The 115,343-nt window shown below is 66.6% G+C and carries 105 protein-coding genes, 1 tRNA gene and 1 riboswitch (2 of these 107 only partly in view); of the genes, 69 read left to right on the top strand and 37 right to left on the bottom strand.

The genetic code is table 11. From position 1 onward, the window contains the following. From WFK36_RS08925 to WFK36_RS08915, 3 genes are all read left to right on the top strand, one after another. Positions 1-358, top strand: partial view of a protein kinase domain-containing protein gene (locus WFK36_RS08925; protein WP_336791383.1) — the 3' portion only. Its footprint begins 2,657 nt before the window's first position; the window shows 358 of its 3,015 coding nt (coding positions 2,658-3,015); the start codon falls outside the window, past its left edge; its stop codon occupies positions 356-358. Next, the gene (locus WFK36_RS08920) at positions 348-3,143 is read left to right on the top strand and encodes an ATP-binding protein (RefSeq protein ID WP_336791382.1); all 2,796 of its coding nucleotides are present in this window, start codon (positions 348-350) and stop codon (positions 3,141-3,143) included. Before WFK36_RS08925 ends, WFK36_RS08920 begins: the two co-directional genes overlap by 11 nt. A 96-nt stretch (positions 3,144-3,239) precedes the next feature. Then, positions 3,240-3,893 carry a hypothetical protein gene (locus WFK36_RS08915; RefSeq protein ID WP_336791381.1) on the top strand — a complete coding sequence of 218 codons (654 nt, stop codon included), beginning with the start codon at positions 3,240-3,242 and terminating at the stop codon, positions 3,891-3,893. 70 nt (positions 3,894-3,963) lie between these two features. Here the strand turns inward: WFK36_RS08915 and WFK36_RS08910 are convergent, their stop codons facing one another. Both WFK36_RS08910 and acnA read right to left on the bottom strand, forming a co-directional pair. Beyond that, the gene (locus WFK36_RS08910; RefSeq protein WP_008377831.1) at positions 3,964-4,533 is read right to left on the bottom strand and encodes a TetR/AcrR family transcriptional regulator; all 570 of its coding nucleotides are present in this window, start codon (positions 4,531-4,533) and stop codon (positions 3,964-3,966) included. 3 nt (positions 4,534-4,536) lie between these two features. After that, a complete protein-coding gene (gene acnA, locus WFK36_RS08905) occupies positions 4,537-7,335 on the bottom strand; it encodes an aconitate hydratase AcnA (RefSeq protein WP_336791380.1) in 2,799 nt (932 codons plus the stop codon). A 241-nt stretch (positions 7,336-7,576) separates the two neighbouring features. Between acnA and WFK36_RS08900 the strand changes: the two genes are divergently transcribed. The 8 genes from WFK36_RS08900 to WFK36_RS08865 all read left to right on the top strand — a co-directional run bounded on the left by WFK36_RS08900 (position 7,577) and on the right by WFK36_RS08865 (position 15,839). After that, positions 7,577-8,164 (top strand): Rv1476 family membrane protein, encoded by a 588-nt coding sequence (locus WFK36_RS08900; protein ID WP_336791379.1) that lies wholly within the window; start codon positions 7,577-7,579, stop codon positions 8,162-8,164. A gap of 227 nt (positions 8,165-8,391) precedes the next feature. Further along, entirely contained in the window at positions 8,392-9,882 is a 1,491-nt protein-coding gene (locus WFK36_RS08895) for an NlpC/P60 family protein (RefSeq protein WP_336791378.1), read from the top strand. 211 nt (positions 9,883-10,093) lie between these two features. Further along, positions 10,094-11,170 carry an AAA family ATPase gene (locus WFK36_RS08890; protein ID WP_223291433.1) on the top strand — a complete coding sequence of 359 codons (1,077 nt, stop codon included), beginning with the start codon at positions 10,094-10,096 and terminating at the stop codon, positions 11,168-11,170. Continuing rightward, a complete protein-coding gene (locus WFK36_RS08885; RefSeq protein ID WP_336791377.1) occupies positions 11,157-12,098 on the top strand; it encodes a DUF58 domain-containing protein in 942 nt (313 codons plus the stop codon). Before WFK36_RS08890 ends, WFK36_RS08885 begins: the two co-directional genes overlap by 14 nt. Further along, positions 12,095-13,087, top strand: coding sequence for a VWA domain-containing protein (locus WFK36_RS08880; protein WP_008377825.1), 993 nt, complete (start codon positions 12,095-12,097; stop codon positions 13,085-13,087). Before WFK36_RS08885 ends, WFK36_RS08880 begins: the two co-directional genes overlap by 4 nt. A 77-nt stretch (positions 13,088-13,164) precedes the next feature. Continuing rightward, on the top strand, positions 13,165-13,896 hold the full coding sequence (fabG1, locus tag WFK36_RS08875) for a 3-oxoacyl-ACP reductase FabG1 (RefSeq protein WP_008377824.1): 732 nt from the start codon (positions 13,165-13,167) through the stop codon (positions 13,894-13,896). 40 nt (positions 13,897-13,936) lie between these two features. Further along, complete coding sequence (gene inhA / locus WFK36_RS08870) at positions 13,937-14,770, top strand: NADH-dependent enoyl-ACP reductase InhA (protein WP_008377823.1); 834 nt, start codon at positions 13,937-13,939, stop codon at positions 14,768-14,770. Between the two features lies 1 nt (position 14,771). Further along, complete coding sequence (locus WFK36_RS08865; RefSeq protein WP_336791376.1) at positions 14,772-15,839, top strand: ferrochelatase; 1,068 nt, start codon at positions 14,772-14,774, stop codon at positions 15,837-15,839. On the opposite strand, the gene WFK36_RS08860 is transcribed toward WFK36_RS08865, so the two are convergent. After that, on the bottom strand, positions 15,820-16,617 hold the full coding sequence (locus WFK36_RS08860; protein WP_336791375.1) for a serine/threonine protein kinase: 798 nt from the start codon (positions 16,615-16,617) through the stop codon (positions 15,820-15,822). The two genes, WFK36_RS08865 and WFK36_RS08860, sit on opposite strands and share 20 nt — an antisense overlap. Positions 16,618-16,677: 60 nt before the next feature. Between WFK36_RS08860 and WFK36_RS08855 the strand changes: the two genes are divergently transcribed. Continuing rightward, on the top strand, positions 16,678-17,514 hold the full coding sequence (locus WFK36_RS08855; protein ID WP_336791919.1) for a DUF3097 domain-containing protein: 837 nt from the start codon (positions 16,678-16,680) through the stop codon (positions 17,512-17,514). An 84-nt stretch (positions 17,515-17,598) separates the two neighbouring features. On the opposite strand, the gene WFK36_RS08850 is transcribed toward WFK36_RS08855, so the two are convergent. The 4 genes from WFK36_RS08850 to WFK36_RS08835 all read right to left on the bottom strand — a co-directional run bounded on the left by WFK36_RS08850 (position 17,599) and on the right by WFK36_RS08835 (position 19,973). Further along, complete coding sequence (locus tag WFK36_RS08850; protein ID WP_336791374.1) at positions 17,599-18,099, bottom strand: hypothetical protein; 501 nt, start codon at positions 18,097-18,099, stop codon at positions 17,599-17,601. Positions 18,100-18,109: 10 nt separating this feature from the next. Then, on the bottom strand, positions 18,110-18,676 hold the full coding sequence (locus WFK36_RS08845; protein WP_336791373.1) for a hypothetical protein: 567 nt from the start codon (positions 18,674-18,676) through the stop codon (positions 18,110-18,112). Next, positions 18,673-19,257 carry a hypothetical protein gene (locus tag WFK36_RS08840; protein ID WP_336791372.1) on the bottom strand — a complete coding sequence of 195 codons (585 nt, stop codon included), beginning with the start codon at positions 19,255-19,257 and terminating at the stop codon, positions 18,673-18,675. The genes WFK36_RS08845 and WFK36_RS08840 overlap by 4 nt, the downstream gene beginning before the upstream one ends. Before the next feature lie 92 nt (positions 19,258-19,349). Next, positions 19,350-19,973 carry a TVP38/TMEM64 family protein gene (locus WFK36_RS08835; protein WP_336791371.1) on the bottom strand — a complete coding sequence of 208 codons (624 nt, stop codon included), beginning with the start codon at positions 19,971-19,973 and terminating at the stop codon, positions 19,350-19,352. 187 nt (positions 19,974-20,160) lie between these two features. Between WFK36_RS08835 and WFK36_RS08830 the strand changes: the two genes are divergently transcribed. From WFK36_RS08830 to WFK36_RS08810, 5 genes are all read left to right on the top strand, one after another. After that, on the top strand, positions 20,161-22,047 hold the full coding sequence (locus tag WFK36_RS08830; RefSeq protein WP_336791370.1) for a methylmalonyl-CoA mutase family protein: 1,887 nt from the start codon (positions 20,161-20,163) through the stop codon (positions 22,045-22,047). A gap of 5 nt (positions 22,048-22,052) precedes the next feature. Further along, positions 22,053-24,293 carry a methylmalonyl-CoA mutase gene (gene scpA, locus WFK36_RS08825; protein WP_336791369.1) on the top strand — a complete coding sequence of 747 codons (2,241 nt, stop codon included), beginning with the start codon at positions 22,053-22,055 and terminating at the stop codon, positions 24,291-24,293. Next, entirely contained in the window at positions 24,290-25,288 is a 999-nt protein-coding gene (gene meaB, locus WFK36_RS08820; RefSeq protein ID WP_336791368.1) for a methylmalonyl Co-A mutase-associated GTPase MeaB, read from the top strand. The genes scpA and meaB overlap by 4 nt, the downstream gene beginning before the upstream one ends. Before the next feature lie 114 nt (positions 25,289-25,402). Then, positions 25,403-26,461 (top strand): iron chelate uptake ABC transporter family permease subunit, encoded by a 1,059-nt coding sequence (locus WFK36_RS08815; RefSeq protein WP_336791367.1) that lies wholly within the window; start codon positions 25,403-25,405, stop codon positions 26,459-26,461. Continuing rightward, the gene (locus tag WFK36_RS08810; RefSeq protein WP_336791366.1) at positions 26,458-27,510 is read left to right on the top strand and encodes a FecCD family ABC transporter permease; all 1,053 of its coding nucleotides are present in this window, start codon (positions 26,458-26,460) and stop codon (positions 27,508-27,510) included. The genes WFK36_RS08815 and WFK36_RS08810 overlap by 4 nt, the downstream gene beginning before the upstream one ends. Positions 27,511-27,520: 10 nt before the next feature. On the opposite strand, the gene WFK36_RS08805 is transcribed toward WFK36_RS08810, so the two are convergent. The 6 genes from WFK36_RS08805 to WFK36_RS08780 form a co-directional block, all read right to left on the bottom strand. Further along, complete coding sequence (locus WFK36_RS08805) at positions 27,521-28,498, bottom strand: ABC transporter substrate-binding protein (RefSeq protein ID WP_336791365.1); 978 nt, start codon at positions 28,496-28,498, stop codon at positions 27,521-27,523. A gap of 61 nt (positions 28,499-28,559) precedes the next feature. Further along, complete coding sequence (locus WFK36_RS08800) at positions 28,560-29,357, bottom strand: ABC transporter permease (RefSeq protein ID WP_336791364.1); 798 nt, start codon at positions 29,355-29,357, stop codon at positions 28,560-28,562. Positions 29,358-29,360: 3 nt separating this feature from the next. Next, entirely contained in the window at positions 29,361-30,239 is an 879-nt protein-coding gene (locus WFK36_RS08795; protein WP_336791363.1) for a 2-aminoethylphosphonate ABC transporter permease subunit, read from the bottom strand. Next, positions 30,239-31,387 carry an ABC transporter ATP-binding protein gene (locus WFK36_RS08790; protein WP_336791362.1) on the bottom strand — a complete coding sequence of 383 codons (1,149 nt, stop codon included), beginning with the start codon at positions 31,385-31,387 and terminating at the stop codon, positions 30,239-30,241. The genes WFK36_RS08795 and WFK36_RS08790 overlap by 1 nt, the downstream gene beginning before the upstream one ends. A gap of 2 nt (positions 31,388-31,389) precedes the next feature. Further along, the gene (locus WFK36_RS08785) at positions 31,390-32,430 is read right to left on the bottom strand and encodes a 2-aminoethylphosphonate ABC transporter substrate-binding protein (protein ID WP_336791361.1); all 1,041 of its coding nucleotides are present in this window, start codon (positions 32,428-32,430) and stop codon (positions 31,390-31,392) included. A gap of 48 nt (positions 32,431-32,478) precedes the next feature. After that, positions 32,479-33,606, bottom strand: coding sequence for a TIGR03364 family FAD-dependent oxidoreductase (locus tag WFK36_RS08780; RefSeq protein WP_336791360.1), 1,128 nt, complete (start codon positions 33,604-33,606; stop codon positions 32,479-32,481). 163 nt (positions 33,607-33,769) lie between these two features. Between WFK36_RS08780 and WFK36_RS08775 the strand changes: the two genes are divergently transcribed. From WFK36_RS08775 to WFK36_RS08765, 3 genes are all read left to right on the top strand, one after another. Further along, the gene (locus WFK36_RS08775; protein ID WP_008376174.1) at positions 33,770-34,513 is read left to right on the top strand and encodes a GntR family transcriptional regulator; all 744 of its coding nucleotides are present in this window, start codon (positions 33,770-33,772) and stop codon (positions 34,511-34,513) included. 32 nt (positions 34,514-34,545) lie between these two features. Then, the gene (locus tag WFK36_RS08770; RefSeq protein ID WP_008376175.1) at positions 34,546-35,232 is read left to right on the top strand and encodes a phosphonatase-like hydrolase; all 687 of its coding nucleotides are present in this window, start codon (positions 34,546-34,548) and stop codon (positions 35,230-35,232) included. A gap of 130 nt (positions 35,233-35,362) precedes the next feature. Then, positions 35,363-36,277: an acetoacetate decarboxylase family protein gene (locus WFK36_RS08765; protein WP_336791359.1), complete on the top strand. Its 915-nt coding sequence runs from the start codon at positions 35,363-35,365 to the stop codon at positions 36,275-36,277. A 357-nt stretch (positions 36,278-36,634) separates the two neighbouring features. Here the strand turns inward: WFK36_RS08765 and WFK36_RS08760 are convergent. After that, positions 36,635-36,720, bottom strand: a tRNA-Leu gene (locus WFK36_RS08760). Between the two features lie 96 nt (positions 36,721-36,816). Here WFK36_RS08760 and WFK36_RS08755 point away from each other — a divergent pair. After that, positions 36,817-38,148 carry a M20/M25/M40 family metallo-hydrolase gene (locus WFK36_RS08755; RefSeq protein ID WP_336791358.1) on the top strand — a complete coding sequence of 444 codons (1,332 nt, stop codon included), beginning with the start codon at positions 36,817-36,819 and terminating at the stop codon, positions 38,146-38,148. Positions 38,149-38,170: 22 nt separating this feature from the next. Further along, positions 38,171-38,713, top strand: a complete 543-nt coding sequence (locus WFK36_RS08750) for a YbhB/YbcL family Raf kinase inhibitor-like protein (RefSeq protein ID WP_336791357.1) — start codon at positions 38,171-38,173, stop codon at positions 38,711-38,713. A gap of 427 nt (positions 38,714-39,140) precedes the next feature. Here WFK36_RS08750 and WFK36_RS08745 read toward each other — a convergent pair whose 3' ends face one another. Next, entirely contained in the window at positions 39,141-40,244 is a 1,104-nt protein-coding gene (locus tag WFK36_RS08745) for a quinone-dependent dihydroorotate dehydrogenase (protein ID WP_336791356.1), read from the bottom strand. A 59-nt stretch (positions 40,245-40,303) separates the two neighbouring features. Beyond that, complete coding sequence (locus tag WFK36_RS08740; RefSeq protein ID WP_336791355.1) at positions 40,304-41,344, bottom strand: YncE family protein; 1,041 nt, start codon at positions 41,342-41,344, stop codon at positions 40,304-40,306. Between the two features lie 57 nt (positions 41,345-41,401). On the opposite strand from WFK36_RS08740, the gene WFK36_RS08735 reads away from it, so the two are divergent. The 6 genes from WFK36_RS08735 to WFK36_RS08710 all read left to right on the top strand — a co-directional run bounded on the left by WFK36_RS08735 (position 41,402) and on the right by WFK36_RS08710 (position 46,114). Next, positions 41,402-42,247: an undecaprenyl-diphosphate phosphatase gene (locus WFK36_RS08735; protein ID WP_336791354.1), complete on the top strand. Its 846-nt coding sequence runs from the start codon at positions 41,402-41,404 to the stop codon at positions 42,245-42,247. Positions 42,248-42,256: 9 nt separating this feature from the next. After that, positions 42,257-42,931, top strand: coding sequence for an MSMEG_4193 family putative phosphomutase (locus tag WFK36_RS08730; protein ID WP_336791353.1), 675 nt, complete (start codon positions 42,257-42,259; stop codon positions 42,929-42,931). Between the two features lie 49 nt (positions 42,932-42,980). Beyond that, positions 42,981-43,679, top strand: coding sequence for a DUF3090 domain-containing protein (locus tag WFK36_RS08725; RefSeq protein ID WP_336791352.1), 699 nt, complete (start codon positions 42,981-42,983; stop codon positions 43,677-43,679). After that, complete coding sequence (locus WFK36_RS08720) at positions 43,676-44,485, top strand: SCO1664 family protein (protein ID WP_336791351.1); 810 nt, start codon at positions 43,676-43,678, stop codon at positions 44,483-44,485. Before WFK36_RS08725 ends, WFK36_RS08720 begins: the two co-directional genes overlap by 4 nt. Before the next feature lie 63 nt (positions 44,486-44,548). After that, positions 44,549-45,799: a cysteine--1-D-myo-inosityl 2-amino-2-deoxy-alpha-D-glucopyranoside ligase gene (gene mshC / locus WFK36_RS08715; protein ID WP_040519363.1), complete on the top strand. Its 1,251-nt coding sequence runs from the start codon at positions 44,549-44,551 to the stop codon at positions 45,797-45,799. A 6-nt stretch (positions 45,800-45,805) separates the two neighbouring features. Then, complete coding sequence (locus tag WFK36_RS08710; RefSeq protein ID WP_008376195.1) at positions 45,806-46,114, top strand: hypothetical protein; 309 nt, start codon at positions 45,806-45,808, stop codon at positions 46,112-46,114. Here WFK36_RS08710 and WFK36_RS08705 read toward each other — a convergent pair whose 3' ends face one another. Further along, positions 46,115-46,987 (bottom strand): PAC2 family protein, encoded by an 873-nt coding sequence (locus WFK36_RS08705; protein ID WP_008376196.1) that lies wholly within the window; start codon positions 46,985-46,987, stop codon positions 46,115-46,117. A gap of 50 nt (positions 46,988-47,037) precedes the next feature. Between WFK36_RS08705 and metH the strand changes: the two genes are divergently transcribed. Both metH and WFK36_RS08695 read left to right on the top strand, forming a co-directional pair. Beyond that, positions 47,038-50,649 (top strand): methionine synthase, encoded by a 3,612-nt coding sequence (gene metH, locus WFK36_RS08700; RefSeq protein WP_336791350.1) that lies wholly within the window; start codon positions 47,038-47,040, stop codon positions 50,647-50,649. Positions 50,650-50,695: 46 nt separating this feature from the next. Further along, entirely contained in the window at positions 50,696-51,367 is a 672-nt protein-coding gene (locus tag WFK36_RS08695; protein WP_336791349.1) for an HAD family hydrolase, read from the top strand. Between the two features lie 70 nt (positions 51,368-51,437). Here the strand turns inward: WFK36_RS08695 and WFK36_RS08690 are convergent, their stop codons facing one another. Next, positions 51,438-52,184, bottom strand: a complete 747-nt coding sequence (locus WFK36_RS08690) for a hypothetical protein (RefSeq protein ID WP_336791348.1) — start codon at positions 52,182-52,184, stop codon at positions 51,438-51,440. Positions 52,185-52,268: 84 nt separating this feature from the next. On the opposite strand from WFK36_RS08690, the gene WFK36_RS08685 reads away from it, so the two are divergent. Next, positions 52,269-52,532, top strand: coding sequence for a phosphoribosyl-ATP diphosphatase (locus WFK36_RS08685; protein ID WP_008376203.1), 264 nt, complete (start codon positions 52,269-52,271; stop codon positions 52,530-52,532). Positions 52,533-52,564: 32 nt separating this feature from the next. Continuing rightward, positions 52,565-53,413 (top strand): ATP phosphoribosyltransferase, encoded by an 849-nt coding sequence (gene hisG, locus WFK36_RS08680; protein WP_336791347.1) that lies wholly within the window; start codon positions 52,565-52,567, stop codon positions 53,411-53,413. A gap of 9 nt (positions 53,414-53,422) precedes the next feature. Here the strand turns inward: hisG and WFK36_RS08675 are convergent, their stop codons facing one another. Then, entirely contained in the window at positions 53,423-54,280 is an 858-nt protein-coding gene (locus tag WFK36_RS08675) for a thioesterase family protein (protein WP_336791346.1), read from the bottom strand. Positions 54,281-54,344: 64 nt separating this feature from the next. Between WFK36_RS08675 and WFK36_RS08670 the strand changes: the two genes are divergently transcribed. The 15 genes from WFK36_RS08670 to WFK36_RS08600 all read left to right on the top strand — a co-directional run bounded on the left by WFK36_RS08670 (position 54,345) and on the right by WFK36_RS08600 (position 71,677). Then, on the top strand, positions 54,345-55,175 hold the full coding sequence (locus WFK36_RS08670; protein ID WP_336791345.1) for a tRNA (adenine-N1)-methyltransferase: 831 nt from the start codon (positions 54,345-54,347) through the stop codon (positions 55,173-55,175). 31 nt (positions 55,176-55,206) lie between these two features. After that, positions 55,207-56,886: a proteasome ATPase gene (gene arc / locus WFK36_RS08665; protein WP_336791344.1), complete on the top strand. Its 1,680-nt coding sequence runs from the start codon at positions 55,207-55,209 to the stop codon at positions 56,884-56,886. A gap of 80 nt (positions 56,887-56,966) precedes the next feature. Further along, entirely contained in the window at positions 56,967-59,624 is a 2,658-nt protein-coding gene (locus tag WFK36_RS08660) for an FHA domain-containing protein (RefSeq protein WP_419717476.1), read from the top strand. A gap of 16 nt (positions 59,625-59,640) precedes the next feature. Next, complete coding sequence (gene dop, locus WFK36_RS08655) at positions 59,641-61,146, top strand: depupylase/deamidase Dop (RefSeq protein ID WP_336791343.1); 1,506 nt, start codon at positions 59,641-59,643, stop codon at positions 61,144-61,146. A gap of 78 nt (positions 61,147-61,224) precedes the next feature. Continuing rightward, positions 61,225-61,416: a ubiquitin-like protein Pup gene (locus WFK36_RS08650; protein WP_336791342.1), complete on the top strand. Its 192-nt coding sequence runs from the start codon at positions 61,225-61,227 to the stop codon at positions 61,414-61,416. After that, positions 61,413-62,237, top strand: a complete 825-nt coding sequence (gene prcB, locus WFK36_RS08645) for a proteasome subunit beta (protein WP_336791341.1) — start codon at positions 61,413-61,415, stop codon at positions 62,235-62,237. The genes WFK36_RS08650 and prcB overlap by 4 nt, the downstream gene beginning before the upstream one ends. Then, positions 62,234-62,947, top strand: a complete 714-nt coding sequence (gene prcA / locus WFK36_RS08640; RefSeq protein WP_008376219.1) for a proteasome subunit alpha — start codon at positions 62,234-62,236, stop codon at positions 62,945-62,947. The genes prcB and prcA overlap by 4 nt, the downstream gene beginning before the upstream one ends. A 1-nt stretch (position 62,948) precedes the next feature. Beyond that, the gene (gene pafA / locus WFK36_RS08635; RefSeq protein WP_336791340.1) at positions 62,949-64,307 is read left to right on the top strand and encodes a Pup--protein ligase; all 1,359 of its coding nucleotides are present in this window, start codon (positions 62,949-62,951) and stop codon (positions 64,305-64,307) included. A gap of 16 nt (positions 64,308-64,323) precedes the next feature. Beyond that, entirely contained in the window at positions 64,324-65,316 is a 993-nt protein-coding gene (locus WFK36_RS08630) for a helix-turn-helix transcriptional regulator (protein WP_008376223.1), read from the top strand. Beyond that, positions 65,313-66,272 (top strand): helix-turn-helix transcriptional regulator, encoded by a 960-nt coding sequence (locus WFK36_RS08625; protein ID WP_336791339.1) that lies wholly within the window; start codon positions 65,313-65,315, stop codon positions 66,270-66,272. Before WFK36_RS08630 ends, WFK36_RS08625 begins: the two co-directional genes overlap by 4 nt. A gap of 41 nt (positions 66,273-66,313) precedes the next feature. Further along, on the top strand, positions 66,314-66,475 hold the full coding sequence (locus tag WFK36_RS08620; RefSeq protein WP_336791338.1) for a hypothetical protein: 162 nt from the start codon (positions 66,314-66,316) through the stop codon (positions 66,473-66,475). A 74-nt stretch (positions 66,476-66,549) separates the two neighbouring features. Continuing rightward, a complete protein-coding gene (tatA, locus tag WFK36_RS08615) occupies positions 66,550-66,798 on the top strand; it encodes a Sec-independent protein translocase subunit TatA (RefSeq protein ID WP_336791337.1) in 249 nt (82 codons plus the stop codon). 84 nt (positions 66,799-66,882) lie between these two features. Continuing rightward, positions 66,883-67,818 (top strand): twin-arginine translocase subunit TatC, encoded by a 936-nt coding sequence (tatC, locus tag WFK36_RS08610; protein WP_052005290.1) that lies wholly within the window; start codon positions 66,883-66,885, stop codon positions 67,816-67,818. Positions 67,819-67,821: 3 nt separating this feature from the next. Further along, entirely contained in the window at positions 67,822-70,581 is a 2,760-nt protein-coding gene (locus WFK36_RS08605) for a DEAD/DEAH box helicase (RefSeq protein WP_336791336.1), read from the top strand. Between the two features lie 103 nt (positions 70,582-70,684). Continuing rightward, complete coding sequence (locus tag WFK36_RS08600) at positions 70,685-71,677, top strand: DUF4333 domain-containing protein (protein WP_336791335.1); 993 nt, start codon at positions 70,685-70,687, stop codon at positions 71,675-71,677. 74 nt (positions 71,678-71,751) lie between these two features. On the opposite strand, the gene WFK36_RS08595 is transcribed toward WFK36_RS08600, so the two are convergent. Beyond that, positions 71,752-72,876, bottom strand: coding sequence for a M24 family metallopeptidase (locus tag WFK36_RS08595; RefSeq protein ID WP_336791334.1), 1,125 nt, complete (start codon positions 72,874-72,876; stop codon positions 71,752-71,754). Positions 72,877-72,969: 93 nt separating this feature from the next. Between WFK36_RS08595 and WFK36_RS08590 the strand changes: the two genes are divergently transcribed. Then, complete coding sequence (locus WFK36_RS08590) at positions 72,970-73,908, top strand: 5'-3' exonuclease (RefSeq protein ID WP_336791916.1); 939 nt, start codon at positions 72,970-72,972, stop codon at positions 73,906-73,908. Position 73,909: 1 nt separating this feature from the next. On the opposite strand, the gene WFK36_RS08585 is transcribed toward WFK36_RS08590, so the two are convergent. Next, positions 73,910-74,317, bottom strand: coding sequence for a pyridoxamine 5'-phosphate oxidase family protein (locus WFK36_RS08585; protein WP_336791333.1), 408 nt, complete (start codon positions 74,315-74,317; stop codon positions 73,910-73,912). A gap of 93 nt (positions 74,318-74,410) precedes the next feature. On the opposite strand from WFK36_RS08585, the gene WFK36_RS08580 reads away from it, so the two are divergent. Genes WFK36_RS08580 through WFK36_RS08565 form a run of 4 tightly spaced genes read left to right on the top strand, consistent with a single transcriptional unit; the run spans position 74,411 to position 77,859 of the window. Further along, entirely contained in the window at positions 74,411-75,160 is a 750-nt protein-coding gene (locus WFK36_RS08580) for an SDR family NAD(P)-dependent oxidoreductase (protein ID WP_336791332.1), read from the top strand. Next, on the top strand, positions 75,157-76,371 hold the full coding sequence (gene cbiE / locus WFK36_RS08575) for a precorrin-6y C5,15-methyltransferase (decarboxylating) subunit CbiE (RefSeq protein ID WP_336791331.1): 1,215 nt from the start codon (positions 75,157-75,159) through the stop codon (positions 76,369-76,371). The genes WFK36_RS08580 and cbiE overlap by 4 nt, the downstream gene beginning before the upstream one ends. Further along, positions 76,368-77,135, top strand: a complete 768-nt coding sequence (locus WFK36_RS08570; RefSeq protein ID WP_336791330.1) for a cobalt-precorrin-4/precorrin-4 C(11)-methyltransferase — start codon at positions 76,368-76,370, stop codon at positions 77,133-77,135. The genes cbiE and WFK36_RS08570 overlap by 4 nt, the downstream gene beginning before the upstream one ends. Continuing rightward, positions 77,128-77,859, top strand: a complete 732-nt coding sequence (locus WFK36_RS08565) for a cobalt-precorrin-6A reductase (RefSeq protein ID WP_336791329.1) — start codon at positions 77,128-77,130, stop codon at positions 77,857-77,859. Before WFK36_RS08570 ends, WFK36_RS08565 begins: the two co-directional genes overlap by 8 nt. Here the strand turns inward: WFK36_RS08565 and WFK36_RS08560 are convergent. From WFK36_RS08560 to WFK36_RS08545, 4 genes are all read right to left on the bottom strand, one after another. After that, on the bottom strand, positions 77,850-79,337 hold the full coding sequence (locus WFK36_RS08560; RefSeq protein ID WP_336791328.1) for a precorrin-2 C(20)-methyltransferase: 1,488 nt from the start codon (positions 79,335-79,337) through the stop codon (positions 77,850-77,852). The genes WFK36_RS08565 and WFK36_RS08560 overlap by 10 nt on opposite strands. A gap of 11 nt (positions 79,338-79,348) precedes the next feature. Next, positions 79,349-79,972: a precorrin-8X methylmutase gene (locus WFK36_RS08555; RefSeq protein ID WP_008376245.1), complete on the bottom strand. Its 624-nt coding sequence runs from the start codon at positions 79,970-79,972 to the stop codon at positions 79,349-79,351. A 70-nt stretch (positions 79,973-80,042) separates the two neighbouring features. Beyond that, positions 80,043-80,543, bottom strand: a complete 501-nt coding sequence (locus WFK36_RS08550; RefSeq protein ID WP_336791327.1) for a hypothetical protein — start codon at positions 80,541-80,543, stop codon at positions 80,043-80,045. Between the two features lie 11 nt (positions 80,544-80,554). Then, positions 80,555-81,640, bottom strand: coding sequence for a DNA polymerase III subunit beta family protein (locus tag WFK36_RS08545; protein WP_336791326.1), 1,086 nt, complete (start codon positions 81,638-81,640; stop codon positions 80,555-80,557). Positions 81,641-81,823: 183 nt separating this feature from the next. On the opposite strand from WFK36_RS08545, the gene WFK36_RS08540 reads away from it, so the two are divergent. Then, positions 81,824-83,377: an HNH endonuclease signature motif containing protein gene (locus tag WFK36_RS08540; RefSeq protein WP_336791325.1), complete on the top strand. Its 1,554-nt coding sequence runs from the start codon at positions 81,824-81,826 to the stop codon at positions 83,375-83,377. Between the two features lie 93 nt (positions 83,378-83,470). On the opposite strand, the gene cobG is transcribed toward WFK36_RS08540, so the two are convergent. Then, positions 83,471-84,607, bottom strand: a complete 1,137-nt coding sequence (gene cobG / locus WFK36_RS08535; RefSeq protein ID WP_336791324.1) for a precorrin-3B synthase — start codon at positions 84,605-84,607, stop codon at positions 83,471-83,473. A gap of 11 nt (positions 84,608-84,618) precedes the next feature. Continuing rightward, positions 84,619-84,757, top strand: a riboswitch (cobalamin riboswitch). Positions 84,758-84,805: 48 nt separating this feature from the next. Between cobG and cobN the strand changes: the two genes are divergently transcribed. From cobN to WFK36_RS08510, 5 genes are all read left to right on the top strand, one after another. After that, positions 84,806-88,489 (top strand): cobaltochelatase subunit CobN, encoded by a 3,684-nt coding sequence (cobN, locus tag WFK36_RS08530; RefSeq protein ID WP_336791323.1) that lies wholly within the window; start codon positions 84,806-84,808, stop codon positions 88,487-88,489. Positions 88,490-88,627: 138 nt separating this feature from the next. Further along, entirely contained in the window at positions 88,628-89,155 is a 528-nt protein-coding gene (locus WFK36_RS08525; RefSeq protein ID WP_336791322.1) for an FxsA family protein, read from the top strand. Positions 89,156-89,191: 36 nt separating this feature from the next. Continuing rightward, positions 89,192-90,814, top strand: a complete 1,623-nt coding sequence (locus WFK36_RS08520; protein ID WP_336791321.1) for an amidohydrolase — start codon at positions 89,192-89,194, stop codon at positions 90,812-90,814. 53 nt (positions 90,815-90,867) lie between these two features. After that, on the top strand, positions 90,868-92,421 hold the full coding sequence (lnt, locus tag WFK36_RS08515; RefSeq protein WP_336791320.1) for an apolipoprotein N-acyltransferase: 1,554 nt from the start codon (positions 90,868-90,870) through the stop codon (positions 92,419-92,421). Further along, complete coding sequence (locus WFK36_RS08510) at positions 92,411-93,178, top strand: polyprenol monophosphomannose synthase (protein WP_336791319.1); 768 nt, start codon at positions 92,411-92,413, stop codon at positions 93,176-93,178. The genes lnt and WFK36_RS08510 overlap by 11 nt, the downstream gene beginning before the upstream one ends. Before the next feature lie 62 nt (positions 93,179-93,240). Here WFK36_RS08510 and WFK36_RS08505 read toward each other — a convergent pair whose 3' ends face one another. Then, positions 93,241-93,585 carry an RNA polymerase-binding protein RbpA gene (locus tag WFK36_RS08505; RefSeq protein ID WP_008376263.1) on the bottom strand — a complete coding sequence of 115 codons (345 nt, stop codon included), beginning with the start codon at positions 93,583-93,585 and terminating at the stop codon, positions 93,241-93,243. A 154-nt stretch (positions 93,586-93,739) separates the two neighbouring features. On the opposite strand from WFK36_RS08505, the gene WFK36_RS08500 reads away from it, so the two are divergent. From WFK36_RS08500 to WFK36_RS08485, 4 genes are read left to right on the top strand one after another with little or no spacing between them, the layout of a single operon-like run. Continuing rightward, positions 93,740-94,021, top strand: coding sequence for a hypothetical protein (locus WFK36_RS08500; protein ID WP_336791915.1), 282 nt, complete (start codon positions 93,740-93,742; stop codon positions 94,019-94,021). Further along, positions 94,018-95,130, top strand: coding sequence for a DUF475 domain-containing protein (locus WFK36_RS08495; RefSeq protein WP_336791318.1), 1,113 nt, complete (start codon positions 94,018-94,020; stop codon positions 95,128-95,130). The genes WFK36_RS08500 and WFK36_RS08495 overlap by 4 nt, the downstream gene beginning before the upstream one ends. After that, the gene (locus tag WFK36_RS08490) at positions 95,127-95,936 is read left to right on the top strand and encodes an adenylate/guanylate cyclase domain-containing protein (protein WP_336791317.1); all 810 of its coding nucleotides are present in this window, start codon (positions 95,127-95,129) and stop codon (positions 95,934-95,936) included. The genes WFK36_RS08495 and WFK36_RS08490 overlap by 4 nt, the downstream gene beginning before the upstream one ends. Positions 95,937-95,942: 6 nt before the next feature. Further along, on the top strand, positions 95,943-96,221 hold the full coding sequence (locus tag WFK36_RS08485) for a hypothetical protein (protein WP_040519329.1): 279 nt from the start codon (positions 95,943-95,945) through the stop codon (positions 96,219-96,221). Between the two features lie 69 nt (positions 96,222-96,290). On the opposite strand, the gene WFK36_RS08480 is transcribed toward WFK36_RS08485, so the two are convergent. From WFK36_RS08480 to WFK36_RS08460, 5 genes are all read right to left on the bottom strand, one after another. Beyond that, on the bottom strand, positions 96,291-96,449 hold the full coding sequence (locus tag WFK36_RS08480; protein ID WP_008376272.1) for a hypothetical protein: 159 nt from the start codon (positions 96,447-96,449) through the stop codon (positions 96,291-96,293). A 135-nt stretch (positions 96,450-96,584) separates the two neighbouring features. Continuing rightward, positions 96,585-97,622, bottom strand: coding sequence for an LLM class F420-dependent oxidoreductase (locus tag WFK36_RS08475; RefSeq protein WP_008376274.1), 1,038 nt, complete (start codon positions 97,620-97,622; stop codon positions 96,585-96,587). A 75-nt stretch (positions 97,623-97,697) separates the two neighbouring features. Next, positions 97,698-99,848, bottom strand: coding sequence for a catalase/peroxidase HPI (gene katG / locus WFK36_RS08470; RefSeq protein WP_336791914.1), 2,151 nt, complete (start codon positions 99,846-99,848; stop codon positions 97,698-97,700). Positions 99,849-99,958: 110 nt separating this feature from the next. After that, a complete protein-coding gene (locus WFK36_RS08465) occupies positions 99,959-100,393 on the bottom strand; it encodes a Fur family transcriptional regulator (protein WP_336791316.1) in 435 nt (144 codons plus the stop codon). Between the two features lie 7 nt (positions 100,394-100,400). Next, positions 100,401-101,426, bottom strand: a complete 1,026-nt coding sequence (locus WFK36_RS08460; RefSeq protein WP_336791315.1) for a phosphotriesterase family protein — start codon at positions 101,424-101,426, stop codon at positions 100,401-100,403. Positions 101,427-101,570: 144 nt separating this feature from the next. Here WFK36_RS08460 and WFK36_RS08455 point away from each other — a divergent pair, with 144 nt between their 5' ends. The 3 genes from WFK36_RS08455 to WFK36_RS08445 are packed head-to-tail and all read left to right on the top strand — an operon-like array spanning position 101,571 to position 106,590. Then, positions 101,571-102,260 carry a phosphatase PAP2 family protein gene (locus WFK36_RS08455; protein WP_336791314.1) on the top strand — a complete coding sequence of 230 codons (690 nt, stop codon included), beginning with the start codon at positions 101,571-101,573 and terminating at the stop codon, positions 102,258-102,260. A gap of 31 nt (positions 102,261-102,291) precedes the next feature. After that, positions 102,292-104,184 (top strand): serine/threonine-protein kinase, encoded by a 1,893-nt coding sequence (locus WFK36_RS08450; RefSeq protein WP_336791313.1) that lies wholly within the window; start codon positions 102,292-102,294, stop codon positions 104,182-104,184. Between the two features lie 48 nt (positions 104,185-104,232). Further along, positions 104,233-106,590: an excinuclease ABC subunit UvrA gene (locus WFK36_RS08445; protein WP_336791312.1), complete on the top strand. Its 2,358-nt coding sequence runs from the start codon at positions 104,233-104,235 to the stop codon at positions 106,588-106,590. A 16-nt stretch (positions 106,591-106,606) separates the two neighbouring features. On the opposite strand, the gene WFK36_RS08440 is transcribed toward WFK36_RS08445, so the two are convergent. The 3 genes from WFK36_RS08440 to WFK36_RS08430 form a co-directional block, all read right to left on the bottom strand. Beyond that, positions 106,607-108,394, bottom strand: a complete 1,788-nt coding sequence (locus tag WFK36_RS08440) for an MFS transporter (protein ID WP_336791311.1) — start codon at positions 108,392-108,394, stop codon at positions 106,607-106,609. Further along, positions 108,391-108,837, bottom strand: coding sequence for a MarR family winged helix-turn-helix transcriptional regulator (locus tag WFK36_RS08435; protein ID WP_336791310.1), 447 nt, complete (start codon positions 108,835-108,837; stop codon positions 108,391-108,393). Before WFK36_RS08435 ends, WFK36_RS08440 begins: the two co-directional genes overlap by 4 nt. 106 nt (positions 108,838-108,943) lie before the next feature. Beyond that, complete coding sequence (locus WFK36_RS08430) at positions 108,944-110,164, bottom strand: oxygenase MpaB family protein (RefSeq protein ID WP_336791309.1); 1,221 nt, start codon at positions 110,162-110,164, stop codon at positions 108,944-108,946. Positions 110,165-110,234: 70 nt separating this feature from the next. Between WFK36_RS08430 and WFK36_RS08425 the strand changes: the two genes are divergently transcribed. After that, a complete protein-coding gene (locus WFK36_RS08425; protein WP_336791308.1) occupies positions 110,235-110,870 on the top strand; it encodes a TetR/AcrR family transcriptional regulator in 636 nt (211 codons plus the stop codon). A 10-nt stretch (positions 110,871-110,880) separates the two neighbouring features. Here WFK36_RS08425 and WFK36_RS08420 read toward each other — a convergent pair whose 3' ends face one another. Continuing rightward, positions 110,881-111,663: an ABC transporter ATP-binding protein gene (locus tag WFK36_RS08420; RefSeq protein WP_336791307.1), complete on the bottom strand. Its 783-nt coding sequence runs from the start codon at positions 111,661-111,663 to the stop codon at positions 110,881-110,883. Positions 111,664-111,671: 8 nt separating this feature from the next. Next, positions 111,672-112,625, bottom strand: coding sequence for an ABC transporter substrate-binding protein (locus tag WFK36_RS08415; RefSeq protein WP_336791306.1), 954 nt, complete (start codon positions 112,623-112,625; stop codon positions 111,672-111,674). Between the two features lie 39 nt (positions 112,626-112,664). Here WFK36_RS08415 and WFK36_RS08410 point away from each other — a divergent pair, with 39 nt between their 5' ends. The 3 genes in view from WFK36_RS08410 to WFK36_RS08400 are tightly spaced (each overlapping or abutting the next) and all read left to right on the top strand, a layout consistent with a single transcriptional unit that may run on beyond the window. Then, the gene (locus WFK36_RS08410; protein ID WP_336791305.1) at positions 112,665-113,714 is read left to right on the top strand and encodes a FecCD family ABC transporter permease; all 1,050 of its coding nucleotides are present in this window, start codon (positions 112,665-112,667) and stop codon (positions 113,712-113,714) included. Continuing rightward, positions 113,711-114,778 carry a FecCD family ABC transporter permease gene (locus tag WFK36_RS08405; protein ID WP_336791304.1) on the top strand — a complete coding sequence of 356 codons (1,068 nt, stop codon included), beginning with the start codon at positions 113,711-113,713 and terminating at the stop codon, positions 114,776-114,778. The genes WFK36_RS08410 and WFK36_RS08405 overlap by 4 nt, the downstream gene beginning before the upstream one ends. Beyond that, a protein-coding gene (locus WFK36_RS08400; protein WP_336791303.1) for a siderophore-interacting protein crosses the window boundary here: on the top strand, positions 114,771-115,343 show its 5' portion. It continues 195 nt past the right edge of the window; 573 of the gene's 768 nt are visible here — the first part of the coding sequence; the start codon lies at positions 114,771-114,773; the stop codon falls past the right edge of the window. The genes WFK36_RS08405 and WFK36_RS08400 overlap by 8 nt, the downstream gene beginning before the upstream one ends.

Genomic DNA, 115,343 nt, shown 5'->3' with positions numbered 1-115,343 from the left:
CGCGATCTGCGAGCGAGGGGCGGACCTGACGTCGTGGATGGTCGGCGTCGTCACCCTCGCGTACGTCGAGTTCGTGGAGGGTGATCACGAGCGGGCCGCACTGCTCCTCGGGGTGACGGCCCGGCGCAGTGATGAGTCGGGGTTCTTTCCCGAGCGGCTCGACCCCATCGACATGGCGGAGTTCGTCACGGACATGAGATCGACCATCGCCGCCGACACACTCGGGCGGGGTGTCGACACCGGACGAGCGCTCAACCGCGCCGGTGTCGCGTCGCTGATCGCCGACTGCGCCACGAGTCGCAGTGGACCGGTGGATCGACCAGGTCACGAGAATTATCCTGGTACGCGTGGAGATTGACGTCGATGTGCTCGGACCGCTTCGCGTGCGAGTGGACGGTGCGGTCGTATCCACCGGCGGTCCGCTGCCGCGCGCACTGCTGTGCAGGCTGATCACAGCGGCGGGGGAGACTGTCCCGGAGACGACCCTCATCGACGACCTGTGGCGCAGCGCCCCGCCGAAATCGGCCGTCTCCACGTTGCACGGTTACGTCTCGACGCTCCGCCGCGTGCTGGAGCCCGCACACGGCAGGGCACAGCCGAGTGTCCTTGTGCGCAACGGTGTGGGGTACGCGATCCCGAGGGACTCGGTGACCGTCGACAGCCGACGATTCGACGATGTCGTGACGGCCGCGCGGGCGGCAGCCGACCAACTCGACCGGCGTACCGCACTCGTCCGGTTCGACGACGCGCTTGCCTTGTGGCGAGGGCCCGCATACGCCGACGTCATCGAATGGGATTTCGCGCAGGTCGCGGCGGCCGGTCTGCACGCCAAGCGTGACGCAGTGGTCCTCGATCGGCTCGAAGTGCTGTCTGATCTCGGCGAGCACGACGACGCTGCAGTCGGCCTCCTGGCGGTCGTCGAACAGTCGCCGCTGGTCGAACGCGGATGGGAACTGTTGGCGCTCGCGGAGTACCGCGCGGGTCGGCAAGCGGCGGCGATGGCGAGTCTGCGGCGCGCCCGCACTGTGCTCGCAGACCAACTCGGGGCCGAACCGGGCCCCGGCCTGACGAATTTGTACGAGGCGATGCTGCGCCACGATCCCGACCTCCTGCCGAGGCCGGTTGTCGTCGCGCCGACCCGGAGAACGCGGTATGTGCCGGCCGAACTGACAACGTTGATCGGGCGTGACGCCGAGGTCGCGGTGGTCTCCGGTCTCATCGAGGAACACCGGATGGTGTCGGTCACCGGGCCGGGGGGAGTCGGCAAGACACGCGTCGCTCAGCGGGTGGCAGGGGTGTCCGGACACCGCGACGGTGCGTGGTTCGTCGAACTCGCGGGTGTGCACGATGCTGTCGGGATCAGCGATGCGATGGTCAACGTTCTCGGCCTCACGGCGCAAGGTGGAGTCGACATGCTCGGCACGATGCTGCGCGACCGCAGCTGCCTCGTGGTCCTCGACAACTGCGAGCATCTCGCGGGCGCGGTCGCCGACGTCGCCGAGAGGTTGCTCAGGGCGTGCCCCGACCTGAGAATCCTGACCACGAGCCGAGTTGCGCTCGGCGCCGCCGGCGAGTGGATCCACCCGCTGAGTCCGCTGGCCGACGGCACCGACCTGTTCTGCGAACGCAGTGCAGAACCGGTGCGCGACGTCGACCGAGACGACGTCCGGCGACTGTGTGCAGCGTTGGACAATCTTCCCCTTGCACTGGAACTGGCGGCCGCACACACGAGCGTCCTGTCTGTGCGTCAGCTCCTCGACCGTCTGGACGACCGCTTCGCGTTGCTCGAAGCCCGGTCGGCGCGGTCCGTCGGCCGACACCTGAGCATGCGGATGGTGATCGACGCCTCGTACGCCGCACTGACCCCGTCGCAGCAAACCCTGATGCAGGACCTCGCGATCTTCGAAGGAGGTTTCGACTTCGACGCCGCGGGCGCCGTGTCGAAGCGAGGGGCCGACGTTCTGCCGGATCTCGCTGCTCTCGTCGACGCGTCACTGGTCACGGTCGTCGGTGGGGATCCGCGCCGATATCAGATGCTCGAGGTGTTGCGCGAGTATGCGATCGGAGAATGGTCACCGGAGCGCCGCGCCGACCTGGTGGCGGCGCACATCGGGTGGGCTGAGGCGGTCGCCGCGGCGGCGTATCCCGGACTGCGCGGACCTGACTGCATCACCTGGATGCGCCGGATCGAGGCGGAACTCCCGAACATGCGCGCTGCTCTGGCGAACTGCGTCGACACCGACCTGACCACCTATCTGCAGATCGTCGGCGACCTTCACTGGTTCTGGTTCCGTCGTGGACTCATCGACGAAGGGAGCCGTCTGCTGGCGCCGGTGGTGAGCGATGCTGCAGCGTCGGCGCCGGTTGAGCGGCGAGTCCGCGTCCTCTCCGGCCGCAACCTCGTCGCGTACCTCGCGGGTGACGGCGAAACGATCTTCGACTCCCTGCAGCGACTGCAAGCTCTCCTTGTGGAGATCGGTGACGATCCGATCGACCCGGCCGATCGTGGCGCCGCTGCCGAGGCCGCGACGATGCTCGCGTTCTTCTTCGCCGGAGCCGGTGCGATCGCCGAGTCCGCACAGTTCGCGGCCGTGTCTCGGCGTCATGTCGGCGACGACGGCGACAGCGAGGCGCGCGGGGAACTCGAACTCGCCGTCGGCACGGCGGGTTTGAGATCCGCTGATCTCGACTCCGCAGAGATCCACCTGGGTGAGGCCATCCGGATCGCCGACGTGAACGGCTACGACTGGCTCCTCGCATCGGCGTGTTGGATCCTCGCGAAGAGCCGGATCGCAGGGGACGACCTGATCGGGTCCAAGCCGCTGCTCGGACGGATGGTCGAAGCCTGCGAGCGTTCCTACGATCTGACGTCGTGGATGGTCGGAGTCGCGACGCTTGCGTACGTCGCCTACCGGTCGGACGACACGGAGACAGCTGCCCGATTGACGGGTGTCGTTCGTCGTCGGACGGATCTGACCGGCTACGACCCGGAACGCATGGATCCGATCGACCTCGCCAGGTACGGCGCGGAAATTCGCGACGGCATCGCCTCTGACGTGTACGAACACGGTCTCGAGGAAGGTCTCCACGCCGACCGCGGAGCTGTCACAGCACTGATCGCGGGGACCGTCGCCCTCGATTGAGCCGCGGGTTCAAGCTGATTCCAATTGTCCCGGTGCATCCTGTCGACACTCAATCGACACGGCGCTCCCCGGCGCCAGGACCGAAGGAATCACCCCATGACATCGATCGGCGACCCCATCGCAATTCCTGGATCAGAACAGGCCGAACGTCTCGATAGCGCTCCACTGGAAGCCGTCGCGCTCCCGACGGTGCGAGCCGTCGGCATCGCACTCGCCGTGAGCGCTCCGATCTGGGCGGTGGTGATCGTCCTGTACGGCGACGTCGTCGAATTCGGGTGGCGCACCCTGCTGGGCGGCGTCACCGCCCTGGCGTTCCAGTCGGCGATCGTCGGCCTTCTGCGCATTGAGGAACAGGCACGCGCCATGACCCGCCCGGGATCCCCGGGAAGGATCGCGACCATCGGCTTCCGCATCGAATACGCGCTGATGGCGGGTGCGATGGTCTCGACGGTGCTCGACAGCTTCGCACTGATTCAAGGCAGCGTCGTCTGGGCGGTCTTCGACGCATGCTGGCCGCTGTCCATGCTGGGCATGGTGATCATCGGGGCCCGTGTCGCGATCGTCGGCCGCTGGCAGGGCGCCCTGCGGTGGCAGACGCTGTTCGCGCAGAGCTGGTTCGTGTGGGGCATTCCGGCGATGGCGTTCGGAACCGTCGGGACCGTCGTCATGATCTCGCAGGTCGTCCTCGGATACGGCGTCCTCGGTGGCCTGCTCGCCGCGAAACCGGGAGCGACGACGTCGGCCGTCTGACCCGCAAACGACACTGCCGCCGATCGTGACCACATACTGGTCACGATCGGCGGCAGACGTCGTACCGGCGTCAGACGGCCGGTTTGCGCACCGACGCTTCGACGAGGTCCAAGACCGCATGCAGGTCGTCCGTGGACTGCCCCGATGCGAGTCTCGTGACGATGCCGTCGAGGATCACGTCGAGGTAGGTGACGAGGACTTCGGGTTCCACATCGTTGCGGAGACTGCCCGCCTGGCGTTTGCGCTCCAGACGCGCGAGTGTCGCCGCTTCGCGGTCGGCCGCCTGAGACTCCCACGCCTTCCGGAAACCGGGATCGCTCCGAATCTTGCGGACGATCTCCAGTCGGGTGCTCAGCCAGTCGAAGTCCTTGGGGCGCGCGAGAATGTCGCGCATCACTTGGACCAGGCCCTGTCGTGCCGCGACGTCGGCCATCCGGTCGGCGTCCTCCCTCGCGAGCGCGAGGAACAACGCCTCCTTGTCCTTGAAGTGGTGGAAGATCGCACCCCGGGACAACCCGGTGGTCTCTTCCATCCGCTTCACGGTGGCGCCTTCGTAGCCGTACTGCGCGAAACAGTGCCGCGCGCCGTCGAGAATCTCCCGACGACGCGCGGCGAGCCGGTCATCGCTGACCCGTGGCATTGATCAGCTCTTGATCATGTTCCGCAGGACGTACTGCAGGATGCCGCCGTTGCGGTAGTAGTCGGCTTCACCGGGCGTGTCGATGCGGACGACCGCGTCGAACTCGACCTTCTCGCCGTTCTCCTTGGTCGCGGTGACCTGAACGGTCTTCGGGGTGACGCCCTCGTTCAGCTTCTCGATGCCGACGAAGTCGAACGTCTCCGTGCCGTCGAGACCGAGGGTCTTCGCCGACTCGCCAGCCGGGAACTGCAGCGGGACGACACCCATGCCGATGAGGTTCGAACGGTGGATGCGCTCGAACGACTCGGTGATGACGACCTTCACACCCAGCAGGACGGTGCCCTTGGCGGCCCAGTCACGCGAGCTGCCCGAGCCGTACTCCTTGCCACCGAGGACGACCAGCGGGATGCCGGCTTCCTTGTAGTTGACCGACGCGTCGTAGATGAACGACTGCGGGCCGCCCTCCTGCGTGAAGTCGCGGGTGTAGCCGCCCGAGACGCCGTCGAGCAGCTGGTTCTGCAGACGGATGTTCGCGAACGTTCCGCGGATCATCACCTCGTGGTTGCCACGACGGCTGCCGAGCGAGTTGTAGTCCTTGCGGGCCACACCGTTGGCGTCGAGGTACTGCGCAGCGGGGGTGCCGGGCTTGATCGGGCCTGCCGGGCTGATGTGGTCGGTGGTGACCGAGTCGCCGAGCAGGGCGAGGACGCGGGCGCCCTTGATGTCGCTGACCGAAGTGGTCTCGAGCGTCATGCCGTCGAAGTACGGCGCCTTGCGGACGTACGTCGACTTCTCGTCCCACGCGAAGGTGTCGCCCTCGGGAGTGCTCAGACCCTGCCAACGCTCGTCACCGGCGAACACGTCCTGGTACGACTTGCGGAACATGTCCTGGTTGATCGCCGACTTGATGGTGTCGTCGATCTCCTGGGCGGACGGCCAGATGTCCTTCAGGAAGACGTCGTTGCCGTCGGTGTCCTGGCCGAGGGCCTGCGACTCGAAGTCGAAGTCCATGGTGCCGGCGAGGGCGTACGCGATGACCAGCGGCGGCGAGGCCAGGTAGTTCATCTTGACGTCGGGGGAGATGCGGCCCTCGAAGTTGCGGTTGCCCGAGAGGACGGCGGTGACGGTCAGGTCGTTGTCGTTGACAGCGGCGCTGATCTCCTCCGGCAGCGGGCCGGTGTTGCCGATGCACGTGGTGCAACCGTAACCGCCGAGGTGGAAGCCGAGCTTCTCCAGGTACGGCCAGAGGCCTGCCTTCTCGTAGTAGTCGGTGACGACCTGCGAGCCGGGAGCCATGTTGGTCTTGACCCACGGCTTGGAGACGAGGCCCTTCTCGACCGCGTTGCGGGCGAGGAGGCCTGCGCCGATCATGACCGACGGGTTCGAGGTGTTGGTGCACGAGGTGATGCCGGCGACCGCGACGGCGCCGTGGTCGAGCACGAACTCGCCGCGATCGGCGGTGGTGACCTTGATCGGCTTGCTCGGACGGCCCTCGCAGCCGTTGGCGGCCGACTGGACGTTCACTGCACCGTCGTCGGCGAAGGAGAGCGCGGCCGGGTCGGACGCCGGGAACGACTCTTCGACGGCCTCGTCGAGCTGCGTGTGGGCCGGGGTGTTGCCCTCTTCCACGTAGTTGTGGATGTCCTTGCGGAACGCGACCTTCGACTCGCTCAGCAGGATCCGGTCCTGCGGGCGCTTCGGGCCCGCGATCGACGGGACGACGGTGCCGAGGTCCAGCTCGAGGTACTCGGAGTACTGAGCTTCGTTGTCGACGTCGTGCCACATGCCCTGTTCCTTGGCGTAGGCCTCGACGAGAGCCAGCTGCTCGTCGTCGCGACCGGTCAGGCGCAGGTAGTTGATGGTCTCACCGTCGATCGGGAAGATCGCACAGGTCGAACCGAACTCGGGGCTCATGTTGCCCAGGGTGGCGCGGTTGGCAAGCGGCACCTCGGCGACGCCCTTGCCGTAGAACTCGACGAACTTGCCGACGACACCGTGCTGACGAAGCATGTCGGTGACCGTCAGGACGACGTCGGTCGCCGTCACGCCCGGCTTGATCTCACCGGTCAGCTTGAAGCCGACGACGCGGGGGATCAGCATGGAGACCGGCTGTCCGAGCATCGCTGCCTCGGCCTCGATGCCGCCGACGCCCCATCCGAGGACGCCCAGACCGTTCTCCATGGTGGTGTGCGAGTCGGTGCCGACACAGGTGTCGGGGTACGCCTGACCGTTGCGCACCATGATCGAGCGCGCGAGGTACTCGATGTTGACCTGGTGGACGATGCCGGTGCCCGGGGGGACGACCTTGAAGTCGTCGAACGCGCCCTGGCCCCAGCGGAGGAACTGGTAGCGCTCACCGTTGCGCTGGTACTCGAGTTCCACGTTGCGCTCGAAGGCGTCCGCGGTGCCGAACACGTCGAGGATCACCGAGTGGTCGATGACCATCTCGGCGGGCGACAGCGGGTTGACCTTGTTCGGGTCGCCGCCGAGAGCGGCGACGGCCTCACGCATGGTGGCGAGGTCGACCACACAGGGCACACCGGTGAAGTCCTGCATGAGGACACGCGCGGGGGTGAACTGGATCTCGATGCTCGGGTCGGCCGACGGGTCCCAGTTCGCGAGGGCGTTCACGTGCTCGCTGGTGATGTTGGCGCCGTCTTCGGTGCGCAGGAGGTTCTCGGCGAGGACCTTCAGTGCATAGGGCAGCTTCTCGGTGCCGGGCACGGCGTTGAGGCGGAAGATCTCGTACGAGTTCTCACCGACCTCGAGGGTGCCGCGGGCGCCGAACGAATTGATACTCACGTGTGCTCCACTCTGATCTCTGCTGGCCGCCGACGGGCTGCGTCGACGGAAGTTTGTGAAGTGTCGCGACCTGCGGACGGGCCGGCCCGCGTCGCCACGCCTCCATCCTAGCAGTACGGCCGTACTGGTTCGTGCAGAACGGTGTACTCGACGCGCCGAGTTCACCTGAGCGTCGGACATGGGGGAGTCCTGACGTATTCTTCGAGCCGATATCGCTCACGCCACGAGAGGACGCAAGACCATGAGCCCGGAACCGGTCGTGTTCACAGTAGCGTCCCCCGATCCGGTCGGCGGACGTCCCGCTGACAAATGGTCGAGCCTCGACATGCCCGCGATCATCAAACAGTTGACGGCGACTGGCGTGTCCGCCCCCGACGATCAGTCCGGCGAACTGACCGCGCTCGTGAAAGAGGCGAAGGCCGACGGGCACGACCTGTTCGTCCTTGTCACCGACCAGCACTTCTCGCCCTTCACCGTCTACCGCGACATCGCGCAGGAATTGCAGCAGACCACCGGCGGCACGGTTCTGGTGTTCGGTCCGGGTGGGATGGGCACGGCATCCACCGACTTCTCCCGCGTCGAGCTCGAGGACGGCACGTCCGAGGTGCACGCCGGGGCGAGCGCGCCGCAGGCGGCGCGTGAGATCTATGAGAAGGCCGTCGATCCGAACGTCAACTGGACGCTGGTGACCATCGCGCTGATCGTCGTCGTGGTGATCGGAGCCGTCATCGCGCGTGTGCGTGGCCGCGCCTCCGTCGACGACGGAACAGAGCCGACGCCCGCAGCCGACGGAACCGACGTGGACAACGAAGCGACTCCCGCGACTTGATCTGTCCGACTTGAGGCATCTGTTCGGCTGACACCCGGTCGCCGGGTCCGTTACTCAACTGTGACGACATCGAATGTGGTCGTCTTTCGTGCTGCTCACTCGCATTTCCGCAGGTAATCACGCCTTTGTAATTCCGTGACACCAGTTTCCCGCGAGACTCCTGTGACGTACGGTGCAGGAGACACTTATGGTGTGCGGGGGACGGATGTTGAGGGAGATCACGGTACATGCGAGCTGATACGAGCACGCGATGGACGGCGCGCGGCTTCACGGTGGGCGCACTGGCACTGACGAGCCTGCTCGTCGCCGGTCCGGCCATCGCCGAACCCAACAAGTCGAACCCGATCGCATCACTGATCAACGAGATCGCCGACGTAGACCAGACACTGTCCGACCTGGCGGGTGCTGTCGCCGTCAAACAGGAGAACGTGAACCGCGCCCTGGTGGACTTCCAGAACGCGGTGGCCGCGCAGCAGGTCGCGGTCTCCGCCAATCGCGGAGCAAAGGTATCGCTCGACAAGGTGGGCTCTCTCGTCGAAGAAGCCCAGCGCGACTTCGACAAGTTCATCCGCTCGGTGTACCGCCAGGGCAACAACGAAGGCGCGATGACCAAGTACGTCGCGTCCGACGATCCGCAGAAGATCCTCGACCAGATGACTGCCGTCGATCAGGTGTCGCGCCAGCAGCAGGGTGTGATCCGCAGACTTCAAGTGGCGCGGAACCAACAGGCCAACCGGGTCGCCGCGACGGAGGCGACAAAGCTGCAGGCCGACGCCGCAGCCCAAGACGCCGCCGCCCGACGGACCACAGCGGTCGACGCGTACAAGGCTGCGACCGGCGCAGTGAAGGATCAGCAGGCCAAACGCTCCACGCTGTTGCGTCAGCGCGACGACCTCGCAACCCAGCTCGCCAAACTCAAGGGCGTCCCGAAGCGCAGCGTCGATGCGCCCACGTCGGGCACCACATTGCCGAACATCGTCGCCGACGGCGTCGACAAGGCCATCAAGACGATCCCGGGTCGGCCGGTCGCAGGCGACGACGCCCTCGCACAGGCTGCGCAGGCCGCAGCGAAGCTGGCGGCAGACACCGGGCAGGCGCTGCTCGCGAGCCTCATCGGGCAGCAGCAGATCCCACATTCGAAACTGCTCGACGAACTCGGCATCGGCGGCACCAGTCCATTCGCCGAAGGCGACAACAACACGTTCACCCGCCTCGGCAACGGCTCGTTGGGCAGCCTGTTCAGCGGCAACGGCGCCACCCCGGGTGCTCCCGGACCGGTCAACCCCGGACTCAAGGGCGCACCGGCCATCGAGCTCGTCATCAACCGCATGAAGTCACAGCTCGGCGTCACGTACGCCTGGGGCGGCGGCGACGCCAACGGCCCGACGCTCGGCATCCGTGACGGCGGAGTCGCCGACAGCTACGGCGACTACCAGAAGGTCGGCTTCGACTGCTCGGGTCTGATGATCTACGGCTTCGCCGGTGTCGGCATCGACCTTCCGCACTACACGGGCTACCAGTACACATCGGGTCCCCAGGTGCCGCTGTCGGAGATGCGGCGCGGCGACATGATCTTCTTCGGGCCGAACGCCAGTGCTCACGTCGCCCTCATCCTCGGTGACGGCACGATGATTGAAGCCCCGCAGTCCGGCGACGTCGTCAAGATCTCCCCGGTCCGCACCGCAGGCGCGATGCCGATGGTCGTCCGTCTCCTCTGACCCCCCCCCGGGTCACCCCTCGACCCCTTGGTCGCTCCTAGGGCCCCCTTGGTCGCTCCTCGGCCCCCTGGGTAGCTCCTCGAGCGCAGTCGAGAGGCTACTGTGGTGAGCGACGAGAACGCGACGATCTTCAGGAGTAACACCCTTGACTTCAACGGACAGTCCGGATCTGGCTCTCACCGCCGAGGACACCAAGCTCCTCGAACGTGCGATGTACGAGGTCAAGCGGGTGATCGTCGGCCAGGACAAACTCGTCGAACGGATCCTCGTCGGGCTCCTCGCCAAGGGGCACATCCTCCTCGAAGGTGTGCCGGGTGTCGCGAAGACGCTCGCCGTCGAGACCTTCGCGACAGTTGTCGGCGGCAGCTTCTCGCGCGTCCAGTTCACGCCAGACCTGGTCCCCACCGACCTCATCGGCACGCGCATCTACCGCCAGGGCCGTGAGGAGTTCGACACCGAGCTCGGCCCGGTCGTCGCGAACTTCCTGCTCGCCGACGAGATCAACCGTGCACCGGCCAAGGTCCAGTCGGCCCTTCTGGAAGTCATGGCCGAGCGCCACGTCTCGATCGGCGGCACCACCTACCCGATGCCCGAGCCCTTCCTCGTGATGGCGACGCAGAACCCGATCGAGAACGAGGGCGTGTACCCGCTGCCGGAAGCGCAGCGCGACCGTTTCCTGTTCAAGGTGATCGTCGACTACCCCTCGGTCGAGGAGGAGCGCGAGATCGTCTACCGGATGGGCAACCAGCCGCCGTCGGCGTCGCCGGTCCTCGACCCGGAGACGACCCTGCTCCTGCAGCGCAAGGCCGCCAACGTGTTCGTCCACCATGCGCTTGTCGACTACGTGGTGCGGGTCATCAACGCCACGCGTCGCCCGGCCGAGGTCGGCTTGAGCGATGTCGAGCAGTGGCTCGCCTATGGCGCGTCGCCACGTGCCACCCTCGGCATCGTCGCTGCGGCTCGTGCCCTCGCGCTCATCAACGGTCGCGACTACGTGATCCCGCAGGACGTCGTCGAGGTGATCCCGGACGTCCTCCGGCATCGTCTGGTGCTCAGTTACGACGCGCTGGCCGACGAGGTGTCCGCCGAGCAGATCATCACCCGGATTCTGCAGACCATCGGTCTGCCGCAGGTCTCGGCGACGCCGGTGCCGCAGCCCGGTCAGCCGGTGCAGCCCGCGCCGGTCGCCGTGCAGCAGGTCCCGATCAGTCAGGCCCCGACTGCACAGGTGCAGGCGCCGCAGGTCCAGCAGCAGGGGCCGGATCAGCAGGGCCATGTCGGCCGATAGCGGCCTGCCGTCGTTCCACGACGGGACCCTCAGCGATCCAGCGCTCACCGCGGCACTCAAGTCACTCGAGCTGACCGTCCGGCGCAAGTTGGACGGCGTGCTGCAGGGCGAGCACCTCGGTTTGATCCCCGGTCCCGGCTCGGAGCCGGGGGAGGCCAGGCCGTACCAACCCGGCGACGACATCCGTCGCATGGAGTGGTCTGTGACCGCGCGAACATCGACGCCACACGTGCGTCAGATGATCGCCGATCGAGAACTCGAGACCTGGTTCGTCGTCGACGCGTCCGCCAGTCTCGACTTCGGATCGGGCACGCGGACCAAGCGTGACCTCGCCGTCGCGGCATGCGCTGCGATCGTCCACCTGACCGCAGGCGGCGGCAACCGCCACGGCGCGATCATCGTGACGGGTGACGACATCGTCCGCCTGCCCGCACGTTCCGGCCGCGCGCACGACCGCGCGCTCCTCAAGGCTGTGGCGACCACTCACCGCAGCAACACCGGCGTTCGAGGCGACCTCGACGCAGGCTTGGAGGCGCTTCGACGTCCGATGCGACGTCGGGGACTCGCGGTGGTCGTCAGCGACTTCCTCGGCCCGATCGACTGGGACCGTTCGCTCCGCGCGATCGGCGCGCACCACGAACTGCTCGGCGTGGAAGTGCTCGATCCGCGCGATGTGGAGCTTCCCGACGTCGGGCAACTGACGCTGCGTGACGCCGAGTCGGGCGAGATGCTCGACGTCGATGCGACACCGCGTCTGCGTGCGGACTACGCGGCGGCGGCCGCGGAGCATCGTGGCCAGGTGCAGCGTGCGTTCCGCAGCAGCGGCGGCCCGGTGCTGTCGTTGCGGACCGACCGCGACTGGCTGTCGGACACGGTGAGGTTCGTCGGCGAGCGCCGCCGGGGCATGGCGGCCGGGGTCGCCCGATGAACGATCTCTTCGCCCACCCGTGGTGGCTGGCGTCGATTCTGCTCGTCGTCGCTCTGATCGCGGCCTACGTCTTCGTGTTGCGGCGTCGGAAGGCGAGGTCGTTCAGATTCGCGAATCTCGACGTCCTCAAGTCCGTCGCGCCCGGGAAGACGGACCGTTTTCGGCATGTGCCGTTCGCGATCCTCGCCGTCGGGCTTCTGTTGTTGACGATCGCTATGGCCGGGCCGATCGCCGAACGTGACGTCGCCCGCAATCGCGCGACCGTAGTGCTGGTGGTCGACGTATCGCAGTCGATGAAGTCGACTGACGTCGCGCCCAGTCGATTGCAGGCAGCACAGGCCGCAGGCAAACGATTCGCCGACGACCTGACCGACGGCATCAACCTCGGACTGGTCGCATTCGCAGGCACCGCGTCGACGCTTGTGTCGCCGACGCCCGATCACGATGCGACGAAGAAGGCCCTCGACAATCTGAAGCTCGCTGAGAAGACGGCCACCGGCGAAGGCATCTTCGCGGGGCTGCAGCTGATTCAGACGTTGAATGCTGCCCTCGGCGGCGATTCGGCGGCGCCTCCGGCGCGGATCGTCCTGCTGTCGGACGGCAAACAGACCGTGCCAGACGACCCGGACGACCCGCGCGGCGGCTTCACAGCGGCGCGCAAGGCCAAGGAGAAGGGCGTGCCGGTGTCGACGATCTCCTTCGGCACGATGCACGGCACCGTCGAGATCGAGGGACCGAACGGCGGAGTCGACACCGTCGACGTGCCCGTCGACGACGAGTCGCTCCGGACCATCGCGAACCTGTCGGGTGGCGACTTCTTCACTGCGTCGAGTCTCGACGAACTCAATAAGGTGTACGCGACTCTGCAGAAACAGATCGGCTACGAACGTCAGCGCGGCGACAACTCCCGTCCGTGGCTGATCGCCGGCACGCTCCTGGCGATCCTCGGTTCGGTGGCCGCCTTGTTCCTCAACCGTCGGTTGCCCTGACCGAGTAGAGCACTCCGACCCACCGCTGTGTGACTGCTTTCGCAGTCACGTACTCATCTGAGATAGGTTGATCAACCATGGCAGACTCCATCATTCCCGAGCAGACTTCGCGTTCGGTCCTCGTCACCGGCGGTAACCGCGGCATCGGCCTGGCCGTCGCCAAGCGTCTCGCGGCAGACGGACACAAGGTGGCCGTCACCCACCGCGGGTCGGGCGCTCCGGAGGGGCTGTTCGGTGTGCAGTGCGACGTCACCGACACCGCTTCCGTCGAGCGTGCGTTCGCCGAGGTCGCCGAACACCAGGGCCCGGTCGAAGTCCTCGTCGCGAATGCGGGCATCGACGACAACATGCTCCTCATGCGTCTGTCGGAGGAGAGCTTCATCAAGGTGATCGACGCGAACCTGACGGGTGCTTTCCGTTGTGCGAAAGCCGCCACCAAGGGAATGCAGCGAGCGAAGTTCGGCCGCATGATCTTCCTCGGTTCGGTCGTCGCGACATCGGGAGTCCCCGGTCAGGCGAACTACGCCGCGTCCAAGGCCGGCCTGATCGGCCTCGCCCGTTCGATCGCCCGTGAACTCGGCTCGCGCAACATCACGGCGAATGTCGTTGCGCCCGGCTTCATCGAGACCGATATGACCGCGGGCATGGAGGACCGGTACATCGAGATGGCGAAGCAGGCGATCCCGCTCGGCCGGACCGGCAAGCCCGAAGACGTCGCCGCTGCGATCAGCTTCCTCGCCTCGGACGAGGGCGGATACGTGACCGGAGCCGTGCTGCCCGTCGACGGCGGCATGGGCATGGGCCACTGAACACCTTCCCTCATCATCACCTCGGACTAGGAGCAATCACGTGACCGGCATCCTCGCAGGCAAGACAGTTCTCGTCACCGGCATCATCACGGACGCGTCCATCGCGTTCCACACCGCCAAGGTGGCGCAGGAGCAGGGCGCGACGGTGATCATCACCGGCATTCCCGAGCGTCTGCGTCTGATCGACCGCATCGCCAAGCGTCTGCCTCAGGAGGTGCCGCCCGCGATTCCGCTCGACGTCACCGATGAGGAGAGCCTCGGTGCGCTCGCCGACAAGCTCCGCGAGCTCGCACCGCAAGGCATCGACGGCGTGGTCCACTCGATCGCCTTCGCTCCGAAGACCCTGATGGGACCCGATGCGGTGCCGTTCCTCGAAGGACCGGGCCCCGACGTGTCACGCGCGTTCGAGATCTCGGCGTGGAGCTATGCCTCCCTCGCCCGGGCTGCACTGCCCGTGATGAACGAGGGCGGTTCCATCGTCGGCATGGACTTCGACCCGCGCACGGCGATGCCGGACTATAACTGGATGGGCGTGGCGAAGGCCGCATTGGAGTCGGTCAACCGGTATGTGGCACGCGAGGTCGGTGAGGCGAAGCGCGTCCGCTCCAACCTCGTCGCCGCCGGCCCGATCAAGACGCTTGCGGCCAAGGCGATCTCGGGTACCGCGACCGACGATGCGAAGAAGCTGAACATGCTCAACGAGTACTGGGACGGCGCATCGCCCATCGGCTGGAACGTCGACGATCCGGGTGTGGTCGGCACGAGCGTCTGCGCGCTGCTGTCGGACTTCCTGCCGGCCACCACTGGTTCGATCGTGTACGTCGACGGCGGCGCAAGCCACAACACGTGGTTCCCGGACGACTTCCTCAGCTGACGTGAGTGACTCGTCGAAGGACGGCAGTGCGTTCGACGCGCTGCTGTTCCTCTCGTTCGGCGGCCCCGACAAGCCCGAGGACGTCCGACCGTTCCTGGAGAATGTGACCCGCGGTCGCGGCGTGCCGCCCGAGCGGCTCGACGAAGTGGTTGAGCATTACCTCCACTTCGGCGGAGTGTCGCCGATCAACCGGCTCAATCTCGACATGATCGATGCGCTCCGCTCGGAACTCGACCGCCGCGGCCGCACGGACCTGCCGATCTACTTCGGCAACCGCAACTGGCATCCGCTGGTCGAAGACACTGTGTCGACAATGGTCGACGACGGTCACCGCCGGATCCTGGTGTTCCCGACCTCCGCCTGGGGCGGCTACTCCGGGTGCCGCCAGTATCACGAGGACATTGCCGCGGCGCTTCCTGAGTCGTCGGATCTGCTCCTTCGCAAGCTCCCGCACTTCGCGGAGGAGCCTGCCTTCCGAGGAGCCGTGGCCGACGCGGTCCGAGCCGCGTTCGGCGGTTTCGAGGACGGCCCGGCACCACGGCTGGTGTTCACAGCTCACTCGATCCCGGAGTCGGCTGATCGAGCTGCCGGTCCGGCCTCCGACGGCGGCTATCTGTACTCGCGTCAGGTCGCCGCCGCTTCGGCGGCAGTGGCGGAGGCGGTCGGTGCCGACGACTTCGACGTCGTGTGGCAGTCGAGGTCGGGTCCGCCGCAGGTTCCTTGGCTCGAGCCGGACATCTGCGATCACCTCCGCGCGCTGTCCGACGACGGCGTGTCTCGAGTTGTGGTGTGCCCGATCGGTTTCATCTCCGATCACCTCGAAGTTGTGTGGGACCTGGACTCGGAGGCGGCTGATGTCGCCGCCGAACTGGGCATGGAGTATGTCCGCGTGCCGACGGCCGGTACCTCCGCGCGTTTCATCGCTCTCATCGCCGATCTGGTCGAGCGGTACGTCGACGGCGGGGGAGACCTCACCGTCCTCGGTTGCGGGGACAATGGCACCGCGTGTCGACCCGACTGCTGTGTCCCGGTCCGTCGCCCCGGCAAGGCTACCGCCGATAGTCGGTGATCAGCGTGTTGATCGCGGCCGTGCGTGCCGTGCGCGTGAGTGATGTCAGGCGCCGGAGTCGGTCGTCGGCGACGGTCGACTGAGCGCCGCTGACACCGAGTGTCCCGACGCCCGCCAACTGGACGATCGCGTCGATCTGCGCGGCAGCTGCGAGAACACGGTCCACGCGGGGGTTGTCGTGGGGCGGGAGGTCGAGCCGACGCGCCTCGGTCATGGCGGCGAGGGCGTCGCGAAGGTCGGCCGGGGTACTTGGACGTGCGCCCGACAGTCCAGCGATGATCTGCGCCGCTTCGCCGACCGCCTCCCGGAGGTCGTATTCGAGTTCACCGAGCGGCAGGTCGGACGACAGCCGATCCACTGCGACGGCCGTCGTGAGCCTGCTCAGCTCCCACCTGCAGCGCTCGGGCGTACCGCGTGCGATCAGTCCCAGCGCGAGTGCCGGGCCGTCGGATCCGGCCGGTCGGTCGTCGATCAGCAGGATCTCGCCCGTTGTCATCGCAGAGTCAGTCACAGTCCCCGGAGGGAGACCCTGAGCGTCGCCCGCGGCAGGCATCCGGACGGCGACGTGAGCGTTTGCTGCGACGAGATCGAGCAGTTCGAGGACGTCACCGGTGTGCACGTCGTCGGACGGTCCGTCTACCTCGTGCGCCTGTGCGTAATCGTGGAGAGTGTGCAGGACGTCGTCGGGAGCGCAGCGGCCGGCATCGCGCGCCGCAGCCCACACGGCGAGTGCCGAGACGGGCCATGCGCGCATGGTGGAGATCGAGGAAGTGGTCATCGCCCATCCACGGTACGCGTCGGTCCGCGAGAAGCCGACAGACTAGTGTGGGCGATCGTGATGGACGATCGATACGGCCGCGACGTGTTGGCCTCCCCGCGGAAGACCAAGCCGAAGGCGCCCGAGGTGGCCGCTGAGCGTGATCTGGTCGTCGAGGACGCCGGAACCGGGTTCTGTGGTGCCGTCGTCGGCATGGAGAAGAGCTACGCGGGCGACATGGTCCGACTCGAGGACCGTCATGGTCGGACACGGGTGTTCCACATGTATCCGGCCGCCTTCCTGATCGACGGCAAAGCCGTCACGCTGGTCCGTCCGAAGGGACGCGGGCCCAACGCGCCGGAGACCATTCAGACCGCGTCCGGGTCGCGGGCTCTCCCGAAGCAGCGGGCCAGGACGGCGCGTGCCAGCCGGATCTTCGTGGAAGGCGTGCACGACGCGACGCTTGTCGAGCGCGTGTGGGGCGACGATCTGCGAGCCGAAGGCGTGGTGGTGGTCAGCCTCGACGGACTCGACAATCTGGACGACGCATTGGCGGAGTTCGAGCCTGCGCCGCACCGCCGCGCAGGTGTGCTCGTCGATCACCTCGTCGCCGGGTCGAAGGAGGCCAGGCTCACGAAGGAGGTCGGCGAGAACGTCCTCGTGTGCGGTCACCCGTATATCGACGTCTGGGAGGCGGTGAAACCCGCCTCGGTCGGCATCTCCGCCTGGCCGACGATCCCGCGTGGCACGGACTGGAAAACGGGCATCTGCGACGAGCTGGGATGGGGCGAACCGCGAGACGGTTGGCGGCGGGTGCTGGCCGGAGTCAAGAACTTCCGCGATCTCGAGGTGCCGCTCCTGCGGAGTGTGGAAGAGCTGATCGACTTCGTGACCGTCGGGCCGGACGTCACGAGCTAGCGTCGTTCAAGGTTCCCCGATTCTGGTGAATTGTCGAGCGGCGGGCCCCGATCCGCTGATTCCGGGGAACCTTAGACGGCGACGCTACTTCTCGCCGTAGGCGCGGTCGCCGAGCAGCGCGTCGAGGAAGGCGATGAACGCGTCGGCGGCAGGTGCCGAGACGAACTCGGCGATGTCGCGGGGCTCCTCGTCCGGATTGAGCAGCCCGAACACGTCACCGTCGGTGCTGGGGAGCACCCACAGTCGGCGAGTTCCCGGACCGGTGAGCCGGACTGCCGGGTCGGGATCGTCCACGACTTCGGTCGGAGCGATCCATTCCACTCCGGGATGGTCGGCATCGGCATCCGACAGGATCGTGTCGCCGCCGATCCGCAGGTGTTCGGGCATCGCGACGAGATGGGCGATGAGCTTCGCGATGCGACGAGCCGACTCCTCGTCGTAAGCGAAGGCCAATGCGTCCCAGTCGCCCGAGTCGTTGTAGATGAGCGCGTACTGGCCGTCGTTCGCCGCGACTGCGACGTGTGCGGTCACCTCATCCGGCAGCGTCGCCGTCCACCGTCCGATGATCTCGGTCCTGTTGCTCACGACCGAGACTCTACGTTCCGAGGAGATACCCGATTCCGGCGACCGCACATGACCACAACACGGAGGCGAATGTGCCGAGGATGAACTGTTCGCTCGCGTGGGGTGCGCGGAGTTCGGAGAATCGGGCGAGGCTCTTGACTGCGAGGATGACCGGAATGCCTTCGGGCCAGCCGAGCAGGAGGCAGGCGGCGACTCCGGTGCGCTCGAGGACACCGATGATCCGTCCCCCGCGCAGCGGTGGGACGTCTCCCGATTGTGCGTCGTCGTCGTGATTGTCGGCGCGCGTCGGGATGCCTCCCGCTGCGAGGACGAGGCGGACGACGCTGCTGCCGGTGACGGCGGCGGCGATCACCGTGAGGACGGCGCCGGCGACGAGTTCGGCTCCGACGACTTCGTCTGCGACTGCGGCTTCGATCGCGCCGGCGATCAGCAGGATCACGACGATCGACGCGGAGGCGAAGTCGACCATCAGGACCGATGTGTCCGATGCGGTCTGGTCGGCCGCCCGCCTGGACCGCAGTGCTGAGCCTCCGACAGCGACGACGATGGCCGCGGCGAGCAGGATGATCGTGATCACGGCTGGCCCTCCACCGCGGTGAGTGCCGCGGCGACGAGTGCTTCGCCGGGCAACTGGGTGTCCCATGCGGCGGCCTGGAGTCGAGACGACATGGCTTGCGGGGAGATGTTCAAGGCTGCCGCCCCCTGTTGCTGGGTGACGCCGGTCCGCATCAGCGCGACGGCTTCTCGGCCCGCCTCGGAGCGAGAGGTCATGGTGTCAAGGAGTAGGGCTGCGGCTGTCTGCGCATGCTGTGACCACGGGGATCCGCCGACGACGCGGAGGCGGCGGCGGTCGCGTTTGGCGGCTTCGACGGCCTCGCGGGCCGCTTCGAACGCTGGACCGCGACCTGCTCGCGTGGTCTGTGGCAATGGCTGGTCGACCAGACCCACGCCGATTCCCACCGTCCAGTGGCCGGACGCGGCGATGTCGAGGGCGATCGGAACGAGAGCGCTCGCATCGTCGAACACGGCTTGGACTTCGTCGCCTGCCGTCCGGTCGAATGGACGGACGGTGCACGCGTCGGCGTACTGCGCGATCAGGTCGGGGACTCGGTCGCGGTCGGTTCGGCTGCTGCGTTGGTCGATGGTCATGACGAACATGAGATCAAGCCTATATCTTTGATTGATTCACAATCAATGACTTTGACTTGATTTGATGGGGATCAAGTCTGTGGGCTTCAGGGCGGCATCGTCTACACGGGTAGCCGTGAGTCGACAATCAGTCCGACCACACCGACCGCGAACAGGCAGCCCGACAGGACGAGCATCATCGGGTTCGTCTTGCCTGTGAGCGCGTCGCCGAGGAACACCACGGCGGCTGTGCCCGGGGCGGATCCGAGCACGGTGGCCGCCAGATACGGGCCGGGTCGGATCGAGGACAGGCCGGAGAGATAATTCACAAGCGAGAACGGCGCCGCCGGAATCAGCCGAAGTGAGCCGACGGCGAACCATCCGCGTCGTTCGAGCCTGAGCTCGACAGTCTCGACCACTGGCTTGGCCAGCCACGGCTGGACTCGTTCACGACCGAGGCGACGAGCCAGATGGAACGCGACGCTCGCCGCAACGGTGGCCGCGGCGAGCGATCCAATGAATCCGACCACCGGCCCGAACAGCACGCCGGACATCACGGTGAACGTGGATCGGGGGATCGGCCCTATCGTCACGACCGCGTATGCGACGAAGAACACGGCCACGAACCATGGGCCGAGTGTGTCGGACCAGTCACGGGCCTGGCCGATGGACGGCAGCGGTACAAAGTATGCGCCGGCAAGAACGCCGACGACCACGACGAGGCCGACTACGGCACGACCGGTCACCCGGCGTCGTTGTGCTGTGACCTCGGGAGAGACGGCGGGGGACGCCGATTGTGATGAAGGCTGTGCATCAGGGCGCATCAAGTGGAATTCTACGTCGTGGGTCACAGCCCGATTGACCGCCCGAGCGATCGATCGGTTACTGTGCCTGTGACACGTTCCAATTCCCGTCAAACGGAAGGCCCTGACCATGACGGCAGGTGAGAAGCCGGTGGCCCCGGACCTCGACGACCAGTTGAACCAGGCGTACGACCGCTGGACGACGGCAGCCGCAGGGGTGCTGGCGAAGTCGGCACGGGTGACGCCCGCCGAGTTGCCCGACACTCCCGAGGCGATGCTCTCGACGGACACCCGCGACGGTGTCGCCGTCCGCCCGCTGTACACACGGCGAGACGAGACCGCCGAGGTCGGCGCGCCGGGTTCGTTCCCATTCGTCCGCGGCGCGGATCCCGCGCGCGACGTGACCCAGGGCTGGCGCGTCACCGAACGATTCGGCGACGACGACGTCGATGCGGCGTCGGTGAACGAGTCGATCCTCGACGCCGCCGCGAACGGCACCAGTGGTCTGTGGCTGTCCGTCGCCGCCGACGACCTCGCCGCCGCTCTGCAGGGCGTCTACCTCGATTTGATGCCGGTGACACTCGATGCAGGCGCGGACGGGCTGGCCGCGGCCCGCGCGTTCCTCGCAACGCTCGACGCCGCTCCGGACGCACCCGAGACCGCGCCGACCACGGCCGCGACCACACACAGCCTCGGGCTGTCGCCGTACACCGCGCAGTTCTCGGGACGGCCGACAGTCGCCGCGGCCGATGCCGCAGCACTCGCCGCACAGGTCCCCGCAGGCGTCCGCACCTTCCGCGTGGACGGAACCGACTTCGCGCAAGCGGGGGCATCGAACGCGCAGGAGCTCGGACTTCTCGTGGCAGCTGCAGTTGCGCATGTCCGTGACGCCGTCGACGCCGGACTGGACACGGCATCGGCCCTCGAGCAGATCACCTTCGCAGTGTCCGTCGACGACGACCAGTTCGCGGGCATCGCCAAGCTCCGTGCCCTCCGCACCGTCTGGGCGCGTGTCTCCGACGTCCTCGGCGCCCGGGAGTCCGGTGCCGCCATCACCCATGCGGTCACCGACCTCTCGATGTTCACTCAGCGCGACCCGTGGGTGAACATGCTGCGCAGCACCATCGCCGCGTTCGGCGCGGGAGTCGGCGGCGCCGACCAGGTGACCGTCCACACTTTCGACGCGGCGATTCCGCTCGACGCACGGATGTCGCGCACATCGTTCACCCGTCGCATCGCGCGCAACACCCAGCTTCTGCTGCTCGAAGAGTCGAACCTGGGCCGTGTCCTCGATCCGGCAGGCGGATCCTGGTACGTCGAGTCGTTGACGAGCGACCTCGCCGCAGCCGCGTGGGACGTCTTCACCGCGATCGAGAAGCAGGGCGGATACCTCGCGGCCCTCGAGTCCGGTGCGATCAGCGATCAGGTCGAGGAAGCCCTCGCCGCTCGTGAGAAGGCCGTCGCACACCGCAAGGCGCCGATCACCGGTGTCAGCGAGTTCCCGAACCTGGGCGAGCCGACGCTGGCCGCAGGATCAGCTGACTCGGGCGACGTCCCGACGGCGACTCCGCGCCTCGCGCGCGTCGCACGACACTTCGAGGCACTCCGCGACCGCGCGGACACCGAGTCGACGCGGCCGAGTGTGCTGCTGCTTCCGCTCGGCTCCGTGGCCGAACACAACGGTCGGACCACGTTTGTCGCGAACCTGCTGGCGGCGGGTGGAATCGACGCGGTCAACCCCGGCCCGCTGAGCCCCGACACCGTCGGCGCCGCCGTCGCCGCCAACCCGGCGTCGATCGCTGTGCTGTGCGGAACCAAGGCGCGGTACGCCGATGAGGGCCTCGCCGCAGCCGATGCCGCCCGAGCCGCCGGAGTCGAGCGTGTCCTGCTCGCCGGACCTGAGCGTGAATGGCCCGCCGATTCCGGCATCGACGGTTCGCTGCGGGTCGGCATCGACGCCGTCGCCGTCCTCACCGAACTGCTCGACTCCCTCACGACAGCCCGAGAAGGAGCGTGAATCCCATGAGCGACACCACGATTCCAAGTTTCGCCGACGTTGAACTGACGCCGGCAGCTGCCGAAGTCGGCTCCGGCGACGCGCTGACAGCTCCGTTGGCGTCTGCACACGGCTACACGGCCGAACAGGTCACGTGGAGCACTCCGGAGCAGATCGACGTCCAGCCGGTGTACACCCGCGCCGATCGCGACGCGATCGCAGCCGACGGCGGGTACCCGCTCGACTCGATCCCCGGTGAGACGCCGTTCATCCGCGGCCCGTACCCGACGATGTACGTCAACCAGCCGTGGACGGTCCGTCAGTACGCGGGCTTCTCCACCGCAGCCGAGTCGAACGCCTTCTACCGCCGGAACCTCGCCGCAGGCCAGAAGGGCCTGTCGGTCGCCTTCGACCTGGCGACACACCGCGGCTACGACTCCGATCATCCGCGCGTCGCGGGCGACGTCGGCATGGCCGGAGTCGCCATCGACTCGATCCTGGACATGCGCCAGCTGTTCGACGGCATCGACCTCGGCAACGTCTCCGTGTCGATGACGATGAACGGCGCCGTGCTGCCGATCCTCGCGCTGTACGTCGTCGCCGCCGAAGAGCAGGGCGTACCGCCGGAGAAGCTTGCCGGAACCATTCAGAACGACATTCTGAAGGAGTTCATGGTCCGCAACACCTACATCTATCCGCCCGAGCCGTCGATGCGGATCATCTCGGACATCTTCGCGTTCACCAGCGCCAAGATGCCGAAGTTCAACTCGATCTCGATCTCCGGTTACCACATCCAGGAGGCCGGAGCGACGGCCGACTTGGAACTCGCGTACACCCTCGCCGACGGCGTCGACTACATCCGCGCCGGCCTCGCGGCCGGCCTGGACATCGACAAGTTCGCACCGCGTCTCTCGTTCTTCTGGGGCATCGGCATGAACTTCTTCATGGAGGTCGCGAAGCTCCGTGCCGCGCGACTGTTGTGGAGCGAACTCGTCGCCGAGTTCAACCCGAAGAACGCGAAGTCGCTGTCGTTGCGAACCCACTCGCAGACCTCCGGCTGGTCGCTGACCGCGCAGGACGTCTACAACAACGTGGCCCGCACCTGCGTCGAGGCGATGGCGGCGACACAGGGCCACACCCAGTCGCTGCACACGAACGCGCTCGACGAGGCGATCGCCCTGCCGACTGACTTCTCGGCCCGCATCGCCCGTAACACGCAGCTCCTGCTGCAGCAGGAGTCGGGAACCACGCGACCGATCGACCCGTGGGCGGGGTCGAACTACGTCGAGTGGCTCACCCACCAGCTCGCCGAGAAGGCGCGCGCGCACATCGCCGAGGTCGAGGCTGCCGGCGGCATGACCAAGGCCATCGAAGAGGGCCTGCCGAAGCTCCGCATCGAAGAGGCCGCAGCGCGCACCCAGGCCCGTATCGACTCCGGTCGCCAGCCGCTCATCGGCGTCAACAAGTACAAGGTGGCCGACGACGAGGAGATCGAGGTCCTCAAGGTCGAGAACTCGAAGGTGCGCGCCGAACAGCTCGCCAAGCTGGAGAAGCTGCGCGCCGAGCGCGACCAGTCCGCCGTCGACGCAGCCCTGGCCGAGCTCACTCGTGCCGCGGCCGACACCAGTGGCGGCATGGAGAACAATCTGATGGCGCTCGCCATCGATGCTGCGCGTCACGGCGCCACAGGTGGAGAGATCTCTGATGCGATGGAGAAGGTCTACGGTCGTCATCAGGCCGAGATCAAGACGATCAGCGGCGTCTACAAGAACGAGGCGGGTGACGCTGTGACCAACATCGACGACGCACTGGCCGTGGTCGACGAGTTCGCCGAAGCAGAGGGCCGTCGTCCCCGTGTCCTGGTCGCCAAGATGGGACAGGACGGCCACGACCGAGGACAGAAGGTGATCGCCACCGCGTTCGCCGACCTCGGATTCGACGTCGACGTGGGCCCGCTGTTCGCGACGCCGGAAGAGGTGGCGGCACAGGCTGCGGACAACGACGTCCACGTGGTGGGCGTGTCGTCGCTGGCGGCCGGTCACCTCACGCTGGTGCCCGCGCTCCGCGAGGCGCTGGCTGCGGTCGGTCGCGAGGACATCATGATCGTGGTCGGCGGCGTGATCCCCCCGGGCGACTTCGATGAACTGTACGAGGCGGGCGCCGCGGCGATCTTCCCGCCCGGCACGGTCATCGCCGACTCCGCGGTCGACCTCATCGGCAAGTTGGCCGACAAGCTGGGTCTGGAACTCGCGTCCCGGTCGGCATGAGTCCCGCAGGTGCCCGTAAGCCAGTGGATGTCGAAGCCTTGGCCGAAGGCGTCCTCGCCGGGCGGCGTGCCGACCTCGCGAGGGCGATCACGCTGGTGGAGTCCACCCGCACCGACCACCGCGAGGCGGCGCAGCGTCTGCTTCTGCAGTTGACGCCGCACGCCGGGAAGTCGTTCCGGGTCGGCATCACCGGTGTCCCCGGAGTCGGGAAGTCGACGACGATCGAAGCGCTCGGCATGCACTTGATCTCGCTGGGACACAAGGTGGCGGTGCTGGCCGTCGACCCGTCGTCGACTCGGACACGCGGCTCGATCCTCGGTGACAAGACTCGCATGGGCCAGCTCTCGGCGGCGCCGGAAGCGTATGTCCGGCCGTCGCCCACGTCGGGCACACTCGGCGGTGTCACCAAGGCGACGCGTGAGACGATCGTCCTCGTCGAGGCTGCGGGCTACGACGTGGTGCTCGTGGAGACGGTCGGCGTCGGTCAGTCGGAGGTCAGCGTCGCCAACATGGTGGACACATTCACCTTCCTGACGCTGGCCCGGACGGGCGATTCGCTGCAGGGCATCAAGAAGGGTGTGCTCGAACTCGCGGAGATCGTCGTCGTCAACAAAGCCGACGGCAAGCACATCAACGAGGCGCGTGGTGCGGCCCGCGAACTGCGGAACGCGTTGGGCTTCATCTACCCGCACGATGCTCTCTGGACACCGCCCGTCCTCACGATGAGCGCCATCGAGAAGACGGGCGTCGACGATTTCTGGAACTCCATCCTCAAGCACCGCGGCGTGCTGACCGAGGCAGGCCAGTTCGATCGGCGCCGCGCGAATCAGCAGGTGGACTGGATGTGGACGATGGTCCGCGAGTCCGTTCTGCACCGCATCGAGTCGGCTCCCGATGTCCGAGCGGCCCGCGCCGAGGTCGAAGCCGGTGTCCTCGACGGGACTCTGACTCCGACGCTCGCCGCCGAGCAGATCGTCCGCTCCGCCGGCTTCTGACATCCTCCCCGCTCGTCGCAGCGTGCGCATTCTCCTGCTCCGCGGCCGGCCGCGTCTCCGGGTTCGGAGGCGACCGGCGGAGGGCCGCTGCTTAGGGTCGCCTATCCTGATTGCGTGTCTGAAACACGGTCGGCACTGACCACTGAGACGAAGCCTGTGCAGTTCGCCGGGGCCGAGATCCGGCGGCGGCGCCGGATCGGTCTGGTCGCGGTGGTTGCACTCCTAGGCGTCGTGTGCCTCGCGAGCCTCGTCATCGGCACCGAGTTGGTGTCCCTCGGCACTGTGTGGCGAGCCGTCACCGACTACACGGACACCGGCGATGAATGGATAGTTCACGACCTGCGCATTCCGCGGACGCTGTTCGGAATAGTGGTCGGGATAGCTCTGGGGGTCAGCGGAGCCCTCATACAGGCCGTTTTTCGGAACCCGCTGGGGGACTCTCAGATCCTCGGTCTCAACTCGGGTGCGAGTCTTGCCGTCGTGGCCGCGATAGCCGTTTTCGGCTTCACGTCCGTCTGGTCGTACGTCTGGTTCGCATTCGTCGGCGCACTCGTCGCCATGGTTGTGGTGTATCTCGTCGCGACGGTGGGCACGGTCGCTGCGACCCCCGTCCGCCTGTTGCTGGCAGGTGTGGCGGTCGGAGCGATCATGGACGGCGTCTCCTTCACGATCCGCAACCGGAATCCTCGGGCCTTCGACTCGATGCGGTTCTGGGATGCGGGGACGTTGGACGGTCGTTCGGTCACTGTGTTGGCCGCCGTCGGTCCGTTCATCATCGTCGGCCTGGTTCTGGCGCTCGCCGTCAGTCGCACGCTCAACTCGGTCGCGCTCGGCGACGACCTCGCGACCGCGATGGGTGGGAGTGTCGCGCGAACGCAGGTCTGTTCGATCATCGCGATCACTCTCCTCGCGGGTGCGGCGACCGCGGCCGTCGGACCGATCGGTTTCGTCGGACTGATGGTCCCGCACATCGTCCGACGACTGACGGGCCCGGACTGGCGCTGGATTCTCGCGTACACCGTGGCTGCGGCACCCGCACTGTTGATCGCGGCCGATGTGATCGGCCGCCTCGTCGTTCGTCCCGCCGAACTGGCGGCCGGAATCGTGACGGCCTTCGTCGGCGCGCCCGTTCTGATCTGGCAGATCCGTCGACGCGCGGTGAGCGAGTCATGACCGGCATGCGAGACGGCACCGTGATCACGCTCGGGGCACGGGGGCGGTTGTCGATGCTCATCGCCAGACGGACGCTCGTGGTATTGGGGCTGATGGGTGTTGCGAGCGCGGTGCTAGCGGTGGTCGCTCTGGGTATCGGAGACTACGAGATCGCACCTCACGACGTGATCGGGGTCATGACGGGCCAGAACGTGTCGTTCGATCGGGTGGTGGTACTCGAGTGGCGCATGCCGAGGATCGTTACCGCGCTCCTGCTCGGAGCCGGGTTGGGGATGTCTGGAGCCATCTTTCAGGCCCTCACTGGGAATGCGTTGGGCAGCCCCGACATCGTCGGTTTCAGCTTCGGTGCGTACACCGGTGCGCTCGTCGTGATCGGTGTGATCGGCGGCGGTTACTACATGGTCGCGGGCGGCGCATTCGTGGGCGGGCTGGCAGTCGCTGCCGTCGTGTACTTGTTGTCCCGGAAGGACGGCGCAGTATCGGGTTTCCGGATGATCGTCGTCGGGATCGCGGTCAGCGCGGTCATGGCGTCGTTCAACCAGTGGATCATCATGCGAATCGACCTGCATCGGGCGATGGCGGCCGCCGTGTGGGCTCAGGGCACGTTGAACGGTATCGATTGGACTGTGGCGGTACCGGTTCTGGTGTGCACCTCTGTGCTCGCTCTACTTCTTGCGACCCTCGGGCGGTCGCTCGCGATGCTGCAGTTGGGTGACGACCTCGCGATGTCGCTGGGAGTTCAGGTTGAGCGAACGCGCGGGGCCTACTTCGTTCTCGGGGTGGCGATGGTGGCACTCGCCGCCGCGGCTGCCGGGCCGATCTCGTTCGTTGCGCTCGCTGCGCCGCAGATCGCGCGCAGACTGACCGGTGGTGCGGGTGTCGGGCTCGTCTCTTCGGCGGTGACGGGTGCGTTCGTCCTGCTGGTGAGTGACGTGATCGCGATCGCGGCGTTCTCGCCCGACGAGATTCCCGTCGGTGCGGTCACCGTGTGCATCGGTGGTGCGTACCTGGTGTACCTGCTGGTGTCCCAGGCTCGACGCGCACGGTGACCGCGCCGGTTCAGGCGTTCGACAGGTCGGCGACCGGCTTGTCGGTGAGCGCGTTGCTCAGTTGCGGAACCATCGTGTCGAGTGCGTAGAGCAGTGCGTCGGGACCGCCGTACGCGAGGGCGCCCGACAGCACGGAGTCGCTGCCTGCATACAGGGTCCGGTCCCGGGAGACGACATCGAGCCGTTGGAACGACGGATTCGACGCCAGCTGCGCTTTCGTCAGACCGTTCATGAACAGAACGTCGCCGTCGAGGAGGGAGACCTTCTCGTTGCTGACGTCGCCTTTCGTGTCCTGCGCGGCGAATCCGAGCGCGTCGAACAGTGCCCGCCGCGGGTCGCCCGTGCCCAACAGGTAGTACGCGGGGTCGGAACTGAAGTTGACGACGAGCACCTTGTCGGTGAACTCCGGGTGCGCCTTCTTGGTCTCGTCGATACGGCTCTGCACCCGTTGAACGAGACGGTCGGCTTCAGTGCTCTTCCCGAGCGCTTTCCCGACCGTTGTGAGGACGACGTTCCACGGCGTCTCCTCGTCTGGATAGTCGGCCGACTGGATCACAGTCGGTGCGATCTGGGACAGGCGGTCGTACGTCTTCTGGTCGATCGACTCATAGATGGCGAAGATGACGTCCGGCTTCGCCTTCGCGATCGACTCGAAGTCGATTCCGTCGCCCGACAGTTCGTCGAGCTTCTGGCCGCCGGTTGCCTTCTGGACCCATGGGAACGTGGAGTAGTTGTCGAACCACGCTCGCGTCGCAACGGGCACGATTCCGAGGGACAGCACATAATCCTGATCGCTCCAGCCGACGGTCACCACTTGTTTCGGATCTGCTGGGACCACCGTCTGACCGTATTTGTGTGCGACGGTGACTGCACCGGGACCGACGTCGTCGGTGGGGGTGGAGCAGCCTGCGATGGCGACGGTGAGCGCTGCGGCACACACAAGCGCCAGCAGACTGGTGGCACGCCGGGGTCGTGACCTGAGAATCATGGGAGTCCTCTCTGAAGTAAGCAGAGGCTAACATAAGGCAGATGCTGTCCCTGGCCTCCTGTCAGCGGACCTGGGCGCGGGAGCGAATCCGGCCGAGGACACCGAGGATCACCACGGTCACGAGTACCAACAGCAAGGTGTTCGCCGCGGCGGTGAAGAGTTCACCGCGGTCGGATTGCGTGAAGATCGTCACCGGGAGGGTGCGCCACGAACCTGGGTAGACCATGATGGTCGCTCCGAGTTCGCCCATGCACAGCGCCAACGAGAGGCCGGCAGCGGCGGCGATGGCCGGGGCGAGCAGCGGAAGGGTCACGCGCAACAAGATCCGGGCGCCGGATGCTCCGAGAGAGCCCGCTACTTGGTCGAGCGCAGGGTCGAGCGACTTCGCCGCGGCCGACACCATCGAGAACGCGAACGACAGCACCAGCAAGGCCTGGACCAGAATCACGATCGACGCGGTGCCGTTCAACACGATCGGCGGCCGTGAGAAGGCGATGAGGACGGCAAGACCGATCACCACCGAAGGGACCGCGACTGGAAGGTGATAGGCGGCGTCGAGCAGACTCCGCAAGCGTGGCGGGGCCTTGCGGACGGCCAGCGCCGCCCACGTGCCGACGGCGACGGCGATCGCCGACGCGATGATCGCGGTCTGCACTGACACGGCGACGCTCTCGGCGTTCTCGGCCGACAGAACGTCGGATACGTGCGCCGTGGTCCACGCAGTCGGCAGGACTGACGTCCACGAGTCGGCGAACGCGGTGATTGCGGTGACGGCGATCGGCGCGACGATCAACACGCCGACGACGAGGAGGAAGATCAGCCAGATGAGCGCTCTGGACGAGCGGCTGCGGACGAGCATGGGTCAGGCTCCCGTCGTGTCGAACCGGCGCACGACGGCCCGGTAGAGCAGGTAGGCGCTCAGTGAGAGCGCGAGCTGAATGGTCGCCAGCACCGCAGCGGTCGCGAAGTCGGAACCGACGATGGAGGTCGTGTAGATCAGCATGGGCAGGGTCGTGACGTCTTTTGCACCGGTGAAGAGGACGATGCCGAATTCGTTGAGCGTCAGCAGAAACACGAGTGACGCAGCGGCAGCGAGCGCGGGCCAGACCGCAGGCAGAATCACTCGGGCCGCGATCCGCAGCGGGCCGGCGCCGAGCGAGGATGCAACGTCGATCTGCGCGCTCGGGAACTGGCTGAACGCCGCGAGCAACGGCCGGACGACAAATGGGGTGTAGAAGGCGATCATCGCCAGGACGACGCCGATCACCGAACTCATGAAGGTGAACCGATGCCCGGTGCTCGACGACACGACGCCGACGGGCCCGAACAGGACTCCCAGCGCCAGCGGAATGAGGAACGACGGCAGGGAGACCACGGCCTCGATCACCCGCACCACGAACCGCGATCCGGCGAACGGGATGAAGGCGAGCACAAACGCGACGAAGGTTCCGACGATCACGCAGCCGACGGTGGACAGCGCCGCGATCTCAAGGGTCCGTACGAACGCCTTCTGCACGGCGCCGTCCGCGAGGGCGTTCGACCAGGTCTGCGTGCCGACATAATTGTCGTCGCGGTCGGTGAACGATCGGGAGACGGCCAGTGCCAGCGGGTACCCGAGGCTCGCGATCAACACCACGAGTGGTCCGACGAGCACGGCGATCCGCCCGACACGGGCGAGAGCGAGGCGAGGTGCAGCGGTTCTGACCACCGCGCTCCTGGAGGGTGCGACAGCGGTGCTCATCACGCGCTCTTGTCTGCCGGAACCATGTGGACGTCGTGTGGCGCGACGTCGACGAACAGGCGTTCACCGGGTTCGGGAGCACGGTCGAGAACGGGCACGTCAACGCCGAGTCGCTGGTCGGTGGCCACGATCCGGACACGGACGTGTCGCGTGGACCCACGCCACTGGACGTCGTCGACTTCGACCTCGAAACCGTTCTCTGGCGGCACACTGGTGAAGCGCCAGGCCCACGGACGGACGGCGAGCGCGACATGGCGGTCCGCCGCCACCCCGTCGACACTGCGGGCGCGCACGGGCAGACCTCCGTGATCGAGTACTCCGATCTCGCCGGCGGCGATGTCCGTGGTCGCGCGCACCGGGAGGATGTCGGCGCCACCGAGGAACGTCGCCGCGAACTCGCTCGGCGGGCGATGGAAGAGGCGGTCGGCGGTGTCGATCGACTCGAGCCTCGCGTTGCGCATCAGGGCGATCCGGTCGGCGAGAGCGAGCGCCTCCGCTTGATCGTGAGTGACGTGCACGATCGCCACGTCAGGCAGGTCTCGGCGCAGTTGCTGCAACTCGATCAGCATGTCCTGTCGAAGACGGGTGTCCAGGGCCGACAGCGGCTCGTCGAGCAGAAGCAGATCGGGGCGTCCGGCCAGGGCCCTCGCGATGGCCACGCGCTGCTGCTGACCGCCGGACAGTTCCCGGGGGAGACGGTCGGCGTAGGAGAACATGCCGACCATGCGGAGGACTTCGTCCACTCGCGGCTTGATCTCGGCGCGCGGGGTACGCCGAGCCTGGAGACCGAACGCTACGTTCTTCCGGACCGTCATGTGCGGGAACAGCGCGTACTGCTGGACGACGAATCCGACACCGCGGGCCGACGGTGGGAGCGCCGTCACGTCCCGGCCGTCGATCTCGACTCGTCCGGAGACGACGTTCTCGAACCCGGCGATCGCTTTGAGGGCCGTCGACTTCCCCGAGCCCGACGGGCCGAGAAGGGCGAGCGTCTCGCCACGAGCGACCTCGAAGGAGCAGTCCTGCAGTGCGACCGTCTTCCCGTAGGCGACGGACACCGAACTCATTCGGACGGCGGGAACCGCACCCGTCGTCGCATGACTCGCTTCGGTGCTCGCTGCGGTCCGGCGTGCGCGTCCGGTCTCCATTCTCACTGTCCGGTCGCCTTGTTGTAGGCGTCGACCAGTGCGTCGAAGCGGTTGTTCACATCGGTCCAGTCCGGGGACCAGACGTCGACGCCTGCGAGGGCCTTTGTGATGGCGTCGACGTTCGGGCCGGTGGCGTTGACGTCGGTGCGTGCGGAGATGCCGAACGCGTCGGTTGCGAGTGACTTCTGGGCGTCGACCGACATCAGGAAGTCGATGAGCTTCTGTGCGTTGTCTGCGTGCGGCGCCTTCGCGGCCTTGCCCATGAAGTAGGGGAGAGCCAGGGTGGTGCGCTTGCCGTCCGGGCCCTTGGGCGCGAACGTCTCGTAGGCCATCTTGTCGTTGGCGATCGCCGCGAGGGCCATCTGGACGTCACTGTTGGCCACGGACAGCTCGCCGGTGCTGACCTTCGGCCCCAGCTTTCCGGTGGACGCCGACGGGCCGACGTTGTTGGCCTGGAGCTCAGCGAGGAAGTCCAAGCCCTGCTGCTCGCCGAACACGTGCTGGACCAGGAGGAGCAGCGCGGTGCCGTCGCCCGCCTGTCCGGGTGTCGAGTACTGGAGACGCTGCTTGAAACGCGGATCGAGGAGATCGTTCCACGACTCGGGCTTCGGATCGACGGCGGTGCCGCGGATCATCGTGAAGTAGTTGTTCGCGAGCGACACGTAGTGGCCGTTGGCGGCCTTGGCGGTGGCGGGCAGCTTGTCGACGCCTGCGGGTGTGGTCTCGCCGATGACACCCTTCTTGTCGGCCTGCTGGATGAACGGGGGAAGGGTCACCAGCACGTCCATCTGCGGGTTCGACTTCTCCTTGTCGGCGCGGGAGACGACCTCACCCGATCCGCCCTCGACGTAGTTGACCTTGATGCCGGTCTTGGCTTCGAACGCCTTGAACTGCGGGGTGTACCAGTCGGCCAGGCCGTCGGCGCTGTACAGGGTGACGGTGTTCGGATCATCCGAGCTGCCGCCGGTGCCGCCGCAGGCCGCGACGGATGCGAGGGAGACTGCGGCGACCGCGACGGTCGCGGCCTTCAAATAACGCTTCATGGGAGTCCTTCGAGGTGCTGTGGAGTGGGTTGTGCGGGGGATAAGGGGTCAGACGAGTTCGCCTGCGACGTGCCGGGCTGCGAGTTCGAGCCCGACAGTCATGCCGACGCCGGTGGTGACCGAGCAGGCACGCACGCTTGGCGCAAGTTCTGCGGTCAGGTACGGGCCGCCGGGGCGGGACGCGTAGACGCCCTGCCAGCGGCCGATGACTGTGAGATCGGTGCCGAGGATCGTCTCGACCTCGTGGACGATGAGGTCGGCGACCCGCTCGTCGAGGAACGGGTCGAGGGTGCGGTCGAGATGATGGGAGTCGCCGATGAGGAGCGATCCGTCGGGTCGCTGGGTAAACATGATGTTCGTGTCGGCGGCTCGCAGGTCGGGTCGGTCGTCGTCGATCCGCGTGGCGAGTGCTCGGACGGCCGTCGTCTCGGCGAAAGCGCCATAGCGTAGGAACGACGTCGCGGTCAGGACGGCGGAGTTCACACGGAAGCCGGGGTCTGCCACCTGCAGCATCGACAGTCCGCAACGGTGCACGTCGTGCTCCTCGGCGACCTCCGGCGCGGTGTAGTCCAGGTCGTGCCCCACGCACACGAAAACCCGTGCGGCGCGTATCTGGCCGCGGGAGGTGCGGATGAGGACGTCGCCGTCGGTCGCGTCGTCGATGCCGAGGTACGAGGTGTTCCAGAGGAAGTCGACGTCGTCGCGGGCGGACAGCCACTCTGCGATGGTGGGCGCTGCGGTGCGCGGGTCCACCCGGAGGTCGTCGAGGAGGAGGGCTCCACCGACCACGTCGTCCGCACTCGCTCCGCCCAGGGCTTCGCGAGTCGTGTTCGCGTCGATCGGTGACACGCTGTCGCGTGTGGACGCGAGCTCGTCGAGCACCGCCATCTCGTCAGCTGCGCGGGCCATGCCGAGACCGGCCTGCGTCCGGACCGGAACTCCCGCCCTGGTGGCGAGGTTCAGCCAGCGTTCCCGGCTGCCCACGCCCAGATCGCGTAGTTCGCCTGTCTGCCCGGTCACACAGATGTGCCCGAAGTTGCGGACCGAGGCGCCGACCGGGCGACGGTCGCGGTCGATCACGATGACGCTGTTCCCGGCGTCGGCTGCGGCCAGTGCATGGCCGAGGCCGACGATGCCCGCTCCTACGACGAGTACGTCGCATTCGTTGTTGCTCACGCCGAGGAGTTCACCGCTGGACGCAAGTCTCCGCAACCGCTGGACGCAGTTGTATGTACAAGTTCTGAATCAGTTCACCGACTGTTTCATATGGTCTTGATCGTTCATCGTTCGTTCATTCGCTGGATCAGACGAATGGCGTTTGACTTGTATACTCAGCGGCATGTCGGCACCCATTCATCAACGACTCGCGGACGAGTTCCGTGCGCGCATCGCCACAGGTCAGTGGCCCGAGGGTGTGCGTGCGCCGAGTGAATCCGCATTGTGCGACGAGTTCGGAGTCTCCCGGGGGCCGGTTCGTCAAGCGCTGGCCACGCTCCGCGTCGAGGGACTGCTCGTCGGCGGACAGGGGCGTCCGCCGCTCGTTCGCACCGGCGTTCCGCTGCATGCTGCGAGTGCGCTCGGTTCGCTGACGGCGTGGGCGGCGGATGCTGGGCGGACCGCAGGGCAGCGGACGATCCTTCAATCGAGGCATGACGCCGACGCTGAGCTCGCGCGGCGTCTCGGCGTCGCGGCAGGCGACCCGGTGCTCACCATCGTCCGTGCGCGCTATTTGGACGACGAGCCCGCGGTGCTCGAACGGATGTCGTTCATCTGGGACGTGGGCCGAACCCTGATGGAGTTCGACCCCGACTCGGGGTCGATCAATCGCTTCATGCTCGACCGAGGCATCGACCTGTACAGCTCCAACCACGAGGTGGACGCGGTGGCCGCCGCCGACGACGACGTCCAGTACCTGGGGATGGCCCCCGGCGCGCCGATGCTCCGAGTGCGCCGCACCACCGAGGACTCGACCGGCCGGGTCATCGAGTTCGCCGAAGACCGCTACGTGCCGGGGCAATGCGCCATCAGCATCACCAATCGTCTGACCGCCGCCGGCGGCAGAAGTCACATCCGCCTGGCATGACGCCGGGCGTCCGACGAGGAGACCTCCACCCCATGATTGAACTCGCCGCATTCGACATCGCAGGCACCACGGTCGACGACGGCGGCGCCGTGTACGAAGCGCTTCGCACGTGTGTCACCGAACTGGGCGCAACCGTGTCCGATGCGAACCTCTCGCATTGGATGGGCACCGACAAGGTGACCGCCATCGAGAACCTCGCCCGTCTGGGAGGCGTCACCATCGGACGGGACGAGGCGCTCGGCGCCTTCGCCCGTTTCCAGGAGCTTCTTGCCGAGCGCTACCGCGCTGACCCGCCACGGCCGATCGCGGGAGTTGAAGAACTCATCTCCCGACTGCGTGGCGCGGGCGTGAAAGTCGCTCTGACCACCGGTTTCGACCGTGCTGTGGTCAATCCGCTGCTGGCGTCGCTCGGGTGGTCGCAGGGTCGGGGTGACGGTGTTGTGCTCGATGCCGTCATCACGACCGACGACGTGCCCGCCGGACGCCCTGCGCCGTACATGATCTTCCGCGCGATGGAAGCGACCGGCGTCGTGGACGTGTCTGCGGTCCTCGCGGCAGGCGACACCGCAGTCGACGTCCAGGCCGCCAACAACGCTGGCGCGATCTCTGTTGGAGTGCTGACCGGTCAGACTCCTGCTGCAGTGCTCGAAGGGAATGGGGCCGACCACGTGCTGGAGAGCGTGGTTCGTGTCGCCACGCTTCCGGGCATCCTCGACTGACATCGGCTTCCGCCTGGACGGGCGAGGTGTCGTGAATCCTCGCGAGGCGATCAGTGTTGACACTGTTTACATTGAGTCCTACTCTCTGTGTTAGCAGTGCAAACATAGATCGTCTCGTGAGGAGCTACCCATGCCGGCCACCGCCCAGAAGACCGTCGACGTCGAGCTAGGACAACGTGTGGTCGCCGTCCCGGAGGGCGGTCTGTTCGACCGCTACCGCATGCAGACCGACCTCGACGAGGTGTCGCAGGACCCCCGCGTGCAATCCGTCGACTTCTTCCGTCGGCTCCGCAAGACGCGCGTCGAGTCGCCCATCGGTCCGACTCACACCCCGAACTTCTACTACGCGATGTCCTCGGCGCGGCTGACGATGCTCGCCCCGACCTCGGCTATCCGCAAGCGCATTCCCGCCGAACTCGAGCCGCTCGAGGTGCTTCCCGGACTCGGCATCGCGTCGGTCATGTTCTTCCGCTACGACGTCTGCGACATCGACTTCTACACCGAGGCCGCCGTCGGCGTGGCCGTCCGCCCCGCGCGCCACGGCGGGCCCGGCGTGCTCGGCCTCACCACCGCGCTCGTCGACGACCACCTGCACTCTTATGTGCTGTCGCTGCCGGTCAACACCGACATCGCGCAGGTCCGAGGGCATGACGGCTACGGATTCCCGAAGTGGGTCACCGACCTCGACGTCGACATCGACGCCTCGCGCACCACCGCACGCATCGCAAACGCCGACGGGGGAGTAGACGTCGCATTCACCGCGCGAACGCCGCGCCAGAAGGCGTCGAGCACGGGGACGAACGTCTCGAGCCTCACCTCGTACACCCTGCTCGACGGCGTGTGGCAGTCGACGCTCAACCAGACGAACGTGCTCGCGACCGGTTCGTCGTCGCTCCCGCGTGGTGTCGACCTGACTCTCGGCGACGGACGCATGTCCGACGATCTCCGTTCGCTCAAGCCGATCCGCACCATCCGCTTCGACGTGACCACCAAGGCGCAGGCGGCGCTGCACATGCCCGTCCCCGTCTCCGTCCCCGCACTCTGACAAAACGAGGGGTGCACGCGCCGCAAACGCGGACTTCCTCGACACAGACAGACGCTTCGTCGACAATCGCGGCCTTCCTGAAGGCCGCGTTTGTCAGTGAGGGTCGCGGCGAGTGGTTCGGCGGTCGTTCCCGGCGTTCGATCCCTTCGGGATCGGGATTCAAAAGATCCTTTGACCACATGCCCGCGGGACGAGGAATGCTCAACCGGCAACCTGCGCTGTCCCCAGCATCTTTGAACCGAAGCCTGCCACCGCGTGTCTCCTGCGACGAAGTCGGTCTCCGCCGCGTTCGGTGAGGTGCGACATGAACGACACAGGCCCTTCATCGTGAGATGAAGGGCCTGTGTCGTTGAAGAGTGTCCGAGGGGGGACTTGAACCCCCACGTCCGTTAATAGGACACTAGCACCTCAAGCTAGCGCGTCTGCCATTCCGCCACTCGGACTCGTTCAGGTATGAAATTGTCGCGCTTGCTTTCGCTTGCGCCGCATAACCATAACCAAGGTTGCCGTGAGATCCCAAATCCCCTAGTAATGGGGGTGTGACGACCCCTCAAGCAACCGAAGAAGTAGTCGATCTCGTCAGCCGCCTCATCCAGTTCGACACGTCGAACACGGGAGTGCCGGAGACGACCGTCGGCGAAGCCGAATGCGCCCGCTGGGTGGAGCAGCAACTCCAGGAGGTGGGCTACGAGACCGAGTACATCGAGTCGGGCATGCCTGGTCGTGGGAACGTCTTCGCGCGGCTCGCAGGCGCCGACTCGAGTCGCGGAGCACTGCTCGTCCACGTCCACCTCGACGTGGTCCCCGCCCAGGCCGAGGACTGGAGTGTCCACCCGTTCTCCGGCGCGATCCGCGACGGCTACGTCTGGGGACGCGGCGCCGTCGACATGAAGGACATGGCCGGCATGGTCCTGGCACTGGCTCGCCAGCTCAAACGAGACGGCACCGTGCCGCCCCGTGACATCGTGTTCGCGTTCCTCGCGGACGAGGAGGCGGGCGGAACCTGGGGGTCGCATTGGCTCGTCGAGAACCGACCCGACCTGTTCGACGGAATCACTGAGGCAGTCGGCGAGGTGGGCGGCTTCTCGCTGACCGTGGATCGTCCCGACGGAACCGTTCGTCGGCTGTACCTCGTCGAGACGGCCGAGAAGGGCCTGTCATGGATGCGCCTGACGTGTGATGCGACCGCGGGCCACGGTTCGTTCCTGCACTCGGACAACGCCGTCACCGAGATTGCGTCCGCCGTCGCGCGCATCGGCGCCCACCAGTTCCCGCTCGTGATGACCGAGTCGGTGTCTGAGTTCCTGAAAGCGCTGTCGGAGGAGACCGGCCTCGATTTCAGCCCGGAGACGCCCGATCTGGAGACGGCGCTGTTCAAGATCGGGAACCTTGCTCGCATCATCGGTGCCACCCTGCGCGACACCGCCAACCCGACGATGCTGTCGGCCGGCTACAAGGCCAACGTGATCCCGCAGCAGGCGGAGGCCGTCATCGACTGCCGTGTGCTCCCGGGCAGGCAGAAGGAGTTCGAGGCCACCATCGACGAACTCATCGGGCCGAACGTCAAGCGGGAGTGGATCACTCATCTCGACGCGTACGAGACGACGTTCGACGGGCATCTCGTCGACGCGATGAACGACGCCGTCGTCGCGCACGACGCCGACGGACGCACGGTGCCGTACATGCTGTCGGGCGGCACCGACGCGAAGGCGTTCGCGAAGCTCGGCATCCGGTGCTTCGGGTTCGCGCCGTTGCAGCTTCCTCCGGACCTCGACTTCGCGGCGTTGTTCCACGGAGTCGACGAACGCGTGCCGGTAGAGTCGATCCTGTTCGGCACCAAGGTTCTTGAGCATTTCCTGCGTCACAGCTGACGTGGGTGAGAAGGAGACGATAGTGACCGCATTCGACCCGTACTCGGTGCTTCCGACGCTGCCGGAGATCTCCGTGACGTCGACGGACTTCACCGATGGCGACACGCTTCCGACGCCACAGGCGTCCGCGATCTTCGGCGCGGGAGGCGAGGACGTCTCACCGCAACTGAGCTGGTCGGGCTTTCCGGCGGAGACCAAGAGTTTTGTCGTGACCTGCTTCGATCCGGACGCTCCCACCGCATCCGGTTTCTGGCACTGGGCGGTCGCCGACATTCCGGCGACCGTGACGTCGTTGCCGACCAATGCGGGATCTCCGGGCTCGGCCGACCTGCCGGCGTCGGCGGTCACGCTGCGCAACGACGCGGGCCTGGCTCAGTTCGTCGGAGCAGGTCCGCCTCCCGGACACGGACCGCATCGTTACTTCTTCGTGGTGCATGCCGTCGACGTTGAGTCGCTCGGCCTTCCGGACGGCGCTTCGCCCGCCTTCCTCGGCTTCAACCTGTTCTCGCGCGCGATCGCCCGTGGAACCCTCACCGGCGTGTTCGAACTGCCCGGCGAGGAGTAACCTGCCCCGCCGCAGCCTTACTGCTCGTTGCGGACCACTGCTCGTTTGAGCGAGCTTGCGAGTCGAAGCGTGCCACCGATTACGCAGACCTGGATCTGGCGATCAGGGGCACGGGACCTTTCGACTCGCAAGCTCGCTCAAAGAGCAGGTGGGGCGTGTTCTTCCCGCAGAACCGCGACGTCGAGCGAACGAGCGACGCACTTCCTACTGCTCGTTGAGCGAACGAGGACGTCCTACTGGCTCGTTGAGCGCCTTTCGTCTCGCAGGCTCGCTCAAGATCCACGAAGTGAGTCGAAGCGTCTGGTCGATCACGCATTCGTGGGTCGGCGAGGGACCTTTCGACTCACTTCGTTCGCTCAAGGAGCAGGGGAAGCGTTCGCTGCAAGGAGCAGGGGATGCGTTCGCGCAAGGAGCGGGATGCGGTCGGTCAGGGAGTAAGGCGGGAGCCGACGGCTTCGGAGAGGGTGGAGAACCCGCCTGAACGGAGGCGAGCCGCAATGCCGTCGTTCAGTTCCTTGAGCCACACCGGGCCGCCGTAGATGAACCCGGTGTACACCTGCAGCAGATCGGCGCCCGCGATGATGCGCTCCCACGCCTGATCGACTGTCTCGATCCCACCGACGCTGATCAACGACACCTTGCCGCCGACACGGCCGTACAGCCGACGCAGGACCTCGAGCGAGCGGTCGGCGACAGGAGGTCCCGAGAGGCCGCCTGCGCCGATCGCGTCGACGTCCGAGGTCGGCGTCTGCAGGCCGGCCCGGCCGATGGTCGTATTGGTCGCGACGATCCCGGCCAGACCGAGTTCCACGGCGAGGTCGGCCACCGCGTCGACGTCGTCGTCGGACAGATCCGGAGCGATCTTCACCAGGACGGGAACCGTCGCTTCGTCGAGAACTGCCGCCAGGACCGGCCGCAGGGACTCGACGGCCTGCAGATCGCGAAGTCCGGGGGTGTTTGGCGAGCTCACGTTCACGACGACGAAGTCGGCGAGGGGTGCGAGCAGGCGGGCCGACACGCGGTAGTCGTCGACGGCGCCGTCGAGGGGCACCACTTTGGTCTTCCCGATGTTGGCGCCGATCGGTGCGCGCACCGGGCCGGGCCGTGCTTCGCGGAGCTTCACAGCGGCCGCGTCGGCACCGGGATTGTTGAAGCCCATCCGATTGATCAGGGCACGATCGGCGGGCAGCCGGAACAGGCGTGGAGCCGGGTTGCCCGGTTGAGCCTGCCCGGTGATCGTGCCGATCTCGGCGTACCCGAAGCCGAGCTGCCCCCAGGCATTGACGCACGACGCGGTCTTGTCGAAACCTGCGGCCAGGCCGATCGGAGCGGGGAAGTCGACACCGAAGACGGTGCTTCGGAGAATCGGGTCCTTCGGCGCGAACACCTTCGCCAGGAGCGAACGCACGACCGGTGTGCGACCCGCAACGCTGATCGCGCGGTGAATCACTGTGTGAATTCGTTCGGGCTGAACGAGGAACATCACCTTCAGCAAGGCGGGGTAGATCAGTCGATTGACGGTGCTCAGCATGATGTCGCCTTCTCCTGGCTGGTTATGCGGGGACGGTGAAGCGCTACGGCGCGTGTGCGTCAGGGGGTCGTCGCGGTGGCGGGCACGAACTGGAGACCGTCACCACGCGCCGAGACGAGCAGGAGCCCGCCGTTCGCCGGATCGACGGTCATCGCCGACACCTGACCGACGGTCGCGATGCGGGCGCGTTCCTTGCCGTCACCGCGCGACAGGTCGTAGGCGACGGCCTCATTGACGCCCGTGGACGACACCCACAGCAGGTCACGCTTCTCGTCGTAGGCGAGGGCGTACGGGCTCGGCGACACCGGCCGACGCAGACGCATCACGATCGGCGCGCCGTAGTAGGCGTAGATCTCGTCGTCGCGAGTTCCGGTCGCCATGATTCGACCGAACCGATCGACGACGGCGTTCGTCGCACCGTTGCCCGCACGCAGCGCAGCCTTGTGCTCGCCCGTCTCGATGTCGACCGGCAGGATCGCCGATTGAGCCCGATCGAGCACGGACACCTGGCCGTCGACGCCGTCGGCGGTGTCCGGCGCGACGAGGATGCGGTCGACACGCACGAATCCGCCGATCGTTCGAGGCGACGCATGTGGGTCGGCCGGGTAGACCAACAAGGTGCCCTTGGCCGTGCCGACCAGAGTCTGGTCTCCCTTCACCGCGACGGACAGGGGGGAGTCGATCGAATCGCGGCGGATGGTGAAGGCGCCGTTGGGTGCGATCTCGATCAGACCGTCGGGCCCGACTGCGAGGAACGCGCCGTCCGCGGCGATCAGGTCGACGAGACCGGACACCGGCAGCGACACCGTCTTGGGCGGCGGGGTGTCCATCGCACCCGGCTGGACGTGCAACGTGACCGACCGGCCGTCGGCGTTCAGGACCGCCGTGGTCGAACCGACCTGAGCGATCGCGATGCCTGCGACCTGGGGGACGTTCACACCCGCAGGCGACGCTGGAGTCGCGGGCGACTCGGCCGCCACCGCCGGAGCCACAGTCTGCGCGTTGTCGGCGTTCTCCGACGCATTGTCGCCGCAGGCCGCGAGCGTCACCGCCATCGTCGTCGCCAACAGGACAGCCGCCACCTTGGTTCGCACATGCATGTCCTCCATTTTGCGTGACCGCCGCCCGCCGCCTCGTGATGGGTAGCATCTACGCCCGTGACTGAAACGATGAGCTGGCTTCAGGCGGTGGTCCTCGGGGCCCTGCAGGGTTTGACCGAATTCCTTCCGATCTCCTCGTCCGGACACTTGCGGATCGTGTCGCAGATCTGGTTCGGGCAAGACGCAGGCGCGGCATTCACCGCGGTCACGCAGTTGGGCACCGAACTCGCCGTCCTGATCTTCTTCGCCAAGGACATTTGGCGAATCGTCCTTGCTTGGTTCGGCGGACTGCGGAATCCGGAGCGACGCGGCGTCGACTACCGGATCGGCTGGTACGTGATTCTCGCCACCATCCCGATCGGAGTCCTCGGCTTCGTGTTTCGGCACCAGATCAGCACCGCCGCGCGCAACCTGTGGTTGGTCGCGATCATGCTGATTCTGTTCTCGTTCGTGTTCATCGCCGCCGAACGCGTCGGTTCACGGTCGAAGTCGATCGAGACGATGACTCGCCGCGACGCGATCGCCATGGGCCTGGCTCAGTGTCTGGCATTGATTCCCGGCGTCTCTCGGTCGGGTGCGACGGCGTCTGCCGGTCTGTTCGTCGGCATGGAACGCGCAGCGGCGTTCCGCTTCTCATTCCTCATCGCCATCCCCGCGGTCGTCGCGTCGGGCCTGTTCAGCCTCAAGGACGCCTTCGAACCGGCCGCCGCCGGCCAGGTGACCGCGTCCGGGCCGCAGATCGTCGTCGCGACCGCCATCGCGTTCGTCCTCGGCTACGTGTCGATCGCGTGGCTGCTCAAGTTCGTTTCGCATCACTCGCTCGCGTGGTTCGCGGGTTACCGGATCGCGCTCGGTCTCCTCGTCATCGGCCTGCTCGCCGGTGGCGTCATCTCGGCGACATAGGCTCGGACCATGACGGTGATACTGGTCCGCCACGGGCGGTCGACGGCCAACACCTCGGGTGTCCTCGCCGGTCGCACACCGGGAGTCGCACTGGACGACGCGGGCCGTGCCCAGGCGACGGCTCTGATCGAACGCCTCGACGGCGTGACCGACCGGCTGACCGCAGTGGTGCGGTCTCCGCTGCAACGTTGTGCAGAGACCGTTGCGCCCCTCGTCGGCCATCTCGACGGCATGACCGACGTCGAAGACGCGCGGTTGGCAGAAGTCGACTACGGCGACTGGAGCGGCCGCAAGTTGTCCGAACTCGTCGACGAACCGCTGTGGCGCACAGTGCAGCGTCAACCGTCGGCGGCGGTGTTCCCTGGCGGGGAGGGCCTCGCCGACGTGTCTCGTCGGGCCTGCGCCGCCGTCCGGGAGCTCGACCGAGTTCATGGCGGTGACGACGGGAACGGAGTCTGGCTGGCCTGTTCGCACGGTGACGTGATCAAGAGCGTCATCGCGGACGCCTACGGGATGCACCTCGACTCCTTTCAGCGCATCGTCGTCGACCCTGCGTCGATCACCGTGATCCGGTACACGCGGGATCGGCCCTATGTGATCACCGTGAACAACCCGGGAGCGATCGTGCTTCCCGCGCCGCGTCACCACACCGACGCCGATGTCGGCGGAGGCAAGGGCGCGTAGCCTTGCGGTCATTGAGCGTCGCAGTCATCAGCAGGAAGGTGGAGTAGCAGTGTCGCGCACGATTCATGAGTTCCGCAGCCCGGCCCGGTTCGTCGCCGGCACGGTCGGCGTCCCCGGGGATCGCACCTTCTTCCTCCAGGTGTCGCAGGACCAGCGGGTGATGAGCGTCGAACTCGAGAAGCAGCAGGTACTGATCCTCGCGGACCGCCTCGGGTACCTCCTGGACGAGGTGGCCCGCCGGTTCGGCGCGAGTGTGCCGCCGGAGACCGAACAGGTCGTCGACACCGAGCCTCTCGCCAATCCGATCGAATCCGAGTTCCGTGTCGGGTCGATGGGGTTGGGTTGGGATGCCGAAGCGTCGGCAGTGGTGGTGGAACTGCTCGCGATCACCGAGCAGCCACTGGACGAGAGCGTCATCCTCGACGACACGGAAGAAGGGCCCGACACGGTGCGGGTGTTCCTGTCGGCCGATGCCGCCCGGCAGTTCAGCGCGCGGTCGATGAGGGTGATCGCCGCAGGCCGTCCCCTCTGCCCGCTCTGCACGATGCCGCTCGACGCGTCGGGTCACATCTGCGCCCGCAGCAACGGCTACAAGCGGGACGTCGAGTTCTCGCGGTCCGACGAGTTCATCGATCCCGACGTGCTCGCCGCGCTCGGACGCGTGGTGCCGGGATTCGACGCGTCCTTCCAAGTGGACGACGATTCGACCACCGCAGACGACGACACAGACGACGACCGCCCGGAGTGAACCGGACCATCCTCGAGGTCCTCACCGATGGGGACCTGACGCTGTTGGGACGGATACCCACGGCGAGCAACCTCACCCTCGCATGCCATGCCGGACCCGACGAGTTGATGTGCGTCTACAAGCCCGTCCGAGGTGAGGCGCCGCTCTGGGACTTTCCCGACGGCACCCTCGCCGGCCGTGAGGTCGCGTCATACCTGATCAGCGAAGCGCTCGGCTGGGACGTCGTCCCGGAGACGGTACTCCGCCAGACCGGACCGTCCGACGCCGATCTGGGGCCGGGAATGCTGCAACGCTGGATCCATGTTCCCGACGAACCCGAGGGGCGCGATCCGGTCGACCTGGTTCCCGTCGACGCCGTCGGCGACGATGTGATCCCGATACTCCGTGCATACGACGAGGACGGATCGCTGGTCGCCCTAGTCCACTCCGACACCCCGAGCCTCAGACGACTCGCAGTCTTCGACGTGGTCGTGAACAACGCCGACCGCAAGGGCGGTCACATCCTCGTCGATCAGAACGGACACGTGTACGGGATCGACCACGGGATCTGCCTGCACACGGACGACAAATTGCGCACCGTCCTGTGGGGATGGGCGGGGGAAGCCGTTCCGGGCGACCTTCTCGTGGACTTGACTCGGGTGGCCGAGCGGCTCGCGAACGGTGACGACGCGCTGACCGTGCGACTCGGTGCGTTGATCACAGCAGGCGAGATCGACGCCCTCCGGGACCGCATCGCGCACCTCCTCGACGGCGGGACGATGCCGCTGCCGCCGGGTGAGCGCGCGATCCCGTGGCCGCCGTTCTGACCCGAGCGAGAAGAACACGGCCCGTTCGACGGCCGACCGACCGCTCGACATACAGTTGTGGACATGCAGTCGTGGCCGTCGCCCCAGATCCCGTCCGTACCCGGCGTCTCACCGGCTCTACGTCTGTTCGACACGTCGTCGAAGCAGGTGGCGCCGCTCGCGCCCGGACCCGTCGCCGGAATGTACGTCTGCGGCATCACCCCGTACGACGCCACCCACCTCGGTCACGCCGCCACCTACGTGACGTTTGACCTGATCAACCGGGTGCTCCGGGACCAGGGACATGACGTCCACTACGTGCAGAACATCACCGACGTCGACGATCCGCTGTTCGAGCGCGCCGAACGCGACGGTGTGGACTGGCGCGATCTCGGCACGAGGGAGATCGACCTGTTCCGCGAGGACATGGCGGCGCTGCGGGTCCTCCCGCCGAGGGATTACATCGGTGCCATGGAGTCGGTCGACGAGGTGATCGCCGCCGTCGGCCGCCTCCTCGAGAACGGTTCAGCCTACGTCGTCGACGACGCCGAGTACCCCGACGTGTACTTCAGCGTCGATGCGACCGAGCAGTTCGGCTACGAGTCGGGCTACGACGCGGAGACGATGGCGAAGTACTTCGCCGAACGCGGCGGCGACCCGGACCGTGCGGGCAAGCGCAATCCGCTCGACGCACTCCTGTGGCGCATCCAACGGCCCGGAGAGCCGTCGTGGGAATCACCGTTCGGCGCCGGGCGACCAGGCTGGCACATCGAGTGCTCAGCCATCGCCCTCAACCGACTCGGCATGGCGTTCGATGTTCAGGGCGGCGGCAGCGACCTGATCTTCCCCCACCACGAATTCTCTGCGGCGCACGCCGAAGCCGAGACGGGGGAGCGCCGCTTCGCCCGCCACTACGTCCACACCGGAATGATCGGTCTGGACGGCGAGAAGATGTCGAAGAGCCTCGGCAACCTCGTCAAGGTGTCCGTCCTCAGGCGCAACGGAGTGGACGTCGGCGCAGTTCGACTCGGCCTGATCAGCGGGCACTACCGCGACGACCGCATGTGGACCGATCTCGTCCTGTCAGACGGCGAGCGTCGGCTCGCCACCTGGCGTCGTGCCGCAGCTCTCGAGACCGGACCCGACGCGACTGACACCGTCGCACGCCTCCGTCAGCATCTCGCGGACGACCTGGACACACCGAAGGCGCTCGCGGCCGTCGACGCGTGGGCCGCCGACGCCATTCTGGGCATCGGTTCGTCGACCGAGGCCCCCGGACTTGTCGCCGCCGCCGTCGACGCCCTCCTCGGCGTCGACATCAACCCGAGTGCGTAGGAAGCCATGACCCGCGTCAGCGAGATTCCATCCGGCACCTCAGACGGTGTCTGGACGGTGATGACCCACACGTCGACTTACGTGCTCGACTTCGAGGAGATGACCCTGCTCCGAGCTCCAGGCGTCGGGCGCAATGAGGATCAGCGCTGGGAGGTCAGCGAACTGCGGCGCGACTCCGAAGACATCCCCCTGATCGGCGTCAAGCAGTGCGTTGTCGGAGAGCCAGCACAGTTCTGGGTGACCGCGGCCGACGATCCGGACGTCCGTACCTGGCGTATCACCACGCCGGTCGTCGACATCGAACGCATCGGCTAGCTAGTCCGAGCCCTCGTTCCTTCTGCGGAGGTACTTCTCGAACTCCGCGGCAAGGGCGTCGCCGTCTACTTCGACCATCGGGTTCTCGTCGCCGGCCTCGTCGTCTTCCCGTTCCTCGAGATCACGGACGTAGGCGGCCATGTCGTCGTCGTCGGACATCATCTCGTCGACGTCCTCCTGCCAGTCTCGAGCCTGCTGATCGAGGCGGCCGAGAGGTATCGGGACCTCGATGATGGGCTCAAGGCGCCGAAGCAGCGCGACGGTGGCCTTGGGGTTCGGCGGGTGCGCGATGTAGTGGGGGACCGCAGCCCACAGCGAGATGGACGGTACTCCGGCCTGGACGAATGCGTCCTGGAGGACGCCGGTGATGCCGGTCGGGCCCTCGTACTTGCTCGGGGACAGCCCGAAACGCGTCGCGGCCGCGCTCGTCTCCGCCGATCCGGACACCGGGACGGGCCGGGTGTGCGGCGTGTCGGCGAGCAGCGCCCCCATCATCACGACGAGCTCGACGTCCAACGCGTCAGCGAGTTCGACCAGTTGGGAGCAGAACGCGCGCCACCGCAGGTTCGGTTCGGGTCCGAGGACGAACACCACGTCTCGATCGGCGTCCGGAAGGCGCGCATACGAGACAGACGTCGACGGCCACGCTATGCGACGCGTCACACCGTCCACGGTCGTGATCGTCGGCCGGTTGGACTGGTAGTCGTAGAAGTCGTCGCCGTCGATCTCGCGGAGATCCGTTGCGTCCCAGGTCAGGGCCAGATGTTCGACTGCGGACGAGGCTGCGTCTCCAGCGTCGTTCCATCCGCCGAACGCGGCGATCATCACGGGACGGCGCAGTTCGGGCAGACCGGACGGGCGTGGAGAGTTCATCGAGAAGAGCCTACGGCGGACCGCGTTCGACGGCGAACTACGCTGGAGGGATGCCATACTCCGTCACGCGCCAGGATTCGTACGACTCGACATTGCTTCAGGCCATGTCGCGTCGTGTACTGATCGGTGACGGGGCCATGGGCACGATGCTTCAGGCCGCCGATCTCACGGTCGACGGCGACTTCCTCGGGCTCGAGGGCTGCAACGAGATCCTCAACGACACTCGCCCCGATGTTCTCGCCGACATCCACCGCAACTACTTCGAAGCCGGGGCCGACGTCGTCGAGACGAACACCTTCGGCTGCAACCTGTCGAACCTCGGTGACTACGACATCGCCGACCGCATCCGTGAGCTCGCTTACAAGGGGACCTCGATCGCCCGCGGCGTCGCCGACGAGATGGGTCCGTCTGCCGACGGAACCGACCGCTACGTCCTGGGCTCCATCGGTCCCGGCACAAAACTCCCCAGCCTGGGACACACCACGTTCGCCGTGATCCGCGACGCGTACCAGGAGTGTGTTCTCGGCATGCTCGAAGGCGGCGCCGACGGCATCCTCATCGAGACGTCCCAGGATCTGCTGCAACTCAAGGCGGCGGTCATCGCGGCACGTCGTGCGATGGACGAGATGGGTCGCCACCTCCCCATCATCGCGCACATCACCGTCGAGACCACTGGAACGATGCTCGTCGGATCGGAGATCGGCGCCGCACTGGCGGCCATCGAGCCGCTCGGAGTGGACGTCATCGGCCTCAACTGCGCCACCGGTCCGGCCGAGATGAGTGAGCACCTCCGGTACCTGTCGAAGCATGCGCGAGTACCCGTGTCGGTGATGCCGAACGCCGGGCTCCCCGTACTCGGGGCGAACGGTGCCGAGTACCCGCTCACGGCCCCCGAGATGGCGGAGGCGCTCGCAGGGTTCGTCCGGGACTACGGCCTGCAGTTCGTCGGCGGCTGCTGTGGAAGCACCCCGGAGCACATCCGCCAGGTGGCCGCGGCCGTCGCCGCCGTCGAGCCCAAGCCGCGCACACCGGAACACGTGTCGGAGACGTCGTCTCTGTACACGGCCGTGCCGTTCGATCAGGACGCGAGCTTCCTGGTCATCGCCGAACGCACCAACTCGAACGGTTCCAAGGCGTTCCGCGAGGCGATGATCGCAGGCGACTATCAGAAGTGCCTGGAGATCGCGAAGGACCAGACGCGCGACGGGGCGCACATGCTCGACCTCAACATCGACTATGTGGGCCGCGACGGCGCCGCGGACATGACAGAGCTCGCGTCGCGATTCGCCACCGCGTCGACGTTGCCGATCATGATCGACTCCACCGAACCCGAGGTGATCCGGGCCGGACTGGAGCATCTGGGCGGTCGGTGCGCCGTGAACTCGGTGAACTACGAGGACGGCGACGGACCCGATTCCCGTTTCGCGCGCATCATGCGGCACGCGGTGGAACACGGTGCCGCGGTCGTCGCGTTGACGATCGACGAGGAGGGGCAGGCTCGGACGGCCGACCACAAAGTCGCCATCGCCGAACGGCTCATCACCGACATCACCGAGAACTGGGGCCTCGCCGAAGAGGACATCATCATCGACGCCCTCACGTTCCCGATCTCGACGGGCCAGGAGGAGGTTCGCCGCGACGGCATCGAGACGATCGAGGCGATCCGTCGTCTCAAGCAGTCCCACCCCACGATCCACTTCACACTGGGCATCTCGAACATCTCGTTCGGTCTCAATCCGGCGGCCCGCCAGGTGCTGAACTCGGTGTTTCTGCACGAGTGCGTGCAGGCCGGACTGGACACGGCCATCGTGCACGCTTCGAAGATCTTGCCGATGGCGCGCATCCCCGACGAGCACAGGGAGACGGCTCTCGACCTCGTGTACAACCGCAGGCGTGAGCAGGGGACCGACGGTCCCGAGGACAAGGGCTACGACCCTTTGCAGAAGCTCATGGAGTTGTTCGAAGGCGTGTCGGCGGCGTCGGCCCGTGAATCCCGTGCCGCTGAGCTTGCGAAGATGCCGCTGTTCGAGCGACTGGAACGCCGCATCGTCGACGGGGAGCGCAACGGTCTCATCGAGGACCTCGACGAAGCTCGTGAGACCGTCCCGCCGCTGTCGATCATCAACGACACCCTGCTCTCGGGCATGAAGACCGTCGGTGAACTGTTCGGCTCAGGCCAGATGCAGCTGCCGTTCGTCCTGCAGTCCGCCGAGGTGATGAAGGCCGCGGTCGCCCATCTCGAACAATTCATGGAGGCCTCGGACGAGGACGGCAAGGGGCGGATCGTGCTCGCCACCGTGAAGGGCGACGTCCACGACATCGGCAAGAACCTGGTCGACATCATCCTGTCGAACAACGGCTACGACGTGGTCAACATCGGCATCAAGCAGCCCATCGCCACGATCCTCTCGGTCGCAGAGGATCAGCGTGCCGACGTCATCGGGATGTCCGGCCTGCTCGTGAAGTCGACCGTCGTGATGAAGGAGAACCTCGAGGAGATGAACTCGCGCGGCAAGAGCGAGTTCCCCGTCCTCCTCGGCGGTGCGGCGTTGACTCGTACCTATGTCGAGGGTGATCTCGCCGACATCTACGACGGAGACGTCCGATACGCGCGTGATGCGTTCGAGGGTCTGACGTTGATGGACGAGATCATGGCGATCAAGCGCGGGGAGGGACCAGACCCCGACAGCCCGGAGGCCAAGGCCGCTGCGGCAAAGGTCGCTGAGCGCAAGGCCCGCCGGGAGCGGTCGCAGCGGATCGCAGCGAAGCGCAAGGCGGCCGAGGTTCCCGTCGAGGTTCCTGCACGGTCGGACGTCGCCGCCGACAACGAGATCCCGGAGCCGCCGTTCTGGGGCACCCGGATCGTCAAGGGCATCCCGGTCGCCGAGTATCTGACGATGCTCGACGAGCGCGCGCTGTTCCTCGGCCAGTGGGGGCTTCGGGGCACGCGCGGCGACTCGGGTCCCGACTACGACGAGCTCGTCGAGACCGAGGGTCGTCCCCGCCTGCGCGAATGGATCTCGCGACTGGCCACCGAGGGAATCCTCGCCCACGCGGCTGTCGTGTACGGGTACTTCCCGGCTGTCAGCGAGGGTGATGTGGTGCATGTCCTCGAGTCGGCTGACCCGTCGTCGCCGATCCGGCACAGCTTCGAGTTCCCGCGCCAGCAGCGGACTCGTTTTCTGTGCATCGCCGACTTCATCCGGTCCCGCGAGGACGCGATCGAGGCCGGCCGTGTCGACGTTCTGCCGTTCCAGCTCGTGACCATGGGCCAGCCGATCGCCGACTTCGCGAACAAACTGTTCGCGGGCGACGAGTATCGCGATTACCTGGAAGTTCACGGCATCGGCGTGCAGTTGACAGAGGCGCTCGCCGAGTACTGGCACCAGCGGGTGCGGAGTGAGCTGACGTTCGACGGCGGTTCGATGGCCGACGGCGACCCGGATCGGCCGCAGGGCTTCTTCGATCTCGAGTACCGCGGAGCTCGCTACTCGTTCGGCTACGGCGCATGCCCGAGCCTCGAGGATCGCGCGAAGATGATCGATCTGCTCGAGCCGGAGCGCATCGGCGTCGAACTGTCGGAGGAACTCCAGCTGCATCCCGAACAGTCGACCGACGCCTTTGTGCTCCACCACCCGGAAGCGAAGTACTTCAACACCTAGGGTGGGGGCGGAGACATCATTCGCCACCAACCACCAGGAGGACACAGTGATCGACGAAGCAGGCCAGCCCGGAGCGGTCTTCTGGGACATGGACGGCACCCTGCTCGACACCGAACCACTGTGGGAGCAGGTCCTGGTGGAGTTCGCCAACAGACTCGGGATCGAGATGACCCCGGCGTTGCGCGAGTCGACGATGGGGAACAGTTCTCCCGACGCGATGACGAAGGTGTACGACGCCGCGCTCGTGCCCGAATCGGGCCGGGACTTCGAGGCCGACGAGGCGTGGATGGTTCAGCGAGTGATCGACCTGTTCGCGGCCGGTACGCCGTGGCGTCCCGGTGCGGTCGACGCACTGGACATGGTGGCCGCCGCCGACATCCCCATGGTGCTGGTCACGAACACGATGCGCGAGGTGACCGACGTCCTGTTGGAGACGATCGGTGCCGACCGCTTCGTCGCGACCGTCTGCGGGGACGAGGTGGAGGCGGGCAAGCCCGAACCGCACATCTACCGTCGTGCGGCGGAGATCGTCGGGCTTCCCGTGCGCCGCTGCCTCGCCATCGAGGATTCTCCGACGGGTGCGGCGTCGACGTTCGCCGCCGGTGTCCGAGCGATCATCATCCCGTCCGCGATCCCGGTTCCGCCGCGCCCGACCTTCACTTTCCGCGAGTCGCTTGTCGGGCTCACCCTGGACGACCTCGCAGCTGCTTTGGCCTGATGACTGAAATCGTCCCCGAGCCTAGACTCCAAGGGCTATTCGCCCTCTGTGAGCTCCCTCGGGGACGATTTCAGTCATAGTTCATTGCGCCGAAGAGATCGGTCGACCACACGGCGGGATCGAACGCTCCGGACTCGGTGTCGGTCGTCGTCCGTGACGCCGCGGATGTCGGCGAGTGTGTCCGCCCAGCCGAAGATGACGTCGTCGTAGATGAAGCGCATCGACATCCACCTGTCCATTCGTATTCGGCGATACCCGGCTGGACGACCACGTCGAAGCCGATCGCACGCAATCGCACTCGCATGATGCTCTCGGTGCCCGACTGCGAACGCTCGTCGACCTTCTCCAACAGACCGGCCAGTCTGTACCCGGTGAACGGTTCGAGCCGGAATCGAAGGTCGTCGACCGAGGTCCCCGTCGAGTTCAGATACGAATCGCACACGGCGATCCAGTCCTCCGCCGTCATACACGATGCCGCACACGCCAGCGCGTACTCGACCGGATCGACCGGGGTCAGTGTGGCCGGCGCGCGGCCGACCGGAGTGGTGCAGCCGGCGCGCTTCCCCGCACCGAGCAACGCCTTGCTCCGCCGCACGTGAACGCTCGAATATCCCGGCGGTACCCACAGGCCGCTGAGGGTCAGCGCGGACACGCACCCGAGAACCCGACCCGCCTTGACGGCGGACACGACGGTGGGATCAGCATCGTCGAAGGCGAACCACCCCTGACGGAGTCGCCGTACCCTGCCCTGCCGGATCGCAGTGCGCAACGTCGCATCGGTGAAGCCCAAGCGGCCCATCTGCGCTCGGCTGAACACCTTCACATCCTTCACATGAGGTAAGACGCACGACACGACCGACCGGTTCCACCGACACACTCGGGGCGTGAAACAATACGTCCCGTGAAGACCTTCGACGAACTGTTCGCTGAGCTGGCCGAGAAGGCGCAGACGCGCCCCGACGGGAGCGGCACCGTCGCCGCACTCGACTCCGGCATCCATACCCTCGGCAAGAAGATCATCGAAGAGGCCGGCGAAGTGTGGTTGGCCGCCGAGCATGAGTCCGACGACTCGCTCTCCGAAGAGATCTCCCAGCTCGTCTACTGGCTCCAGGTGATGATGATCAAACGTGGTCTGACTCCCGCTGATGTCTACAAGTACCTCTGAGCCGACCCGAACACCTCTAGGAACAACCACTCATGTTGCGTGTTGCAGTCCCCAACAAGGGCGCGCTCTCCGAAGCCGCCGCCGCGATCCTCTCGGAGGCCGGTTACCGTAAGCGGTCCGATCCGAAGGACCTGTCGGTCATCGACGTCAACAACGACGTCGAGTTCTACTTCCTGCGCCCGAAGGACGTCGCGATCTATGTCGGCGCGGGCACGCTCGACCTCGGGATCACCGGCCGCGACCTGGCGGCCGACTCCGGTGCCGAGGTCATCGAAGAAGTAGCGCTCGGTTTCGGGTCGTCGACGTTCCGGTATGCGGCCCCGAACGACCAGACGTGGACCGTCGACGATCTCGCGGGCAAGCGGATCGCGACGTCCTACCCCAACCTCGTCCGCCGCGACCTCGCCGCCCGCGGGATCGACGCCGAGATCATCCGGCTCGACGGCGCGGTGGAGATCTCCATCCAGCTCGGCGTGGCCGACGCCATCGCCGATGTGGTGGGTTCAGGTCGGACCCTGCGCCTACACGATCTGGCAGCTTTCGGAGAGTCTCTCTGCGACTCCGAAGCGGTCCTCATTCGGAACCCGGAGTCGGCGGAGGCGTCGAAGGCGGCCAAGCAGTTCATCGCTCGCGTGCAGGGTGTCGTGTTCGGTCAGCAGTACGTGATGATCGACTACGACTGCCCCAAGGCGCTCCTCGACCGCGCCGTCGCCATGACGCCGGGCCTCGAATCGCCGACGGTGTCGCCGATGCTCGACCCCGATTGGCTCGCGGTCCGGGCGATGGTGCCGCGCAAGACCCACCAGTCGCTCATGGACGACCTGTCGGAGATCGGCGTCCGCGCGATCCTCGCCTCCGACATCCGCTCCTGCCGCTTCTGAGCGGAAGCGTCAACGGACGTCGACGATCATGTCCGTCTGCGCGGACCGGCCGAGGAAGCCGGCCACGTCGTACAGGTCGGCGAACGTGGCGCCGTAGCCGTCGCGTCCCACCGCGAGCTCGGAGTCGAGACCCAGCCACGGGCTCGTCGGCTGTCCGACGAGGTGGACTGTCGTGTCCATGTTCATCCATGACCACTTCGTAGGGTCCAGGCGCGTTCCGACGCCGTTGGCCACATCGAGCACGGTGAAGATCGACTCCAGGTGCGATGGCGTCTCACCCTCGACGAGTTCGCGGTCCGGCCGGATCCAGATCGACGGCGTCGAGCCGGTGCGACCCTCCTGCCGGGCGATGACGGTGGTGCCGATGAACCCGACGCGTCCCCACGCGACGGCTTCGTCGCCCTCGGCGGGGAAGCCGACGATCTGTCGGAGGTCATCGGGTCCGGCGGGCAGCGGTTCGTTCGGGATGCTCTGGGCGTCCGCCGAGTCGGCCGCCAGGATCCGCCAGGCCACGGTGCGACCGGCGAGCCGGAACTCCCCGTCGGGCATCTGACATTCCAGTTCGGCCGTGACCTGCGAGATGCGGCGGCCGGGCCGCGACACCCAGGCGCGGACGCGGTTCACCCCCAGGCCCATGGCCCCGAGGATCTCCGTGGTCACCCGGGTGAAGTGCTGGCCGTCGTCAGCGACCGCCCGGACCATCGCACGCATCATCAGACCTGCAGGCGGGCCGCCGTGCTGCAAGTCGGCCGACCATACGCTGATCGTCGCTTCAGTGGGCTGGAAGTACTCGAACTCGGCGTCGGCCCCGGCGGGCGCCGCCAGCGGGACGTAGTAGCTCGTCGCCGTCGATTCACGATCTGCCATGGGCGTCACTCTATGCTGATAGCAGTTCATGCCCTGCTCTCGACCCGTAAGGAATCACCCACCGATGCCGACCACCGGCCCGTTCGCCGAAGGCGACCGCGTACAGCTCACCGACTCCAAGGGACGCAAGTTCACGGTGGTCCTGGAACCCGACAAGCAGTTCCACACCCACCGCGGCGGGATCGAACACAACGATCTGATCGGCGCAGACGAAGGCACGATGGTGAAGTCGGCCAACGGAACCGAATACCTCGCACTGCGGCCGCTGCTGACCGACTACATCCTGTCGATGCCACGCGGAGCGCAGGTCATCTACCCGAAGGACACCGCTCAGATCGTCGCCGAGGGCGACATCTTCCCCGGAGCGAAGGTCCTCGAAGCAGGCGCCGGATCGGGGTCGTTGACCCTGTCACTGCTCCGCGCAGTCGGCACCAGCGGCTCGGTCACGTCGTACGAGGTGCGTGACGATCACGCAGAACACGCGGTCCGCAACGTCGAGACGTTCTGGGGCGGCGCTCCGGACAACTGGAAGCTGATCATCGACGATCTCGCGAACCACGACCCGGCCGACCAGTTCGACCGGGTGATTCTCGACATGCTGGCGCCGTGGGAGCACCTCGAGCTCGTCTCGAAGACACTCAAGCCCGGGGGTGTGCTGACCGTGTACGTCGCGACGGTCACTCAGCTCTCCAAGGTGATGGAGGGCCTTCGTGAACTCCAGTGCTGGACCGAACCGCGGGCGTGGGAATCGTTCGTCCGGGATTGGAGCGCTGTCGGGCTGGCAGTGCGTCCGGAACATCGCATGCAGGGGCACACGGCGTTCTTGATCACTGCACGACGACTCGCCGACGGCACGGAAACCCTGCGCGTGCAGCGCCGTCCGACGCGCGGGTAGCGTAGAAACACGTAGCGATGAAGGAGGCCCGATGACCCCGACTGTGCAGTCAGGCGCGGAGTCCGGTGCGAGTGGCGACAGTCCGCAGGAGCGGATCGAGAAGCTCACCACCCGGAACACGAAGCTGACCGAACTCCTCAAGGAGGCGCGGCAGCAGTTGATCGCCCTTCGCGAAGAGGTCGACAACCTCGGCCAGCCGCCGAGCGGATACGGCGTCCTCCTCGGGGTCACCGACGGCGACACCGTCGACGTCTTCACCTCGGGCCGCAAGATGCGTCTCACCGTCTCCCCGAACATCGACACCGACACGCTGCGTCGCGGACAGTCGTTGCGTCTCAATGAGGCGCTGACTGTCGTCGAAGCGCTCGGATACGACGAGGTCGGCGAGATCTCCACCCTCCGCGAGATCCTCGCGGGCGGACGCCGCGCGCTCGTCGTCGGCCACACCGACGAAGAGCGTGTCGTGCAGTTGGCCGACGCACTCGTTCACCAGGGCGACGGTGGCGAGAGCGAGCGCAAACTGCGGCCCGGCGACTCGCTGCTCGTCGACGGCAAGGCCGGGTACGCACTCGAACGGATCCCGAAGGCCGAAGTCGAAGACCTGGTTCTCGAAGAGGTCCCGGATGTCGACTACGAAGACATCGGCGGTCTCCGTCGTCAGATCGAACAGATCCGCGACGCCGTGGAGCTGCCGTTCCTGCACAGCGACCTCTTCGCCGAGTACTCGCTGCGGCCGCCGAAGGGAGTGCTGCTGTACGGCCCGCCCGGCAATGGCAAGACGCTCATCGCCAAGGCCGTCGCCAATTCTCTCGCTCGCCAGATCGCGCAGGCGCGCGGCGACGATTCGAGTGAGGCGAAAAGCTACTTCCTGAACATCAAGGGGCCGGAACTGCTCAACAAGTTCGTCGGTGAGACCGAGCGGCACATCCGCTTGATCTTCCAACGTGCGAGGGAGAAGGCGTCCGAAGGCACTCCGGTGATCGTCTTCTTCGACGAGATGGATTCGATCTTCCGCACTCGTGGCTCGGGTGTCTCGTCCGACGTCGAGACCACGGTCGTGCCGCAGCTTCTGAGCGAGATAGACGGCGTCGAGGGGCTCGAGAACGTCATCGTGATCGGCGCGTCCAACCGCGAGGACATGATCGATCCCGCCATTCTCCGACCCGGCCGGCTGGACGTGAAGATCAAGATCGAACGGCCCGACGCTGAATCGGCCGTCGACATCTTCACCAAGTACTTGACCACGGATGTGCCGCTGCACGCCGACGAGGTCGCGGAGTTCGGTGGTGATCCGCAGGCCTGCGTCGACGCGATGATCCAGCGTGTGGTCGAGCGGATGTACGCCGAGACCGACGACAACCGCTTCCTCGAAGTCACGTACGCCAACGGCGACAAAGAGATCATGTACTTCAAGGACTTCAACTCGGGAGCGATGATCCAGAACATCGTCGACCGTGCCAAGAAGTACGCGATCAAAGCGCATCTCGAGAGCGGTCAGCGCGGTCTGCGGATCGGGCATCTGCTCGACGCGATCCTCGACGAGTTCGCCGAGAACGAAGATCTCCCGAACACCACCAACCCCGACGACTGGGCCCGCATCTCGGGCAAGAAGGGCGAGCGGATCGTGTACATCCGGACGCTCGTCACCGGCAAGGGAAGTGGCGCCAGCCGCGCGATCGACACCGAATCGAATACCGGCCAATACCTGTGACCAGGTTCCGGGGGACCGGACACGCCGTGCGGTCATTCCGGTGAACGGGGTGCTCGTCATTGACCGGCTAGTCTGATTCGGTGACGAGCACTCCAGGTATCACTCCGCTGCAGGTTCGGGTCGGGCAAGGTAACGCTCAGGTCATCCGCACCTCGCCGGCATCCCTCGGCCGGACGCCCGACAACGAGATCGTGGTCAACCATCCGCTCGTGTCGCGCAGGCACCTGTCGGTCGAGTGGTCGGCGTCGGCCGGGTGGCAGGTCATCGATGCGGGCAGCACCAACGGCATGTATGCGAACGGGGTGCGACAGAACGTCGTGACCGTCGGCACCGGCGCTCGTGTTCAGCTGGGTGACGGCCAGACCGGACCGATCCTCGAACTCACCCCGCAGGCGCCCGCACCGAAGACGCTCATCGGTCCGGCGGGTGATCACGCGCCACGAGCAGACGCCTCCGGTCGGCTGCCCGAGCAACGGACCACCCCGATCCAGTCCGGCCCACAACGGGCTCAACAGCCCCCGTCGTCGTCGACGCCTCCGCCGAAACCGCCGACCCGCCCGTTGGGCGGCCCGGCGTCTGCACCGTTCGGCGCCCAGCCGGCCCAGGCTTCCCAGCACCCGCAGTCGGCACCGTTCCAGGCTCAGCCGGGCGAGCGGGGCTGGCGTCCGGCTCCGCGTTTCGGTGAGCTCCAGAACGCACCTCACCTCGCGGCGCTTCACCAGAACGCCTCGGCCGTGTTCCAGGTGCCGGGGGAGCTTCGCAACAATGGCCGGGAGACGATCTCCCTGTCCGGCGTCCAGTCGATCGGCCGCACCCCGGACAACGACATCGTGGTCAGCGACGTCCTCGCTTCGCGGCATCACGCGCGACTCTCGTCCAGCCCACAGGGACTGCTGCTCGAAGATCTGGGCAGCGTCAACGGCACGTTTGTCAACGGCCAACGTGTCATGGCGCATCGGCTCAGCGAGAACGACGTCGTCACGATCGGCAACTCCGACTTCGTGATGTCCGGCGGGGCACTCGTCCGAGGCCGCCCGCAGGTCGAGGTGGCAGGCGGTGTCCAGGTCGACTCGGTGAGTCTCACCATCGACGGCAAGACACTCCTCAACGACATCTCGTTCAACGCCGCCCCGGGCACGCTGACGGCCATCATCGGTCCGTCGGGTGCGGGCAAGTCGACGGTGTCGAAGATCGTCGCCGGTCTCGGGAACCCGACCGTCGGTCTCGTCACGTTCGAGGGGCGTGGCGTGCACACCGAGTACGAGGCGCTCCGCACGCGTATCGGCATGGTCCCGCAGGACGACGTCCTGCACCGCAAGCTCACGCTCCGCCAGGCCCTTCGGTATGCGGCCGAACTACGGCTCCCCGCCGATTTGAGCACGGCCGACCGCGATCAGGTGATCGACGGCGTGCTCAGTGAGTTGCAGCTCACCGAGCATGTGGACACCCGGGTCGACAAACTGTCCGGCGGTCAGCGAAAGCGCGCGTCCGTCGCGATGGAACTCCTGACAGGTCCGTCATTGCTGATCCTCGACGAGCCGACCTCGGGACTCGACCCCGCGCTCGATCGTCAGGTGATGCAGACACTGCGCCGACTCGCCGACGCCGGTCGTGTGGTGCTTGTGGTCACCCACTCACTGACGTACTTGAGCCTGTGCGACCAGGTGCTCCTTCTCGCACCAGGTGGCAAGACCGCCTACTGCGGTGCTCCGAAGGAGGTCGGAGCAGAGCTCGGCACCACCGATTGGGCGGAGATCTTCGCGTTCACCGCCGATCAGCCCGACGCCGCGTGGGCGCGTTACCGACAGCGGCATCCGCACACGTCGAAACCGCCCGCGGCGCCGCCGAGCGGGCCGCCGATCACGGTGCCGCAGGCCTCCGGTGGGCGACAGGCGAGCACGGTGTTCCGCAGGCAGCTCCGCTTGATCCTCGCCGACCGCGGCTATCTCGTGTTCTTGCTGCTCCTGCCGATCGTTCTCGGACTGCTGACGAAGGTGATTCCGGGCGACCTCGGCTTCGGCAAGGCCGAGGTAGGTCTGCCGGGGCCGGGCGAACTGCCGAAGGTCTCGGTGGAAGCGGTCCAGCTTCTTGTCGTCCTGGTGATCGGTGCCGCCTTCATGGGTGCCGCACTGACGGTCCGAGATCTCGTCGGCGAACGCCCCATATTCGAGCGCGAGCGTGCGGTCGGCCTCCGTCCCGGCGCCTACCTCGTGGCCAAGGTAGTCGTGTTCTTCCTGCTCACTGCGGTGCAGAGCGCGATCATGCTGGGCATCTGCTTCGCCCTCAAGGGGGTTCCGGAGGAAGGCGGCGTGTTCCTTCCGCCGCCGGTCGCGCTGTTCGCGGCGATCACCGCACTCGCGTGTGTCAGCACACTCGTCGGTCTCGCGATCTCGTCGATGGTGAAGTCGAACGAACAGACGATGCCGCCGTTGGTCATCGTCGTGATGGTGCAACTCGTGTTCTGCGGCGGACTGTTCCCGATCACTGCGGCCGGCGCCGCTCAACTCGGGTGGATCTTCCCGGCCTACTGGGGTTACACGGCCGCCGCTCAGGCTGTCGACATCCCGACGATCAATCCCGATGCCGCGCAAGTGAAGACGACTCAGACCGAGAGCATGAAGTATCCGCTGTGGGAGCCGACAGCAACGCACATGATGATCTCCTACGGTGTGCTCGCACTGATGGCCGCACTGCTCATCGGGCTGGTGTACTCGCGCCTGCGGCTGCGTCGACGCTGACCGTTACGCTGAACTCATGGAGCGCATCATCGGCACGGAGGTCGAGTACGGCATCTCGGCGCCCGGAGACCCCTCGGCGAACCCGATCATGACCTCGACGCAGGCCGTTCTCGCGTATGCGGCGGCCGCGTCGGTCCCGCGGCGTGACCGTCGGACGAGGTGGGACTACGAGGAGGAGTCGCCGATGCGCGACGCCCGCGGGTTCGACCTCGGGCGCCATTCGGGGCCCGCGCCGATCATCGACGCCGACGAGATCGGCGCGGCGAACATGATCCTCACCAACGGTGCGCGGCTCTACGTCGACCATGCGCACCCGGAGTACTCGGCGCCCGAGGTCACCGATCCGCTCGACGCCGTGATCTGGGACAAGGCGGGGGAGCGAGTGATGGAGGAGGCTGCGCGTTTCGTCGCCAGCGTCCCGGGCGCTCCTCGCCTGCAGTTGTACAAGAACAACATCGACGGCAAGGGCGCGTCGTACGGCACCCACGAGAATTACCTCATGCGACGGGACACCCCGTTCGAATCCGTCATCACCGGGTTGATGCCCTTCTTCGCGTCACGTCAGGTGATCACCGGTTCGGGTCGTGTCGGGATCGGGCAGCGCGGGGAGGAACCCGGTTATCAGCTGTCGCAGCGGGCCGACTACATCGAAGTGGAAGTCGGACTGGAGACGACTCTCAAGCGCGGCATCATCAACACGCGGGACGAACCGCACGCCGACCCGGACAAGTACCGTCGCCTGCACGTCATCATCGGCGACGCGAATCTCGCCGAGACCGCGACGTATCTCAAGGTCGGCACCACCTCCCTCGTCCTCGACTTGATCGAGGCGGGCGTCGACCTGTCCGACCTGGCGCTCGCCTGGCCGGTGGACGCCGTGCACCAGATCAGTCACGACCCGACGCTGCGCGCGACGGTGGCCCTCGCCGACGGTCGTGAGATGACCGGTCTGGCACTGCAACGCGAGTACCTCGCACGCGTGACGGCGTTCCATCACGACCGGGACTCCGGCGACGAGCGCGCCGCGCACGTGATCGAGACCTGGGCCGACGTGCTCGACAAGCTCGAACGCGACCCCATGGAATGCGCAGACATCCTCGACTGGCCTGCGAAGCTCCGCCTGCTGGAGGGATTCCGCCAGCGTGAAGGACTGTCCTGGTCGGCGTCACGCCTGCAGCTCATCGATCTGCAGTACTCGGACGTCCGGCTCGACAAGGGGTTGTACAACCGACTGGTGGCCCGGGGCTCGATGAAGCGTCTCGTGACCGAAGAGCAGGTGCTCGCCGCGGTCGCGAACGCACCCGAGTCGACCAGGGCCTACTTCCGCGGGGAGTCGGTCCGCCGATTCGGCGCCGACATCGCGGCCGCGAGCTGGGACTCGGTGATCTTCGACGTCGGATCGGACAACCTGGTCCGCATACCGATGCCGGAACCGTTGCGCGGCACCAGAAAGCATGTTGGTGAGCTGTTGGAGTCCGCGACGTCGGCAGCCGCTTTGGTCGAGGAGCTCACTGCGGGCTGAAACCGGCGGTTCGCGGCCTCGGGCCCGGTGCGGCACCGGTAGGGTTGATCACACGACGATCCTTTCCAGGAGGCGAAGATGGCGCAGGAGCAGACCAACCGCGGTGGCGGCGCAGGTGACGACGAAGTGATCGGTGGCGGAGCCGCCGGTCAGGAACGCCGCGAGAAGCTCACCGAGGAGACCGACGATCTGCTGGACGAGATCGACGACGTCCTCGAGGAGAACGCCGAAGACTTTGTGAAGGCCTACGTCCAGAAGGGCGGGCAGTGATCGCCGATCGCGGCGGCCGCCCAGCACACGACATCTCGTCGTTCACCGAGTTCTTGCGGGTCACCGCCCCTGATCGATTGCCCGGCGCGACCGCTCTCGGGGGTGCGCCGATCAACGTCGAACAGGTGCCGCACGGCACCACGATTGTGGCGATCGCCTACCGAGGCGGCGTGATCCTCGCCGGTGATCGGCGCGCGACGATGGGGAACCTGATCGCCACGCGCGACGTCGAGAAGGTGTACGTCACCGACGAGTATTCTGCGGCGGGCATCGCGGGCACGGCCGGCATCGCCATCGAGATGGTGCGGCTGTTCGCGGTTGAACTCGAGCACTACGAGAAGATCGAGGGCGTTCGGCTCACTCTCGACGGCAAGGCGTCACGCCTGGCCTCGATGGTGCGGGGCAACCTCGGCGCCGCCCTTCAGGGACTCGCGGCGATTCCGCTGCTCGTCGGCTACGAACCGTCCGACGACGACCAACGACGGGGACGGATCTTCTCGTTCGACGTCGCCGGCTCGCGGCACGAGGAACGCGGCGGCTATGAGGCGATCGGATCGGGCTCGGTGTTCGCGCGATCATCTCTCAAGAAGTCGTACCGGTCGGACCTGACAGCTGCCGAGGCGCTCTCGGCAGCAGTCGAGGCTCTGTACGATGCGGCCGACGACGACTCCGCCACCGGCGGACCGGACCTCGTCCGACGGATCTTCCCGACGGCCGTGCGCATCGACGACGACGGCGCTCTAGCTGTCGAGGAATCGGAGATCGCGGCCGCCGCGCAAGCCGTCATCGACCGACGCGTCGAGCGGGAGGAGAACGCATGACGTTTCCGTACTATGCGAGCGCCGAACAGATCATGCGTGATCGTTCGGAGCTCGCGCGAAAGGGCATCGCGCGCGGGCGCAGTGTCATCGCGGTGACGTATGCCGACGGAGTGCTGTTCGTCGCGCACAATCCGTCCAACACGCTTCGGAAGATCAGTGAGATCTACGACCGGATCGGGTTCGCGGCGGTCGGCAAGTACAACGAGTTCGAGAGCCTTCGCAAAGCCGGAATTCAGCTGGCTGATCTCCGCGGGTACTCGTACGACCGAGCCGACGTGACCGGATTGTCCCTCGCGAGCGCGTACGCGAACACTCTCGGCACGGTCTTCACCGAACAGGCGAAGCCGTTCGAGGTCGAGTTGTGCGTCGCCGAAGTGGGTCGCGTCGGGAGCACCACACCGTCGCAGTTGTACCGCATCGGATACGACGGCTCGATCGTGGACGAACGGTCGTTCCTGGTCATGGGCGGATCCACCGAACCGGTGATCGCCGCGATGAAGGACTCGTACCGGCCCGACATGACCCTCGCCGAGGCGTTGCGAGTGTCCGCTCTGGCGCTCGCACCGGTGAATGCGGATGCCGAGGGCGCGGAGGCGGCGCCGTTGACCGCCGACGACATCGAGGCCGCCGTCCTCGACCGAACCCGGCCGCGGAGAGCGTTCCGACGTCTCACCGACGACCGGGTGACAGCACTGCTTCGAGAGGACTGACGTGGAACGCCGCATCATGGGCATCGAGACCGAGTTCGGTGTCACCTGCACCTTCGAAGGGCAGCGTCGACTGAGCCCGGACGAAGTCGCCCGGTACCTGTTCCGGCGTGTCGTCGCGTGGGGTCGGTCGTCGAACGTGTTCCTGGAGAACGGCGCGCGTCTCTACCTCGATGTCGGGTCGCATCCCGAGTACGCGACCGCCGAATGCGATTCGGTGGCGCAACTCATCGCCCATGACCGCTCGGGCGAGCGGATCCTCGAGGAACTGATCATCGACGCCGAGCAGAGGCTGGCCGACGAGGGGATCGGCGGTGACATCTATCTGTTCAAGAACAACACCGACTCGGCAGGAAACTCGTACGGTTGCCACGAGAACTACCTCGTCAACAGGATGGGCGAGTTCGGCCGGGTGTCGGACGTGTTGTTGCCGTTCCTCGTCACGCGCCAGTTGATCTGTGGCGCCGGAAAGGTCCAGTCGGTCGGCCAGGAGACCCGGCTCTGCCTCTCTCAGCGCGCAGACCACATCTGGGAGGGCGTCTCATCCGCGACCACCCGCTCGCGTCCCATCATCAACACGCGTGACGAGCCGCACGCCGACGCGGAGAAGTACCGACGGATGCACGTGATCGTCGGCGACTCCAACATGTCCGAGACGACGACGATGCTGAAGGTCGGCTCCGCTCTGTTGGTGTTGGAGATGATCGAGTCGGGCATCTCCTTCCACGACTTCGCGCTGGACAACCCGATCCGGGCGATCCGCGACATCAGTCACGACACCACCGGTCGTCGCGAGGTTCGCCTGGCGGGCGGACGGACGGCGACGGCCCTGTCGATCCAGCGCGAATACCACGCACGAGCGGTGACCCATCTCGCAAACCGCACACCCGATCCGGTGATGGACAGGGTGGTCGACCTGTGGGGGCGCACGCTCGACGCCGTCGAGTCGGGCGATTTCAGCGGAGTCGACACCGAGATCGACTGGGTGATCAAGCAGAAGCTGTTCCGTCGCTATCAGGACCGGTACTCGATGGACCTCGGCGATCCGAAGATCGCGCAACTGGACCTCGCGTATCACGACATCCGCCGGGGTCGCGGCGTGTTCGATCTCCTGCAGCGCAAAGGCCTCGCGGCGCGGGTGGTCACCGATGAGGAGATCGACGCCGCCGTCACGACGCCGCCGCAGACCACGCGAGCGAAGCTTCGTGGCGACTTCATCGCGGCGGCGACCAAGGCGCAACGCGACTTCACCGTGGACTGGGTGCACCTCAAGCTGAACGACCAGGCTCAGCGCACAGTTCTGTGCAAGGATCCGTTCCGAAATGTGGACGAGCGCGTCGATCGACTCATCTCGTCGCTCTAGCCTCTACGATGGCCGCGTGGCCACCGGAAAGAACGAGCGCCTGCTCAACCTCGTCATCTGCTTGATGTCGGCACGTCAGTACGTGACTGCCGACTATCTGCGGAAGAACGTGATCGGGTACAAGGACGCGCCCGACAAGACCGACGACACCTTCAAGCGGATGCTCGAACGTGACAAGAATGAGCTCCGTGAGATGGGGATCCCGGTGGAGACGGGCCGCAACCCGTTGTCGGCGGAAGACGGCTACCGCATCAAGCCCGCCGACTACGCGCTGCCGGCGGTGTCGTTGGAGGCGGACGAAGCGGCCGCAGTGGCGGCCGCCGCAGCGGTGTGGCGCGATCCGGACGTCAGTGTCGTGTCGCAGACCGCGGTGCTGAAGCTACGCGCTGCAGGGGTCGAGGTGGCGTCGCCGGACGAACTGGCCGTCATGTCTGGTGGAGCGACCAAGTCGATGGGGTCGGAGGCGACCATTCGTGGTCTGCTGAGCGCGATCGAGGCGCGGCAGTCGGTCACCTTCACGCACCGGACCGCGAAGGGGAGAGCCGAGCGCAGACTGGAGCCGTGGGGTGTGGTCGGCAATCGTGGACGCTGGTACGTCGTCGGTCACGACCTCGACCGTGACGCCACGCGAACGTTTCGGCTGTCCCGGGTGGAGAACGTTGCGACTGCATCCGATCGGGGATCGGTGCACGTGCCGACGGACGTCGACCTGAACGCACTCGTCGAGTCTGCCGTCTCGGGCGCGAACGGCGCCTCCGGCGTGACGGCGTCGATCTGGCTCGCCGCCGACCGTGGGCACGCCCTCCGCCGGCTCGCGACCACCACGACTCCTCATTCACTGTCCGGCGACGAAGGCGACGTCGTCCAGATCGAACTCCGTTCGCCGTCCGCCGTGATTCGGGCCGTGCTCGACGCGGGCGCCGACGCCGTCGTCCTCGAACCCGCTGACCTGCGCGCCGAAGTGATCGCCGAGCTCGATCGGCTCGTCGACATGGAGGTGACCCGATGAATGCCGCAGCACCCACCCGACTGTCCCGCCTGCTGGCGATGGTTCCGTACTTCCTGGCGCGGCCCGGCATAAAGCTGTCGGTCGCCGCTGCCGATCTCGGTCTCACCGAACGTCAGCTCACCAAGGATCTCGAGCAGTTGTTCGTGTGCGGCCTGCCCGGCTACATGCCGGACGACCTGATCGACATCGAGTTCTCCAGCGGATGGGTGCATGTCGGTTTCACCGCAGGCATGGATCGCCCGCTGCGCCTGACCGGCGCCGAAGCCAACGTGCTGCTCATCGCCCTGCGTATGCTCCTCGACGCGGGGGCGGTCGACGCGGACGCGGTCCGCCGTGCGATGGCCAAGATCGAAGCCGCGGTCGGGGAGACGCTGCGTCCGTTCGCCGCAGCCGACGTTGCCGGGCAGATCGCCGACGATCCCGTCCATAAGACGATCCGGTCCTCGGTGGCCGCCGGTCGGGCGCTCGCGATCCGCTACTACACGCCGAGCCGCGACGAAGTGTCTGATCGGATCGTGGATCCGATCATGATCCAGGCGATCGACGGGCAGAGTTACCTTGAGGCGTGGTGCAGAACCTCCGGCGGAGTCCGCCTGTTCCGCTTCGACCGCGTGTACTCGGCCGAACAACTCGACGAGGCAGCCAACCCTCCGAAACGTGCCGACCTCGAACCGATCGGTGGGACGTCGTCGTTGACCGGTGATCTGCCGACCGTACGGGTCGAGATCGACGCCGATGCACTCTGGTTGTTGGAGTACTACGCCGCGGAGGCCGAGACCGAACTGAACGGTGAACCGGACGGCCCGATCGTCGCAGTCCTCCATTACGGCTCGGCCCAGTGGCTCGAACGCTTCCTCCGCAGCTTCGGCGGTCGGGTGCGGCTTCTCGAAGGTGAAGCCGACGATGTGGCCGCGGCAGTGCACACCACCGCGGTAGCGGCTCGCGCCCGATACTGACTGAACGACTGGATACGCCCGCACCGGGCAGAATCGACCACATGTCGCCATCTGATCGAGTCCGTGCCGCAGCGTTCAGTGCAGGTTGGTGGCCGGTGCCCGGGTCGCAGAGTGTGTCCGTTCTGGTCACGGTCGGGTCCGCGTGGCTGGTCGGCGTTCGGCGATCGAGTGGCGTGCAGGGGCGCGACACCCTCACCGCGTGACACAGATCGGGCGAAATCTCGCGCGCCGGGTAGAGTCGGAGACGACATCTGTTACTCGTGTGGAGGTTTTGGTCATGGGCGCCCTTTCCTGGTGGCACTGGGCAATCGTTCTGGTGGTTCTCGTTGTGCTCTTCGGCTCGAAGAAGCTGCCCGAGGCCGCACGTGGACTCGGTCGTTCGATGCGCATCTTCAAGTCCGAGATGGCCGAGATGGCCAACGACGGATCCGACAGGAAGGCTGCCGAGGATGCTCCGCGTGAGCTTCCCGCGGTCGACCCGACCGTCGAGGTCAACGTCGACGTCGAGAAGAAGAAGTCGGCCTAGCCGCCATCTGTCACTCGCGTGGGAATCAACCTCCGTCGACTCGATCCGCGCAAGCGGCGCAGTAAGACCAATCCGAACGGCTCGATGCCGTTGGCCGAGCACTTGTATGAGCTCCGCTACCGGCTGCTGCTGTCGCTCGCTGCGATCGTGCTGACGACCGTTTTCGGATTCATCTGGTACACGCACGGCCCCGGGCCGATCGAGTCGCTCGGAGAGCTGCTTCGCGGCCCGTATTGCGAGCTCGACCCGTCGGTCCGTGCGACGCTCACTCCGGACGGATCGTGCCGCCTTCTCGCAACCGGTCCGTTCGACCAGTTCATGCTGCGGCTGCAGGTGGCGCTGACCGCGGGAATCGTCATCGCCTGCCCGATCTGGTTCTACCAACTGTGGCGGTTCATCACCCCCGGCCTGCATGCCAACGAACGCAAGTACGCGGTCAGCTTCGTCTCCGCCGCCGCGGTCCTGTTCGTCGCAGGCGCAGTGCTCGCCTACATCGTCGTCGCGAAGGCGTTCGAGTTCCTCCTCACCGTCGGACAAGACGTCCAGGTGACGGCGCTGTCCGGCGATCAGTACTTCAGCTTCATGCTGCACTTGCTGATCATCTTCGGCATCAGTTTTGAACTGCCTCTGCTGATCGTCGCGTTGAACATGGTGGGGATCGTCAGTTACAAGCGGCTCAAAGCGTGGCGCCGCGGTCTGATCTTCACAATGTTCGTCTTCGCCGCCATCGTGACGCCGGGTCAGGACCCGTTCACGATGCTTGCGCTGGCGTGCGCGCTCACGGTGCTGCTCGAGTTCGCGATCCAGATCGCGCGCATCCACGACAAGCGCAAGGCGAGGCGGAACCCGGACTGGGCCGACCTGTCCGACGACGAGGCGTCTCCGCTCGACCTCGCGAGTGACCGCGCGACGACAACCGCGGTGCCCGCTCCGACGCAGGTGGCGTCATCGGGTCCGATCGGCGCCACGCGGAGCCGGAATTCCGTTCGCACAGATTCGGCGTTCGATGAGATCCTGTAGGGGATGAGCACAGACGCACCGGCCTCCGGACCAGAACTGACCGCTTTCACCTCCCGACTCGACTTCGGGATCGACGACTTCCAGCGTCGAGCGTGCCAGTCCCTCGAAGAAGGCCGTGGAGTTCTCGTCTGTGCTCCCACCGGCGCAGGCAAGACGATCGTCGGAGAGTTCGCCGTCCACTTGGCGCTCGCCGAGGGCGGCAAGTGTTTCTACACCACACCGATCAAGGCGCTGAGCAACCAGAAGTACCACGATCTCGTCGAGGTGCACGGCAGTGAGAACGTCGGTCTGCTGACCGGCGACAACTCGATCAACTCGTCGGCCCCGGTGGTCGTGATGACGACCGAAGTGTTGCGCAACATGATCTACGCCGACTCTGCTGCGCTCGTCGGCCTCTCCCACGTCGTGATGGACGAGGTCCACTTCCTCGCTGACCGGTTCCGCGGTGCGGTGTGGGAGGAGGTGATCCTCGGGCTCGACCAGAGTGTCCGCGTGGTGAGCTTGTCGGCGACGGTCAGCAACGCCGAGGAGTTCGGCGATTGGATCACCACAGTCCGCGGCGACACCGCCGTGATCGTCGACGAGCATCGCCCGGTGCCTCTGCACCAGCACATGCTCGTCGGGAACCGGATGTTCGAACTCTTCGACAGGCGCGGGCGCGGCACCGAGAAGGGGAAGCGGCAGGTCAACTCCGAACTGTCGCGGTACATCAAGCACCGCATGCTCAGCCCGGACGCGGTCGGCGGGTACGAGGATCGCCTGTCTCGGGAACGCAGGCGGCGTGGCAACCGGACCGGGGGAGTGAACCGGCCCCGCATGATCGCGAATCTCGAGGCAGAGGGTCTGCTTCCAGCGATCGACTTCATCTTCTCCAGAGCCGGTTGTGAAGGCGCTCTTGCGCAGTGCCTGCGTTCCGACCTGCACCTGCTCGAACCCGACGAGGTGGCGAAGGTCGATGCGGTGGTCGACGCACATCTCGCCGAACTCGCGCCCGGCGACTCCGATGTGCTCGGCGTCGACGACTGGCGGTGGGCGCTGAGACGGGGATTCGCCGCGCACCACGCGGGAATGCTCCCGACATTCCGGCAGGCAGTCGAGGAGCTCTTCTCCCTCGGCCTGATCAAGGTGGTGTTCGCAACTGAGACGCTTGCACTCGGCATCAACATGCCGGCCCGCAGTGTTGTCCTCGAACGCCTGGTGAAATACAACGGCGAATCGCATGTCGACCTGACACCAGGGGAGTACACCCAGCTGACCGGACGAGCAGGCCGACGCGGCATCGACGTCGAGGGACATGCGGTGGTGATCTGGACACCCGAGGTGCAGCCAGAACGGGTCGCCGGACTGGCGGGCGCCCGAACCTTCCCCCTGCGGAGCTCGTTCGCACCCGAATACAACATGGCGATGAATCTGATCGACCGCCTCGGCGTGGACGGCTCACGGGCTCTCCTGCGTCAGTCGTTCGCTCAGTTTCAGACCGACAGGTCGTTGGTGGGCCAGGCGCGTCAGTTGGACAACGCCGATCGGACGCTTCGCAAGCTCAACAACGAGATCGACGCTGCGGCGGGACGCAGCGGCATCGACCCGGAACGGTTCACCGAGTACGTGGGTCTTCGTGAGGACATCCGTCGAAAGGAACGCGCCCAAAAGTTCGTGCGTCGCGTCGACGGTGCTCACGCGATCGCCGAGGATCTGTCGGCGTTGACGCGCGGTCAGGTGATCTCGGTCGAGACCGGTCGGCACAAGGGCCTCGCCGTGGTCCTCGAAAGCGCGTGGAAAGGGGCCGACCCGAAGCCGCTCGTCCTCTCTGAAGACGGGTGGGTCGGTCGAGTCGGGACCGACGACTTCGTGAACCCGCCGGTTGTCCTCGGCGGTATTCGTATTCCGAAGAACGCCGACACTCGCTCACGCCACGCCCGACGCGAGATCACGGCGGCGCTGCAGAAGTCCGGGATCGAGCGGCCCCGCGGCAAGGTCAAGAAGAAGGCCGCCGAGCCCGACTACGAACTCGACGAGCTCCGGCGCAGACTGCGAACACATCCGATGCACAAGGCGTCCGGACTGGACGAGCTGTACCGGATGTCGGAGCGACGCGCCCGCGTGCAGCGCGAAGTCGCGGCGCTGGAGAAGGCCGTCCACGAGCGGACGTCGCAACTGGAGACCGATTTCGACGCTGTCGTCGGTGTGCTCGTCGAACTGGACTACCTCGAGGACGACGGAGCGGGGTCGCTACGCGTGACGCCCACCGGCGCCGTGCTACGTCGCATCTACAGTGAGAGTGACCTGCTCGTCGCCGAGTGCATCCGAGCCGGCGTGTGGAACGGACTCTCGCCGTCGGACCTCGCTGCCGTCGTGTCGTCGGTGCTGTTCGTCTCCAGACGCGAGTCGTACGGTGCCGGTGTCGACTCGATGTCCGGCAATCCAGCGATGCGGGACGCACTCACCGGGACGATTCAGGTGTGGGAGGCGACCAATCGGGTGCAGGACCGACACGGAGTCGTTCAAACGCGTGAACCGGATACCGGATTCTGCGCTGCCGTGTCGGCGTGGGCGTCGGGCCGATCGTTGCGCGAAGCGTTGGGCGCGGCCGGTTCTCAGGGGAATCTGTTGTCGCCGGGCGACTTCGTGCGGTGGAACCGCCAGGTCATCGACCTGCTGGAACAGATCCGGCTCGGTGTGGATCCCGCCGATCCGCTCGCAGGCGCCGCGAAACGAGCGGTTGCCGGAGTTCGCCGCGGAGTGGTCGCGTCGGAGCTCAGCTGACCTGCGCGACACCGCCGTTCGTCCCCGGCGTCGAGTGCGCTCTGGGGTAGCCTGACACCCGATAGAGAAACGGGCATTCCCCATCGATGAGGAGAGGTCTGCGATGACCACTGGTAACGAGCCGACCGACGCGGGCGCGAACGCGCCTGGGCCCGACGCGAACAACGACGCGACGTCGATCGTCGAGCGTCCCGACCTGTCGACGAACGACGACAATGCAGATGCGACGACGATCTCTCAGCTTCCGGTGACCCCTGCGCCGGCTCAGCCGACCGAGCTCAACAAGCCGTTGCCCGCGACTGAGATCAACCAGCCTCTGCCGCAGCAGAACGCACAGACGACGCAGTACACAGCGCCCGGTGCGCCCGCGGCGCCGGCTCCGGGTTTCCAGCCGCCTGCCGCAGGCCAGCCCCAATACGGTCAGGCCCAATACGGTCAGCAGCCGGCGTACGGACAAGCCCCCGGCTACGGTCAGGCTCCTCAGTACGGCAACCCGGCACAGCCGCAGTACGGGGCTCCGGCCGCTCCGCAGTACGCCGCACCGGGACAGGCGCCGCAGCAGGCCGCACCCGCACAGCCGGGATTCGGTCAGCCGCAGTACGGCGCGCCTGCGCAGCCCCAGGGCGGTGCGCCCCAATACGGTGCTCCCGCATACGGTGCGACAGGCCAGCCGCAATACGGAGCGCCCGCATACCCCGGCGGTGTGGACCTGAACGCGACACTGGATCCGAATGCGCCGAACCCGGCAGCCCCCGGCGCGAAGGGCGGCAAGGGCAAGCTCATCGCCGCCATCGTGGGCGGCCTGGTCGTCGTGGCGGCGATCGTGCTGCTCACCGCGTTCGTCTGGCCGAAGTGGGCCCAGGGAGGACTCTCACAGAGCGCCGTTCAGGACGGTGTCCAGAAGATCCTCACGCAGCCTGAGCCCGACGGCTACGGGATCTCCGACGTCAAGGACGTCAGCTGCCCGGACGGTCAGAAGGTCGAGTCGGGCACCACGTTCACCTGCTCGGTGAAGGTCAACGGCGAGAACAAGCACGTGACCGTGACCGTCAAGGACTCCGACGGAACGTATGAGGTGTCCCGTCCCGTCAATTGACCGGTGACATACGAATCGGCCCGAACCCCGGCATGGGTTCGGGCCGATTCGCGTTCGCGACGCGGACCGTGAGATCAGCTCAGCTGGACGAGTCCGTGTGGTCGGGTGTTGACCGGTTCGCAGCCGTCGGCGGTCACGATCACGATGTCTTCGATGCGTGCACCCCAGTCGCCGGTCACATACACGCCCGGCTCCACGCTGAACGCCATGCCTTCGCGGAGGACGTCGGTGTTGCCTTCGACGATGTAGGGCTCCTCGTGCACGGACAGGCCGATGCCGTGTCCCGTCCGGTGGATGAAGCGGTCCCCGAGGCCTGCGTCGACGAGGACCTGCCGGGCGGCGGCGTCGATGCTCTCGGCAGTGACTCCGGGGCGGACCGCGGCGACGGCCGCCGCCTGCGCCCGTTCCAGAACGGCATACGCGTCGGTGATGTCCCGTCGTGGGGGAGCGAAGCAGTAGGTACGCGTCGAATCGGAGTTGTAACCCGGTGACACGGGTCCCCCGATGTCGATGACGACGATGTCGTCGACGCTGATCACGCGGTCGGACTGCTCGTGGTGCGGGTCGGCGCCGTTCGGCCCTGACCCGACGATGATGAACTCCGCTCCGGTGTGGCCCTCAGCTCTGATCGCCGCGTCGATGTCGGCGGCGACGGCGGCTTCGGTCCGGCCGGGCCGTAGGAACTCGCCCATTCGAGCGTGGACCCGGTCGATCGCGGCACCTGCGCGACGAAGCGCGTCGAGTTCGGCGTCGTCCTTGATCATCCGCAGTTCGCGGAGGATGTCGGTGGCGAGCTCCGGCGGGGTCGAGGTGCGCGCTGCGAGCGGAATCAGATGCAGTGCGGGCAGTGAGTCGGACACCGCGATCCGTGCGTCGTTCCGAAGGCCGTCCATCGCGAGCCGGTACGGATCCTGGCCGTCGACCCAGTCCGTGACCGACAGCTCGAGGTCGCCGATGGCGGACTCCCGGAGTGCGGCGAGTTCGAGCTTCGCGGTGACCACGCGCGGATCGCCAGCTGCGGGGACGACGAGCGCGGTGAGGCGTTCGAATGTGTCGGCGGTCGATCCGGTGAGGTAGCGGAAGTCGGGCCCGGTGCCCACGATCAACGCGTCGACGCCCGCTTGTGCGGTGAGTTCCGCGGCGCGCTGCAAGCGCTGCCGGTACACGTGCGAGGGGAATCGGTCTGCGGTGTCAGCCATGCCCGCCAGGCTACGCGGGCCCACCCGGAGGCGCGTTCGGTCGGTCCGATGTCCCCGGAGTGTGGAACAGTGTCTTCCATGACCGGATCAGTGATGCTGCTCGATGGCGCCAGCCTGTGGTTTCGTTCGTTCTTCGCCCTCCCGGAGAAGATGACATCGCCGGACGGGAGACCGGTCAACGCCGTGCGCGGGTTCGTCGACACGATCGCCGCCCTGGTCACCGATCATCGCCCCGACAGGCTCGTCGTGTGCCTCGACCTCGATTGGCGCCCGTCGTTCCGCACTGATCTGATTCCCTCGTACAAGGAACATCGAGTCGCGACGGTCGGATCCGGGGACGCGCCGGATGTCGAGGAAGTACCCGACACGTTGACGCCACAGGTCGACATGATCATGAACGTCCTCCGGTGTGCGGGCATCACGACGTCGGGAGCGGTCGGGTGTGAAGCCGACGACGTGATCGGAACGCTCGCCTTTGCAGAGGCCGAGGACGCTGTCCTCGTCGTCAGCGGGGACCGTGATCTCTTGCAGGTGGTGGCCGACGATCCGGTCCCGGTGCGTGTCCTCTACGTCGGACGCGGATTGCGCAATGCCGAGTTGATGGGACCGATCGAGGTCGCCGCGAAGTATGCGGTGCCGACCGAACGCGCGGGCACCGCATACGCTGAGATGTCGATTCTGCGTGGTGACCCGTCGGACGGGCTGCCAGGCGTTCCGGGAATCGGGGAGAAGACCGCCGCGAAGCTCATCACCGCGTTCGGCGACCTCGACGCTCTTGAAGCGGCCGCCTACCAGCCGGAGTCGACGATGGCGGCGCGGGCTCGCAATTCGATCCAGGACTCGAAGGACTATCTGCGTGCGGCGCGCACCGTGGTCGCTGTCCGAACCGACGCCGACACCGTGGAGAGCAGGCCCGACGATCGCCTTCCCACGCAACCTGACGATGCAGACGGATTGCGAGCCCTCGTCGAGGAGCTCGGGATCGACGCGAGCGTCGGCCGCCTCGCCAAAGCCCTGGAGTGGGACTTCTAGCCTAGTCTCCTGCGAACATCGGCGCCGCACCCATCACTCGGGTCACCGTGACCTCGATGACCACGCGTCGGGGATTGGCGCGCGGCTTGCGGTAGCGCGCCTCGTATCGGTCCTCCGCGTCGCGTACCGACGCCGAGTCGCGGAGCACTCGCGCGGGTCCTTCGAGCGTGAGCCACCGCGCACCGTCGACGTGGGTGAGTGCCGCGTACCGGCCGCGTTCAGCGTTCTTGACCTTCTGGTTGCCGTCGGACGTGATGACCCGCGCGACGCCAGCGTCGCGGTCGATGGTGAAGCCGACCGCGCACACGTGTGGAGTGCCGTCCGCACGGGTCGTGGCAAGGCTGGCGAGCTGGTACTCCGCCAACAGTTCATCGGCTGCGGGACTCAGTTCGGCGAGAGTACGGGGCATGGATCGAGACTAGTGGCTCGCCCTCCTGCTTCCGGAGCCGGTCAGACGCCGCCCGGCCGTCGCCCGGAGTGGACACGCTGGAATACTGCAGGGGTGGGAACCATTGTGCTCTTCGGCGGACGCAGTGAGATCGGCGTCGCCACTGCTGCTCGGCTCGCCTCCGGCAAACGTGTGGTCCTCGCGGCCAGACGGCCCGACGACCTGACGGTCGAGAGTCGGATCCTGCTCGCGGCGGGCGCATCCGACGTCCACACGATCGACTTCGATGCCGATGACGTTTCCGGCCATTCCGCACTCGTCGAACGGATCGTCGCAGATCACGGGCTGATCGAGGCGGCGATCATCGCATTCGGCATCCTCGGCGACGCCTCGCGCGCCGAGACGGACGTCGAACACGCACTGCAGATCGCTCACACCGACTACTACGCACAGATCAGTGTCATCACACCGTTGGCCGTGGCACTTCGCCGGCAGAAGTCCGGGACGATCATCGTCTACTCGTCGATCGCCGGCGTGCGGGTCCGCAAAGGCAACTACGTGTACGGCTCCACCAAGGCGGGCCTCGACGGGTTCGCTAGTGGACTGTCCGACGCCCTGCACGGGAGCGGTGTGCGAGTGCTCCTCGCCCGTCCAGGGTTCGTCGTCGGCGCAATGACCAAGGATCTGATGGAGTCCGGCGTCAAACCGGCACCCATGTCGTTGACGCCGGACGACGTGGCCGACGCGGTGGCAGTCGCGTACCGCAAGGGACGCCGCGAAGTGTGGATTCCACGCCGTCTGAGCCTCGTGGGCTTCGCCACCCGCTTCGTGCCTCGCGCGATCTGGCGGCGGATGCCGCGGTGACCGGTCGGTTCGTCGTCGTCGGCATGGGCGCCGACGGGTGGGAGTCGTTGTCGCCGACTGCTCGGCGCTCGTTGGAGGCGGCCACCGACGTATACGGCTCGGCTCGTCAGCTCGACCTGCTTCCGGCCGATCTCACCGCGGTCCGGACACCGTGGCGCAGTCCGATGTCCGAGCACCTCGCCTCGCTGGCCGCATCGATCGGCGGCGCCGACGTCGTCCACGTCCTGGCCAGCGGCGATCCGATGTTCCACGGCGTCGGGGCGTCGCTCGTACGGCTTGTGGGGCCCGACCGGGTGACCGTGCATTCGTCGCCGTCGAGCGTGTCACTCGCCGCCGCCAGACTCGGCTGGGATCTCGTATCGACAATGGTCGTCAGTCTGGTGACGGCGCCGGTCGAGACGCTCGCGCTGCATCTCACGGACGGCTCACGTCTTCTTGTCCTCTCTCGTGACGGGTCCACGCCTGCACAGGTCGCCGAACTGCTCAGGTCTCTCGGCTTCGGCTCCTCCGAGATGACGGTCCTCGGCGATCTCGGCGGGGTCGCCGAACACGTCGTCACCGGCCGCGCCGACGTCTGGAACGACGGTGCGCCCGCTCTCAACGTCGTCGCCGTGGATTGTGTCGGACCGGCCGTCTCCCGGGCGCCGGGACTGCCCGACAGCCACTTCGCGAACGACGGACAGCTCACGAAACAGCCGATCCGGGCCCTCACGGTCAGTGCTCTCGCGCCCGCAGAGGGACGCCTCCTGTGGGACGTCGGCGCGGGATCGGGGAGTATCGGCATCGAATGGCTGCGCCAGCTGCGCACGGGGCGCGTCGTCGCGTTCGAGTCGGACACCGACCGTGCTGCCGTCGCCATGGCGAACGCATGCAGGCACGGAGTCGGAAACCGTTACGAGATGCGAGGTGGAGCCCCCGCATCACTCGGCGGCGCCCCCACGCCTGATGCCGTGTTCATCGGCGGCGGAATGACTGCTGACGTCCTCGACGCCGCTTGGTCGGCGCTGCGCGTCGGCGGCCGCATCGTCGCCAACGCCGTCACCATCGAGACCGAACGACTCCTCGTGGAGGCGGCCGGTGCACGCGGTGGCGACCTGATCAGAGTGAGCGTCGAACGGGCCGCGCCGCTGGGGCGGTCGACCGCATGGCGCCCCGCACTCCCCATCGTCCAGTGGACGGCCGTCAAGGAATCAGGAGCCGGACTCTCGTGACCGTCTACTTCATCGGCGCAGGCCCCGGCGCTGCCGACCTCATCACCGTTCGCGGTGCGCAGCGCCTGGCCGAGTGCCGGACCTGCCTCTACGCTGGTTCGCTCGTTCCTGCGGAACTGCTCGAGCGTCTGCCCGCCGGTGCTGTCACGATCGACACGGCGAGGATGCCTTTGGACCGCATCGTCGCGGAGATCGCGAAGGCCCATGCCGCGGGACACGATGTCGCACGTCTGCATTCGGGTGATCTCTCCCTGTACTCGGCGATGACCGAACAACTGAGCCGTCTCCGCGCGCTCGACATCCCGTACGAACTCGTGCCGGGTGTGCCTGCGTTCGCAGCAGCAGCGGCCGCTATCGACGCCGAGTTGACCGTGCCCGGCGTCGGTCAGAGCCTTTTGATCACGCGAGTCTCGACCCTGTCGACCGACATGCCTCCGGGCGAGGACTTGGCGGCCGTCGGACGCAGCGGCGTCACGCTCGCCCTCCACCTGGCGGCTCACCGCACCGAGCAGATCGTGGAGGCTCTCGCGGACAGTTATGGTTCGGACTGTCCGACGGCGACTGTCGCCTTCGCCTCGCGCAGCGATCAGCTCGTGGTCCGTGCACCGCTCGCCGAGCTCACTGCGGCGCTCGCAGCGGCCGGCATCACCAAGACGGCGGTGATCTTCGTCGGACGTGCGCTCGACGGCGCCGCCCATCCAGACCTCGTCGACAGTTACCTGTATTCGCAGGCCCGCATGACCAAACTGCGCACCGATGGCTGACGTTCTGATCCTCGGCGGAACCGGTGAGGCTCGGGCTCTCGCGAAGACCCTCGTGGACGACGGTGTCGACGTCGTGAGTTCACTCGCAGGACGTGTCGCATCGCCGCGACTGCCCGTCGGCGCCGTGCGCATCGGCGGCTTCGGCGGACGGCGTGGCCTCGCGGAGTTCATGCGGGACAACGGCGTCCGTGCCGTGGTCGACGCGACGCACCCGTTCGCGGCGCGGATCACGCCCAATGCGCATGCGGCCGCTGCCGACGAGGGGGTGCCCCACCTTCGACTCACCCGACCCGAATGGGTCGAAGGGCCGGGCGACGTCTGGACGCGGGTCCCGACAATCGGTGCCGCCGCCGCTGCCGTGGGCGGGCGCCGCGTCTTCCTCACCACCGGACGTCAAGACGTGTCGGCGTTCGCCGACGTCGCGGACTCGTGGTTTCTGATCCGGGTCGTCGATCCACCCGAGCGCACCCTGCCGCCACACCACGAGGTGCTGCGCTCGCGCGGCCCGTACACGCTGGACGGCGAACTCGACCTGATGCGTCGGCATCGGATCGAGGTCGTGGTCACGAAGAACAGCGGCGGATCATTGACCTCAGCGAAGCTGGCCGCCGCCCGCGAACTCGGACTGCCGGTGATCGTGGTCGATCGCCCAGCGGAATCTGACGGCATCCAGCGCGTCTCGACAGTCGACGAGGCCGTGGTGTGGCTGCAGGCTCAGCTGTAGTGACGCGGTGTGAAGACCAGGTCGCCGGCTGATCGGGGCACCGCCGTCGTGGTTGAGGAACCGACGATCACCAACGTCCGCATGTCGACGGTGGCAGGCTCGAAACCGGCAGCGGTGGTGACGGTGACCTTCTCGCCCGGTCCGCCGACGTCGCGCCCCTGAATGATCACCCGATCGGCCGGAACCAACTCCGTCAGCAGTTCTTTCAAACGGACTATCTGCTCGGTCCGCTTCGACGACGCCGGGTTGTAGATCGCGACGGCGAGATCGGCGGCGATCGCGTGACGCAGACGGTTCTCGATGACGGCGTCCGGTTTGAGAAGGTTCGACAACGAGATGACCGCGAAGTCGTGACCGAGCGGAGCGCCGGCGGCGGCGGCGACCGCGTGAGCGGCGCTCACTCCCGGCACCACACGCACCGCGACGTCGTGCCACCGGGGCTCGGCAGCCACTTCGCTGACCGCCGAGGCCATCGCGAACACGCCCGGGTCACCGGACGACACGACGACCACGCGCGCGCCGCGGGCGGCGAGGTCGAGGGCGAACTCGGCCCTTTCGGCCTCCACCCGGTTGTCGCTGGCGTGCACCCGCTGACCCGGCCGAGGAGTGACCCTTCGGAGGTACGTCGTGTACCCGACCAGGTCGGTGGCTGCGGCGATCTCTGCGGCGACCTGCGGTGTGGTCTGTTCGACGGGCCCCGGGCCGAGTCCCACCACGACGACTTCACCCGCAGACGCATCCGACTGTCCCGCGTAGGGGTTGTTGCGTCCACCCGGAACGACGATGAGCGAGAAGTACGGGACGGACTCGGGATCGACGTCGACCACACGCTCGACTCGCTGTCGATCGGTCGACGCACGCTCGACATACCATGCCTCGTCGAGCCTGCCTGCCGACTCGAGAGCATCACGGACCTTCACGAAGGTGCGACCCAACTTCATGATCGCCAGCGCCTTGCCCGACCGCATGTGCGCGATCAGTTCACCCGGTTCCGCGGTACCGGGGAGCACGGTGAGCGTCTCCTCGCCCTCCACAAGCGGGATTCCGACCGCCGCCGACGCCGCACTCACCGACGTGACGCCCGGAATGATCTCGGCGTCGAATCGGTCGACGAGCCGTTTGTGCATGTGCATGTACGAACTGAAGAACAGCGGATCACCCTCGGCGAGAACCACGACGGTCCGCCCGGCGTCGAGGTGCGCGGCCAGACGCGCCGCGCTCTCGGTGTAGAAGTCGGCCATCGCACCGGCGTATCCGCCGGGATGATCGGTGGTCTCGACGGTGAGCGGGTACATGAGACGCTCGTGGATCTGGCCTTCGCGCAAATACGGCTGAGCTACCGAGAGCGCGATCGAGTTCCCGTGCCGCGCACAGTGGAACGCGATGACGTCCGCATCGCCGATGACTCGCGCGGCCTTGACCGTCACGAGTTCGGAGTCGCCGGGACCGAGTCCGACACCCCACAGCTTGCCGTTCATTCGACTGCCCTTCATTCGACGGGGCTCGCGAGTGCGTTGAGAGCGGCCGCGGTGATCGCCGACCCGCCGCGTCGGCCGGTCACGGTGATGAACTCGAGATCCGCGCGGGCGGCGAGCGCTGCGCACGATTCGGCGGCCCCGATGAATCCGACCGGTGCACCGATGATCGCCGCCGGTCGCGGCCAACCGTCGTCGATCAGGTCGAGCAGCGCGAACAGGGCAGTGGGCGCGTTCCCGATCGCCACGACAGACCGCTCGAGGTCGTCGCGCCAGAACTCGAGCGCCGCCGCCGTGCGAGTGTTCCCGATCCGTTCCGCGATGTCAGAGATTCCGGGTTCACGCAGGTGGCAACGCACATCGTTGTCGGCAGGCAGTCGGAGGCGGGTGACGCCGGACGCGACCATGTTCGTGTCGCACAGGATCGGTCCGCCTGCTTCGAGTGCGCCGCGTGCGGCGGCGACGACACCGGGGGAGAAGGCCACGTCAGCTGCGAGGTCTATCTGTCCCGACGCATGGATCATGCGTACGACAACTGGTTCGAGGTCCGCGGGGAAGCGGGCCAGATCCGACTCCGCGCGGATCGTTGCGAATGACTGGCGATAGATCTCCGCGCCGTCTCGGATGTAGTCGGTCATAGTGCGTTCGACACTACTGAGTGCCCGCACACGGCCACTGCCGTGGGTACGCGGGCTGCGTGCGGCGGAATCAGGTCGGTCCTGGCGCCGAGGCGCGGGGCGTGGTGTCACCTGCGTCCACGGCCGTGCCGACTTCGTCGATAGCCTGCCGAATCATTCGACCGTACCCGTCTGATCCGAGTTCAGGCGACGCTGCGCGCGCCGCCGCCAGGTGTTCGCGGGCGGCGTCGAACAAGCCCAGACGCCGGAAGTCGTCGGCCAGATTGAGGTGGAGCGAAGGGTAGAAACCCGCGACCGTGACACCGTCCGCGTGTTCGGCGACGCGTTCGTCGGTCAGGGCGTCCGCCGCGTCGAGCGCCCGAACGTTCCACACGAGTGATTGCGCGGGATCGGTGTACAAGTCGGCGAGATAGTGCGCGAGGGTGCACCTGTGGAGTGCGTCGCCGCCGGAACCGGTGGCAGCCCAGACGGCCAGGAGATCGGTGCGTGCACCGGCGACGTCTCCGGTGCGTCCACGCATCACTGCGTCGGACATCGCGGCCATCGTGCGGTCTGTTTCGGGAGTTGTCATCAGAAGTCCTGTCAGTCGGGATGGGTTGAGCCGTCGACGGGCGGCCGCGTGGGCATCACGAGGGCAGTCAGGTCACCGCCGTCCGCGGATCGGATGGTGGCGGGCATGTCCGGGCCGCGAAGATCGATCAGCACGTCGGCTCCGATCGCCGAGCTCACGGCCGGGTACAGAGTTCTCAGTTCGAACCAGACGTCGGTCGGGTCGCCGTCGACGGTCGCGTCGATCGTCGTGGTGTTCCCCGATCCGCCCAACTCGACACCGGCCCGGCCGACCCGTACCGCGACGACGTCTGCCGACGTCGTTTCCAGGGCGCGTCGGATCGCCGACGTGCCGACGGCGACCCGAGTGGTGACGGCGGGGAGTGCGTCCAGCATGGCGCGATGATCGGGAAACGGTTCGTCGATCAGGCGGCATCGACGGTCGATTCCGCCCTTCGACGTGATGCGCATGTCGCGCGGTCCTACCTCGATGTGCGCCCGAGGGGACCGGCGGAGGTCGGCCAGGCACAGCCGGAGGTCATCGCCGTCGACGGTGACGGACCATTCGACAGCCGTCGGGTCCAGCGTGGGCAGCGTTCTTGTCGCCAGCCGATATCGATCCGTCGCGGTGATGGTGACTCCGGTGGACTCGGCATCGAACCGTACGCCGGCGAGGGCCCGGAGAAGCCCGTCGCTCGCGGCGGCCGTGAGTACCTGATCGATCGCCGCAGCGGTCACCGGCCCGTTGACGGTGAGCGCCATCGATGAGGTCTGTCGGACATGGTGGCCGAGATCGGCTTTGATCTCCTCGGCATAGGCGGCCGCTGCGCGAGCGGCATTCACAACGTGGTCGATGTGGTCGTCGACGAGCCGCGCCGCGTGCTCCGGCCCGGCGTCGAGTACGTCGGCGACGGCCGACAGCGGCATGTCGACGTCCCGGAGGCGGCGGACCAGTCGTGCGCGATCCACCTGCTCGAGCGCGTAGAAGCGGTATCCAGAGGAGGGATCGGTCCTCGCGGGGACAAGCAGGCCGGCGTCTGCGTAGAAGCGCAATGCGCTCGCGGTCAGGCCGGTTCGTCGAGCGAAGGCGCCGATCGCCATGAGTTCGGAATCGTCCACGCGCCCATCTTCAAGCCTCAACCCACCTGAAGGTCAACACCACCCGACGACACCATCCCCTTATTCGGGCGACGTCCACCGCGAGAGCAGTGGCACAGCAGTCGCAGATTCGGTCAGAAAGTCTATTGACCGCACCGAAATGTCGGATTATAATCGAATGTACGTTCGAATCAGGGGGTTGATATGAACACCACACTCGCCGATCAGGCCGGGGCGACGCTCACCGTCGAAGGCGGGATGTTCGTCTTCCGGATGGTGATGCCGGACCTTGCTGAAGGGTCCGATGCCACTGATGCGGCATTGATGTTGTTCGCTGCCCGGTCCGATCTGTTCCAGGGCATGGTCTTGTGGGATCAGTACGAGGCGATCTACCGCGTCTACCAACGGCGCCTTGCCCAGACCGTCGACACGGGTGCGTTCACCAACCTGTACGACCCGCTGTGTCAGGTCGCCGCGTCGTACGCGACTGTGCGTGGGGTTCGTCAGCACACCGGGGAGAAGTTCGTCGACGAGGCTGTCTCGTGCATGGAACGTGTCCCGGCCATCGGACAGTTGCTGCGTGGGGGTCTCCTCACGCCCACGCAGTTCCGTCTGGCTCTCGATCAGACCGCTGCAGTCGTCGACACCGATGTCCTCGCGGTGATCGACGCAGAGGCCGCCGACCGACTCCGTGGCGCGGGCAATCTGACCGGTCCGCGGGTGACCGAGATCATCGCTGCTGTTGTCGCCGAACACGACGCCGATGCCGCCCAGGCGGCTCGTGAGGCCGCCAAGCCCCGCAAGAAGGTCGTGGTGGAGCCGGTTGACGGGACTCTGGCCGATCTGCGGGTGACAGGATCGGTCGAGGACGTTCGTCTGGCGCAGGACTCGATCGATGCAATCATCGCGGGCGTGTGCCCGGATGATCCGCGTGGCAAGGCTGTGCGGCGTTCGGACGCGGTGATCGCGCTGCTCACCGGCAAGGTCTTCGCCTGCCAGTGCGCGGGCGACGACTGCCCGTCCCGGGCGGGCGTCGATGGTGCGGCCCGTCTGGCGACAGTCGTACTGCATGTGGTGGCTCGGCGGGAGTCGCTGACCGGGGAGTCCGATATCCCCGCCTACCTGGATGGGTTCGGTCCGATCACCGCCGAGCATGCCCGCGACATCGCCGCCGACACCGATACCGTGGTCCGTGACCTCGACGTCACCGACCTGCTGGGCGGGGCGTCACAGCCGAGCAACGGGTACCGGCCGACCGCGGCGTGCGACGCCCTCGTGCGGGCGGTGCACGGCAGGTGCACCCACCCGGGGTGCGATATGCCCGCCTACCGGTGCGATCTGGATCATGTCGCCGAGTACAACCACGACGACCCGGCCGCGGGTGGTCCGACGTGTCCGTGCAACCTCAATCCGAAGTGCCGGTTCCACCACGGTCTGAAGACGTTTGTCAACGGCTGGCTCGACGATCAGATCGTCGACGCCAACGGTGTGATCTGGACCGAGACCACCACCCCGGAAGGCATCACCGTCCGGTCGCGGGCATTGAACCACTGGCTGCTGCCCGAACTCGGGCTCCTCCCGTGCGTCCACCACGACGCCCCGACAACCTCGCGGCCGACCGCCGAGTCAGACCCGGGGCGCCCGCGGACGCGTACCGACGCCAAACACCGGTACCGCATGAGAATGCGGGCCCACAACCGCCGCACACGGGAACGACCAGCCGGCCCGTCGAGCGCAGTCAAGACGCCCCCGTTCTGACCGAACACGGTTGAGGTTCGGTTCGTCGACACAATCTCGACTGCGCTCGACAATCAACTGCGCTCAACAAACGACAGGGCGCGACAGAAGGAGCTAGTCGACACGTCGAAGGGTGCCGTCGGCGGATGCGAGGACGCGGATATGGCTCCGAGCCGGAGATCCGCAGCCGTGATCACATCCAATCCAGTGTCCATGCGGCGGTGCATCGGCGTCCGGGTCGAGGTCCGCGACGTGATCGCGCAAGGCGGTCCGGACATCGGCGGCCGACTTCGCACAGCCGGGTGATCCTGTGCACGCGGTGAGCGTGGTCCAGGGGGAGCGGGAGTCGAAGATGAAACCCAGGGGAGCCAGCACTCGGACGACGGTTTCGGCGACCGCTTCGTCGAGGTCACCGATCAAGATCTCGCGTTCGGTCGTGATCGACACATGCACTCCGATCGCGGCCGCGTATCGCGCTTGTTCGGCGCTGAGGTTGCCGAACGGCACAACTGCACCGAGCATCACGCGGCCGTCGGTCTGGTCGAACCATCCGACACGGGGTTCGGGATGACGTGACACCGGCAGCGGCCCCTCGGCCGATGCCCCGAGGGTGGAGAACAACGTGGTACGACGGTCCTCGTCGAGGTCGGAGATCCGCCACGCACCGTCGGCGACGTCGAGGAACGCCCGAGCGACCGCGACCATCTGATCGGGAAGATCGCGCAGCGGTACCGGTCCGATGACGTGTGAGCCGCCGATCACGACGACGGCGTGGTCCGAGTCGACCGCGACACCCGCGACGTCCGTCGTCCTGGCGAGGACGTCGCCGCGTCCGTCGTCCAAGCCGAACCAGAACCGGCCCGACAGGACCGCCGACCAGTCAGCGGCCACCAGGGCGTCGACGAGTGCATCCGCGAAAGGCCGCAGGTCGGCGAGCCCGCCGACCCTGCCGCTGAACGGAGAGACGATCACGTTGCGGACCCTGTCATGGGCCGAGTCCGACGCGAGGCCCGCCGCGATCACGGCCTCCGCGAACGCCGCGACATCGTTCTCTGCGATCCCCCTGACCTGGAGGTTTCCGCGGACCGTCAGTTCGATGGTGCCGTCTCCGAACTCGTCAGCCGCCAGCGCGAGGGCGTCGAGAGCTTCGGACGCGATCACGCCGCCCGGCACCCGAATCCGGGCCAACGCGCCGTCGGCGGCCTGGTGGGTCCGGAAGACACCGGGGCAGCGGTCTGCGGGAATGCTCACCCGTTCAGCCTAGTTGTCGCCGGGCTGGCTACGATTGGCGGCGAACTCGATGTGGAAGCCGGTGTGAAACCGGCGCGGTCGCGCCACTGTGAGGACCCGGTGTTCATTCGCCGGTCCGAGCCAGACCCACGTCGTCAGGCCGAGAAGCCTCGGCCGTCCCCACGATGCCGGGCGCGTATTCCCGGCGAGGAGTACGCCGTGATCACGCTGCTGTCCACGTCCGACACCGATCTGCGCACCGCCGCCACCTGCGGCGCCGACTACCGGGTGGCGAACCCGAGCCGCATCCTGCTCGACGAGATCCCCGCCCTCATCGACGGCGCCGATCTCGTCGTCGTCCGAATCCTGGGTGGTCGACGGGCGTGGGAAGAGGGGCTGGACGCCGTCTTTGCCCAGCAGGTTCCGGTGATCGTCCTGTCCGGTGAACTCAATCCCGACCCGGACCTGATGGCCATGTCGACGGTTCCGACAGGCGTCGCCGCTCAGGCCCACAGCTACTTCGTCGCAGGCGGTCACGCGAACCTCGCCGCCGTGCACGACTTCCTGTCCGACACCGTGCTGCTCACCGGTCTCGGCTTCGCTCCTCCCGTCGAGACTCCCGCCTGGGGAGTCCTGGAACGCACCCCGTCCGGCCGGTCAAGCGACTCTTCCGGCCGATCAAGCGAGTCTTCCGACCGGTCGAGCGAGTCTTCCGGTTCATCGAGCGCAGTCGACACGCGCGTCGGCGTCCTGTACTACCGCGCCCAGCACCTCGCTGGAAACACCGAGTACGTCGACACCCTGTGCACCGCGATCGAGAACCACGGCGGGCAAGCAGAAGCGGTGTTCTGCGCCTCGCTGCGTGCCGCCGACGACGAACTGATCGCACATCTCGGCACCTTCGACGCATTGATCGTGACTGTGCTCGCGGCAGGCGGCACCACGCCGGCCACGGCGGGCGCAGGCGGAGACGACGAAGCATGGAACGTCGAACGTCTTGCGGCTCTGGACATTCCGATCCTGCAGGGGCTGTGCCTCACATCGTCGCGTGACGATTGGGAGTCCCAGGACGACGGGGTGTCGCCGCTCGACGTCGCTAGCCAGGTCGCGGTACCCGAGTTCGACGGCCGGATCATCACCGTGCCGTTCTCGTTCAAGGAGTTCGACGAGAACGGTCTGCCGTTCTACGCGCCCGACGTCGAGCGCTGCGCGCGCGTCGCAGGAATCGCCGTCCGGCACGCTCGGCTGCGTCACCTCCCCGCGACGGAGCGCCGCATCGCGCTGCTGTTGTCGGCCTACCCGACGAAGCATGCACGAATCGGCAACGCCGTCGGCCTCGACACCCCGCGCAGCCTCGTTCATCTGCTGAGGGCGCTCGGCGACGCCGGTTACCAGGTCGCCGGCGACGTGCCGGGCCTCGGCGCGACCCCGGATGCCGACGATCCCGATGCACTGATGCACGCACTGATCGACGCCGGAGGCCAGGACGCCGACTGGCTCACAGAGGAGGCACTGGCGGCCAATCCGATCCGGGTGGGCGCGGCCGACTACACCCGCTGGTTCCAGACGCTGCCCGACGGTCTCCGCGGAGCGGTCATCGAGCATTGGGGACCGCCACCCGGCGAGCTCTTCGTCGACCGGTCGGCGAATCCGGACGGCGACATCGTGATCGCCGCCATGACGTTCGGGAACATCGTGCTCCTGGTTCAACCGCCCCGCGGGTTCGGCGAGAACCCCGTCGCGATCTACCACGATCCGGACCTGCCGCCGAGTCACCACTACCTGGCGAGTTACCGCTGGCTCGCATCGCGGGCCGACACCGACGGGTGGGGTTTCGGAGCCGATGCCGTCGTCCACGTCGGCAAACACGGCAACCTGGAGTGGCTGCCCGGTAAGACCCTCGGGATGTCGGCGGACTGCGGCACCGATGCTGCGCTGGGCGATCTTCCGCTGATCTACCCATTCCTGGTCAACGACCCCGGCGAGGGCACGCAGGCCAAGCGTCGAGCGCACGCTGTCCTCGTCGACCACCTGATTCCGCCGATGGCCCGGGCCGAGTCGTACGGCGACATCTCCCGCCTCGAGCAGCTTCTCGACGAGCACGCGAACATCTCGGCACTCGATCCGGGCAAGCTGCCAGCCATCCGACAGCAGATCTGGACCCTCCTGACCGCAGCGAAGATGGACGCCGACCTGGGCCTCGCGGAACGGCCGGAGGAGGACGTGTTCGACGACATGCTCCTGCACGTCGACGGATGGCTGTGCGAGATCAAGGATGCCGCGATCCGCGACGGTCTCCACGTGCTCGGCCAGGCGCCGGACGCCGAGACCGAAGTGGACCTGGTCCTCGCCATGCTCCGGGCCCGTCAGCTGTGGGGTGGTTCGCAGAGCCTGCCGGGCCTGCGCGAAGCACTCGGTCTGGTCGAGAACGACTCGTCGCGCGGCGACGTCGATCGTGTGGAGCAGATCGCTCGCGACCTCGTGTCGACATGCGCCGACGACGACTGGTCGACGGAGGCCGTCGCCGCTGCGGCGGCCGATCATCCGGACGAGGTGGGAGAGATCCTCACGTTCGCCGCCACCGAGGTGGTTCCACGGCTGCGTCAGACGAGTCGCGAGATCGACCAGGTGCTCCACGCGCTCGACGGCGGTTTCATCGAGGCCGGGCCGAGCGGCTCCCCGCTTCGCGGTCTAATCAACGTGCTCCCGACGGGTCGCAACTTCTACTCCGTCGACCCCAAAGCGGTCCCGTCGCAGTTGGCTTTCGAGACCGGCCGCGCGATGGCCGACTCGCTCGTCGAACGGTACCTCGCCGATCACGGCGAGTATCCGGCGTCAGTGGGACTGTCGGTCTGGGGAACCAGCGCGATGCGGACCTCGGGCGACGACGTCGGCGAGATCCTCGCGCTCCTCGGTGTGGCACCCGTGTGGGATGAGATGTCTCGCCGCATCACAGGTGTCGAATTGGTCCCGCTCGCTGAGCTGGGCCGCCCGCGCATCGATGTGACGATCCGCATCTCCGGGTTCTTCCGCGACGCCTTCTCACATGTGGTCACCATGCTCGACGACGCCGTGCGCCTCGCCGCCGACGCCGACGAGCCGGACTCCGACAACTTCGTGGCTGCCCATGCTCGGGCGGCGCTCGCCGAGCACGGCGACGCGCGACGCGCGACGACTCGCGTGTTCGGCTCTCGGCCGGGCACGTACGGGGCTGGACTCCTGCAGTTGATCGATTCGAAGCAGTGGCGGACCGATGACGACCTCGCGGCCGTCTACACCGAGTGGGGAGGCTACGCGTACGGCCGCGAACTCGACGGTGTCGCCGCGGTCGACGACATGCGTGCGGCGTACCGCAGGATCGCCGTCGCCGCGAAGAACACCGACACCCGAGAGCACGACATCGCCGACTCCGACGACTACTTCCAGTTCCATGGAGGGATGATCGCCACCGTCCGATCGCTCACCGGATCGAACCCGGAGGCCTACATCGGTGACTCGACCCGCCCCGACGCGGTGCGCACTCGCACGCTGCACGAGGAGACCTCACGGGTGTTCCGGGCTCGCGTGGTGAACCCGCGCTGGTTGTCGGCCATGCGGCGGCACGGCTACAAGGGCGCGTTCGAGATGGCGGCGACGGTCGACTACCTGTTCGGGTACGACGCCACGACCGACGTCGTCGCCGATTGGATGTACGAACAGCTCACCGAGCAGTACGTTCTGGACGAGACCAACCGAGAGTTCCTGCAGCAGTCCAACCCGTGGGCACTGCACGGGATCTCCGAGCGGCTCCTCGAAGCCGTGGAGCGCGACATGTGGCACGAGCCTCCCGCCGAACTCCTCGACGAGCTTCGTCGCGTGTATCTCGACGCCGAGGGCGACATCGAGGAGCGCACCGAGAGCTAGCGCGGGCTTGTCGTGAGCGAGCGGAGCGAGTCGAAGGGCTTGTCGTGAGCGAGCGGAGCGAGTCGAAGGGAACTCTTTTGTGGACGCAAGCGTTGTAGCTACAGACAAGCGCACGTGACACGACAGAGAGACACGGACATGATCAGGCTTCTACTCGCGGGCTACGTCGTCGTGGAGATCGCGGCGTTCGCAGCGTTGACCTACTTCCTCGGCTTCGGGTGGGCGTTGCTCATCACCCTGGGCGCTGCGGCGGTCGGCTTCGCTGTCCTGGGCCGTCGCGCTCGCGGGCTCACCGCAGATCTTCGACGAGCCTCCCGTCGCGAGCCGACAGACGGGGAACCCGCGTCCGACGCTGCGTTGTTCGCCGGTGCCGCGTTGTTCACGATCCTTCCGGGTGTGGTGTCGACCATGGTCGGACTCGTGTTGATGACACCGCCGGTCCGTCGCATGCTCGCGCCTGCCGTTGAGCGGAGCCTCGTCCGACGCGCGTCGTTCGTCGTCGCCGGGGTCCCCGGTGGCATGGGCCGTCGTTACGTGGACGGAACCGTCGAGGGAGACGTCGTCGACCAGACGTCCGACGTGGTCGACATCACGCCCCGCAACCCGGACGGAAGCGTCTACATCGACCTGCCCCGGCTGCCGCAGTCGCCGGTCACCCAACCCTGACGGCGCGCTCGCCGGGCCTTTGACACAATCGAGGGTGTGACCACACAGCTTCTGGTCGGTGGAATGGTCTATTCCTCGCCGGCCGTCCCCGATGCCACTGCACTCGCGATCACTGACGGAGTCGTCGTCTGGGTCGGGACCGACGATGTGGGCCGGGCGCTGCATCCGGACGCCGAGGTGGTCGACCTCGATGGCCACTTCGTCGCACCGGCGTTCGTCGACTCGCACGTTCATCTGACCGACATGGGGCTTCGACTCACCGGCCTTGACCTGACCGACGCGACGAGCCGAACAGACTGCCTCGATCGGCTCGCCGCGCACGTCGCCGACTCCGATCAGGCGATCGTGTGGGGTCTCGGATGGGACGCGTCCGCCTGGTCCGGAGACCGACCCGACGACGACATGCCGCCCACCACCGACGACATCGATCGCGTGGCTGGTGGACGCCCGGTCTACCTGGCGCGTGTCGATGAGCATTCGGCAGCGGCCTCTACCGCACTGCGGGAGCTCGTTCACGGCATCGAGGCCGTCACCGGTTTCGACGCGCAGGGACCGCTCGTCGCTGACGCCCACCATCGTGTCCGTGCTGCGGCACGGGCGCTCATCACTCCCGAAGCTCGCCACGATGCACAGATCAAGGCGCTCGACCACGCGGCGTCACGCGGTGTCGTCGCCGTTCACGAGAACGGCGGCCCCGATATCAGCGGGGTCGACGACTTCCGCTCGCTCGCCGACCTCGACCACGGCGTCACGGTGCGCCGATACTGGGGCCAGCCGGTCAGCACGCTGGAGGAGGCGCGCGCAGTCGTCTCCGCGATGGGTGCCGACGGCATCGGCGGAGACCTGTTCGTCGACGGCGCTCTCGGGTCGCGCACCGCGTGGCTGAGCGCGGAGTACAGCGATGCACCGGGTGAGTTCGGGGTGAGCTACCTCGACGAGGAGACCATCGCCAACCATCTGCGCGCCACCACCCTCGCAGGTGTGCAGGCCGGGTTCCATGTGATCGGCGACGGAGCCGTCGCGGCTGTCGCGGCCGCAATGACCCTCGTCGCCGACGAACTCGGCACTCCCGCGCTCGCACGATGTGCCCACCGTCTCGAACATGCCGAGATGGTCACCGCGGAGCAGGCGGAGGTGTTCGCACGATGCGGTGTGGTGGCGAGTATGCAGCCGCTGTTCGACGACGAATGGGGCGGGGACGACGCCCTGTACATCAAGCGGCTCGGCGATCGGGCTCCGACGCTCAACAACTTCGCCGGACTCGCCAAAGCCGGTGTGGCCCTCGCGTTCTCCAGTGACGCCCCGGTCTGCGACATCGACCCGTGGGCGACCATTCGTGCCGCCGCGCATCACCACACACCTACCAACGCGATCTCGCCGCGTGCAGCGTTCGCCGCCTGCACGCGTGGCGGATGGCGCGCCGGAGGTGTCAACGACGGGCTCACCGGCACACTCGTGCCGGGCGCCCCCGCACATTACGCGGTCTGGGATGTCGACGAACTCGTCGTCGCCGCCTCCCACGCCGGTGTCCAGCGCTGGTCGACCGATCCCAGGTCACGCGTTCCGGCGCTCCCGGACGTCGCACCCGGTGCGCGACTGCCCGAATGCGTGCGGACGGTCGCTGCCGGCGTCACCATTTACGAGCGGCCGACTGCGTGAGGCTTCCCGGCTGGGCGTGGCGACTTCTAGCGTCGGCCGCGTCCGGAGGGCTGATGTACGCCGCATTTCCGCCGCGTGACCTCTGGTTCCTTGCTCCGCTGTCGCTCGCAGTGCTCTACGCAGTCCTGCGTGTCGGGCGCCCCAGGATTCGAGTCGGCGCACTGTCGGGGTTCGTGTTCGGCGTCGCGTTCTTCGTGCCGCTCCTGCCGTGGATCGGGGAGTACGTCGGCCCGCTGCCATGGCTTGCTCTGGCGGTGGTGATGGCCCTCTATCTGGCCGCGTTCGGCGCTGTGGCAACGCTCACCATGCGCCTGCGATGCGCGCCTGTATGGTTCGCCGTCGCCTGGGTCGGAGTCGAAGCGATCCGTTCGTCGTTCCCGTTCGGTGGATTCCCGTGGGGACGAGCGGCATTCAGTCAGACGACCGGCCTGCTTCTTCCGTTGACGTCTCTCGTCGGAGCACCGGGGCTCTCGTTCCTGGTCGCGATCGTCGGAGCCGGCGTCGGTGCTTGCGCCCTTGCTCTTATCGATCTGAAGCGGGGGAGCGGCGGGCGTCTGCGCCCGGCCGCGGGTGCCGCGGTGGTCGTAGCCTCGTTGATCGCGGGCGCGGTGATGAGCTTGGTCGGTGCACCCGGAACGCATGCAACGGGGTCGATCGAGGTCGCCGCCGTTCAGGGCAACGTTCCGCGACTCGGCCTCGACTTCAACGAACAACGTCGTGCAGTGCTCGACAACCACGTTGAACAGACGATGGAACTCGCCCGCCAGGTTCGAGACGGCAGCCGCCCTCAACCCGAGATCGTGCTGTGGCCGGAGAACGCATCCGACATCCCACCGTCGCTGAACCCGGACGCCGCCGAGTTGATTCGCTCAGCGGCGACCTCCGCCGGTGTGCCGATCGTGCTCGGCACCCTCGTGCCGAACGACGACGGTCGGCCGTCCAACTCAGTCCTGCTGTGGGGGGTCACAGACAGGGTCGCCGACTCCGATCCGTCTGGCCGCTACGACAAGCACATTATCCAGCCCTTCGGCGAGTACCTCCCGTGGCGGGGATTCTTCCGGCACTTCTCGTCGTACGCCGATCGTGCAGGCGACTTCCGTCCGGGCACCGGACCCGCGATCCTCACCGTTCAGACGTCTGAGGGGCCAGTTCGTCTCGGCGTCTCGACGTGCTGGGAGGTCGCATTCGACCGTTCCCCACGTCAAGCGATCGACGACGGCGCACAACTCCTGTACGTACCGACCAACAATGCGACGTTCGGGCTCACCGAGATGAGCAGCCAGCAGCTCGCGATGTCGCGCATCCGCGCCGTTGAGACCGGCCGCGACGTCGCCGTCGTCTCGACCAGTGGACTCAGCGCCCTGATCCGGTCCGACGGAACGATCATCGACCAGAGTGAGCTCTTCGAACCCGCCCTGTTGCAGAGTCCGCTGGAACTGCGCGACGGACGCACCGTTGCGGTCCGACTCGGGGCCTGGCCGGAACGCGCGATACTGCTGATCTTGGTGGTCGGTTTTTTGTACGCACTGATGCGAGCGACTAACCTCGATGTGTTCGCCGGTCGACGCCGACCGGCCGGAGGGATGAAGGAGCACGATGAGCGGTAGCGGTCAGGAAGTGATCGGACAGCGGGGCGCGGGGGCGCTCGTCGTCATTCCCACATTCAACGAACGTGAGAATCTGCCCCTGATCGTCGGACGCCTGCTCGACGCGATGTCCGACGTCCACGTGCTGGTGGTCGACGACTCGAGTCCCGACGGGACCGGTGACGTCGCCGATCAGCTTGCAGCGGACGACGCCGCGGGCCGTGTCCACGTGATGCACCGCACGGCGAAGGACGGCCTCGGCAAGGCCTACCTCGCGGGTTTCGCGTGGGGCCTGGACCGCGATTACCGCGTGATCGTCGAAATGGACGCCGACGGCAGTCACGCTCCCGAGCAGCTGCACCGGCTGTTCGACGAGATCAACGCAGGCGCTGACCTAGTCATCGGCTCGCGTTACGTCCCCGGCGGTGCATTGGTCAACTGGCCGAAGCGGCGCGAGGTGCTGTCGAAGGGCGCGAACACCTACGCGCGTCTGGCACTCGGATCCAAGATCAAGGACATCACCGCCGGTTACCGGGCGTTCCGTCGTGAGGTCCTCGAGAAGATCCGGCTCGACCAGGTCGATTCCGCGGGCTACTGCTTCCAGATCGATCTCGCCTGGCGCACCATGCAGGCCGGGTTCGTGATCCGCGAAGTCCCCATCACGTTCACCGAACGTGCCATCGGCGAGTCGAAGATGGACGGCGGCGTGATCGCCGAGTCGTTCCTGAAAGTCGCCCGCTGGGGCATCGAAGGCCGCACCGCTCGATTCCGCCGCTGAGCGACCAGACAGATGAGTGAGGCCCCGTCTTTCGACGGGGCCTCACTCTTTGTTTCGCGGTGTTATGCGGTGCCGCCGCGGCGACGCTGCTTGAGCAGGTCGAGACGCTCGGCGAGCAGAACTTCCAGTTCCTCTTCCGAACGACGCTCCAGCAGCATGTCCCAGTGGGTGCGTGGCGGCTTGCCCTTCTTCTCCTCCGGCTCGGCGCCTTCGAGGATGGTGCCCTCCATGCCGTTCTTGCACGGCCACTTCGACGGGATCTCGGCGTCGTCGGCGAACGGGATGTCGAAGATCTCACCATTGTCGGTGCGGTACTGGACGATCCGCCGCGGTGCGAGGTCGTGGTCGCGGTCGGTCTCGTAGCTCACCGCTCCGAGCCGGCTACCGCGCAGTACTCGATCAGCCATTCATGGGTCCTCTCAAAAGACAGTGGTTCGACTATTCTACGCGTCCCGCGCGAGTGATGCGCGGACCGGGCCGTCTGGGCCGGTAACGTAGGCAAGCGTGTCAGAGACGTCGACTCGCAAGCGGCCGTACGCCTGCGCATGGTGCGGTCGGCAGATGGTCGACTCCGAGACTGGTCGACGGCGGAAATACTGCAAACGATCGTGCCGTCAACGCGCTTACGAACAGAGAACACTCCTGGAGGGCACGGCTATTCCCGGCGACGCCCTCATCCTGTCGGCGGCCGAGGCCGAAGCTCTCGGCGATCGACTGTTCGAACTCCGATGCGCCGCCGAAGACATCCGTACCGCGCTCGCCGAGAACGCCGACCAGGCCTCGTTGGCCTCGATGGCCGACGAGCTTGTTCGGATGGCTGACGAGGCAGAAAGGCTCCGATGACCACCTTCCGAATCTTCGGGGCGTCGATCGCCGTCACCGTCGTCGCGCTGATCGTCGCCTTCCTCTACGGAGGTTGGGCCGGGGTCGCCGTGGCCGCCATTCTCGGCATCCTCGAGATCTCGCTGTCGTTCGACAACGCCGTCATCAACGCCACCGTCCTCGAACGGATGAGCCCGATCTGGCAGCGGATCTTCCTGACCGTCGGTGTCCTCATCGCGGTGTTCGGCATGCGTCTGGTGTTCCCGCTCGCCATCGTGTGGGCGACGTCCGGGCTCAACCCGGTCGACGCGATGGATCTTGCGCTCAATCCTCCCGCGGACGGAGCATCACACTTCCCTGACGGGTCCGCGAGCTACGAGACACTCCTGACTGATGCTCACCCACAGATCGCGGCGTTCGGCGGAATGTTCCTGCTCATGCTGTTTCTCGACTTCCTGTTCGACGACTCCGGGATCACCTGGCTCTCGCCGATCGAGGACCCGCTGACGAAGGTCGGAAGACTGCCGAACGCATCGACGATCCTGGCCCTCGGAGCGCTGGTCATCGCGGCACAGTTCGCAGAATCCGATCACCTCGTCGGCGTGCTCACCGCAGGGGTGCTCGGCCTGTTCACATACCTGCTCGTCAACGGGCTCACGGGACTGATCGACCAGGGCGATCCGGACGAGGGCCGCGCCGGCGCCACCGAGGTGGTCAAGGCGGTCGGCAAGGCGGGGTTCTTCCTGTTCCTCTACCTCGAGGTCCTCGACGCGTCGTTCTCGTTCGACGGTGTGATCGGCGCGTTCGCGATCACCTCGGATCCGATCCTCATCGCGCTCGGACTCGGATTCATCGGCGCGATGTTCGTGAGGTCCATCACCGTGTACCTGGTGCGGGCGGGAACATTGGCGGAGTACCGCTACCTCGAGCATGGTGCACACTGGGCGATCGGCGCTCTCGCTGTGATCATGCTGGTCAGCATCCATCTCGAGGTGCCAGAACTCGTCACCGGACTGATCGGAGTCGCATTCATCGGGGCGTCCGCGTTGTCGAGCATCGTCGCCAACCGTCGTGATGCGGCACGCACCGACGACACGGACGATCTGCCCACCGTAGAATCTCGTACGTGACACCACCGCGCCCGGAGCCGAGTCCAGAGGACACCTCGTGGTCGTCGTTGAACCGGGCGAACAACTTTCTGACCCGCACGGATTCGAGCGAGGCGGCACTGAAGGCCGCTCGATTCGCACGCAGTCTCGCGCCGGGGGAGACGATCGCACCGAAGACCGACCGGACATCCGATCGAGTCGCGCGGATGATCGGCGACGCGAACGCCGACCGACCGAGCGCGGTACGCGAGCTCGGACTGGCATCGGTAGCCGTGTGGCAGAACATCGTCGAACGCCGCAGACCTGCACCCGACAGCGCACCTGTGCCCGCGACGATTCTGTTCACCGACATTGTCAGCTTCTCCACCTGGGCGCTCCGCGCGGGCGACGATCACGTGCTCGACCTCATCGGCCAGGTCAACGAAGCGTGTGCGCGCGTGATCCGACGGCGGGGCGGACAGGTCGTCAAAACGCTCGGCGACGGAACGATGGCCGTGTTCGTCGACGCCGAACAGGCGATCTCCGCTGCCTACGAGTGCGGTGAAGCCGTCAACGCGATCACCGTCGCAGGGCATCGTCCGGCATTGCGAGCAGGCTTGCACACCGGCGCGCCGCGCGCGGTCGGCGACGACTTTCTCGGCGTCGACGTCAACATCGCGGCCCGCGTGTGCGATGCGGCCGGGGCGAGCGAGGTGTTCATCAGTGACGCGACACTCGCCGCCGTCGACGCTGACAAGTATGTGGTCAAGCGCCGTCGATTCCGTGCGAAGGGTGTGCCGAAGGAGATGACCGTGTACCGCGTCCTCCCTCGGTACGACGAGGAGTGAGCTGTGATGCCGCTCTTCGACGACGACGAGCTTCGCGAGTACTACCAGCGGATGGAGGACAGGACGGCGGCCGCGCACGCCCGTCCGCGTCGACGCCGTCGCGAGGTCCCGACTGTCACGTTCACCTGCCCGACGCCTGAGAAGATCGCGTACGACGACTATCCCGCGGTGATGGGCGCGATTCTCGCCATCAGCCGCGCATCACGTGCGCGTCCGTCTCTGCGTTGTTACGAGTGTCGCTGCGGTTTCTGGCACCTGACAAGCGGTATTCCGCGACCGTCGTAACCCTCGGGAAGAACGAAAAGGGCCACGACCTCGGGTGAGGTCGTGGCCCTTCGCGGGTGTTGAGGCGAGTCAGCGGCGGCGCTGCGTGGGTCCGAGCACCGAGACCGGCGAGTTGGACAGCTGCAGGTTCGTGCGATCAGCGTGGCTCATGTTCATCGCCCGGTTGATGCGGCGTCCGTAAACGCGAATCGTCGAGCCGATAGTGGGACTGGTGCGGTTGTTACGCATTGTGGAGTCCTCCTCCGTCGTCTTCAGTCCACACAAATGTAACCAACGAGAAAGCCCGCGTCAACTTTCATTACCGGCGTGTTCACTTTGTGTTCACCTTGCGGGTAACCCGGCGCACACTAGACGCGAGAGAAGTCACTCGGCGACGAGAGCCGCCAGTCGTTCCACTTCGGCAGGCGATCCGGGGGAGACGAGCATCGTCGTCACGCCCGCGGCCTCCCAGCGCTTGATCTCCTTCTGGACGTGCGCCTCGTCGCCGATGATGGCCGAATCGTCGACCGCTTCGTTGGGAATGATCGCTGCGGCTTCGGCCTTGCGGCCGGAGCGGAAGAGTTCGGTCACCTCGTCGACGACGTCGCCGTAACCCATGCGGCGGTATACCTCGGCGTGGAAGTTCGTGTCCTCGCTGCCCATGCCGCCCATGTAGAGCGCGAGGAACGGCTTGATGCCGGCGTATGCGGCGGCCGGGTCGTCGGTCACCACGATCTGCGCAGTCGCGCAGATCTCGAACGTCTCGCGGGTGTTGCGCGCGCCGGGACGGTTGAAGCCCTCGTCCAGCCACTCGTTGTACTGGTCGGCGAGGCGGGGTGTGTAGAACAGCGGCAGCCAGCCGTCGGCGATCTCTGCAGTCAGCGCGATGTTCTTGGGTCCTTCGGCTCCGAGGAAGATCGGGATGTCCTTGCGGAGCGGATGCACGATCGACTTGAGCGGTTTGCCGAGTCCGGTGGTTCCCTCGCCCGCCAACGGAAGTCGATAGTGCGGTCCGTCGCTGGTCACCGGCGCTTCACGAGCCCAGACCTGGCGCATGATGTCGATGTACTCGCGGGTGCGCGCGAGCGGCTTCGGAAACTTCTGGCCGTACCACCCTTCGACAACCTGCGGACCGGACACGCCGAGCCCGACGATGTGACGCCCTCCGGAGAGGTGGTCCAGCGTCTGGGCGGCCATCGCACACGCGGTGGGTGTGCGAGCGGACAACTGAATCACCGACGTGCCGAGGCGGACCCGCTCTGTGGAACTGCCCCACCAGGACAGGGGAGTGTAGGCGTCCGAGCCCCACGCCTCGGCGGTGAACACCGCATCGAAATCGTGCTCTTCGGCGGCCGCCACGAGTTCGGCGTGATTGTGCGGGGGCTGTGCGCCCCAGTATCCGAGCTGCAATCCGAGTTTCATTCCGCCAATGTAGCGCGCGCCACAATAACAGCCGGGCCGGGCCCATGAAGGACCCGGCCCGGCGTGTGGCAAGCGTCAGCGCAGGTCGAAACGATCTGCGTTGATGACGTGATTCCACGCGGCGACGAAATCGTCGACGAACTTGCGGCCCGCATCGTCGGCGCCGTAGACCTCGGCGACGCCGCGCAGCTGCGAGTTGGCGCCGAACACGAGGTCGGCACGACTGCCTGTCCACTTCTGCTCACCGGACGCATCGGTGCCGACGAACGTGCCGTCGCCCTGGTCCGTCCACGAGACGTCCATGTCGAGCATGTTGACGAAGAAGTCGTTCGACAGGACTCCCGGACGGTCGGTGAGCACACCGAGCGACGAGTCGCCGTGGTTCGCGCCGAGCACACGCAGTCCGCCGACGAGGACCGCCAGCTGGGGCGGCGTCAGCTGCAGCAGGTACGCGCGGTCGAGCAGGAGGTACTCCGCAGGCGTGTCGACACCGTCGGCTACGTAGTTGCGGAAGCCGTCCCAGCGGGGCTCCATCTCGGTGAACGATGCGACGTCGGTCTGCTCCTGGGTCGCATCACCGCGACCGCCTGCGAACGGCACGGTCACGTCGTGACCGGCAGCGGCGGCCGCCTTCTCGATGGCTGCGGCGCCGGCGAGCACGATCACGTCTGCCACGGAGACAGTCGTCGACGACGAGGCGTTGAACTCCTCGGCGACGGTCTCGAGGACCGGCAACACCTCCGACAGCGCCTGCGGATCGTTCACCGACCAGCTGCGCTGCGGCTCCAGTCGAACGCGGGCGCCGTTCGCGCCGCCCCGGTAGTCGCTGCCGCGGAACGATGCGGCGGACGCCCACGCGGTGGAGACGAGCTGCGAGACCGACAGCCCGGTGGCGAGAATCCGTGCCTTCAGATCGGCGACGTCCGCGTCGGTGATCGGCGCACCGCCCGGAGCGTCGACGACGTCCTGCCAGATCAGCTTCTCGGAGGGCACCTCGGCGCCGCGGTAGCGGGCGAGCGGTCCCATGTCGCGGTGCGTGAGCTTGAACCATGCACGAGCGAACGCGTCAGCGAACTCGCGAGGGTTGTCGAGGAAGCGACGTGAGATCGGGCCGTAGATCGGGTCCTCACGCAGGGCGAGGTCGGTGGTCAGCATGACCGGCTGGTGGCGCTTCTCGGGGTCATGTGCGTCGGGAACGCTGTTTGCGCTCGCGCCGCCCGCCGGCACCCACTGCTGTGCGCCTGCAGGGCTCTTGGTCAGCTCCCAGTCGTACGCGAACAGGGTCCAGAAGAAGTTGTTGTCCCAGGTGGTCGGGGTGCTGTTCCATGCGCCCTCCAGACCGGAGGTGATGGCGTCGCCGCCCTTGCCCGACTCGTACGTGCTCTTCCATCCGAGGCCCATCTGCTCGAGCGGAGCAGCTTCGGGCTCCGGGCCGACGTTGTCTGCGGGGCCCGCACCGTGAGTCTTGCCGAACGTGTGGCCACCGGCGATGAGGGCGACGGTCTCCTCGTCGTTCATCGCCATGCGGGCGAAGGTCTCGCGGATGTCCTTCGCCGCGAGCAGCGGGTCGGGGTTGCCATTGGGGCCTTCGGGATTGACGTAGATGAGGCCCATCTGGACGGCTGCGAGCGGGTTCTCCAGATCACGTTCGCCGGTGTAACGCTCGTCGTCGAGCCAGCCGCGCTCGGGGCCCCAGTAGACCTCTTCCGGCTCCCACTTGTCGGGGCGTCCACCCGCGAAGCCGAAGGTGTCGAAGCCCATGTCCTCGAGGGCGACGTTGCCTGCAAGGACGATCAAGTCGGCCCACGACAGCGAGGCGCCGTGCTTCTTCTTGACCGGCCACAGCAGACGGCGCGCCTTGTCGAGGCTGGTGTTGTCCGGCCAGCTGTTCAGCGGCGCGAAGCGCTGCATGCCGTGGCCTGCACCGCCGCGGCCGTCTGTGACGCGGTAGGTGCCCGCGGCGTGCCATGCCATGCGGATGAAGAACGGTCCATAGTGGCCGTAGTCGGCGGGCCACCACGACTTCGAGTCGCGCAGGACTGCGGTGATGTCGGCCTTCACCTCGGCCAGATCCAGGGTGTCGAACGCTGCAGCGTAGTCGAACCCGGCTCCGTTCGGATCGCCCTCGGCGGGGTTCTCGGACAGAACCTTCAGATTGAGCTCATTGGGCCACCAGTCACGGTTGCCGCCGCCTGCGGTCGGCGGCTGCATGCGTCCTTCGTGCATCGGGCAACCGGTGACGACGGGGACTTCCTGCTCGGGCGCTGCTTGATCGGACACTGGGATTCCTTTCGGTGGAACGGGCTGAAGTTGGGGAGAGTCTGGAAGCGGGTGCTCTACTCGAGCGCATCCGAGGCGGCGACGCAGTCAGCGCAGACGCCCCAGTAGATGACCTCCGCCTCGTCGATGTGGAAGCCGTGATCGTCCGATGCGGCGAGGCAGGGCGCCTCACCGACGGCGCAGTCGACGTCGTGCACTGTGCCGCACACGCGGCAGACGAGATGGTGGTGGTTGTCGGCGATTCGCGTCTCGTACAGCGAGACGTGACCTGAGGGCTGGATGCGGCGAACGAGTCCCACATCGGTCAAGGCGCGGAGGACGTCGTAAACGGCCTGTCGAGACACGCCGTCCAGCGTGCCTCGCACGGCGGCGAGGATCGTTTCCGTGTCGGAGTGAGGGTGTGCGTCGACCGCTTCCATCACGGCCAGACGCGGGCGGGTCACACGGAGTCCGGCAGCCCGGATGGCTGCTGTGTGCTCGTTCGTGACCATGCCTCGATCATGCCCTGTTTTCTGGACTGAGTCCAGTCTTTTCCGGATGAAGATCAACAAGATCCGCATGAACGCCTGGTGACAGCAGTCGGGCGGGCACGTCGACGAGCATCGATTCGATGGCGGTCTCGGCGACTCCGCTCGCTCGCAGATCCGGGATCACTCGACCGGTGACCTGGAAGAAGTCCCAATCGCCGACGTGCGTCATCGCCGTGGCGTCGAACCAGTCGCTGACGCAGAACGCGTCCTGCGACAACACCATCCGGTCGGCGTACCCGTGTTCGAGCATCGTCAGCAGGGTCGCCAGACGGTCGCCGTAGGGGAGCAGCAGATCAAGACCGAAACGATCCATGCCGATGATCGAGCCGGCGTCGGCGATCCGCATCAAATAGTCGACATCGGTCGAGTCGCCGCTGTGCGCCAGCATCACTCGCGTCAGATCGACGCCCTCCTCGGCGAGTACTCGCTGTGCGACCAGACCCGACTGCGTGTGCGGATTGGTGTGAACCACCACTCCGATGCCCGTGGCGGCCGCGACGCGCCCCACCGACCGCATCACCCGCTCCACACCTGGCGTGAGCCCCTCGGACTCCAGCACGCAGACGAGGAAACCCGCCTTGATCGACGTGGTCCCGATCCCCTCGGTGATGTCCCTCGTGAACATCTCGTCCAACGGGTCGTCGACGTCGAATCCCAGTCCCGGCCCGGTGTAGTGCAGTTGGAAGGGCAGGTCGTTGAACGTGAACACCCCGGTCGCCGCGACGATGTTCAGGTCGACCCGTTCGGCCACCTTCGCGACCCGCTCGATGTCTCGACCGATGCCGAGAACCGACACGTCCATGATCGTGTCGATTCCGGACTGCTTCACTCGGGTCAGCGTCTCGACCGCACGATCGATCTCAGCGGTCTCGTCCCAGTCGCGGAGATAGTTCAGCCGGAAGTCCTCCTGGACGGCGAAGACGTGCTCGTGGGCGAGCACCCTACCCAGCTGATCGGCGCCGACGGCTCCGGCGACCGTGTTGATGCGGTCCAATATGACCTCTCGTCGAGACAGGCGCCCGACGGCCTGTAGTAGTGACGACCACGCTAACTGTTCCGGACTGCGCGCGAAGGGTGTTCGCCCGACCCGAGCGAGGACCACAGCACTCTCTCAGGACCGGTGGTCGATGCTGGAGTGATGCACTCGACCGACACCACGACGCGACGGCCCCTTCGGTGGGCGGCAGCCGCGACCGGCGCACTCCTGGTCCTCATCGCCGCTGTCGCCGTTCTCGGCGGCCCACTCCGCAACGATCGACTCGTCACCCGGTTCGTCGCGGGCCACCGGACCGACTGGCTCATCGACACGGCGAAGGCGATCTCGATGGTGCTCAGTCCGGTGACGACGGTCGTCTTCGCCGTCACCATCGCCATGGTGTTCATGTACCGCGACCGCTCTGTTCGGCGGGCGGCTGCCCTCCTGACGGGAGTGTGCGGGGCGGCTGGAGTCGCCGAACTCCTGAAACTGCTCGTTGATCGTCGTCGGCCTCCGTTCGCCGTTCAGGTCGAGACCCACGAGGCGGCCCAGTCGTTCCCATCCGGACACGTCACCGGCACCACGGCGCTGGTGGTCGGTCTCGCGGTGCTCGCTGCGCCGGCGGCATCGGCAAACCTTCGGGCGACGATGCTGTCGATGGCCGCAGTCGTCGCAGTCGCGTCAGCCGTCTCTCGCGTCTACTTGGGCATGCACTGGACATCGGACGTCGTCGCAGGGCTGCTCCTCGGGGCGGCAACCTCTCTGGCGGCGCCTGTGATCGTGAACCGCCTCGACCGTGTGATCGATCCGATCGACGCGCGGTTGTTCCGACGCGGCACGGCGTCGGCATAGAACCATCGCCCGGTGGCACTAGGCTGTCCTCATGTTGAGTCCAGGTCAGCTGTTCGCCGGTTACCGAATCGTGCGCTCGCTCGGGGCCGGAGGAATGGGCGAGGTGTACCTCGCGCAGCACCCCCGATTGCCTCGTCAAGACGCATTGAAGCTCCTGCCCAGCGAGTTGACTGCGGATCCGACGTACCGCGCCCGGTTCATCCGGGAGGCCGACCTCGCGTCGGCGCTCGACCACCCGAGCATCGTGAGCGTCTACGACCGAGGTGAGGATCGCGGTCAGCTGTGGATCACGATGAAGTACATCCCCGGCGCGGACGCCAACGAGCTGATGAAGCAGAACGGTCCGTTCAGTCCGTCCGATGCGGCCGAAGTGATCACCGCAGTCGCCGACGCCCTGGACTACGCACACGGCAAGGGCCTGCTGCACCGGGACGTGAAGCCCGCGAACATACTCATCGACAGCACCCAGGCCACACACCGCAAGGTGTACCTCACCGACTTCGGCATAGCGCGGACCGTCGGCAACGAGACCGCACTCACCGCCGCAGACCTCACGGTGGGGTCGATTCAGTACACCTCACCGGAACAGCTCCGTGGCGGTGACCTCAACGGACGCGCCGACCAGTACTCCCTGGCGTGCACCGCATTCCGGCTGCTCACCGGACGCGCGCCGTATCCGGAACGCAAACCGACGGAGATCATCAACGCACACCTTCACAACCCGATCCCGCACGCCCGGTCGATCCGAGCCGACCTTCCGCCGAGCGTCGACGCCGTGCTCGCACGAGGCATGGACAAGCAGGCCGTCAACCGATACCCCACCTGTATGGACTTCGCCCGTGACCTGCGAGCTGCACTCAACTCCGGTGCAGCGACCCCTGGCGGGTACCAGCCGACGATGATCAACCCGGGGTCGGTCGGCGTTCCGGCACAGCCGCCGCAGCAGCCGAACCTGGCGAAGCCTGCACCTGTGCCGCCACAGACGCCATCACCGCAGTCCGCTCCACAGCAGCCGTACACGCGGCCCTACACTCAGCAGGCCGCCTACCCGCAGAATCCGTACCAGCAGGCGCAGTCGTCCGGCTACCAGTCGGGACAACCGTACGGGCAGCCGCAGTACACGCCGCAGTACGCGCAACCTGCGTTCTCGGGCCCCGGCCAGCAGGCCGGAGGCAGCAACAACAAGAAGACGATCATGATCGTCGTCGCCGTCCTCGCCGTCACGATTCTTGTCGCGGCGCTGATGGTCTGGTTGATCAACCGTGACTCGGACTCCTCGACAGACACCGCGTCCAGCAGCAGTTCGACGACAACCACGACATCCACGTCGACCACGTCGACCACGTCATCGCGACCGACTGACCCGGCGGTGGTGGCCGGAGTGCCCACCCAGTGCGTCGACGGCCGGGCGACGAGCACCGTCGGCACCTCGCGAATCGAGTCGGGAAGGATCGAGATCCCGGCATCGGCGATGCCGCCCACCGGCTGGACCGCCGACTCCGGTTCCTCGACATTCCCGTTCGTCACCGACGCCGAAGGGGTCTACAAGCGGACGGTGGGAACATGGATCGCTCAAATCGCGGTCGGTACGCTTCCATCCGACTTCAGCACCAACACTGACGGAGTCGCGCGCAAGATCCTCGAATGCCTCGCCGTCGGCCCCGGATACAGCTCCGTCACCACAACCGGGCCTACGGGCACAGTCGTCGAGCCGAATCGGTTGGAGAAGTCGAAGACCGCGGTCAGCCTGTTGACCAGTACCATTCCGGTGACCGGCAGACCCGGAATCATCGGTGACGACATCATGATCGCGGTTGTGAACAGTTCCCCGATGACCGTTGCCATCGGAATCAATCCGACGGGCGACTCGGCCACGCGTACAGCTGTGAGAAACGCCGTTCAGGGACTGCTCGTCGACAGCTGACGCTCGGCGCCAGGACAGCGGTTCGTCCCATCGGTCACAATAGTGCGCATGGCTGACATCGCTCCTCCCGCAGACTCGCACGACCAGATCCGGGTGCACGGCTCCCGAGTGAACAACCTCAAAGAGGTCTCGGTGGTGCTGCCGAAGCGCCGTCTGACGGTGTTCACCGGTGTGTCGGGCTCCGGCAAGAGCTCACTCGTGTTCGGGACTGTGGCGGCGGAGTCGCAGCGACTGATCAACGAGACGTACAGCTCGTTTGTGCAGGGCTTCATGCCGAGCCTCGCTCGCCCCGACGTCGATCTCCTCGACGGGATCACCACGGCGATCATCGTCGACCAGGAACGCATCGGTGGCAACCCTCGATCGACCGTCGGCACGATCACCGACGCGAATGCGATGCTCCGCATCCTGTTCAGTCGTCTCGGTGAACCACGCGTCGCGTCGGCCAACGCCTTCTCGTTCAATGTCCCGACTGTCAGCGGCAGCGGCGCCATCAAGGTGGGTGACAAGAAGGCGTCCAAGGCGACTTTCGAACGACTCGGCGGCATGTGTCCTCGATGCGAAGGAATGGGCACCGTCTCCGACATCGACCTCACACAGATCTACGACGGGGAGAAGTCGCTCAACGAAGGCGCCATCACCATTCCAGGGTTCAGTTCGGACGGCTGGTACGGGCGGGTGTACGGCGGTTCCGGCTTCTTCGACGCCGACAAGCCGATCAAATCGTTCACCAAGCGTGAGCTCGACGATCTGCTGTACAAGGAGGCCGTCAAGATCAAGGTCGACGGCATCAACATCACCTACGAGGGCCTGATCCCGAGGATCACGAAGTCGATGCTCTCGAAAGACATCGACTCGGTGCAGCCGCATGTTCGGGCATTCATCGAGCGGGCGGTCACCGCCGACACCTGCCCTGAGTGCGACGGCACCCGCCTCGCCGAGCATGCCCGCAACTCGCGCATCGCGGGGATCAGCATCGCCGACGCGTGCCGCATGCAGATCTCCGATCTGGCGACGTGGGTGGCCGGCCTCGACGATCCGACGGTGGCGCCGCTGCTGGACAAACTCGGTGCGACCCTCTGCTCGTTCGTCGAGATCGGGCTCGGCTATCTCGCACTGGAACGCCCGACGGGCACCCTGTCCGGAGGTGAGGCCCAGCGCACCAAGATGATCCGCCACCTCGGGTCGGCCCTGACAGACGTCACGTACATCTTCGACGAGCCGACCATCGGGTTGCACCCGCACGACATCGCGCGGATGAACACCCTCCTGCTGCGCCTGCGCGACAAGGGGAACACCGTTCTGGTGGTGGAGCACAAGCCGGAGACCATCATGATCGCCGATCACGTCGTCGACATCGGCCCCCGAGCCGGCTCGAACGGCGGTGAGATCTGTTTCGAAGGCAGCGTCGAAGGCCTGACCTCGAGCGATACTCTGACCGGCAGACATCTCGGGTACCGAAGTTCTCTCAAATCCGGATTTCGTGCACCGGCCGGGCACATCCAGATCCGGGGTGCCTCGACCAACAATCTTCGGGATGTCGACGTCGACGTGCCGCTCGGTGTGCTCGTCGTGGTCACCGGTGTCGCGGGTTCCGGAAAGAGCTCACTGATCCACGGGTCGATGCCGTCGGACGCCGATGTCGTCACCATCGACCAGACCGCGATCCGAGGCTCCCGGCGGAGCAACCCCGCAACCTACACGGGCCTCCTCGAACCTGTCCGCAAGGCGTTCGCCAAGGCCAACGGGGTCAAGCCCGCCCTGTTCAGTGCGAACTCGGAGGGCGCCTGCCCGACCTGCAAGGGCGCGGGCGTCATCTACACCGATCTGGCCACCATGGCCGGCGTGGCCACGCCCTGCGACGACTGTGAGGGCAAACGTTTCAACTCCGACGTCCTGGAGTACCGCCTCGGGGGCCGCGACATCAGCGAGGTGCTCGCCATGTCGGTCGACGAGGCGCTCGAGTACTTCGCGGACGGAGAAGCCCGTACGCCGGCCGCGCACAAGATCCTCGTGCGGCTGGCCGACGTCGGACTCGGTTACCTGACCCTCGGCCAGCCGTTGACCACGCTGTCCGGCGGCGAGCGCCAGCGCATCAAACTCGCGACCGCTATGGCCGAGAAGGCGACGACCTACGTGTTGGACGAACCGACGACCGGTCTCCACCTGGCCGACGTGGCGCAGCTCTTGGGCCTGCTCGACCGACTCGTCGACGCGGGCAAGTCGGTGATCGTGATCGAGCATCATCAGGCGGTCATGGCGCACGCCGACTGGATCATCGACATCGGCCCTGGCGCGGGACAGGACGGTGGCACCGTGGTCTTCGAGGGCACCCCGGCCGATCTGGTCGCCGACGCGACGACGCTCACCGGGCAGCACCTCGCCCAGTACGTGACCACCGACTGACCCCGCGCGGCCGGCGTCAGTCGACGAGTTCGGACGGGGCCTCGCCGCTCGCGACGCTCGCGGTTGCGGCGAGTTCCTCGCCGACCGATTCGTGGTGTCGCTCCGCGAGGGGCACGTCGTCGGGTGCCGCCGGCTTCGAATCGGTGAACAAAGAGAACACTGCTCCCAGCACGCAGCAGACGAGTGCGAAGGTGAACGCCGCACTCAGACCGTCCGAGAACGGGTCGGAGATGAGATGCGGGAAGAAGTCCAGGCCGGTCAGGTGATCGACGTCGACACCCGGCACGTGACCGCCTGTGCTTCCGAGTAGTTCTTTGATCGGGTTGTAGCCGAGGAATGCGGCGAACAGCACACCGACGGTCGGAAGGTTCGCGATGTCCGTCGCTTGACTCGCCGGAAGCCCGTTCTCGGTGAGTCCCGAGTACATGGCGTCAGGCAGATGTGCGCTCAGTCCGGCGATCATCAGCGAGAAAAACACACCGATCGACAGGACCATGGCCGCGTTCTGGAACGTCGTCATCATGCCGGCACCCGACCCACGCGCGTGGGCGGGCAGCGAATTCATGACCTCGGCGCGGTTGGGGGAGGCGAACAGCCCCATCCCGACACCGTTGATCAACAAGATGATCGCAAACCACACGTACGAGAAATCGACAGGCAACGCGATCAGCGCAACGAAGGTCCCCGCGGTGATCAGCATGCCGAGCGTGGTGAACCACTTCGTCCCGAGGCGATCGGACAGCGCACCGGACACGGGAGCCACGAGCAGGAAGCCGATGGTCATCGGAACCATGTAGATACCGGCCCACAGCGGTGTCTGCGAATAGTCGTAGCCGTGCTGGGGGAGCCAGATTCCCTGGAGCCAGATGATCAGGATGAACTGCAGTCCGCCGCGTCCGATCGAGGCCATCAGGTTGGCTGCGTTGCCTGCGCTGAACGACCGACTCTTGAAGAGGCTGAGGTCGAACAGCGGACTGTCGACACGGGTCTCGATCCAGAGGAAGAGCACGAGGACCGCAAGGCCGCCGATGAGGCCTGTGAGCACCCAGGGGTTGGTCCAGCCCATGTCGGAGTCGCCGTAGGGCTGGATGCCGTAAGTGATGGCGATGAGAATCGCGATGAGACCGACGGCGAAGGTCACGTTGCCCCACCAGTCCATGCGTGCGGTGGTCCGGACCCCCGTGTCGCGGAGCTTGAGGTACGCCCAGACCGTGCCCACGACGCCGAACGGAACCGAGACCAGGAAGATGTAGTGCCACTGGATCGGCGCCAGCACTCCGCCGATCAACAGACCGAGGAACGAACCCGCGATGGCTGCGACGCCGTTGATGCCCATCGCGAGCCCTCGCTGGTGCGCGGGGAACGCGTCGGTCAGGATGGCCGACGAGTTGGCCATCAGGAACGCGCCGCCGATGCCTTGGATCACGCGCCAGGCGATCAGCCAGATGGCCGCGGCCGGTCCGTCGAACCATGTGATCGCCAGGAAGATGGACGAGACCGTGAACACGGCGAAGCCCATGTTGTACATGCGAGCACGTCCGAACATGTCGCCCAGCCTGCCGAAGCTGACGACCAGGACAGCCGTGACGACGAGGAAGCCCATCATCATCCAGAGCAGGTAACTGGTGTTGGCGGGCTCGAGCGGGTTCAGCTTGATGCCCTTGAAGATGTCGGGCAGGGCGATCAGAACGATCGAGCTGTTGATGGTGGCGATCAGCATCCCGAGGGTGGTGTTCGAGAGTGCGATCCATTTGTAGTGCGGATCGGGTTCGTCAGCGGTGACGGCGGATGCGGGTGCGGTCATGCGCGGTTCTCCTCGGAGTCGGCGGCGATTGCGTCGGCGAGCAGACGCAGACCGTCGTCGACGGTGGCTCGTTCGGTGGGGGACAGGCGTGTGAGTGCGTCGGCGAGTGCACGTGTGCGGACGAACCGCATCTCGGTGATGACCTCACGGCCCGCGTCGGTGGGTTCCAACAGGATCACGCGCGCATCGTCCGGGTCTTTCACCTTGGCGACGTAGCCGCGGTCGACAAGGGACGTGACGATCTTCGACATCGTGGGCACGGCCACCGACTCACGTTCGGCGAGCGTGGTGACTCGGATCGGCGCGTTGTTGAGGATCGTCCAGAGGCTGCTCGCGGTGCCCGCCGACAGCCCGGCGCTGGCACCGTGGGCGCGCAAAGTGCGGTTCACCCTGGTGAGGTGTTGGTACATGGTCGCGACGTCGTGACTTGTGATGTCGGTCAATGCGGACTCCTGGATGTGTCGGAACACCCGCGACTCTATTAGTTTCCAACAGCTAACTAAAAATCAGACATGCCGGATCGTCGAAGAGGCGGCCCGTCAGTGCAGGTCAGGCAGCATGTGCAGCGAGGTGAGTTGTCGCCCCGATCGTGACCGGTGCGGCTTCCATCACCGACAGAAACCGTTGTTGCGCACGCACGCCCCGGGCTGCGGAGCGCTCTCGTCCACCTGGCAGAAGGCGGAGGGCGGACTCGACGAGGTTCACCGGGATCTTCACAAGCGGGTACCACGGCAGGGTGTTTGTGGGGAGGCCGAGAGTGCGCATCGCACCACGCCCGAGGAAGAACGTGCTGATCGACAGGTGCTGAGATCGAGCGATCCGCCTCCTGGCCGCCTGCATGCGCGGATAGTTCCAGGTCAGCGGATCGTCAGCCATCGGCCGGGCGAGTTGCTTCGAGGTGCCGTCCGGAACGGCGAGTGCCGCGGAGGTGTGATGGAGGAGTCTCACGGCACCGGAGAAGTCGGTCGGCAGGAACTCGTCGGAGATGCCCATCAACCAGCCGACATACCTGGTCAGATGAGCGATCGCCGCGTACTCGGCCGGCGTGTGGAAGAGGCCGATGCCGAGGCCGCCCAGCGCGGGCGCCACAAGAGAACCGACGATGGTGGCTGCCATGTCGGTCTGATTGATCGGAAGGCCGTTCAGGTCGGAGTCCCAATCCTCCATTGCGACGACGTGGCGTCGGACGAGCGAGTGAATCAATCGGACTCGTAGAGTCGACCGGTAGCCCGCGCCGAAACGGTCGAGACCACCCGCGCTGATCACATCGATCGCCCACTGCGAGGTCTCGGCGAACCGGGTGTTCGAGCCCTTCTCGAGAGCTCCCGTGCGCAGCAGAGTCTGATTGAATCCGGAGAACGTGTAGCCGCCGACGAGGGAGACGTCCCGCGCGATGTACAGGCCGTCGACACCGCTCGAGTTCATCGCCAGCCCGGCAGTGCGAAGCGCATCGTGGTCGACCCACGACGGAGTGTCCTCGACGACGGCGAAGAAGTCGCGCAACTCTTGTGGTGCGTCGTCGACGTGAGCGATGCCGCGCTCGAGTGCGAGCTCGAACTTCGGACGGATCGTCTTGACGCCCACAGCGACCATCCAGTCGACGAGGTCGTCCATGAGGGGATCGCCTTCGTTCAGTGCTTCGCCGTAGCGGCGGAACTGAGCTTCGTCGGGCGCACTGATCCGGAGGAGACGAGCAAACGCCGCGACGCCCGGCGGGACCGCTGCGGGCGTAGTGGGATGCCGTCGGGGGATCTGACTCGTCAAGGTCATGCCTTCCGGTTCACCGAGGTATTGGATAACACCTGTGTGCCGAATCTAGAGCGACTAGACTCTGCTGTCAATGACTCGACCAGCAGCAGTGCGCGATTACGCGGGCGTGACCGCCGACGACCGGCGGAACGAACGCCGAACACGTCTGCTCGCCGTCGGCCGGACCACCTGGGGCCGAGCGGGAATCGGCGACATCAGCATCCGCGGGGTGTGCCGGGACGCCGAACTGGCCGCCCGCTACTTCTACGAGAACTTCGACAATCGGGACGCGTACCTCGTCGCGATCGCCGACGGCGTCCGGGAACAGATGGTCGCCACCATGGTGCAGTCGAGCTCCGAGACCGGCGGCTCGATCGGCAGACGACTGCACGCAGCGCTCACCGCGTTCCTGCGCGCGGTTGCCGACGACCCCGAGGCGTTCCGGATCATGACAACGGACGTGTCGAGCGTCCCCGGCCTCGAGCATCGAAGGAACGAGACGCTCGATCTGGTCGCCGACATCGTGCTCGCACACTTCGTCGAGATCGCGGGCGAACCCGATGGGCGGGCTGTGGACGACGCCGAACTCCGACCCGCGGCGCGGTTCGTGGTCGGGGGAGTGAATCGTCTCATCGAGGCGTGGATCGTCGAACGCGATGTGTCGATCGACGACCTCGCCGCCACATGCACCCGTCTCGCGCTGCGCCTCACCGAGCCAGCGAAATAGGAGACACGTCCTAGCGGCGGACCACCATCGGAGTGCCGGTCACCGGATCGTCGACGACGACCGCCTCGATCCCGAACACGTCGTGGACACGCTCTGCGGTCAACAGTTCCGACGGCGAACCGGTCGCCACGACCTCACCGTCCTTCATCAAGATCAACTGATCGGCATACCGCGCCGCCTGATTCAGGTCGTGCAGGACTGCGACGACCGTCTTGCCCCCGCGGTTCAGGTCGCGGAGCAGGTCGAGCAGCTCGAACTGGTACGCGATGTCGAGGAACGTCGTCGGTTCGTCGAGGAGCATCACATCGGTCTGTTGAGCCAAGAGCAACGCGACCCAGACGCGTTGCCGCTGCCCGCCGGACAACTGGTCGACGAATCGTTGGGCCAAGGCAGTGGTCCCGGTCGCAGCCATCGCGGCTCGCGTGGCCTCGTCGTCCTCGGTGGTCCACCGTTGCAATGCCGAGTGGTGAGGATGCCTTCCCCGGGAGATCAGATCGGCGACGCGCATGCCCTCCGGCGACACCGCATCCTGCGGAAGCAGTCCGAGTCGCCGGGCCAGCTCCTTGGAACCGTATGCGTCGAGGCTCTTGCCGTCGAAGACGATGTCGCCGTCGTCGCGCTTGTGAACCCGGGCGAGCGAGCGCAGCACTGTCGACTTCCCGGATGCGTTCGGCCCGAGGATCACCGTGAAGGCGCCCTCGGTGAGCGCGACGTCGACGCTGTGCACCACCTCGCGGCCGTCGTAGGAGATGGACAGGCCGGTGGCGGTCAACACAGCGTCGTCGTGCTTCATGAATCTGCTCAGGCCAGCAGCTTCTCGACCTGGTCGGTGACCAGACCCGCACCGATGACGCCGATGCCGACCATCCAGGTGTCGTCGTCGACACTGAACGCCTTGTTCGCCTTGACCGCAGGCAGGCCGGACCACAGCTTGGTCACCGACGCCTGAGTCGTCGCCGCCGGATCGCCGCCGGGGCTCGTGTAGAACACGACGTCTCCGTTGATCTGCTCGTACAGCTCGGGGCTCAATTCAGCCATCGAGTACTCGTTCCACTGGCGGTCACCGAAGGTGAAACCCATCGTGGACAGGACCGATCCGGAGAACGTTCCGGGTCCGTAGAGGCGGAAGTTGTCGGTGCGGAAGCGCACGATCGAGACACTCTTGCCCTTGGCGCCGACCTTCGTTCCGACTTCGGCCGCGCGCTCGTCGACACCTGCGAGGAGTTCGGTCATCTTGGCCGACTGGTTGACCGCTGCGGCGGTCAGTTCAGCCTGCTCGTGCCAGTTGGTGCCGGTGTCGGCGGAGAAGACCGTCGGCGCGATGGCCGAGAGTTCCTTGTACAGCGCCTCATGCCGCACCTTGGATCCGATGATGAGATCGGGGGCGAGGTTGGCGATCGCGTCGACGTTCGGTTCCGCGATGTAGCCGACGGGAGCGACATCGGTCAGCTTGTCGGCGAGGTAGCCGGGAAAGCCGCGGCCCGCACCGATCTCCGGGGCGCCGACCGGTGTGATGCCGAGTGCGATGAGCGCGTCGAGGTGCGGCGAGTCGAGCACCACGATGCGCTGGGGGACGCCCTCGAGCGTCGTCTCGCCCATGGCGTGCTTGACGGTGTACGGGTCGCCACCGCTGGATGCGCCGTCATCGGACGAGCCGCACCCGGAGACGACGAGGGCGATCACTGCGAAGGCGCCGACGACTGCGGCTACAAGTCCGCGCCGACTGCGTGGGGAGGGACGCTGAGATAGTTGCATGTTCAAGGACAATAGTAGGGTTGGCTACACTTCCCAAACATGCCCTCTTCAACGGCCGTGAAGCGACCGGACGACGATCTGTCTGCCGGCGCTCGCCGGCGAAACTGGATCGCGGTCCCTGCGTGCGTGGCCCTGCTCGTTGTCGCCGTCGTGTTGAGTCTCGCCGTCGGCGCACGCTTCACACCCATCGGGGACGTCATCCAGGCCCTCCTCGGCACCGGCGACCAGAACGTCGTGAACATCGTCGGCACACTTCGCGTCAACCGAACCGTCAACGCTCTGATCTGCGGAGTCGCACTCGGCCTGGCGGGCGTCCTGATGCAGGCTGTCACGCGCAACCCGCTCGCCGACCCCGGCGTCCTCGGTGTGAATGCAGGCGCGTCGTTCGGCGTCGTCGTGGGCCTCACGGTGTTCGGTTCGCTCGGCGCCGTCGGATCGGTCTGGCTGGCGCTGGCCGGGGCAGCGGCCGCGTCCATCGTGATCCTGGCGTTCTCGTCGAGCCGAGTCGTCGCAGGCTCACCCGTGCGCCTGACACTCGCGGGCGTCGCATTCGCCGCAGTGTTGTCCGGGGTCACTCAGACCCTCGTCCTGACCGACGAGTCGGTTCTGGACGTGTACCGATTCTGGCGCGTCGGATCGTTGACCGCACGACCGGTCGAGGAGGCGCTTCCGCTGCTCGGATTTGTGGTCGCAGGTGCAGTCCTCGCTCTCGCATCAGCGTCGTCGTTGAACGCGTTGGCCCTTGGCGACGACACCGCGCGGTCGCTGGGCGCCCGGCCCGCACGAGTCAGGGTCCTTGCCCTCGTGGCGGTGACTCTGCTGGCAGGCACGGCCACGGCACTCGCCGGCCCGATCGCGTTTGTCGGACTGGTGGTGCCCCATCTGTTGCGTCCGGTGATCGGCCCTGATCACCGGCTCTTGCTGCCGTTGTCGATGCTCGCCGCGCCGACGCTGTTGCTGGTGGCGGACGTGGTCGGGCGGGTCATCGGCAGAGGCGGCGAGGTGCAGGTCGGTGTTGTGATGGCGCTCATCGGCGGCCCGATGCTCATCTTCTTCGTCAACGGTCGACGAAAGGCTGGTCTGTCGTGATCTCCTCACACGCCGTCGCCGACCACGCCCTCACATCCGACGATCGGGTCATCCGGTCGCGGTACGGCACCTGGTCGATGCGATACAGCAAGCGCACCGCGATCACCACGGCGGCCCTGGTGGGTCTGCTGGCAGTCGTCCTGGTGGCGTCGCTCCTGTTGGGTGAATACCGGGTCAGTCCGGCCGCGCTGATCGACACCCTGCTCGGTGATCCGCCGAACCGACTCACCGACTTCTTCGTCCTCACCCGACGACTGCCGCGTGCCCTCGTGGCGATCACCGTCGGCGCGGCACTCGCCGTCTCGGGTTCGCTGTTTCAATCGACGACGCGCAACCCGCTCGCCGGGCCCGACATGCTCGGCGTGAGTCACGGCGCCTCAGTCGGTGCCGTCGTGGTGATCCTGGTGCTCGGTGGTTCGCTGACTCAAGCCGCTGTCGGAGCGGCGATAGGTGCGGTCGTCGCAGCTGCCCTGATCCTGCTGATCAGTGCACGATCCGGATTGCAGGGCGTCCAGCTGATCCTGTCCGGAATCGCGATCGCCGCGATGGCGACGGCGATCGTCGACTACATCCTCACGCAGGTGTTCGTGGCCAGTGCGACCACCGCGCAGGCCTGGCTCATTGGATCGCTGCAAGGTCGCGGTTGGGATCATCTGTGGCCGATGCTGATCGCGCTGGTCATCGCAGCCCCGATCCTCGCCGCCACATCGGCGGCGTCGCGGCTGTCGGCACTGGGAGAGAGCGTCTCGGTCACGCTGGGTGTCCGGACCGTCGGTCTTCGGTGGGTGCTGATCGGTGTGGCCACACTGCTGGTCGCAGTCGCCGTGGCCGTCGCCGGCCCGATCGCCTTCGTCGCGCTGGTGTCCCCGCACATCGCGTATGCGCTCGCCCGGACGCGGAGTCTCGTCGTGTCGGCGTTGACCGGAGCGACCATCCTCGCGGTGTCCGACCTCATCGCCCAGTACTCACTGCCCGGACCGATTCCAGTCGGCGCGGTCACCGTGGTCATCGGCGGCGTGTTCTTCCTCTGGCTTCTGCTGGCGGGCGGTCGGCGCCGTGGCTGACGGCCGGGTGTATGCGGCGACGGTGGGCGCGGTGGCCGACCTGACGCCGCGGATGAGACGCCTGACGCTGAGGGCGCCCGAACTCGTCGGCTTTGTTCCGTCCGGCCCCGACGAGTACATCGGGCTCCTCATGCCGACCACCGCGGATCAGCCGCTGATGCTGCCGTCCCTCGACGACGGCCCGAACATCCGGGCCGCGGTCAGTGCGATGGACGACGACGTCCGGCCCGACCTGCGGTGGTACACCGTGAGAGCACACCGCCCGCAGATGTGCGAGGTCGACGTCGACGTGGTCGTGCACGGCGATCAAGGCCCCGGCACACGGTTCGCTCGTCGAGCCCGAATCGGGACCGCTGTCGGGATCCGGGAGAGCACTGCGATGTACTCGTCCGCTGTCTCGCCGGTGTCGCGCCTGCTTGTCGGCGACGAGACGGCGCTCCCGGCGATCGCGCGGATCCTCGAGACGACACCGTCGTCGCCGACCCGGGTTCTGATCGAGGTCGGCACGGCGTCGGACCGAGTGGCCGTCGATTCGGCGACGTCGATCGAGTGGGTCGTCCGCGGT

The organism is Gordonia malaquae (genome assembly GCF_037148075.1).
Classification (GTDB): Bacteria; Actinomycetota; Actinomycetes; order Mycobacteriales; family Mycobacteriaceae; genus Gordonia; species Gordonia malaquae.
Note: the sequence above shows the minus strand (reverse complement) of the source record. Positions and strands in the feature narration are given on the sequence as shown.

Coding starts and splice junctions, on each gene's coding strand:
- meaB (WP_336791368.1), top strand. CDS start 24,290: ATGAGTCCCGCAGGTGCCCGTAAGCCAGTGGATGTCGAAGCCTTGGCC.
- WFK36_RS08915 (WP_336791381.1), top strand. CDS start 3,240: ATGACATCGATCGGCGACCCCATCGCAATTCCTGGATCAGAACAGGCC.
- WFK36_RS08550 (WP_336791327.1), bottom strand. CDS start 80,543: ATGACAACTCCCGAAACAGACCGCACGATGGCCGCGATGTCCGACGCA.
- WFK36_RS08775 (WP_008376174.1), top strand. CDS start 33,770: ATGTCGGCACCCATTCATCAACGACTCGCGGACGAGTTCCGTGCGCGC.
- WFK36_RS08885 (WP_336791377.1), top strand. CDS start 11,157: ATGTCGGCCGATAGCGGCCTGCCGTCGTTCCACGACGGGACCCTCAGC.
- tatC (WP_052005290.1), top strand. CDS start 66,883: ATGCCGTTGGCCGAGCACTTGTATGAGCTCCGCTACCGGCTGCTGCTG.
- WFK36_RS08790 (WP_336791362.1), bottom strand. CDS start 31,387: ATGGAGACCGGACGCGCACGCCGGACCGCAGCGAGCACCGAAGCGAGT.
- dop (WP_336791343.1), top strand. CDS start 59,641: ATGGAGCGCATCATCGGCACGGAGGTCGAGTACGGCATCTCGGCGCCC.
- WFK36_RS08445 (WP_336791312.1), top strand. CDS start 104,233: ATGGCTGACATCGCTCCTCCCGCAGACTCGCACGACCAGATCCGGGTG.
- WFK36_RS08705 (WP_008376196.1), bottom strand. CDS start 46,987: ATGAACTCTCCACGCCCGTCCGGTCTGCCCGAACTGCGCCGTCCCGTG.
- WFK36_RS08475 (WP_008376274.1), bottom strand. CDS start 97,622: ATGAAACTCGGATTGCAGCTCGGATACTGGGGCGCACAGCCCCCGCAC.
- WFK36_RS08740 (WP_336791355.1), bottom strand. CDS start 41,344: ATGCATGTGCGAACCAAGGTGGCGGCTGTCCTGTTGGCGACGACGATG.
- arc (WP_336791344.1), top strand. CDS start 55,207: ATGACCCCGACTGTGCAGTCAGGCGCGGAGTCCGGTGCGAGTGGCGAC.
- lnt (WP_336791320.1), top strand. CDS start 90,868: ATGTACGCCGCATTTCCGCCGCGTGACCTCTGGTTCCTTGCTCCGCTG.
- WFK36_RS08420 (WP_336791307.1), bottom strand. CDS start 111,663: ATGAAGCACGACGACGCTGTGTTGACCGCCACCGGCCTGTCCATCTCC.
- WFK36_RS08910 (WP_008377831.1), bottom strand. CDS start 4,533: ATGCCACGGGTCAGCGATGACCGGCTCGCCGCGCGTCGTCGGGAGATT.
- WFK36_RS08900 (WP_336791379.1), top strand. CDS start 7,577: ATGAGCCCGGAACCGGTCGTGTTCACAGTAGCGTCCCCCGATCCGGTC.
- WFK36_RS08495 (WP_336791318.1), top strand. CDS start 94,018: ATGACCACCTTCCGAATCTTCGGGGCGTCGATCGCCGTCACCGTCGTC.
- WFK36_RS08730 (WP_336791353.1), top strand. CDS start 42,257: ATGACGGTGATACTGGTCCGCCACGGGCGGTCGACGGCCAACACCTCG.
- WFK36_RS08555 (WP_008376245.1), bottom strand. CDS start 79,972: ATGACCGACTACATCCGAGACGGCGCGGAGATCTATCGCCAGTCATTC.
- WFK36_RS08415 (WP_336791306.1), bottom strand. CDS start 112,625: ATGCAACTATCTCAGCGTCCCTCCCCACGCAGTCGGCGCGGACTTGTA.
- mshC (WP_040519363.1), top strand. CDS start 44,549: ATGCAGTCGTGGCCGTCGCCCCAGATCCCGTCCGTACCCGGCGTCTCA.
- WFK36_RS08805 (WP_336791365.1), bottom strand. CDS start 28,498: ATGATTCTCAGGTCACGACCCCGGCGTGCCACCAGTCTGCTGGCGCTT.
- katG (WP_336791914.1), bottom strand. CDS start 99,848: ATGCACGAAGGACGCATGCAGCCGCCGACCGCAGGCGGCGGCAACCGT.
- tatA (WP_336791337.1), top strand. CDS start 66,550: ATGGGCGCCCTTTCCTGGTGGCACTGGGCAATCGTTCTGGTGGTTCTC.
- fabG1 (WP_008377824.1), top strand. CDS start 13,165: ATGGCAGACTCCATCATTCCCGAGCAGACTTCGCGTTCGGTCCTCGTC.
- WFK36_RS08465 (WP_336791316.1), bottom strand. CDS start 100,393: ATGGTCACGAACGAGCACACAGCAGCCATCCGGGCTGCCGGACTCCGT.
- WFK36_RS08670 (WP_336791345.1), top strand. CDS start 54,345: ATGCCGACCACCGGCCCGTTCGCCGAAGGCGACCGCGTACAGCTCACC.
- WFK36_RS08455 (WP_336791314.1), top strand. CDS start 101,571: ATGCACTCGACCGACACCACGACGCGACGGCCCCTTCGGTGGGCGGCA.
- WFK36_RS08800 (WP_336791364.1), bottom strand. CDS start 29,357: ATGCTCGTCCGCAGCCGCTCGTCCAGAGCGCTCATCTGGCTGATCTTC.
- WFK36_RS08590 (WP_336791916.1), top strand. CDS start 72,970: ATGCTGCTCGATGGCGCCAGCCTGTGGTTTCGTTCGTTCTTCGCCCTC.
- hisG (WP_336791347.1), top strand. CDS start 52,565: ATGTTGCGTGTTGCAGTCCCCAACAAGGGCGCGCTCTCCGAAGCCGCC.
- WFK36_RS08585 (WP_336791333.1), bottom strand. CDS start 74,317: ATGCCCCGTACTCTCGCCGAACTGAGTCCCGCAGCCGATGAACTGTTG.
- WFK36_RS08880 (WP_008377825.1), top strand. CDS start 12,095: ATGAACGATCTCTTCGCCCACCCGTGGTGGCTGGCGTCGATTCTGCTC.
- WFK36_RS08620 (WP_336791338.1), top strand. CDS start 66,314: ATGTCGCCATCTGATCGAGTCCGTGCCGCAGCGTTCAGTGCAGGTTGG.
- WFK36_RS08605 (WP_336791336.1), top strand. CDS start 67,822: ATGAGCACAGACGCACCGGCCTCCGGACCAGAACTGACCGCTTTCACC.
- metH (WP_336791350.1), top strand. CDS start 47,038: ATGCCATACTCCGTCACGCGCCAGGATTCGTACGACTCGACATTGCTT.
- WFK36_RS08440 (WP_336791311.1), bottom strand. CDS start 108,394: ATGACCGCACCCGCATCCGCCGTCACCGCTGACGAACCCGATCCGCAC.
- prcA (WP_008376219.1), top strand. CDS start 62,234: ATGACGTTTCCGTACTATGCGAGCGCCGAACAGATCATGCGTGATCGT.
- WFK36_RS08480 (WP_008376272.1), bottom strand. CDS start 96,449: ATGCGTAACAACCGCACCAGTCCCACTATCGGCTCGACGATTCGCGTT.
- WFK36_RS08425 (WP_336791308.1), top strand. CDS start 110,235: ATGACTCGACCAGCAGCAGTGCGCGATTACGCGGGCGTGACCGCCGAC.
- WFK36_RS08890 (WP_223291433.1), top strand. CDS start 10,094: ATGTACGAGGTCAAGCGGGTGATCGTCGGCCAGGACAAACTCGTCGAA.
- WFK36_RS08450 (WP_336791313.1), top strand. CDS start 102,292: ATGTTGAGTCCAGGTCAGCTGTTCGCCGGTTACCGAATCGTGCGCTCG.
- WFK36_RS08830 (WP_336791370.1), top strand. CDS start 20,161: ATGACGGCAGGTGAGAAGCCGGTGGCCCCGGACCTCGACGACCAGTTG.
- WFK36_RS08525 (WP_336791322.1), top strand. CDS start 88,628: ATGATCAGGCTTCTACTCGCGGGCTACGTCGTCGTGGAGATCGCGGCG.
- WFK36_RS08500 (WP_336791915.1), top strand. CDS start 93,740: ATGGTCGACTCCGAGACTGGTCGACGGCGGAAATACTGCAAACGATCG.
- WFK36_RS08785 (WP_336791361.1), bottom strand. CDS start 32,430: ATGAAGCGTTATTTGAAGGCCGCGACCGTCGCGGTCGCCGCAGTCTCC.
- scpA (WP_336791369.1), top strand. CDS start 22,053: ATGAGCGACACCACGATTCCAAGTTTCGCCGACGTTGAACTGACGCCG.
- WFK36_RS08770 (WP_008376175.1), top strand. CDS start 34,546: ATGATTGAACTCGCCGCATTCGACATCGCAGGCACCACGGTCGACGAC.
- WFK36_RS08485 (WP_040519329.1), top strand. CDS start 95,943: ATGCCGCTCTTCGACGACGACGAGCTTCGCGAGTACTACCAGCGGATG.
- WFK36_RS08675 (WP_336791346.1), bottom strand. CDS start 54,280: ATGGCAGATCGTGAATCGACGGCGACGAGCTACTACGTCCCGCTGGCG.
- WFK36_RS08600 (WP_336791335.1), top strand. CDS start 70,685: ATGACCACTGGTAACGAGCCGACCGACGCGGGCGCGAACGCGCCTGGG.
- WFK36_RS08895 (WP_336791378.1), top strand. CDS start 8,392: ATGCGAGCTGATACGAGCACGCGATGGACGGCGCGCGGCTTCACGGTG.
- WFK36_RS08510 (WP_336791319.1), top strand. CDS start 92,411: ATGAGCGGTAGCGGTCAGGAAGTGATCGGACAGCGGGGCGCGGGGGCG.
- WFK36_RS08765 (WP_336791359.1), top strand. CDS start 35,363: ATGCCGGCCACCGCCCAGAAGACCGTCGACGTCGAGCTAGGACAACGT.
- WFK36_RS08710 (WP_008376195.1), top strand. CDS start 45,806: ATGACCCGCGTCAGCGAGATTCCATCCGGCACCTCAGACGGTGTCTGG.
- WFK36_RS08860 (WP_336791375.1), bottom strand. CDS start 16,617: ATGACCACTTCCTCGATCTCCACCATGCGCGCATGGCCCGTCTCGGCA.
- WFK36_RS08410 (WP_336791305.1), top strand. CDS start 112,665: ATGCCCTCTTCAACGGCCGTGAAGCGACCGGACGACGATCTGTCTGCC.
- WFK36_RS08595 (WP_336791334.1), bottom strand. CDS start 72,876: ATGGCTGACACCGCAGACCGATTCCCCTCGCACGTGTACCGGCAGCGC.
- WFK36_RS08810 (WP_336791366.1), top strand. CDS start 26,458: ATGACCGGCATGCGAGACGGCACCGTGATCACGCTCGGGGCACGGGGG.
- WFK36_RS08840 (WP_336791372.1), bottom strand. CDS start 19,257: ATGTTCGTCATGACCATCGACCAACGCAGCAGCCGAACCGACCGCGAC.
- WFK36_RS08855 (WP_336791919.1), top strand. CDS start 16,678: ATGGACGATCGATACGGCCGCGACGTGTTGGCCTCCCCGCGGAAGACC.
- WFK36_RS08745 (WP_336791356.1), bottom strand. CDS start 40,244: ATGCTGAGCACCGTCAATCGACTGATCTACCCCGCCTTGCTGAAGGTG.
- WFK36_RS08650 (WP_336791342.1), top strand. CDS start 61,225: ATGGCGCAGGAGCAGACCAACCGCGGTGGCGGCGCAGGTGACGACGAA.
- WFK36_RS08565 (WP_336791329.1), top strand. CDS start 77,128: ATGGCTGACGTTCTGATCCTCGGCGGAACCGGTGAGGCTCGGGCTCTC.
- WFK36_RS08540 (WP_336791325.1), top strand. CDS start 81,824: ATGAACACCACACTCGCCGATCAGGCCGGGGCGACGCTCACCGTCGAA.
- WFK36_RS08560 (WP_336791328.1), bottom strand. CDS start 79,337: ATGAACGGCAAGCTGTGGGGTGTCGGACTCGGTCCCGGCGACTCCGAA.
- WFK36_RS08430 (WP_336791309.1), bottom strand. CDS start 110,164: ATGACCTTGACGAGTCAGATCCCCCGACGGCATCCCACTACGCCCGCA.
- WFK36_RS08505 (WP_008376263.1), bottom strand. CDS start 93,585: ATGGCTGATCGAGTACTGCGCGGTAGCCGGCTCGGAGCGGTGAGCTAC.
- WFK36_RS08625 (WP_336791339.1), top strand. CDS start 65,313: ATGAATGCCGCAGCACCCACCCGACTGTCCCGCCTGCTGGCGATGGTT.
- WFK36_RS08795 (WP_336791363.1), bottom strand. CDS start 30,239: ATGAGCACCGCTGTCGCACCCTCCAGGAGCGCGGTGGTCAGAACCGCT.